Source organism: Actinocorallia libanotica (assembly GCF_039525175.1).
Lineage (GTDB): Bacteria > Actinomycetota > Actinomycetes > Streptosporangiales > Streptosporangiaceae > Actinocorallia > Actinocorallia libanotica.
The window spans coordinates 1-82,628 of sequence record NZ_BAAAHH010000034.1 but is presented as its reverse complement, the minus strand read 5'-3'; the positions used below and the strand labels follow the sequence as shown (position 1 = coordinate 82,628).

Annotated in this window: 79 protein-coding genes and 1 pseudogene; 40 read left to right on the top strand and 40 right to left on the bottom strand. The window is 73.3% G+C overall.

Annotated elements, in window-relative coordinates; genetic code table 11:
- Positions 1-142: 142 nt before the first annotated feature.
- Complete coding sequence (locus ABD140_RS31380; protein ID WP_344244961.1) at positions 143-721, top strand: TetR/AcrR family transcriptional regulator; 579 nt, start codon at positions 143-145, stop codon at positions 719-721.
- A gap of 3 nt (positions 722-724) precedes the next feature.
- Here ABD140_RS31380 and ABD140_RS31375 read toward each other — a convergent pair whose 3' ends face one another.
- Both ABD140_RS31375 and ABD140_RS31370 read right to left on the bottom strand, forming a co-directional pair.
- On the bottom strand, positions 725-1,039 hold the full coding sequence (locus ABD140_RS31375; protein ID WP_344244959.1) for a chorismate mutase: 315 nt from the start codon (positions 1,037-1,039) through the stop codon (positions 725-727).
- 79 nt (positions 1,040-1,118) lie between these two features.
- Positions 1,119-1,706 (bottom strand): TetR/AcrR family transcriptional regulator, encoded by a 588-nt coding sequence (locus ABD140_RS31370; protein WP_344244957.1) that lies wholly within the window; start codon positions 1,704-1,706, stop codon positions 1,119-1,121.
- 77 nt (positions 1,707-1,783) lie between these two features.
- Here ABD140_RS31370 and ABD140_RS31365 point away from each other — a divergent pair, with 77 nt between their 5' ends.
- Positions 1,784-2,812 carry an alpha/beta fold hydrolase gene (locus ABD140_RS31365; RefSeq protein WP_344244955.1) on the top strand — a complete coding sequence of 343 codons (1,029 nt, stop codon included), beginning with the start codon at positions 1,784-1,786 and terminating at the stop codon, positions 2,810-2,812.
- 59 nt (positions 2,813-2,871) lie between these two features.
- Here ABD140_RS31365 and ABD140_RS31360 read toward each other — a convergent pair whose 3' ends face one another.
- From ABD140_RS31360 to ABD140_RS31350, 3 genes are all read right to left on the bottom strand, one after another.
- Positions 2,872-4,053, bottom strand: coding sequence for a trans-sulfuration enzyme family protein (locus tag ABD140_RS31360; RefSeq protein ID WP_344244953.1), 1,182 nt, complete (start codon positions 4,051-4,053; stop codon positions 2,872-2,874).
- An 88-nt stretch (positions 4,054-4,141) separates the two neighbouring features.
- On the bottom strand, positions 4,142-4,918 hold the full coding sequence (locus ABD140_RS31355) for a lysophospholipid acyltransferase family protein (protein WP_344244951.1): 777 nt from the start codon (positions 4,916-4,918) through the stop codon (positions 4,142-4,144).
- Between the two features lie 80 nt (positions 4,919-4,998).
- Positions 4,999-6,369, bottom strand: coding sequence for an FAD-dependent oxidoreductase (locus tag ABD140_RS31350; RefSeq protein ID WP_344244949.1), 1,371 nt, complete (start codon positions 6,367-6,369; stop codon positions 4,999-5,001).
- 221 nt (positions 6,370-6,590) lie between these two features.
- Between ABD140_RS31350 and ABD140_RS31345 the strand changes: the two genes are divergently transcribed.
- Together ABD140_RS31345 and ABD140_RS31340 are read left to right on the top strand one after the other, a co-directional pair.
- Positions 6,591-7,343 (top strand): iron-containing redox enzyme family protein, encoded by a 753-nt coding sequence (locus ABD140_RS31345; protein WP_344244947.1) that lies wholly within the window; start codon positions 6,591-6,593, stop codon positions 7,341-7,343.
- Between the two features lie 192 nt (positions 7,344-7,535).
- Complete coding sequence (locus ABD140_RS31340; RefSeq protein ID WP_344244945.1) at positions 7,536-8,993, top strand: WS/DGAT/MGAT family O-acyltransferase; 1,458 nt, start codon at positions 7,536-7,538, stop codon at positions 8,991-8,993.
- Between the two features lie 96 nt (positions 8,994-9,089).
- On the opposite strand, the gene ABD140_RS31335 is transcribed toward ABD140_RS31340, so the two are convergent.
- The 5 genes from ABD140_RS31335 to ABD140_RS31315 form a co-directional block, all read right to left on the bottom strand.
- Positions 9,090-9,752, bottom strand: coding sequence for a response regulator transcription factor (locus ABD140_RS31335; protein ID WP_344244943.1), 663 nt, complete (start codon positions 9,750-9,752; stop codon positions 9,090-9,092).
- Positions 9,730-11,115 carry a sensor histidine kinase gene (locus tag ABD140_RS31330; RefSeq protein WP_344244941.1) on the bottom strand — a complete coding sequence of 462 codons (1,386 nt, stop codon included), beginning with the start codon at positions 11,113-11,115 and terminating at the stop codon, positions 9,730-9,732. Before ABD140_RS31330 ends, ABD140_RS31335 begins: the two co-directional genes overlap by 23 nt.
- A 9-nt stretch (positions 11,116-11,124) precedes the next feature.
- Positions 11,125-11,415 (bottom strand): hypothetical protein, encoded by a 291-nt coding sequence (locus ABD140_RS31325; protein WP_344244939.1) that lies wholly within the window; start codon positions 11,413-11,415, stop codon positions 11,125-11,127.
- 80 nt (positions 11,416-11,495) lie between these two features.
- The gene (locus ABD140_RS31320; protein WP_344244937.1) at positions 11,496-12,170 is read right to left on the bottom strand and encodes a uracil-DNA glycosylase; all 675 of its coding nucleotides are present in this window, start codon (positions 12,168-12,170) and stop codon (positions 11,496-11,498) included.
- Positions 12,171-12,216: 46 nt separating this feature from the next.
- A complete protein-coding gene (locus tag ABD140_RS31315; RefSeq protein WP_344244935.1) occupies positions 12,217-13,755 on the bottom strand; it encodes an N-acyl-D-amino-acid deacylase family protein in 1,539 nt (512 codons plus the stop codon).
- Between the two features lie 142 nt (positions 13,756-13,897).
- Between ABD140_RS31315 and ABD140_RS31310 the strand changes: the two genes are divergently transcribed.
- The 13 genes from ABD140_RS31310 to ABD140_RS31250 all read left to right on the top strand — a co-directional run bounded on the left by ABD140_RS31310 (position 13,898) and on the right by ABD140_RS31250 (position 29,119).
- Positions 13,898-15,223 carry a serine hydrolase domain-containing protein gene (locus ABD140_RS31310; RefSeq protein WP_344244933.1) on the top strand — a complete coding sequence of 442 codons (1,326 nt, stop codon included), beginning with the start codon at positions 13,898-13,900 and terminating at the stop codon, positions 15,221-15,223.
- A complete protein-coding gene (locus ABD140_RS31305; RefSeq protein ID WP_344244931.1) occupies positions 15,213-16,304 on the top strand; it encodes a M20 family metallopeptidase in 1,092 nt (363 codons plus the stop codon). The genes ABD140_RS31310 and ABD140_RS31305 overlap by 11 nt, the downstream gene beginning before the upstream one ends.
- A 91-nt stretch (positions 16,305-16,395) precedes the next feature.
- On the top strand, positions 16,396-17,184 hold the full coding sequence (locus ABD140_RS31300) for a GNAT family N-acetyltransferase (RefSeq protein ID WP_344244930.1): 789 nt from the start codon (positions 16,396-16,398) through the stop codon (positions 17,182-17,184).
- Complete coding sequence (gene menC, locus ABD140_RS31295) at positions 17,181-18,284, top strand: o-succinylbenzoate synthase (protein WP_344244928.1); 1,104 nt, start codon at positions 17,181-17,183, stop codon at positions 18,282-18,284. The genes ABD140_RS31300 and menC overlap by 4 nt, the downstream gene beginning before the upstream one ends.
- A gap of 34 nt (positions 18,285-18,318) precedes the next feature.
- Positions 18,319-19,941, top strand: coding sequence for a helix-turn-helix domain-containing protein (locus ABD140_RS31290; protein WP_344244926.1), 1,623 nt, complete (start codon positions 18,319-18,321; stop codon positions 19,939-19,941).
- A 31-nt stretch (positions 19,942-19,972) separates the two neighbouring features.
- A complete protein-coding gene (locus ABD140_RS31285; RefSeq protein ID WP_344244924.1) occupies positions 19,973-21,553 on the top strand; it encodes an ABC transporter substrate-binding protein in 1,581 nt (526 codons plus the stop codon).
- A 3-nt stretch (positions 21,554-21,556) separates the two neighbouring features.
- Positions 21,557-22,492: an ABC transporter permease gene (locus tag ABD140_RS31280; protein ID WP_344244922.1), complete on the top strand. Its 936-nt coding sequence runs from the start codon at positions 21,557-21,559 to the stop codon at positions 22,490-22,492.
- A 19-nt stretch (positions 22,493-22,511) separates the two neighbouring features.
- The gene (locus ABD140_RS31275; protein ID WP_344244920.1) at positions 22,512-24,326 is read left to right on the top strand and encodes a dipeptide/oligopeptide/nickel ABC transporter permease/ATP-binding protein; all 1,815 of its coding nucleotides are present in this window, start codon (positions 22,512-22,514) and stop codon (positions 24,324-24,326) included.
- Positions 24,323-25,084: an ABC transporter ATP-binding protein gene (locus ABD140_RS31270; protein WP_344244918.1), complete on the top strand. Its 762-nt coding sequence runs from the start codon at positions 24,323-24,325 to the stop codon at positions 25,082-25,084. Before ABD140_RS31275 ends, ABD140_RS31270 begins: the two co-directional genes overlap by 4 nt.
- A gap of 10 nt (positions 25,085-25,094) precedes the next feature.
- Positions 25,095-25,574, top strand: a complete 480-nt coding sequence (locus tag ABD140_RS31265; RefSeq protein WP_344244916.1) for a helix-turn-helix transcriptional regulator — start codon at positions 25,095-25,097, stop codon at positions 25,572-25,574.
- A gap of 26 nt (positions 25,575-25,600) precedes the next feature.
- Positions 25,601-26,290 (top strand): peptidoglycan editing factor PgeF, encoded by a 690-nt coding sequence (pgeF, locus tag ABD140_RS31260; RefSeq protein ID WP_344244914.1) that lies wholly within the window; start codon positions 25,601-25,603, stop codon positions 26,288-26,290.
- A 24-nt stretch (positions 26,291-26,314) separates the two neighbouring features.
- Positions 26,315-27,163 carry a spermidine synthase gene (locus tag ABD140_RS31255; protein WP_344244912.1) on the top strand — a complete coding sequence of 283 codons (849 nt, stop codon included), beginning with the start codon at positions 26,315-26,317 and terminating at the stop codon, positions 27,161-27,163.
- Complete coding sequence (locus ABD140_RS31250; RefSeq protein ID WP_344244910.1) at positions 27,164-29,119, top strand: CASTOR/POLLUX-related putative ion channel; 1,956 nt, start codon at positions 27,164-27,166, stop codon at positions 29,117-29,119. It begins immediately after the preceding gene.
- Here ABD140_RS31250 and ABD140_RS31245 read toward each other — a convergent pair.
- Together ABD140_RS31245 and ABD140_RS31240 are read right to left on the bottom strand one after the other, a co-directional pair.
- The gene (locus ABD140_RS31245; RefSeq protein ID WP_344244908.1) at positions 29,083-29,676 is read right to left on the bottom strand and encodes a DinB family protein; all 594 of its coding nucleotides are present in this window, start codon (positions 29,674-29,676) and stop codon (positions 29,083-29,085) included. The genes ABD140_RS31250 and ABD140_RS31245 overlap by 37 nt on opposite strands.
- A 33-nt stretch (positions 29,677-29,709) precedes the next feature.
- Positions 29,710-31,626, bottom strand: coding sequence for a PhoX family protein (locus tag ABD140_RS31240; RefSeq protein WP_344244906.1), 1,917 nt, complete (start codon positions 31,624-31,626; stop codon positions 29,710-29,712).
- A gap of 178 nt (positions 31,627-31,804) precedes the next feature.
- Between ABD140_RS31240 and ABD140_RS31235 the strand changes: the two genes are divergently transcribed.
- The 3 genes from ABD140_RS31235 (at position 31,805) to ABD140_RS31225 (ending at position 36,324) form a co-directional block, all read left to right on the top strand.
- On the top strand, positions 31,805-34,231 hold the full coding sequence (locus ABD140_RS31235; protein ID WP_344244904.1) for a helix-turn-helix transcriptional regulator: 2,427 nt from the start codon (positions 31,805-31,807) through the stop codon (positions 34,229-34,231).
- Between the two features lie 42 nt (positions 34,232-34,273).
- Complete coding sequence (locus ABD140_RS31230) at positions 34,274-35,491, top strand: serpin family protein (protein WP_344244902.1); 1,218 nt, start codon at positions 34,274-34,276, stop codon at positions 35,489-35,491.
- 86 nt (positions 35,492-35,577) lie between these two features.
- Entirely contained in the window at positions 35,578-36,324 is a 747-nt protein-coding gene (locus ABD140_RS31225) for a DUF4184 family protein (RefSeq protein WP_344244900.1), read from the top strand.
- Between the two features lie 9 nt (positions 36,325-36,333).
- On the opposite strand, the gene ABD140_RS31220 is transcribed toward ABD140_RS31225, so the two are convergent.
- A complete protein-coding gene (locus tag ABD140_RS31220; protein WP_344244898.1) occupies positions 36,334-37,401 on the bottom strand; it encodes a DNA glycosylase AlkZ-like family protein in 1,068 nt (355 codons plus the stop codon).
- A gap of 54 nt (positions 37,402-37,455) precedes the next feature.
- Here ABD140_RS31220 and ABD140_RS31215 point away from each other — a divergent pair, with 54 nt between their 5' ends.
- The 5 genes from ABD140_RS31215 to ABD140_RS31195 all read left to right on the top strand — a co-directional run bounded on the left by ABD140_RS31215 (position 37,456) and on the right by ABD140_RS31195 (position 42,040).
- Positions 37,456-38,355: a cyclase family protein gene (locus ABD140_RS31215; RefSeq protein WP_344244896.1), complete on the top strand. Its 900-nt coding sequence runs from the start codon at positions 37,456-37,458 to the stop codon at positions 38,353-38,355.
- Between the two features lie 9 nt (positions 38,356-38,364).
- Positions 38,365-39,105 carry a hypothetical protein gene (locus ABD140_RS31210; RefSeq protein WP_344244894.1) on the top strand — a complete coding sequence of 247 codons (741 nt, stop codon included), beginning with the start codon at positions 38,365-38,367 and terminating at the stop codon, positions 39,103-39,105.
- Positions 39,106-39,123: 18 nt separating this feature from the next.
- Positions 39,124-39,948, top strand: coding sequence for an inositol monophosphatase family protein (locus tag ABD140_RS31205; RefSeq protein ID WP_344244892.1), 825 nt, complete (start codon positions 39,124-39,126; stop codon positions 39,946-39,948).
- A 117-nt stretch (positions 39,949-40,065) separates the two neighbouring features.
- Entirely contained in the window at positions 40,066-40,566 is a 501-nt protein-coding gene (locus ABD140_RS31200) for a hypothetical protein (protein ID WP_344244890.1), read from the top strand.
- Between the two features lie 199 nt (positions 40,567-40,765).
- Complete coding sequence (locus tag ABD140_RS31195; protein ID WP_344244888.1) at positions 40,766-42,040, top strand: citrate synthase; 1,275 nt, start codon at positions 40,766-40,768, stop codon at positions 42,038-42,040.
- A 55-nt stretch (positions 42,041-42,095) separates the two neighbouring features.
- On the opposite strand, the gene ABD140_RS31190 is transcribed toward ABD140_RS31195, so the two are convergent.
- Entirely contained in the window at positions 42,096-42,521 is a 426-nt protein-coding gene (locus ABD140_RS31190; RefSeq protein ID WP_344244886.1) for a limonene-1,2-epoxide hydrolase family protein, read from the bottom strand.
- 243 nt (positions 42,522-42,764) lie between these two features.
- Here ABD140_RS31190 and glnII point away from each other — a divergent pair, with 243 nt between their 5' ends.
- Positions 42,765-43,781, top strand: coding sequence for a glutamine synthetase GlnII (gene glnII / locus ABD140_RS31185; RefSeq protein ID WP_344244884.1), 1,017 nt, complete (start codon positions 42,765-42,767; stop codon positions 43,779-43,781).
- A 79-nt stretch (positions 43,782-43,860) separates the two neighbouring features.
- Here the strand turns inward: glnII and ABD140_RS31180 are convergent, their stop codons facing one another.
- The 4 genes from ABD140_RS31180 to ABD140_RS31165 all read right to left on the bottom strand — a co-directional run bounded on the left by ABD140_RS31180 (position 43,861) and on the right by ABD140_RS31165 (position 48,323).
- On the bottom strand, positions 43,861-44,112 hold the full coding sequence (locus ABD140_RS31180) for a hypothetical protein (RefSeq protein ID WP_344244882.1): 252 nt from the start codon (positions 44,110-44,112) through the stop codon (positions 43,861-43,863).
- Positions 44,113-44,205: 93 nt separating this feature from the next.
- The gene (locus ABD140_RS31175) at positions 44,206-45,876 is read right to left on the bottom strand and encodes a serine/threonine-protein kinase (protein ID WP_344244880.1); all 1,671 of its coding nucleotides are present in this window, start codon (positions 45,874-45,876) and stop codon (positions 44,206-44,208) included.
- A 103-nt stretch (positions 45,877-45,979) separates the two neighbouring features.
- The gene (locus ABD140_RS31170; protein WP_344244878.1) at positions 45,980-47,590 is read right to left on the bottom strand and encodes a serine/threonine-protein kinase; all 1,611 of its coding nucleotides are present in this window, start codon (positions 47,588-47,590) and stop codon (positions 45,980-45,982) included.
- 67 nt (positions 47,591-47,657) lie between these two features.
- Complete coding sequence (locus ABD140_RS31165; protein WP_344244876.1) at positions 47,658-48,323, bottom strand: GNAT family N-acetyltransferase; 666 nt, start codon at positions 48,321-48,323, stop codon at positions 47,658-47,660.
- A 149-nt stretch (positions 48,324-48,472) separates the two neighbouring features.
- Here ABD140_RS31165 and ABD140_RS31160 point away from each other — a divergent pair, with 149 nt between their 5' ends.
- Positions 48,473-49,057 carry a hypothetical protein gene (locus tag ABD140_RS31160; RefSeq protein ID WP_344244874.1) on the top strand — a complete coding sequence of 195 codons (585 nt, stop codon included), beginning with the start codon at positions 48,473-48,475 and terminating at the stop codon, positions 49,055-49,057.
- Positions 49,054-49,389, top strand: a complete 336-nt coding sequence (locus ABD140_RS31155; protein ID WP_344244872.1) for a transcriptional regulator — start codon at positions 49,054-49,056, stop codon at positions 49,387-49,389. Before ABD140_RS31160 ends, ABD140_RS31155 begins: the two co-directional genes overlap by 4 nt.
- 139 nt (positions 49,390-49,528) lie before the next feature.
- Here the strand turns inward: ABD140_RS31155 and ABD140_RS31150 are convergent, their stop codons facing one another.
- From ABD140_RS31150 to ABD140_RS31130, 5 genes are read right to left on the bottom strand one after another with little or no spacing between them, the layout of a single operon-like run.
- The gene (locus tag ABD140_RS31150; RefSeq protein WP_344244870.1) at positions 49,529-50,788 is read right to left on the bottom strand and encodes an ABC transporter substrate-binding protein; all 1,260 of its coding nucleotides are present in this window, start codon (positions 50,786-50,788) and stop codon (positions 49,529-49,531) included.
- Positions 50,785-51,873, bottom strand: a complete 1,089-nt coding sequence (locus tag ABD140_RS31145) for a branched-chain amino acid ABC transporter permease (RefSeq protein ID WP_344244868.1) — start codon at positions 51,871-51,873, stop codon at positions 50,785-50,787. Before ABD140_RS31145 ends, ABD140_RS31150 begins: the two co-directional genes overlap by 4 nt.
- The gene (locus ABD140_RS31140; protein ID WP_344244866.1) at positions 51,866-52,756 is read right to left on the bottom strand and encodes a branched-chain amino acid ABC transporter permease; all 891 of its coding nucleotides are present in this window, start codon (positions 52,754-52,756) and stop codon (positions 51,866-51,868) included. Before ABD140_RS31140 ends, ABD140_RS31145 begins: the two co-directional genes overlap by 8 nt.
- Positions 52,753-53,559: an ABC transporter ATP-binding protein gene (locus tag ABD140_RS31135; protein WP_344244864.1), complete on the bottom strand. Its 807-nt coding sequence runs from the start codon at positions 53,557-53,559 to the stop codon at positions 52,753-52,755. The genes ABD140_RS31140 and ABD140_RS31135 overlap by 4 nt, the downstream gene beginning before the upstream one ends.
- The gene (locus ABD140_RS31130) at positions 53,556-54,389 is read right to left on the bottom strand and encodes an ABC transporter ATP-binding protein (RefSeq protein WP_344244862.1); all 834 of its coding nucleotides are present in this window, start codon (positions 54,387-54,389) and stop codon (positions 53,556-53,558) included. The genes ABD140_RS31135 and ABD140_RS31130 overlap by 4 nt, the downstream gene beginning before the upstream one ends.
- Positions 54,390-54,596: 207 nt before the next feature.
- On the opposite strand from ABD140_RS31130, the gene ABD140_RS31125 reads away from it, so the two are divergent.
- Together ABD140_RS31125 and ABD140_RS31120 are read left to right on the top strand one after the other, a co-directional pair.
- The gene (locus ABD140_RS31125) at positions 54,597-55,778 is read left to right on the top strand and encodes a PucR family transcriptional regulator (protein ID WP_344244860.1); all 1,182 of its coding nucleotides are present in this window, start codon (positions 54,597-54,599) and stop codon (positions 55,776-55,778) included.
- Between the two features lie 106 nt (positions 55,779-55,884).
- Positions 55,885-57,348 carry a protein kinase domain-containing protein gene (locus ABD140_RS31120; protein ID WP_344244858.1) on the top strand — a complete coding sequence of 488 codons (1,464 nt, stop codon included), beginning with the start codon at positions 55,885-55,887 and terminating at the stop codon, positions 57,346-57,348.
- Here ABD140_RS31120 and ABD140_RS31115 read toward each other — a convergent pair whose 3' ends face one another.
- Positions 57,349-58,191: an oxygenase MpaB family protein gene (locus tag ABD140_RS31115; RefSeq protein WP_344244856.1), complete on the bottom strand. Its 843-nt coding sequence runs from the start codon at positions 58,189-58,191 to the stop codon at positions 57,349-57,351.
- A gap of 71 nt (positions 58,192-58,262) precedes the next feature.
- On the opposite strand from ABD140_RS31115, the gene ABD140_RS31110 reads away from it, so the two are divergent.
- A complete protein-coding gene (locus ABD140_RS31110; RefSeq protein WP_344244854.1) occupies positions 58,263-58,865 on the top strand; it encodes a TetR/AcrR family transcriptional regulator in 603 nt (200 codons plus the stop codon).
- Here ABD140_RS31110 and ABD140_RS31105 read toward each other — a convergent pair.
- Positions 58,856-59,839, bottom strand: a complete 984-nt coding sequence (locus tag ABD140_RS31105) for an alcohol dehydrogenase catalytic domain-containing protein (protein WP_344244852.1) — start codon at positions 59,837-59,839, stop codon at positions 58,856-58,858. The two genes, ABD140_RS31110 and ABD140_RS31105, sit on opposite strands and share 10 nt — an antisense overlap.
- A complete protein-coding gene (locus tag ABD140_RS31100; protein ID WP_344244850.1) occupies positions 59,836-61,239 on the bottom strand; it encodes an MFS transporter in 1,404 nt (467 codons plus the stop codon). Before ABD140_RS31100 ends, ABD140_RS31105 begins: the two co-directional genes overlap by 4 nt.
- 62 nt (positions 61,240-61,301) lie before the next feature.
- Between ABD140_RS31100 and soxR the strand changes: the two genes are divergently transcribed.
- The 6 genes from soxR (at position 61,302) to ABD140_RS31070 (ending at position 65,947) form a co-directional block, all read left to right on the top strand.
- Entirely contained in the window at positions 61,302-61,757 is a 456-nt protein-coding gene (gene soxR / locus ABD140_RS31095) for a redox-sensitive transcriptional activator SoxR (protein ID WP_344244848.1), read from the top strand.
- 186 nt (positions 61,758-61,943) lie between these two features.
- On the top strand, positions 61,944-62,591 hold the full coding sequence (locus ABD140_RS31090; RefSeq protein ID WP_344244846.1) for an SDR family oxidoreductase: 648 nt from the start codon (positions 61,944-61,946) through the stop codon (positions 62,589-62,591).
- A 161-nt stretch (positions 62,592-62,752) separates the two neighbouring features.
- Positions 62,753-64,537 (top strand): carboxyl transferase domain-containing protein, encoded by a 1,785-nt coding sequence (locus ABD140_RS31085; protein WP_344244844.1) that lies wholly within the window; start codon positions 62,753-62,755, stop codon positions 64,535-64,537.
- A 5-nt stretch (positions 64,538-64,542) separates the two neighbouring features.
- Entirely contained in the window at positions 64,543-64,998 is a 456-nt protein-coding gene (locus ABD140_RS31080) for a MarR family winged helix-turn-helix transcriptional regulator (protein ID WP_344244842.1), read from the top strand.
- A 113-nt stretch (positions 64,999-65,111) separates the two neighbouring features.
- Positions 65,112-65,465, top strand: a complete 354-nt coding sequence (locus ABD140_RS31075) for an ArsR/SmtB family transcription factor (RefSeq protein ID WP_344244840.1) — start codon at positions 65,112-65,114, stop codon at positions 65,463-65,465.
- Positions 65,462-65,947 carry an SRPBCC family protein gene (locus ABD140_RS31070; RefSeq protein ID WP_344244838.1) on the top strand — a complete coding sequence of 162 codons (486 nt, stop codon included), beginning with the start codon at positions 65,462-65,464 and terminating at the stop codon, positions 65,945-65,947. The genes ABD140_RS31075 and ABD140_RS31070 overlap by 4 nt, the downstream gene beginning before the upstream one ends.
- 54 nt (positions 65,948-66,001) lie before the next feature.
- Here the strand turns inward: ABD140_RS31070 and ABD140_RS31065 are convergent, their stop codons facing one another.
- Positions 66,002-66,433: a pyridoxamine 5'-phosphate oxidase family protein gene (locus ABD140_RS31065; protein WP_344244836.1), complete on the bottom strand. Its 432-nt coding sequence runs from the start codon at positions 66,431-66,433 to the stop codon at positions 66,002-66,004.
- Positions 66,434-66,585: 152 nt separating this feature from the next.
- Here ABD140_RS31065 and ABD140_RS31060 point away from each other — a divergent pair, with 152 nt between their 5' ends.
- The 3 genes from ABD140_RS31060 (at position 66,586) to ABD140_RS31050 (ending at position 68,275) form a co-directional block, all read left to right on the top strand.
- The gene (locus ABD140_RS31060) at positions 66,586-67,305 is read left to right on the top strand and encodes a VOC family protein (protein WP_344244834.1); all 720 of its coding nucleotides are present in this window, start codon (positions 66,586-66,588) and stop codon (positions 67,303-67,305) included.
- 32 nt (positions 67,306-67,337) lie between these two features.
- Positions 67,338-67,805 (top strand): hypothetical protein, encoded by a 468-nt coding sequence (locus tag ABD140_RS31055; protein WP_344244832.1) that lies wholly within the window; start codon positions 67,338-67,340, stop codon positions 67,803-67,805.
- 104 nt (positions 67,806-67,909) lie between these two features.
- Positions 67,910-68,275: a hypothetical protein gene (locus tag ABD140_RS31050; protein WP_344244830.1), complete on the top strand. Its 366-nt coding sequence runs from the start codon at positions 67,910-67,912 to the stop codon at positions 68,273-68,275.
- Between the two features lie 272 nt (positions 68,276-68,547).
- Here ABD140_RS31050 and ABD140_RS31045 read toward each other — a convergent pair whose 3' ends face one another.
- From ABD140_RS31045 to ABD140_RS30985, 13 genes and pseudogenes are all read right to left on the bottom strand, one after another.
- Positions 68,548-69,099 (bottom strand): nucleotidyltransferase family protein, encoded by a 552-nt coding sequence (locus ABD140_RS31045; protein ID WP_344244828.1) that lies wholly within the window; start codon positions 69,097-69,099, stop codon positions 68,548-68,550.
- A 112-nt stretch (positions 69,100-69,211) separates the two neighbouring features.
- Positions 69,212-69,838: a hypothetical protein gene (locus tag ABD140_RS31040; protein ID WP_344244826.1), complete on the bottom strand. Its 627-nt coding sequence runs from the start codon at positions 69,836-69,838 to the stop codon at positions 69,212-69,214.
- 116 nt (positions 69,839-69,954) lie between these two features.
- Positions 69,955-70,266 carry a hypothetical protein gene (locus tag ABD140_RS31035; protein WP_344244824.1) on the bottom strand — a complete coding sequence of 104 codons (312 nt, stop codon included), beginning with the start codon at positions 70,264-70,266 and terminating at the stop codon, positions 69,955-69,957.
- Complete coding sequence (locus ABD140_RS31030) at positions 70,263-71,165, bottom strand: glycosyltransferase family 2 protein (RefSeq protein WP_344244822.1); 903 nt, start codon at positions 71,163-71,165, stop codon at positions 70,263-70,265. The genes ABD140_RS31035 and ABD140_RS31030 overlap by 4 nt, the downstream gene beginning before the upstream one ends.
- Positions 71,162-73,375, bottom strand: coding sequence for a hypothetical protein (locus ABD140_RS31025; RefSeq protein WP_344244820.1), 2,214 nt, complete (start codon positions 73,373-73,375; stop codon positions 71,162-71,164). Before ABD140_RS31025 ends, ABD140_RS31030 begins: the two co-directional genes overlap by 4 nt.
- A complete protein-coding gene (locus ABD140_RS31020) occupies positions 73,372-74,778 on the bottom strand; it encodes a lipopolysaccharide biosynthesis protein (RefSeq protein WP_344244818.1) in 1,407 nt (468 codons plus the stop codon). The genes ABD140_RS31025 and ABD140_RS31020 overlap by 4 nt, the downstream gene beginning before the upstream one ends.
- Positions 74,771-75,535 (bottom strand): polysaccharide deacetylase family protein, encoded by a 765-nt coding sequence (locus ABD140_RS31015; protein ID WP_344244816.1) that lies wholly within the window; start codon positions 75,533-75,535, stop codon positions 74,771-74,773. Before ABD140_RS31015 ends, ABD140_RS31020 begins: the two co-directional genes overlap by 8 nt.
- Positions 75,535-76,584 (bottom strand): glycosyltransferase family 2 protein, encoded by a 1,050-nt coding sequence (locus tag ABD140_RS31010; protein WP_344244814.1) that lies wholly within the window; start codon positions 76,582-76,584, stop codon positions 75,535-75,537. The genes ABD140_RS31015 and ABD140_RS31010 overlap by 1 nt, the downstream gene beginning before the upstream one ends.
- A complete protein-coding gene (locus tag ABD140_RS31005) occupies positions 76,581-77,651 on the bottom strand; it encodes a GNAT family N-acetyltransferase (RefSeq protein ID WP_344244812.1) in 1,071 nt (356 codons plus the stop codon). The genes ABD140_RS31010 and ABD140_RS31005 overlap by 4 nt, the downstream gene beginning before the upstream one ends.
- A complete protein-coding gene (locus tag ABD140_RS31000) occupies positions 77,648-78,481 on the bottom strand; it encodes a glycosyltransferase family 2 protein (protein ID WP_344244810.1) in 834 nt (277 codons plus the stop codon). The genes ABD140_RS31005 and ABD140_RS31000 overlap by 4 nt, the downstream gene beginning before the upstream one ends.
- Positions 78,482-78,702: 221 nt before the next feature.
- Positions 78,703-80,397 (bottom strand): maltose alpha-D-glucosyltransferase, encoded by a 1,695-nt coding sequence (gene treS / locus ABD140_RS30995; RefSeq protein WP_344244808.1) that lies wholly within the window; start codon positions 80,395-80,397, stop codon positions 78,703-78,705.
- Positions 80,398-80,493: 96 nt separating this feature from the next.
- Positions 80,494-81,321, bottom strand: coding sequence for a hypothetical protein (locus tag ABD140_RS30990; protein WP_344244806.1), 828 nt, complete (start codon positions 81,319-81,321; stop codon positions 80,494-80,496).
- An 80-nt stretch (positions 81,322-81,401) separates the two neighbouring features.
- A pseudogene (locus ABD140_RS30985) lies at positions 81,402-82,628 on the bottom strand (hypothetical protein); the annotation flags it as partial.

The following is an 82,628-nucleotide window of genomic DNA, read 5'->3' as shown; positions in this document are numbered from 1 at the left end:
GACGCCGTGCCCGCACGGCGTCGGCGACGTCGGCGGCGTCGGCACGAACGCGCGGCGTCGGTGCCGGTGCGCGGCGCACGCGCGCCCGCCGGGAATCCGACCCGCGGCGTGTCCCGGCGCCGGGGAAGGCACACTAAGGACCATGTCTCCAGCGCCCCCGCCCGGTGAGGACCCCGTGACCGCCGACTGGTCCGACCGCCGGGCCGACGCCCGCCGCAACCACGAGCGGGTCGTCGCCGCAGCCCTGGAGGTCTTCGCCGAGCGCGGCCTGGAGGCCACCGTCCCCGAGGTCGCCGCCCGCGCCGGAGTCGGCAAGGCCACCGTCTACCGCAGCTTCCCCGCCAAGGACGACCTCATCGCCGCCGTCGCCCGCCACGAGATCACCTGGCTCACCCGCCGCATCGCCGCCGCCCCCACCGACGGAGACGCCTTCACCACTCTCCAGGCCCTGTTCGGCGACATAGCCGAACACGTGGCCGGCAACCGCGTCCTCGCCGAGATCCTCCCCACCGCCCCCCTGCGCGAAGGCGACGCCCCCGACCACGTCGAACACCTCCTGGCCACCGCCCGCGACCAGGGCACCGTCCGCCCCGACGCCACCGTCCAGGACATCAAGGTCCTCATCAGCGGCTGCAGCCGGGCCCTGACCGACCTGGGCGTCCACGACCCCGCCCAATGGCGCCGCTACGCCACCCTCGCCCTCAACGCCCTCCGCCCCTGACCCCTACGCGTTCTCCCCCGGTGAGGAGGCCTCCTGGATCTGCGCGTGCTCCCGCAGCTCCAGGTCGATGAAGGCCGTGATCATCGCCCGCCACACGGCCTCGGCGACGTCCGGGGCGAGTCCGGCGTCGACGGCGCGGGCGCGGACCGCGGTGATGACCTGCTCGACGCGGTCGGGGGCGCGTACGGCCGCCGTGTCCTTCTTGAAGGTCGCGGCGGCCTGGACGAGGCCCTGCCGTTCGGCCAGCAGCCGGACGAGTTCGCCGTCGATTCCGTCGATGAGCTCCCGGACTTCGGCGAGGGAAGAAGGTTCCGTCATTCCAGGATGGTCCCAGGCGCCTCAGCCGAAGATCAAGGCGTTTTGATCTTCGGGGAGGCGGTCCGAAGGCCCGCGGGGGTCAGGCGAAGAGGGCGGTCTCCAGCATCGTGACGAGCGCCTCGGCGGCGGTCCGGGCGTCGTAGCCGGGGTCCCGCAGGCGTTCGGTGACGATCGCGTCGATCGCTCCGCCGGTGATGAGCGCGAGGGTGCGCGGATCGGGTCCCGGGGGGAGGCCGCGGGACCCGCGGGCGCGGCGCAGGAGGGCGGCGAGCGGCTCGCGGCGGGCTTCGGCGTCGGGGCGGCCGTCGGCGGTCATCGCCTCGATGACCATGCGGGCGTGGTGGGGGTTCTCGGTCAGGTATCCGACCATGCGCCGTGTGTAGGCGGCGGGCGCCTGGTCGGGGGGCGCGGCGTCGACGGCCGCCCCGACGTCGGCGACCAGGGCGTCCAGCACGTGCGCGTGGGCCGCGGCCACGACCGCGTCCTTGGAGGCGAAGTGGTAGAGCACCGCGCCCTTGGTGATGCCCGCGGCCTGCGCGATCCGCGCCAGTGAGGCGGCGGCGTACCCGTGCTCGGCGACCAGGCCGATCGTGGTCTCGACGAGCTGGTCGCGGCGGGCCTGCTCGATGAAGCTGAGCCGCCGGTCCTCGGTACGCCTTCCTGCCATGGGACGAAGGTACCGCATTTCGCGTATTCTTTGACCGTGTGGTCAAAAAATTGACCGGTGTTCAGCGGGGAGGGGCGATGGACGACGTCGAGCGGGACGGGCAGGCCGTCGAAGGGGCGCGGTCGGCCGTGCGGGAGGGGCGCGGGCGCCGCCGCCGCCGGGTCCTGAAGATCACGGGCGCCGTCGCCGCCGTGGCGGTCGTCGCCCTGGCCTTCGCCCTGCGCAGGCCCGCGCCGGTGGGGCACTGGAACAGCGCCGAAGGCCGCGCGGACTTCCTGGCCGCCTACGACAGGGCGATGGCGGACATGCCGCGGGCCGCCGGGACGGTCGACGTGCGCACCGGCTTCGGGTTCGTGCGGGTCCACCGGTACGAGGGCGCCCCCGGCCGGGCCGAACCGCTGGTGCTGCTGCCGGGGCGGGCGTCCGCGTCACCGGTGTGGGCGGACAACCTGCCGCACCTGCTCAAGGTCGGCGACGTCTACACGGTCGACCTGCTGGGCGAGCCGGGCGGGAGCGTGCAGGAGGCGCCGATCACCTCCGACGCCGACCAGGCGGCGTGGCTGGACCAGGTGCTCGCGCACCTGCCGGAGGAGTCCTTCCACGTGGTCGGGTTGTCGATCGGCGGCTGGACGGCCGCCAACCTCGCCGTCCACCGGCCCCGGCACGTCGCCACGCTGACCCTGCTGGACCCCGTGTACACGTTCTCGAACATCCCGTTCGGCACCGCGATCCGCGCGATCCCCGCCTCCGTGCCGTGGCTGCCGAAGTCCTGGCGCGACTCGTTCAACTCCTACACCGCCGGCGGCGCCCCCGTGGAGGACGTGCCGGTCGCGGACATGATCGAGTCCGGGATGAAGCACTACACCCTGCGCCTGCCCCAGCCCGCGCTCATCGGCGAGAAGGCGCTGCGCGGCCTGAAGATGCCCGTACTGGCGATCCTGGCGGGCGAGTCGGTGATGCACGACGCCGCGGCCTCCCGCCGGACCGCCGAGCGCGTCCTGCGGAACGGCACGGTGAAGGTCTACCCGGCCGCCTCGCACGCCATCAGCGGCGCGCAGCCCGCCGCGATCGCCGCCGACCTGGCCGCCTTCCTCGACGCCCGCTGAACGACCGGACGAGGAAGGCGACGCGGGCCGGCGGGCGGGCGGGATGTGACCGGTTGAGGTCAGATTCGGTCAAGGGCGCGGGAGACGTCCTGCCAGAGGTCGTCGGGGTGCTCGATGCCGACGGCGAGGCGGACGGTGCCCTCGGTGAAGCCGGCGGCCTCCAGCGCCTCGGCGGAGTACATGCGGTGGGAGGTGCTGGCGGGGTGGATGACCAGGGTCTTGGCCTCGCCCAGGGACGCCGTCAGGGCGATCAGCTCGGTGGACTCGATGAAGCGGCGGCCCGCGTCGCGGCCTCCGGCCAGGTCGAAGGCCAGGACGCCGCCGCCCTGGCCGCCGTCCAGCAGGCGCTGGGCGGTCTCGTGGTCGGGGTGGCCGGGCAGGGACGGGTAGGAGACGCGCTCGACCTTCGGGTGGGACGCGAGCTCCTTGGCCAGGTGGAGGGCGTTGGCGCAGTGCCGCGGCACGCGCAGGCCCAGGGTGGCCAGGCCGCGCAGCAGGAGGAACGCGGCGAACGGGTCGAGGGTCATGCCGAGTTCGATCGCCTCCTTCCAGACAGCATGGTGGTCGGCTTCGGAGGCGAAGACCGCGACGCCCGCCACCGCGTCGCCGTGGCCGCAGATGTACTTGGTGGCGGAGTGCACGACGACGTCAGCGCCGTGCTCCAGCGGGCGGCACAGCAGCGGGGTCGCGAAGGTGTTGTCGACGACCTTCTTCACGTCCGGGCCCGCGGCGGCGATCAGGGCCGGGAGGTCGGCGACGCGGGTGGTGGGGTTGGCGATCGTCTCCAGGTACAGGAGGCGGGTGTTCGGCCGGAGGGCCTCGCGGATCTCGGCCGGGTCCTCGCCGGAGACGTAGGTGACCTCCACGCCCCACTTGCTCGCCAGGGTCTGGAAGGAGCCGTACGTACCGCCGTAGAGGCAGCTCTGGGCGATGACGTGGTCGCCCGCCTTCAGGAAGCCGTGCAGGACGGCGTTGATGGCGCCCATGCCGGAGGCGGTGGCCAGGGCGCCGGCGCCGCCTTCGAGGTCGGCCAGAGCGGTCTCGAACGACTTCACGGTCGGGTTGCCGAGGCGGCTGTAGAACGGCGCCCGGTTCGGGCCGTCGAACGCCTCGGCCATGCCCTGGGCGCTGTCGAAGGCGAACAGATGGCCCTGGTAGATCGGCATGCCCAGGGGCCGGCTGCCCTCGGGGACGATGATGGGGACGTGGACGGCGCGGGTCTCCGGACGAAGGTCGGTCATGCCTTCCAGTGTGACCCTGCTTGACCAGGGCAAACAGAGCCAATCCCTGTGAAGTGGCCTACTCCGCCGATCCCGGGCGCCGAGCCGCCTACTCCTGCGGCTTCTGCGCCTCGCGCCGCGCCTTGCGGGCGGCGCGCTCGACACGCTCGGCCTCGTCCAGCTCCGCGGCGCGCTCGGGGGTGGGGGCGGTGCCGCCGAGGTGGGCGGGCTGCCACCACTGGCCGGTGCCGTCGACGGGGTAGTCGCGCTGGGCGCGGTCGACGAGCGCCTGCATGCGCTCGTGCAGCTCCTTGGCGACCTGCTCGTAGTCGTCGCCGCGCTTGGGGTGCATCGGCTCGCCGACCAGGATGTGGACCGGGGTGTTGCGCTGCCAGAGCTTGCGCTTGCGGCCCTTGGTCCACAGGCGCTGGGTGCCCCAGACGGCCATCGGGATGAGCGGGACCTTGGCGGCGACGGCCATGCGCACGGCGCCGCTCTTGATCTCCTTGACGGTGAAGGACTGGCTGATGGTGGCCTCGGCGAACACGCCGACGACCTCGCCCGCCTTCAGCGCCTTGAGCGCGGCGATGTAGGAGGACGCGCCGTTCTCCCGGTCGACCGGGATGTGGTGCATGCCGCGCATGAGGGGGCCGGAGACCCGGTGGTCGAAGACCTCCTTCTTGGCCATGAAGCGCACCAGCCGCTTGGCCGGGTGGGCGCCCAGACCGGTGAAGATGAAGTCCAGGTAGGAGATGTGGTTGCAGGAGAGGACCGCCCCGCCGGTGGCGGGGATGTGCTCGTGTCCCTCGATTTTGATCTTCAGCCCCAGCACCCGGAACATGGTCTTGGCCGCGGCGATGACCGGGGGATACACGCGCTCACTCATGCTGGAAAACCTAACCTAAGACGTCGCGACCCGGGAAATGGCCGGTGGACACAAGCGAGTCGTTCCCCTTTTGGGGGGTTTCACCTTGCCGCGGGCTCGGGCAGCAGCGGCGCGGCCTCCGGCGGCCTGCTCCGGTTCGCCATGATCCGCGCCAGCGCGGCGGGCCGGAACAACGAGGTGGGCGGCTTGGCGAGCCCCAGGACGTCCAGCATGTCGGCGCAGCTGTCGGGGTCGGTGTTGGCGGCCCGCACGGCCAGGCTCACGTAGGCGTTGATGAGGCGCGTGTGCGGGAGCACGCGCGGCCCCTGCGTCTCGGCGTAGCGGCGGTCCTCCCCGGTGGAGATGAGCCAGGCGCCCGCCCCGGCGCGTTTGGCGCGCCGCTGGAACCAGCGGGTGCTCCGGTCCTCGCGCAGCATGCGGTCGAGTTCCAGCGCGCTGGCCGCGGCGACGGTGATGCCCTGCCCGTAGATGGGGTTGAAGGCGCAGACGGAGTCGCCGATCGCGGCGAAGCCCGCGGGCCAGGAGCGCATCCGGTCGTAGTGGCGGCGGTGGCCCGCGGTGCGGCGGAAGGACACCACGGGCGTGAGCGGCTCGGCGTCCTTGATGGCCTCGTACAGGACGGGGTCGCGCAGCCCCCGCGCGTACTCCAGGTAGCCCTCCTCGTCGGTCGGCGGGTAGTCGCCGCCCGCGCCGCTCAGGCTGCAGATCCACCGCCCGCCCTCCTGGGGGAACAGCCCGCCGGTGCGCTTGGCCTCGGGCGGCCCCGCCTGGAGGTACAGCGCCTTCCAGCCGGGGTCGTGGCCGGGCGGGATGGCGTAGTAGCGGCTCGCGTACCCCAGCAGCGGGTCGATCCGCGTCTCGCGGGGGAGCGGGCGGCCGAGTTCGGCCAGCCACGCGGGCGCGTGGGAGCCGCGGCCGGTCGCGTCGACCACGAGGTCGGCGGCCATGAGCTCCTCGGCGCGCGCGGCGTCGCCGCGCTCGGTGTAGCGCACGCCGGTGACGGCCTCGTCTCCGGTGAGCCCGGTGACCTCGATCCCGGTGCGGACGGCGAGCCTCGGCTCGCCGAACAGCCGGCCGCGGACCGCGTGGTCGAGCAGGCCGCGGCTGAAGGTGAGCATCCGGGTGGTGTCGAAGCGCCGCCGCCAGCCGCCCGAGGTCAGCCACAGGAAGTCGGCGGGCAGCCGCAGGTCGGGCGCGCCTCCGGCGAGCAGGTCGGACTCCAGGCCGGGGATCAGCCCGTCGAGCAGGCCGCGCCCGTGCTCCCACAGCACGTGCAGGTGCCGGCCCTGGGGGACGCCGGGGCGGGAGACCGGCTCGCCGGGGAAGCCGTCGCGTTCCAGCAGGGTGACCTCTTCGAAGTGGTCGAGGAGAACCCGCGCGGAGAGCAGCCCGGCCAGGCTCCCTCCGACGACCACCGCGTGCCTGCGCCGGGTCAAGGTCGTGCCTCCCATTGCTTGTGGTCCTTGTGTCGCCGCGCGGTCGGATGTCCGGAGGCTACGGGGTGCATCGATTGTGCGAGCCGGGCCGACAGGCGACTAGTGGTGAGATGTCCTATTTATGTATTACGGATGATCCGTAAGGAAGGTAAGGGAAGAGAGGTATTTACAGGAATAGTGATCAATTTGATAGTTGTGACCACTTCCCGTAGTCCCACGGAGGGAGATTCCGCGAAGTGAGCACCCAGACGGAACGTTCCAGGCCGCCGACCAGAACCCAGCACCACCGCACCGTCAAGCACGAGCTGTCGGAGAGCCCGCACCCCCCCTGGGTGATGGACATGCTGGAAGAGCTGCGGCCCCACTGGGCCGCGGTGACACAGAGCCCCGTCTTCACCGGCACCGCCGCCGACGGCGTCGACGACGACGTCTGGCGGCGGGTCATCCCCGAGTTCTTCGGCGTCGTCGAGTCCTTCCCCAAGTACATGGGGGTCTACCTGGGCCGCACCACCTACGGCAGACGCCCGGGCGACCTGCTGGCCCGCGACTGGCTCATCGGCAACATCCGCACCGAGGCGCTGCACGCCCAGTGGTACATCGACTGGGGCGTGGGCCTCGGCCTCACCGAGGAGGAGATCGTCCGCCACCGGCCCGGTCCCGAGGTCGCCGCCCTGCAGGAGTACCTGTGGTCGGTCTCCTACCGGGGTTCGCTGGCCGAGGCCTTCGGCGCCGTCAACTACGCCATCGAGGGCACGACCGGGGACTGGACGCGCCTGGTCATGCCCGCCTTCAGGGAGCGCCTCGGCGCCGACGAGTACGCGCTGACGTGGCTCGCCGAGCACGTCGAGTACGACGACGCCCACCCCCGCGAGGCGCTCGAGCTCATCAAGCTCACCACCCGCGACGCCGATGACCGCGCCGCGGTCCAGGAGGCGGTGCGCCGTTCGCTGGAGCTGTTCCGGCGCGGCTTCGATTCCTGTATCGGCTGACCGTATAACGGCCGCGTCCTCCCTTTTCCGGTTCTGGGGAGGACGCGGCCGTTTGCGTAAGTCCCGCGGTCGAGGAAACCTGGGTTAAGTCATTGTTATTAATCCTTGACCTCTGTTGACGGCCGCGCTTCGACGGCATAGCTCTAGTGGTTGGGACGCAGGGGCCGGCGAGCAGACGGGGCATGAGAACCAATGGGCCAACTCACCGCGGTGGACACCAACTTCCTCGACATCGAGTCACGCAGGACCCTCTCGCACATCGGAGGGCTCGCCATCCTCGACACCACGCTGTGCGAGGGGGGCAGGCTCACCAGGGGCGACATGGTCGAGCTCATCCGGGAGCGCGCCCACCTGGCCAAGCCGCTGCGGCGCAGGCTCGCCTCCGTGCCGTTCGGGCTCGACCGGCCCTACTGGGAGGACGACCCGAACTTCGACCCGGCCCGGCACGTGCACGAGGTGGCGCTGCCCGCGCCCGGCGACGACCTGCAGCTGGGCGCCGAGGTCGCGCGCATCCACGAGCGCCCGCTGGACCGGCGCCGCCCGCTGTGGGAGCTCTTCCTCATCCAGGGGCTGGCCGGGGGCCGCGCCGCCATCTACGCCAAGGTGCACCACGCCTGCGTCGACGGGGTGCTCGCCGCGGAACTGCTCGCCGCGCTGCTCGACCTGCAGCCGGAGGCCGCCGAGCTGCCCGTGCCGCCGCAGGAGAAGGAGACGCGGCCCGAGCTGCTGCCGATGCTCACCCGCGGCGTCACCCGCTTCGCCCTGCACCCCGTCCGCTCCACCGAGGCGCTCGTGCGCACCGCCGGCCACCTCGACCAGCTGCCGGTCATCGGCGGGCTGCCGGGCGTGCGCGAGGTGTCCCGCGCGGTGCGCTCGGTGCTGGGCCAGCGCCAGCCCGACCCCTCGGGGGCGCGGATGTCGCCGCCGCGCACCCCGTTCAACGCGCCCATCTCCCAGCACCGCGCCTTCGCGTTCGGCTCGCTGCCGCTGGAGGACGTCAAGAAGGTGCGCCGCGCCCTGGGCGTCAGCGTCAACGACGTGGTGATGGCGATGTGCACCGGCGCGCTGCGCCAGTGGCTGATCGACCACGACGCGCTGCCCGACCGCCCGCTGGTCGCCTGCGTCCCGGTCTCGATGCGCCGCCGCGCCGAGTGCGGCGACGGCAACGCCCTGTCGGCGATGTTCGCCCCGCTGCCGGTCCAGATCGCCGACCCCACCGAGCGCTTCCTGGCGGTGCGCGCCGCGATGGTGAACGTCAAGCGCCGGTTCGCGGTCTCGCGCGGCAGCTGGTTCGAGGAGGTCAGCGCGCTGATGCCCGCCGCCCTGTCGGGCCTGGCCACCCGGCTGGCCATGCAGGGCGCCGCCGCGATCAACCCGGTGAACCTGCTGGTCTCCAACGTCCCCGGCCCGCAGCAGCCCCTGTACGCCCGCGGCGCCCGCGTCCTGGCCTACTACCCGGCCTCGGTGATCAGCGACGTCACCGGCGGCGTCAACATCACCGTCTTCTCCTACGACGGCAACCTCGACGTCGGCGTCATCGCCTGCCCCGACCTGGTGCCCGACACCTGGAACCTGGTCGGCTACCTGCGCGAGGCGCTGAACGAGCTGCTGAAGATCGTCGAGGCCGAGGAGGCCCCGGCCGCGCTCTGAGCGCTCAGGCGGCGGCGGCCGTGAGGCCGAAGGCCAGGGCCGGGCGGAACCGGTGGAGCAGCGGGATCACCGTGACCTCCAGGACGTTCCCCGGGCTCACAGGGGGCGCAGCCGGTAGCCGGTGCCGCGGATCGTCTCGATGCGGGCGGCGCCGAGCTTGCGGCGCAGGTAGCGGATGTAGACGTCGACGATGTTGGATCCGGGGTCGAAGTCGAAGCCCCAGACGTGGCTGAGGATCTGCTCGCGGGTGAGGACCTGGTCGGGGTTGCGGCACAGGAACTCGGCGAGGGCGAACTCGCGGCTGGACAGCTCCACGGCGCGGCCGCCGACGTGGGCGCGGCGGGTGCGCAGGTCGAGGGTGAGGCCGCCCGCCTTCAGCGAGGTGGCCTCGGGCGCGCGCTCGTGGCGCAGGCGCAGCCGGATGCGGGCCAGCAGCTCCTCGAAGGCGAACGGCTTGGCCAGGTAGTCGTCGGCGCCGCTCTCCAGGCCCGCCACGGTGTCGGCGACGCTGCTCCGCGCGGTCAGGATCACCACGGGGATCGTCACCCGCGCCTCGCGCAGCATCCGCAGCACGGTGAACCCGTCGCGGCCCGGCAGTCCGATGTCCAGGACGAGCAGGTCGAACCGGCCGCTGAGGGCGAACTCGTAGGCGTTCACCCCGTCGGGGACGACCGTGGTGACGAAGCCCTGCCTGCGCAGCCCCTTGTCCACGAAGGACGCGATGCGGTCCTCGTCCTCAGCGATGAGAATCCGGTTCATCTGCTGCCTCCTCCAGGACGGCGGGGATGGTGATGGTGAAGAGCGCGCCGCCGCCCGGGGCGTCGGCGACCGCGACGCGGCCGCCGTGCGCGTGCGCGATGGAGCCGACGATGGCCAGACCCAGGCCGGTGCCGCCGCGCTCGCCGTGCGCGAACCGCTCGAAGATCCGCTCGCGCAGCTCGGGCGGCACGCCGGGCCCGTCGTCGCGCACCCACAGCGCCAGCCCGCCGTCCCGCAGCGCGGTGCCGACGCCGATCCGGCCGCCGTCGCGGGTGTGCCGCACGGCGTTGGCGACGAGCTGCAGGAGCGCCTGGGTGAGCCGCTGCCCGTCGGCGGTGACGTGGGCGTCGGCGACCTCGTCCAGGCGCCACTCCCGCGCGCCCAGGGTCCGCACCTTGGCCAGCACGTCCACGGTCAGCTCCGCGACGGGCACCGTCCCGGGCTTGAGGAAGCCGGGCTGCTCCGAGCGGGCCAGCAGCAGGAGGTCCTCGACGATGCGGTTCATCCGGCCGAGCTCGTCCATGACCAGGGCGAGGGTCTCCTCGCGGTCGTCGTCGCCCATCAGCTCCAGGTGGCCGCGCACCACGGTGAGCGGGGTGCGCAGCTCGTGCCCGGCGTCGTCGAGGAACTCCCGCTGGACGGCGAAGGCGCGTTCCAGCCGGTCCAGCATGCGGTTGAACGTCCCGGCCAGCGCGGAGACGTCGTCGTGGCCGGGCACGGTGAGGCGGCGGCTGAGGTCGGAGGAGCCGCTGATCTGCTCGGCGGTGGTGCGCACCAGCCGGACGGGGGCGAGCACCCGGCCGGAGACCAGCCAGGCGACGATCCCGGCGATGCCCACGGCGGCCAGGGACGTGCCGCCGAGGACCCGCGTCACCTCGGCGACCTCGCGGCGCTCGGCGTCGTAGAAGAGGCCGACGACGAGCGCGCCGCGCCGGGGGTCGCCGGTGACCCGGACCGGGACCGCCAGGTAGCGCACCCGCCCGGCCTCGCTGTGGGCCCAGCCCATCCGCGTGGTCCGCGCCGCGGCCGCCTCGGCGACGAGCCGCGGGTCGCCGTCCAGCAGGGCGGGGCCCGGCACGGAGCTGCGCCGGTCGGCCCTGCCGTCGACGATGGAGAAGTACGTCTCGTTCCGGTCGGGCGAGGTGACCGCCAGGTAGTCGGTCAGGAGCCGCCGCACGTCGACGGCCGCCTCGTTGCGGCTGCCGGCGAAGGCGCGGAACTTCTCCGCCTCGTTCGCCAGCTCCGCCGACACCTGGTCGTTCAGCCGGGTGACCAGCAGCGACCAGGTGGCCGAGGAGGCGACGCCCAGCGCCAGCGCGACCACGAGCAGCACCCAGCCGACGATGCGGGCGCGCGCGCTCATGCGGTGGGCTCAGTCGTCATCGTCGTCCCCGCCGTCGTCGTCTTCTCCGCCGCCCGGGACGGGCGGCGGAGGCTGGACAGGGGAAACGGTATCTGTGTCGGGTTTCGTGGTCTTATGGGGCTTAAGTGATGGTTCTGGGGTCGCCGTGGCCCGGTCCGCCGGGGTGGTCCCCGTGACCACGACCTCGGGTCCCAGGGCGGGGTCGTCCGAGCGTGCGGCCAGCACGAGCGTGATGACCGGAACGAGGACGAGGGAGGCGATCCCCCCGGCCGCCACGGCCAGGGAGCCGCGTGATGCCATGCCCCCACCGTAGGGACCGCCTCCGGCGAAGGAAACGGAGAACCGATGAGAAAGCTCTCATCGGGCGGGTTCCCCGTCGGTCAGGGCAGGCGCCAGTCCACCGGCTGGGCGCCCTGCTGCTCCAGGTAGGCGTTGGCGCGGCTGAACGGCTTGGAGCCGAAGAAGCCGCGGTCGGCCGACATCGGGCTGGGGTGGGCGGAGGTGATGCAGGGGTAGTCGCCGAGCATCGGCCGCAGCGTCTGGGCGTCGCGGCCCCACAGGATCGCCACCAGCGGCGTGCCGCGCGCGGCCAGCGCCCGGATCGCCTGCTCGGTGACCTTCTCCCAGCCCTTGCCGCGGTGCGAGGCGGGCTTGCGGGGGGCGACGGTCAGGCACCTGTTGAGCAGCAGCACGCCCTGCCCGGTCCAGGGGCCGAGGTCGCCGTTGGCCGGGCCGGGCAGGCCGAGGTCCTGCATGTACTCGGAGTAGATGTTGATGAGGCTGGGCGGCAGCGGCCACACGTCCGGCGCCACCGAGAAGCTCAGGCCCACCGCGTGCCCCGGCGTCGGGTACGGGTCCTGGCCCACGATGAGCACCCGCACCTGGTCGAAGGGCTGCTGGAAGGCGCGCAGGACGTTCCTGCCCGCGGGGAGGTAGGTGCGCCCGGCGGCGAGCTCGCCGCGCAGGAAGTCGCCCATGGCGGCGATGTCCCCCGCGACGGGTTCCAGCGCCCGTGCCCAGCCTGCCTCGACGATCTCGTTCAACGGTCGTGCCATGGTCGTGAAGATTAGCGCCGCGGACCGACAGAAAAGATCCAAATGGTCAGGAGCGCAGGACCCTGCCCCGGCGCTCGCCGGTGAAGCCGCCGCCGTCGACGACCACGTGGCCCTCCAGCAGCACGTAGGGGATGCCGGTGGGCTGGAGGTCGGGGGAGGCGTAGGTGCCGGGGTGGCCGACGGTCGCGGGGTCGAAGCAGGTGATGTCGGCGTACGCGCCCTCGACCAGGACGCCGCGGCCGTGCAGGGCGAAGGGCGCGGCGTTGGCGGAGGTCATCTTGCGGACGGCCTCGGGGAGGTCGACGACGCCGGCCTCCCGGACGTAGGAGCCGAGGAACCGGGGGAAGCAGCCCCAGGTGCGGGGGTGCTCCAGGCCCGCCGGCATGCCGTTGTCGGAGCCGATGCCGATCAGGGGGTCGGCCATGATGGCGCGGACGTCGGGCTCGGCCATCATCGTGATGACCATGTAGGCGGCCGGGTCGGCGGCGATCAGCGCGCAGGCGGTCTCGAACGCCTCGCCGGGCAGTTCGGAGAGCCGGCGGCCGACGGCGGCCGGGTCGGTGTGGGTGACCACGAGCACGCCCTCGGGCGTGGTGTCGCGCCACATGCCGGTGCCGGTGAGGGGGACGGGGTCCTCGGCGGCGGCGCGCAGGGCGGCGACCTCGGCCGGGTCGGACAGCCGGGCGCGCAGCGCCTCGGGCCCGCCCTCCAGCGCGGCGGGCGGCAGCAGCGCCGACAGGGTGGTGGCCCCGGCCAGGTAGGGGTACTGGTCGCCGCGCACGTCGACGCCCTCCCGGCGGGCGGCGTGCAGCCTGTCCAGGAGCATGCCCGCGCGGCCGTGGTTGCGCGGCCCCGCGGTCTTGCAGTGCGAGACCTGGAGCCGGACCCGGGCGCGCCGGGCGATCTCGATCGCCTCGTCCAGGGCCTGGGCGAGCCCGGCGCCCTCGTCGCGCAGGTGCGTGGTGTACGGGCGGCCGTACCGGTGGGCGACCTTGGCCAGCGCGACGAGCTCCTCGGTGCCGCCGAAGGAGCCCGGCGGGTAGACCAGCCCGCTGGACAGCCCGCAGGCGCCGGCCTCGAACGACTCGGCGGCCAGCCGGCACATCTCCTCCAGCCCGCCGGGCGGCAGCCCGGCCTCCCAGCCCGCCGCGGCCAGGCGCAGGGTGGAGTGCCCGACGAGGGTGGCCATGTGGTTGGTGGGGCCCGCCTTCTCCATCTCGGCCAGGTGGTCGGCGAAGGACCCCGCGGCGACGGGAGCACCCGCGTACGCCGACATGATCTCGACGTGCTCGGCGGCGACCGGCCCGTAGGAGAAGCCGCAGTTGCCGTTGACCTCGGTGGTGACGCCCTGGAGCAGCTTGAACGGCTGCGGTTCGGCCAGCGCGGGCACCAGGTCGGAGTGGCAGTGCGGGTCGACGAACCCGGGCGCGACCGCCAGGCCGCTCACGTCGACGACGCGCCGCGCCGGGCCCAGCCCGCGCCCGACGGCGGTGATCCTGCCCCCGTCCACCGCGACGTCGGCGGTGGCCGCCGGGGATCCCAGGCCGTCGTGGACCTCGCCGCCGCGCAGCACCAGCTCATGCATGGCCGACCACGATAAGGGGCGGGCGCGGCGGACGGCCAGCAGGCGGAACTGACAAATCGGTAAGTAAGGATTGTCGGTTTTTCCGATGGGGGAATCCCGCGGTTTCTGGTTAGGGTGCCTGGACCCGGTGAGAGGAGTCCTTGTGAACTGGGGGGTACGGCTCGGTGAACTGGCCGCGGAGCACGGCGTCCCGGGGGCGTCGCTGGCGGTCTGGCACGCCGGGGAGCTCACCGAGCACGCCGCGGGCGTGCTGAACCTGGCGACGGGCGTCGCGGCGACACCGGACTCGCTGTTCCAGATCGGCTCGGTCACCAAGGTGTGGACCGCCACCCAGGTCATGCTGCTCGCCGAGCGCGGCGCCCTCACCCTGGACACCCCGGTGCGCGCGCTGCTGCCGGAGTTCGCGGTGGCCGACGAGGAGGCCTCCCGCACGGTGACGGTGCGCCACCTGCTCACCCACACCTCGGGCATCGACGGCGACCTCTTCCTCGACACCGGGCGCGGCGACGACTGCCTGGAGCGCTACGTCGCCGCCTGCGCCGACCTCGTCCAGCTCCACCCGCCCGGCGCCACCCAGTCGTACGTCAACGCCGCGTACTCGGTGCTCGGGCGGGTCATCGAACGCCTCACCGGCAAGGTCTGGGACGCCGCCCTGCGCGAGATGGTCATCGAGCCGCTCGGCCTCGCGCGCACCGTGACCCTGCCGGAGGAGGCGCTGCTGCACCGCGCGGCCGTGGGCCACCTGGGCGCGGGCGCGGACCTCCGCCCGACGCCCGTGTGGGGCCTGATGCGCCCCATCGGACCGGCGGGCCTGATCTGCGCCTCCGCCGCGGACGTCGTGCGCTTCGGCCGGGCCCACCTGGACTCCTCCCTGCTGAAGGACGAGTCCCGCGCGGCGATGCGCGTCCCGCAGGTGGAGGTGCCCAACCCGCACGGCCTCGGCGAGGCGTGGGGGCTGGGCTGGATCCTCGACACCTGGGACGGCGTCCGCGTGCTGTGGCACTCGGGCAGCACCATCGGCCAGCAGGCTGCCCTGTGGGTGATCCCCGAGCGCGGCATCGTGGCGGCGCTGCTGACCAACGGCGGGCACGACAGCGCCCTGCGCCAGGACGTCGCCCGCGAGCTGTTCGCCGACCTGGCGGGCCTGACCGTGCGCGCCCTCCCCGAACCACCGGCCGAGCCCGTGCCGATCGACCCGGCCCGCTACACCGGCCTTTACGAGCGCAAACACGTGCGGACGCTCATCACCGAACGGGACGGCGCCCTGCACGCGCGCGTGGAGGTGACCACGCCGGGCCTGGCCGAACTCGGTCCGCCGCTGGAGCTCTCGCTGGTGCCGGTGGACGAGACGACGTTCCTGGGCAGCGACGGCGACAACCCCGCGCGGGTCCCGTTCGTGTTCTTCACGTTGCCGGACGGCACACCGTATGTCCACTTCAGTGCGAGGGCCAATCCGCGTGTCTCCTGACCGTTTCGACCGGGCGGCGATGACGGCCGACCTGGCGGCCCTGGTGTGCGCCGAGTCCCCCAGCGGAGTGCCCGAGGCGCTGGCCCGCTGCCGTGCCGAGGTCGCCGCGGTGGGGGAGCGGCTGCTCGGCGCCGCCCCCACCGAGCACGGCGAGCACCTGCGCTGGGGCCCGGAGCGCCCGAAGGTGCTGGTGCTGGGCCACTACGACACGGTGTGGCCGGTGGGGACGCTGGCCCGCAAGCCGTTCGCGGTGGACGGCCACCGGGCGACCGGCCCCGGCTGCTTCGACATGAAGGCGGGCCTGGTCCAGGCGTTCCACGCGCTGTCCCTGGTGCGCGCGTCCGGCGGCCTGGACGGCGTCGGGCTGCTGGTGACCTCCGACGAGGAGACCGGCTCGGCCACCTCCCGCGACCTGATCGAGGAGACCGCGCGGGGCGCGACCGCGGTGCTGGTCGCCGAGCCCAGCGCGGGCGGGGCGCTCAAGACCTCCCGCAAGGGACTGGCCCGCTACGAGATGCGCATCACCGGCCGCGCCGCGCACACCGGCCTGGACCCCGAGAAGGGCGTCAACGCCGCCGTCGAGCTGGCCCACCAGATCCTGGCGGTCGCCGGGCAGGCGGCCCCGGAGCGCGGCACCACGGTGACGCCCTCGGTGGTGTCGGCGGGCACGACCGTCAACACCGTCCCCGACGCCGCACGGCTCGCGGTGGACGTGCGCGCCTTCCGCCGCGCGGAGCTGGAGCGCGTCCACCACTGGCTGGTGCACCGCCGCCCCGTGCTGCCGGGCGCGCGGCTGGAGGTGGAGGCGGGGCCTCGGCGTGGACCGCTCCAGCGCTCGGCCTCGTTCGGCCTGTTCCAGCGTGCCGTCACCCTCGCCGTCGAGCTGGGGCTGCCGCCGCTGCGCGAGGCCGCGGTGGGCGGGGGCTCGGACGGCAACCTCACCGCCGCCCTCGGCGTCCCCACGCTGGACGGCCTGGGCGCGGTCGGCGGCGGCGCGCACAGCGAGGACGAGTGGGTGGACCTGCGCTTCATGGCCGACCGGGCGGCGCTGCTGGCGGCGCTGGTCGCCCGGCTGCGCTGAGCCGCTCCCTGGCCGATCGCACGAAAGAACGCCGCCGGTTGGGGAAGTCCGACGATGAGTGCGGTGTCCCGGTTCGGGCAGGCTGATCGGTGTGAGGGACAACGGCGGCGACGGCCGGATCGAGATCAGGGAACTGGACGGCCGACCGGGGGCGGCGGAGCACCACCGGGCGGCCGCGTTGTTCGAGCGGATCTGGGGCGAGCCCCTGATGGAGGCGGGGCTGCTGCGGGCCCTGTCCCACGCGGGGAACTACGTCGCCGGGGCCTGGCGGGGCGAGGAGCTGGCCGGCGCCGCGGTGGCCTTCTTCACCGCGAAGGGCGAGCTGCACTCCCACATCGCCGGGGTGGCGCCCGAGGCGCGCGGCGCCGGGGTGGGCCGGCGGCTGAAGTCCCACCAGCGGGCCTGGGCGCTGGAGCGGGGCATCGGCACGGTGGTGTGGACGTTCGACCCCCTCGTCCGCCGCAACGCGCACTTCAACATGCACGTGCTCGGCGCGATGCCCGCCGCCTACCTGCCCGACTTCTACGGGATGATGCGGGACGAGCTGAACGACGCCTCCCCGTCCGACCGGCTCTACACCGTCTGGGACCTGCGCGCCTCCGCGCCGCCGTCGCCAGGGACGTCGGAGGAGCTGATCGGGCGGGGCGCCGCCGTCCTGCTGGAGCCCGGAGCCGAGCACCCCGCCGACCTCCCGCGGAAGGGCCGGCTGCTGGTGGCGGTCCCCGAGGACGTCGAAGGGCTGCGCGCCCGCTCTCCCCGGACGACCGCGCGGCTGCGCTTCGCGGTCAGGGAGGCGCTCATGTCGGCGATGGAGGCGGGGATGCGCGTCACCGGCATGACCCGGGACGGCTACTACGTGCTCGAAGGAGGCGCTTCTTGAGGATCGAAGGTGTGGAGCTGCGGTGGGTGGGGCTGCCGCTGGTCTCCCCGTTCCGCACGTCCTTCGGGACCGAGACCGACCGGGTGATCCTGCTCGTCCGGGTGGTCACCGACGTGGGCGAGGGCTGGGGCGAGTGCGTGGCGATGGCCGAGCCCGTCTACTCCTCGGAGTACGTCGACGGCGCCGCCCACGTGATCCGCGAGTTCCTGCTGCCGCTGGCCCACCCCGACCCGTGGCGGGCCGAGCAGGCGTTCCGGCCGGTGCGCGGGCATCCGATGGCCAAGGCCGCGCTGGAGGCGGCGATCCTGGACGCCTGGCTGCGCTCCCGCGGCGTGTCGTTCGGCGAGTTCCTCGGCGCGGTGCGCCCGGCCGTCCCCGCCGGGGTGTCGGTCGGCATCATGGACTCGGTGCCCGAGCTGCTGGCGGCGGTCGAGGGCTACCTCGCCGAGGGGTACCTGCGGATCAAGCTGAAGATCGAGCCCGGCTGGGACGAGGAGCCGGTGCGCGCGGTCCGCGAGCGCTTCCCCGACGTCCTGCTGCAGGCCGACGCCAACGCCGCCTACACGCTGCGGGACGCGCCGCGCCTGGCCCGGCTCGACCCGTTCGACCTGCTGCTGGTCGAGCAGCCGCTGCCCGAGGACGACATCGCCGGGCACGCCGAGCTGGCGCGGCGCCTGCGCACCCCGGTCTGCCTGGACGAGTCCATCACCTCCGCGCGGATCGCCGCCGACGCCATCGCCCGCGGCGCGACGTCCATCGTGAACGTCAAGCCGGGCCGGGTCGGCGGGTTCCTGGAGGCGCGCCGCGTGCACGACGTGTGCGCGGCGCACGGCGTGCCGGTGTGGTGCGGCGGGATGCTGGAGACGGGCGTGGGACGGGCCGCGAACGTGGCGCTGGCGGCGCTGCCGAACTTCACCCTGCCCGGCGACACCTCGGCGTCGGCGCGCTACTACCGCGAGGACGTCACCGAGCCGTTCGTCCTGGAGGACGGGCACCTGCGGGTGCCGGAGGGGCCGGGTCTGGGCGTGGTGCCCGACGCGGAGCGGCTGGCGGCCTTCACCCTGCGAAAGCAATACATACCCCTACATCTCGTGTCGTAGGAGAAAAACCACCTGAAGCTCTACGGTTGTCCTCATGGTGACCGGGCTGAAACGTGTTCTGGAGGACCTCGGCTCCACCGTCCTGGGCGCCGCGGCCCTGCCCGACGAGGTGAGCGCCGAGATCACCGGCGTGCACATCTACGACCCGCTCGACGAGCTGCCCGCGGTCTCCGGCGGGCTGCTGCTGGGCGTCGGCGTCGAAGGCGAGGACCGCATCAGCGCGCTGCTGGGCGAGCTGGGCGAACGCGGCGCCGCCGGGCTGGTCGTCAAGGCGCTCGGCGACCCCGGGCCCGCGCTGCGGGCCAGGGTCCGCCAGACCGGGGTGGCGCTGCTCGGGCTCACCCGCGCCGCCTCCTGGGCGCAGATCGCCTCGCTGCTGCGCTCGCTCCTGTCCGAAGGCGAGGTCGGCGACACCGAGAACGAGACGGACCTGTTCGCCGTCGCCAACGCCGTCTGCGAGCTCCTCGACGCGCCCGTCACCATCGAGGACCGCTCGTCGCGGGTGCTGGCCTACTCGGTGCGCCAGGAGGAGGCCGACGAGTACCGCGTCGAGACCATCCTCGGCCGGCAGGTGCCCGAGCGGTTCGTCCGGCTGTACGAGGAGATGGGGTTCTTCCGGCGGCTCTACCAGAGCAGGGAGCCCCTCCACCTGGCCGTGGAGGGCATGCTGCCGCGGGTGGCGATCGCGGTGCGCGCCGGCGACGAGATCCTCGGCTCGCTGTGGGCCACCGTCCGCGAGCCGCTCAGCGCGCAGCGCGAGGCGGCCTTCGCCGACGCCGCCAAGATCGTCGCCCTGCACCTGCTGCGCCAGCGGGCCGGCTCCGACGCCCAGCGCAGGCTGCGCACCGAGCTGCTGGCCACCGTCCTGGCCGGGGGGCGCCAGGCGGCCGAGGCCGCGGCGCGGCTCGACCTGGCCACCGACCGGGTGTGCGTGCTGGCCGCCCAGCTCAGCGGGCCCGCCGAAGGCCCGAACGCGCGCGCCGAGAGCGAACGGCAGCGCTTCTGCGACGCGCTCGCCCTGCACATCGGGGCGATCCACCCGCGCGCCGCGGCGGCCCTGGTCGGCGGCGTCGCCTACGCGGTGCTGCCGCTGAACGGCGCGGGCTCGCGCGCCCGGCAGGTCGCCGAGGACTTCCTCGCCCGCATCGGCGCGCGGCACGCCGCCAACATCGGCATCGGCCGGCTCACCGAGTCGACCACCGGCATCGCCCACTCCCGCGCCGACGCCGACCGCGCGCTGCGGGTCCTGCAGTCGCGGGGCGCCACCGGGGCCGCGGTGGAGTTCCGCGACGTGCACTTCGAGTCGCTGCTGCTGCAGCTCGGCGACCTGGCGGCCAGCCAGGAGCAGCCGCCCTCGGGACCGTACGAGCGGCTCGTCGAGCACGACCGCGTCCACGGCTCGGGCCTGCTGCCGACCCTGGCCGCCTACCTGGAGTGCTTCGGCAACATCAACGAGGCGGCGGCGTCCGTCCAGGTGCACCCCAACACCTTCCGGTACCGGCTGCGGCGGCTCGGCGAGATCGCGGGGCTGGACCTGGGCGACCACGACGCGCGGCTGGCGATGATGCTGCAGCTCCGGTTGTACGGCTCGACAACAGAGGGCTCCCGGCTTGGAAGATCCGATGATGCCCCGGTGAGCCGCCGTCCGCGAAGGTAAAGGATCTCCTCCGGCCCCCGGGAGTTTCAGCATGAAGAAGGCCCTGGCAGTCGCCGTCGCGGTCGCGCTCACCGCGACCGCGTGCGGCTCCGAAGAGAAGGACGACGCACCGCAGTTCGCGGAGCGCGGCACCTTCACCTATGCGATCCCCGCCGATCCGGGCGAGCTCGACCCGGCCAACGCGGTGCTCGGCGCGACCAACACGGTGCTCGCCTTCGCCTACGACACCCTGGTGCACTCCGACGCCGACGGGAAGATCGTCTCGGGTCTCGCCGAGAAGTGGCAGGCGCAGGCCGACAAGGTGACCTTCACCCTCCGCAAGGGGGTGACCTGCGCCGACAAGTCGCCCGTCACGCCGCAGACCGTCGCGGACTCGATGAACTACCTCTCGGATCCCAAGAACAAGGCGACGCTGCTCGGCGTGCTCATCCCCGCCGGGATGAGCGCCACCGCCGACGAGGCCGCCGGCACCGTCACCCTCGCCACCAAGGACCCCAACCCGTTCCTGCTGGAGTCGATGACGGCGGTCTACGTCGTGTGCGGTGAAGGGCTCAAGGACCGCTCGGTCCTCAAGACGAAGACCTCCGGGTCCGGCCCGTACCCGTTGTTCGAGTCGGTGGCCAACGACCACTACGTCTTCAAGGCGCGGGAGGACTACGCCTGGGGGGCGGACGGCGCGAAGTACGAGCCGTCGATGCCCGCCGTCGTCGACCTCAAGGTCGTCAAGGACGAGTCCACCGCGGCGAACATGATCACCACCGGCGGCCTCAACGGCGCCCAGTTCACCGGCGCCGACCGCAAGCGCGTCGAGGCCGTCCCGGGCATCCGCAAGGGCTCGGCGCCCGACGGCATCGGCGAGTTCTTCTTCCACCAGGGCGAAGGCCGCGCCGCCGCCGACCCCGCGGTGCGCAAGGCGCTCGTCCAGTCCCTCGACCTGAACGAGCTGCGCACCATCGCCTCGGGCGGCAACGGCGAGGCCGCCACCCACCTCACCTCGCTCGCGCCCGACCCGTGCCGGGGCGACAGCGTCACCGGCAACCTGCCGCAGTCCGATCCGGCGGCCGCCGCGACGGCGCTCGACGGAGCGGGCTGGCAGGCCGGGACGGACGGCGCCCGCGCCAAGGACGGCAAGCCGCTGAAGCTGCGGATCGCCTACCAGACCTCCGCCGGCCCCGGTGTCCAGGCGGGCATGGAGTACGTCGCGCAGAAGTGGAAGGCGCTCGGCGTCGAGACCGAGCTCGTCGGCTCGGCGGACGCCAAGTACTCCGACTCGCTGTTCAAGAACGGCGACTGGGACATGGCGTGGGTGCCGCTCGGGCTGAGCCTGCCCACCCAGCTCGTGGGCTACCTGTCCGGCCCCGGCCCGGACGCGCAGGGCTCGAACTTCGCCCACATCGCCAACACCACGTACGACGACCTCGCCGCAGCCGCGGCCAAGCAGGTCGGCGCCGCCGGGTGCGGGCAGTGGACGAACGCCGAGGCCGCCCTGGTCAAGAACGTGGACGTCGTCCCCGTCGTGCGGCCCACCCAGCTCGTCGCCTCCAAGGGCGCGATGGTGGAGGTCATCGGCGGCGTCGTGCGGCCCACCTCGATCCGGATGCTGAAGAACTGACCGATGTTCCTGCTGCGGCGCGCGACCCGGTTCGCGCTCTCCCTGGTGCTGGTGGTGCTGGCGTCCTTCGCCATGCTCCACCTCATCCCGGGCGACCCGGTGCGCGCCGCGCTCGGCCCCACCGCCCCGCGCGAGGCGGTCGAGCAGCGCCGCGCCGAGCTGGGCCTGGACCGGCCCTGGCCGGAGCAGCTGCGGACCTACCTGGGGAAGGTGGCCACCGGTGACTTCGGGGAGTCCTTCCTGTCCCGGCAGCCCGCCGGCCAGGTCGTCGCCGACCGCTTCCCCGCCACCGTCCAGCTCGTCGTCGTGACCGTGGCGCTGGCGCTGCTGGTCGCGGTGCCGCTCGGCATGGCGATGGCGGCCCGCACCCACGGCGGGCGGGGGCGGCGCTCGGAGCTGGCCTTCACCTCGGTGACCGGCGGGCTCTCGGTGATCCCGGAGTTCCTGCTGGCCGTCGCGATGATCGCGCTGTTCGGGGTGGTGCTGCGCTGGCTGCCGGTGGCCGGCAAGGACGGCGCCGCCTCGTTCGTCATGCCGGTGCTGGCATTGGCGGCGGGGCCGACCGCGCTGCTGGCCCGGCTGGTGCGCATGGAGACGCTGCGGGAGCTGTCGTCGGACTACGTGCGACTCGCCCGCGCCAAACGGCTCCCCGCCGTGCGGCTGTACCTGGTGCACCTGCTGCCCAACTCGCTCACCGCCACCCTCACCACGGGCGGGCTGGTGCTGACGTCGCTGCTGGGCGGCTCGGTGGTCGTCGAGTACGTCTTCCAGTGGCCGGGCCTGGGCGGCACGACGGTCGAGGCGATCGCGGGCAAGGACTACGCGCTCGCCCAGGCCGCGATCCTGGTCTACGGGGCGGTCTCGCTGACCGTCGTGTTCCTGGTGGACCTGGCTCTGGGCCTGCTGGACCCGCGCTCCCGCCCGCGGATGCTGGGCTGAGGGGGGCGCGATGAGCCGGATGAGGACGCCCTCCGCGCTGGCGGGCCTGCTCCTGGTGCTGGTCACCCTGGTCCTCGCGGTGATCGGCCCCTGGCTGTGGGGCGCGGAGGCCGAGCGGTTCGACCCCCTGCACACCCTCCAGGGGCACAGCCCCGAACACCCCCTGGGCACCGACGACGGCGGGCGCGACCTGCTCGCCCGCACCCTGGCCGCGACACGGCAGAGCGTGTGGCTGGCGGTGCTGGCCACCCTCATCACCACCGCCGCGGGCGTCCCGCTCGGCGCGCTGCCGTCCGTGCTGGGGCCCAGGGCCGCCCGGTTCACCTCCGGGCTCATCGACTCGCTGGTGGCCTTCCCGGTGCTCCTGCTGGCCATGTTCGCCGCGCTCCTCGCGGGGGCGGGCGCACGCGGCGCGGTGGTCGGCATCGGCGTGGCCGCGGTACCGGGCCTGGCCCGGCTCACCCGGACCCTCGCCGACACCGTGGCCGCCAGCGACTACGTGGCGGCCGCCCGCGTCCTGGGCGCGGGGCGGTCCGCCATCCTGGTGCGGCACGTGCTGCCCAACATCGCCGAACCGCTCATCCTCACCATCACCGCCAACCTCGGCTACGCGCTGCTGGGCCTGGCCACGCTGTCCCTGCTGGGGCTGGGCGTCCAGCCGCCGGACTACGACTGGGGGCGGCTGCTGCACGACACGCTGCCCCGGGTCTACGTGGACCCGGAGGTCGTGGCGGGGCCCGCGCTGGCCGTCGCGCTCGCCGGCACCGGCTTCGCGCTGCTCGGCGAGTCGCTGGCCCGCGCCTCCGCCCGCGTCCCCGTCGCACCCGTCGCACCCTCCGCGCCCTCGGCGCCGCGAGGAGAGTCCCGCACCGTACTTCCCCCCGGGTGCGGGCCTCTCCCCGAGGCGCCGGAGGCCGTGCTGGAGGTACGGGACCTGACCGTCTCGTTCGGCGGCGTGACGCCCGTACGGGAGGTGTCCTTCTCGGTCGCGCCCGGCGAGCTCGTCGGGATCGTGGGGGAGTCGGGCAGCGGCAAGAGCCTCACCGCGCTGGCCGTCGGCGGCCTGGTGCCCCACCCGGGCACGGTGGCGGGCCGGGTCCTGCTGGGCGGCCGCCCCCTGGCGGAGCTGACGCGGCGCGAGCTGGGCACCCGGCTGGCCATGGTCTTCCAGGATCCGATGGCCGCGCTGAACCCGGCGCTGCGCGTCGGCTCCCAGCTCGCCGAGGTGGCGACCGCGCACCTGGGCGCCTCCCGCGGGCAGGCGCGGAAGCGGGCGGTGGAGCGGCTCGGCCGGGTCCGGCTGCCCGACCCCGAGGCGCAGGCGCGCCGGTACCCGCACGAGTTCAGCGGCGGCATGCGGCAGCGCGCGGTCATCGCCATGGGGCTGATGGGCGAGCCCGAGCTCATCGTCGCGGACGAGCCGACGACGGCCCTGGACGTCACCGTGCAGAAACGCGTCCTGGAGCTGCTCGCGGAGGTCAACGAGACGACGGGCGCGGCCGGCCTGCTGATCTCCCACGACCTCGCGGTGGTCTCGCAGCACTGCGGCAGGGTCCTGGTGATGTACGCGGGCCGGATCGTGGAGGAGCTGCCCTCCTCGGAGCTGCGCCGTGCCCGCCACCCCTACACGCGGGCGCTGGTCGCCGCGTCCCCCGACCTGGAGACCGACCGCTCCCGGCCGCTGGCCACGATCCCGGGCCGCCAGCCCGCGTCCGCGGAGGTCCCCGCCGGGTGCGCGTTCGCGCCCCGCTGCGCCCGCGCCCTGGAGCGCTGCCGCACCGACCGCCCCGAGCCGGTGGACGGGCTCGCCTGCTGGAACCCGGAGACCGCATGAAGGGCGCAGAGGGCGCGGAAGGCGCGTCGGGCGCGGAAGGCGCGCTGCTGGAGGTCCGCGGCCTCAACGTGCGCTACGGGGGCTTCCACGCCGTCCGCGATGTGTCCTTCACGATCGGGGAGGGGGAGATCCTCGGGCTGGTGGGGGAGTCCGGCTCGGGCAAGTCGAGCGTGGCCCGCGCCCTGACCGGCCTGGCGCCGCGCACCGGCACCGTCGCGGGGCCGGGGCCGCGCGGGGTCCAGCTCGTCTTCCAGGACCCCTACGCCTCGCTCGACCCCCGGATGCGGGTCGGCCGGTCCGTGGCCGAGGGCCTGCCCCGCGGGGTGGGCCGCCGGGAGCGTCCGGCCGAGGTGGCGCGGCTGCTGGAGCTCGTCCGGCTCGACCCGGAGACCGCGCGGCGGTACCCGAGGGAGCTGTCGGGCGGGCAGCGCCAGCGGGTGGCGGTGGCGCGGGCGCTGGGGGCGCGGCCGCGGCTGCTGATCGCCGACGAGGTGACCTCCGCGCTGGACGTGTCGGTGCAGGGGGCGATCCTCAACCTGGTGCGGGAGCTGCGCGCGGAGCTGGGCCTGGCGGTGCTCTTCGTCTCGCACGACCTGGCGGTCGTCCGGTACGTCTGCGACCGGATCGCGGTGCTGCGCGAGGGGCGGATCGTGGAGGAGGGACCGGTGGGCCGGGTGATCGAAAATCCGGCGGACGACTACACGAAATCCCTGCTAGAAGCCGTTCCGCGCCTTCGATTATTCGAACATCTGTGCTAAAATCTGAGGTATGGACACGCTGACTCTCCCGGGTACGGAGACCATGGAACTGTCCGCCGCAGAACTCGCCGCCCTCGCCCTCTCGCTGGCCCATCTCGGTGCCGGCCCCCAGGCCGTCACCGCCCGCCGCGCGCTGGCCCACCTCGTCCCGGCCGGGACGCGGGCCCGCTCGCTGGCCACCCTCCTGGACCCCCTCGACGCCGATACCGCGCGCCGCGCCCGCCTCCTGGCCCAGGCGATCACCGAACGCCGCGTCGTGCGCGTCCTGTACGCCGACGAGCGCGGCAAGGTCTCCCGCCGCGAGGTGGAGCCGGTCACCACCCTCGTCCACGGCGACCACTGGTACCTGGTCGGCTGGTGCCGGCTGCGCCGCGGCATCCGCGCCTTCCGCCTCGACCGCATCATGGCGGTGGAGCCCACCGACATCCAGGCGCGTCCGCACCGCGCCGACGGCTTCCTGCCCTTCCAGGGACGGCGTGCGGCCGCCTGAGCCACCCGTGCGGCAAGATGGGGTGCATGATTCTGGCGGACGGCGTGCGGGCGGTCTTCACCGACCGCATCGGCGGGTTCAGCACAGGCCCCTATGACAGCCGCAACCTCGGCCTGGGCGTCGGGGACGCATCCGAGACGGTGCTGCGCAACAGGGCCAGGACCGAGGCGGAGCTGGGGGTCGAGGGCGCGGTCTACATGCGCCAGATCCACAGCGCGAACGTCGTGGAGGCCGACGGCCGGACCGCGGACGTGCCGGACGCGGACGCGGTCCTCACCGACCGGCCGAACCTGGCCCTGGCCGCGCTGGGCGCCGACTGCCCCGCCGTGCTCGTCGCCGACGCCGGCGCGGGCCTGGTCGGGGCCGCGCACTCCGGACGGGCGGGCACCCTGCTGGGCGTGGTGCCCGCCCTCGTCGCGCGGCTGCGCGACCGGGGCGCCGGGGATCTGGTGGCCGCGGTCGGCCCGGCCATCTGCGGCCGCTGCTACGAGGTGCCCGAGTCCATGCGGGACACCGCGCCCGAGCCGATGCGCTCCACCACGAGCTGGGGCACGCCCGCGCTGGACCTGCGGGCCGCGATCGCGGCGCAGCTCGACGAGCTGGGCGTCAAGGCGCTGCACGACGACCGCTGCACCCTGGAGACCCCGGAGCTGTACTCCTACCGGCGGGACGGCGTCACCGGACGGTTCGCGGGTTATGTCTGGCTGTCCCGATAAAGATCTCTGACTACGCTTGTCCCCATGAAACGCGGGGAGAAGCCGTTTCCCGGACGTTATCCCGTGGCGCAGGGCGAGGCCGAGCTGCTGCGCGACGCCGACCGGGACAACGGCTGGGTGATCAGCGTCCGGGGGGTGCCGCAGTCCTACCTGGACCTGGACGATCCCACCCATCTGGACTTCGAGTACATGCGGCTGCTCGGCGACGTCGTGGACCGGCTGAAGCCCGGACCGCTGGACGCCCTCCACATCGGGGGAGCCGGCTGCACCCTGGCCCGGTACGTCGCCGCCACCCGGCCCGGCTCCCGGCAGATCGTCTACGAGCTGGACGAGCTCCTCGTCCGGCTCGTCCGCGAGCACTTCCCGCTCAAGGCGGTCCGCGGGCTGAAGGTCCGCGTGGGCGACGGCAGGCAGGGCCTGGCGTCCCTGCCGGACGCCTCCGACGACCTGCTCGTGCTGGACGCCTTCTCCGGCGCCGAGATGCCGGTCGCGCTCGCCTCCGCGGAGTTCACCGCCGAGGCCGCCCGGGTGCTGCGCGACGACGGCGTCTACCTCGCCAACGTGGCGGACGGCGGCGGCCTCGGCTTCGCCCGCCGGCTCGCCGCCACCCTCGCCGAGTCCTTCCCCCACGTCCTGCTGCTGGGCGAGCCGGGCGTCCTGCGCGGGCGCCGCTTCGGCAACCTGGTCCTGGCCGCCTCCCGCGCCCCGCTGCCGGTCGCCGAGCTCACCCGCGTCAGCGCCGGCCGTCCCCTGCCCGCCCGCTGCATGGACACCGCCGAACTGGCCAGGTTCAGCGCCGGCCACCGGCCGATCCGCGACGGCGACCGCGTCGCCGCCCCCGTCCCCCCGCCCGCCGTCTTCGGGCGGAGCTGAATGGGCAGGCCGAGCTGGCGCGAGCGCTGGCGGTACTGGTTCGACAACACCATGGCGCGGGGCACGCCCGCGCTGATCGGCTGGCTGGGGCTGGCCTCGGCCGTCCTGGTCCTGGTCGTGGCGACCCTCGCCGAGCTGCTGGCGCCCCGGGACTCCGACGAGAACGGGCGCTGGCCCGGCCTGGTCTGGCGGAGCCTCCTGCGCACCCTGGACCCCGGCACCATGGGCGACGACACCGGCACCGCGCCCTTCCTGGGGCTGATGCTCACCTCCACCGTCGGCGGGATCTTCATCGTCAGCGCGCTGATCGGCGTGCTGACCAACGGCCTCAACAACAAGATCGCCGAGCTGCGCAAGGGCAGGTCCCGCATCATCGAGCAGGACCACACCGTGCTCCTGGGCTGGTCGGAGCAGGTGTTCACGGTGCTGGCCGAGCTGGCCGAGGCCAACCAGAGCCGCCGCCGCTCCTGCGTGGTGGTCCTCGCCGACCTCGACAAGGTCGAGATGGAGGACCTGATCCGGGCGCGGGTCGGCGACCTCGGCCGCACCCGGGTGGTGTGCCGGCACGGCAACCCGCTCAAGGTCGTCGACCTGGAGCTGGTCAGCCTGGACACCGCCCGCTCGGTCATGGTGCTCTCCCCGCCGGAGGAGGACCCCGACATCTACGTGGTCAAGGTCCTGCTCTCCCTGGGCAACCGCAACTGGGACCGGCCCGGCTCGCGCCCCCACATCGTCGCCGCCGTCCAGGACCCCTCGAACCTGCCCGCCGCCCGCCTGGCCGCCGGGCCGTCCGCCCGGGTGATCGACGCCGACGACGTCGCCATCCGCCTGGTCGTGCAGGCGCACCGCCAGTCCGGCCTGTCCACGGTCTACACCGACCTGCTGGACTTCAAGGGGCACGAGTTCTACCTCAAGCCCGAGCCCGCGCTGGCCGGCACGACCTTCGGCGAGGCGCTGTGCGCCTACGAGCTGGGCGTCCCCGTCGGCCTGCGCCACCCCAACGGCCACGTGGCGCTCAACCCGCCGATGGACACCGTGCTCACCGGCGAGGAGGAGGTCATCGTGCTGGCCGAGGACGACGTCCTCATCAAGCTGGCGCGGCACCGCCCGCAGATCCTGCGGGAGGCGATCGCCGAGCCGCCCCCGCCGCACCCCGAGCCGCCGCCGGAGCGCACCCTGATCCTCGGCTGGAACGGCCGCGGCGCCCAGATGGTCACCATGCTCGACGAGTTCGTCAGGTCCGGATCCGTCGCCGACCTCGCCGCCCGCTGCCCCGACCCGCGCGGCGAACTGGGCCCGCTGGAGAACCTCACCGTCGGCTACACCCGCTGCGACCCCACCGACCGCGAGCAGCTGGACGAGCTGGACGTCGCCTCCTACCAGAAGGTCATCGTGCTGGCCGACGCGGACGCCGACCCCGACCACGCGGACGCCCGCACCCTGATCACCCTGCTGCACCTGCGCGACATCGAGGAGCGCCAGGGCGTGGAGTACTCCATCGTCAGCGAGATCCACGACGACGCCAACCGGGAGATCGCCCAGGTCACCCGCGCCGACGACTTCGTCGTCAGCGAACGCCTGATCAGCCTCCTGCTCACCCAGCTCAGCGAGAACCGCCACATCTACGAGGTGTTCCACGACCTCCTGGACCACCGGGGCTCAGAGATCTACCTCAAACCCGCCGTCGACTACCTGCTCCCCGACGCCCCCGCGAACTTCGCCACCCTCCTGGAAGCCGGCCGAGGCCGCGGCGAGGCGGTCATCGGCTACCGCCTCCACGCCGCCTTCCACCGCGCCCCCCACTACGGCGTGGTCCTGAACCCCGACAAGACCACCCCCCTGACCCTGGGCGCCGACGACCTGGTGATCGTCATCGCCGACGCCGGCGGCGGCGCCAAGCCCCACCCGGACGAGGACCTTCAGGACCGCGCGGCCTCGGCCGCGAGCTCCTCCTGACCGGTCTCCGCGGACTCGGCGCCCGTCGCGGGGGCGCCGGTCTGGACGTCCCACCAGTGGTGGACCGGGTCGTGGAGGAAGTAGCGGGCGAAGGTCTCGACGGTGAAGGAGGCGCCGTCGCTTCGGCGGCCCGGGCGGTGCCACTGGGGGCCTTCGACCCGGGCGAACGCGGCGGCCAGTTCTTGGGCGCAGGCCAGGAGCTCGTCGGCCACGTCGACGGGGTCCTGTTCGGCGTAGCGCTCTTCTATGGCGGTGGCGTCCTGGTCCCAGTTGGGGTAGAGGGGGTCGTCCTGCTCCAGCATCAGGCGGAGGCGGTGGTGGTAGACGCGGCAGGTGTCGCGGACGTGCGCCGCGTACTCCAGAGGCGACCACTTCTCGGGAGCGGGACGGAGGGCGTGCTCGCCAGGGCCGCGCAACAGGGAGTGCCACCGCGCGGCGTTCTCCAGCAGCAGGCCGCTCACCCTCTCCAAGGGGACGGCCGCCGCCTCGAAACCGCAGTCGTGGCACTCCCTGTCCAGAACCCAGGTCCAGTCCTTGGTGTCAGGGGTGATGCTCACCCCGGCAGCCTAACGGAAGGGACCGGCGCCGTGTCAGGTGCCGATTCTGCCGCCGTCCTTCCTGGTGATGACGACGGTGGCGGAGCGGGGGCGGCCGGCGGGGTCGAAGTCGGGCCAGTTGGAGACGGCGCGGGGGTCGTCGACGGTGGGCTCGCCCCAGGCGGGGGTGGACTCGCCGGGGTGCTGGACGTTGACGAAGAGGGAGCGGCCGTCGGGGGCGAAGGTCAGGCCGGTGACCTCGGCGCCGCGGGGGGCGACGAGGAAGCGCCGGATCTCCCTGGTCTCGGGGTCGCAGGCCAGCAGCATGTTGTTGCCGATGTTGTCGTAGCCCTTGGAGGCGAGGTTCTGCGAGGAGTTGGAGATGTCCGTCTGGATCCAGAGGCGGCCGTCGGCGTCGAAGCCGATGCCGTCGGGGGAGCCGTGGACGGCCTCCGGGCCGAGCTTGACGGTCTTGTCGTAGGCGGGGTCGCCGGAGAGGACGAAGACCTCCCACTTGAAGGACAGGGCGGTGTTGTCGCCGCCCTTCTCGGCCCAGCGGAGGATGTGGCCGTAGGGGTTGGGCTTGCGCGGGCCGGCCTTGCCGCCGTTGCCGGAGCCGTTGGTCAGGGTGAGGAAGACGTCCTTGTTCTTCGGGTCGACCGCGACCCACTCGGGGCGGTCCAGCTTGGTGGCGCCGACGGCGTCGGCGGCGGTGCGGGTGCGGATGAGGACGTCCGCCTGGTCCTTCCAGCCGTTGGCCTCGGTCAGCGCGCCCTGCCCGAAGACGAGCGGAAGCCACACGCCCGAGCCGTCGTCGTCGAACTTCGCCACGTACAGGGTGCCGTGGTCCAGCGGGCTCCGGCCGCGCCGGATCCAGTCGCGCCAGCGGCCCTGGCCGACGAACTTGTAGACGTACTCGCCGTCCTGGTCGTCACCGGAGTAGACCACGACGCGGCCCTTGGACTCGGTGACGGTCGCGCCCTCGTGCTTGAAGCGGCCCAGGGCGGTGCGCTTGACCGGGGCGGACCGGGGGGCGAAAGGGTCGATCTCCACGACCCACCCGAACCGGTTGACCTCCTTGCGGTTCTTCGCCAGGTCGAAGCGCTCGTCGGCCTCGTGCCAGCGGTAGGGGGTGCCGGCGGCGGCCACGCCGTACCGCTTCTCCTCGGCGCTGGGCGTCCAGGAGGCGTCCTCGGTGCCGAAGTAGGTGTTCCAGTTCTCCTCGCAGGTGATGTAGGTGCCCCACGGGGTGTGGCCGCTGGAGCAGTTGTTCAGCGTGCCCTTGGGGTCTCCGGCGGCGCGCAGCTCCGGGTGGGCGGCGGAGACCGGGCCGGAGAACCGCACGGGGGTGGAGCCGGTGACGCGGCGGTTGAAGGGGGAGTCGACCTGCTCCCACGCGCCGCTCGCGCGGTCGCGCCGGATCTTCACGACGCTGACGCCGTGCGCGGCGAGCGCCTTGTCGACCTTCTCCTTGGTGAGGACCTCGTCGCCGTCGGCGTAGAGCCCTCGGGTGTCGACGTACTCGTGGTTCAGCGCGAGGAGGCCCGCGTCCCTGGTCAGCGGGAACAGGTGCATGCCGTCGTGGTTGGAGCCGATCTGCCGCGCCTGGTCGGCGGCGGAGTTGGAGGCGTCCTTCTTCCACCGGGGGCCATGGGAGTTCAGCGGCGTGCCCCAGGGGATGAGCACCTGGGCGGAGTAGCCCTCGGGGACGACGACGGCGTCGGCGGTCCCGGCGGGCACGGCCTTGAAGCCGAGGAGGCCCTTGCCGTGGTCCGGCCTGCCGGGCTTGCGGCCCCGCGGTTCGGCGGCGACGGCGGAGGCGGCCGGGCCCGTGGTCAGGAAACCCGCGGCGGCGGCGACGGTGCCGCCCTTGATGATCGCGCGGCGGGACAGGACGTCCTGGATGTGCCGGTTGGCGGAGGGGTTCGACGCGATGTCGTCCGGGTCGACGCCGACGTTGACGCGGGTCATGGTGCAACCTCGTGTTTCACAGGTTCGTGGTGGGCTGACCGTGAGCCTGCCGAGGTGAGATGGCGGACCCGCGAAGGCCGGATGAACGGCGGGGGAAGTGCCGGTCACCTCGTCACGGAATGTCTTGGACCACCGGGAGAACCTCTTTGTCCGAGAAGGCTGTGTAGCGTCCTGTCCCATGTCACACGGGTGGGACACGGCGCGCGAGCGCCTCGGGGAGATGCTGGACGCGGCCGGCCGCGGGATGAGCTCCGCGCTGGTCCTGCGCGGGGGGCCGGGCACGGGCAAGACCGCGCTGCTGGACCGGGCCGCCGCCCGGGACGTCCGCGCGGTGCGCGTCCAGGGCGTGGAGTTCGAGCCGGAACTGCCGTTCACGGGGCTGGGCAGGCTGGTCCTGCCGGTGCGCGACCGGCTCGGCGGGCTGCCCGCCCTCCCGCGCCGCGCGCTGGAGAGGGCGCTGGGCAGGACGGGAGGGGAGGAGCGCTCGTCCCTCGTGACGGCGGTCCTGGCCCTGCTGGCGGATCTCGCCGAGGACGCGCCCCTGGCGTGCCTCGTCGACGACGCGCAGTGGCTGGACCGGGCCTCGGCGGAGGTGCTGCTGCGGGCGGCGCGCGGGCTCGGAGCCGAGGGCGTGGTGCTGCTGTTCGCCGTGCGGGACGGCGCCCTGGCCGACCACGGCCTGCCGGAGCTGCGCCTGGAGGCGCCCGCGTCTTCGGCCGGGCGCGCCGTCCGGGAGGAGGCGGCGGACCTGCCCGAGGCGGCCCGCGGGATGCTGCTGCTCGCCGCGATCGAGGCCACGGGAGACCTGGACGTCCTGACACGCGCGTCGGGAGCGGAGGCGGACGCGCTCGCGCCCGCCGAGGAGGCCGGGATGATCGAGATCACCGGCGGGAGGGTGTGCTTCCCCCGCCCGTCGGTGCGGGCCGCCGTCCACGGGGAGGCGTCGCCCGAGCAGCGGGCCGCGGCGCACCGGGCGCTGGCCGTGGCGCTCGACGGGCCGGAGAACGCCGACCGCAGGGCCTGGCACCGGGCCGCCGCCGCGACGGAGCCCGCCGAAGAGCTCGCGACGGGTCTGGAGGACGCGGCGGAGCGGGCGAGGCACCGGGACGGGCACTGGGCCGCGTCCGTCGCCTACACCAGGGCCGCCGAGCTGAGCGAGACGGAGCCGGGCCGGGCGCGCCGGCTGCTGCTGGCCGCGCGGCGAGCGCTGGCGGCGGGACGGCCGGAGCACGCGGCCGAGCAGGCGGAAGCCGCGGCGAAGCTGCGGAACGACCCGCGTTTCGGTGTCCGCGCGGCCTGGGCCGAAGGCCGGGCCCGGCACCGGATGGGCGACTTCCGAGCCGCGTACGAGCGCTGCACCGAGCGGGTCGAACCGGACGTCGAACTCCCCGACCGCATGCTCATCCACGCCTTCCACAGCGCCTGGCACCTGGACGTCCCCGCGCTGAAGGCGGTCGCCGCGCGCCTGGAGCCGCTGGAGGACCCGGTCGCCGAGCAGCAGGCGAACATCATGGGCAAGCGGATCCCCGCCTTCGCGGACTCCCTCGTCGAGGGCGAGCCGCACGGCCTGATCCGGATGTGCGGGCCCGCGCTCACCGCCGGATACGACCTGCCGGTCCGGGACGCCATGACCCGCGCCACCGACCAGCTGTGCGTTCAGGATCCGCTCGGCCCTCCGGCCGCGTCGTTCTTCTTCCTGGCGGTGGCGGAGCTCTTCCTGGGCGGGCACCTGGAGGCCGCGGCGATCCTGGAGGACGCGTTCCGGGTGGCGCGGGACGCCGGTGAGCCGCTGTGGAACAGCAGGCTGCTCGCCGTCCGGGCCGTCCTGGCGGCGCTGGAAGGCCGAGAAGAAGAGTGCAGAACGCTGGTCGAAGCCGCACGGGAGGCCGCTGCTCCCGGTGCCGTTCCCGCCGGTCAGGCCTGGACGCACTGGGCGCTGGGGCTGCTCGAACTCGGCCTGAACCGACCGGAAGCAGCCCTGGAACACCTCGCGATCCTGCAGGAGGAGCCCTTCGCCCACCACGTATGCGCGGTGCGCAGCATCCCGGATCTGGTGGAGGCGGCCGTCCAGGCGGGTTCTCCCGAAACGGCGGCCCGGCCCTACACCGCCTTCGTCCGGTGGCGGGAGCGGTACTACGTGCCCTGGGCGTGGCCGCTGGTCCACCGCTGCGGGGCCCTGATGACGGGGGAGGGCAAGTACTACGCCGGAGCCCTGGTCCCGCAGACCCGCCCGTTCGAACGCGCCCGCACCGAACTGCTCTACGGCGAGTGGCTGTGCGGGGAGGGCCGTGAAGCCGAGGGCGGAGAACACCTGGGCCTCGCCCTGGAGGCGTTCGAGGGGCTGCGCGCCGCCCCCTGGTCGTCCCGCGCCCGCACCGCCCTGGAGGCCGCCGGACTTCCCGTGCCCCGCCCGGAGCTCCCGCCCGCCGCGCTCCTGACCCCGCGCGAGCTGCGCGTCTGCCGGATGGCGGCCCGCGGCCTGTCCGACCGGGACATCGCCTCCCGGCTCCTCCTCAGCCCCCGGACCGTCGCCCGCCACCTGTACCGGGCCTACCCGAAACTCGCCGTCTCCGGCCGGGGCGGCCTGGCCTCACTGGACCTGTGAGCCGATGCAACGCCGGGACCGGGCGCACCCGTCATACCGGGTATGAAGATCCTGAGCTGGACGGCCGCGCTGCTGGCCGTGGCGGTCTGCGGCACCGCGTGCACCTCGGGCGCCGAGGCGACCGAGGTGCGGGGCCGGGTGCTGGACGTGCCCGCCGCCGAGGCCGGTCCCCTCATCGCGGGCGACCTGCGTTTCGGACTGCGGATGCTGGACGCCTGGTGCGCGCGGGACCCGAAGGCCAACGTGGTCTTCTCGCCGTCGAGCCTGGCCGGGGGCCTGGGCATGGCGGCGCTGGGCGCCGAGGGGGAGACCGCGGCCGAGATGGCCGGGCTGCTGGGCTGGCCGAAGGACCCCCTCGGCGGGCTGAAGGCGCGTTCCGACGCGCTGCGCGGCCTGCCGGGAGTGCGCACCAGTGACCAGGTGTGGGCGGATGAGGGCTGGAAGGCCGGACAGGGCTACCTCGACCGGGTGGCGACGGCCTACGGCGCGGGCGTGAAGCTGCTGCCGCTGGAAACCGACCCGGAGGGCTCCCGGAAGGCCGTCAACGACGCCATCAGCGACGACACCGAAGGGATGATCAAGGACCTGATCCCCGCGGGGGCGCTGGACGGCGTCGGCTGGGTGCTCACCGACGCGATCCACCTCAAGGCCGACTGGGCGCAGGAGTTCGAGCCGGAGAAGACCGCCACCGGTGCCTTCGGCACCGCCGCGGGCGGCAGGACCGACGTGAAGTTCATGAACGGGACCGGTGACTTCGGCTACGCCCGCCACGGCGGCTGGACCGGCGTGCGGCTGCCGTACACCGGAGGCAGGCTCGGCATGCTCGCGCTGCTGCCCGACGGCGACGGCCGGGAGTGCCCGAAGCTCGCCGCCGAGACCGTCGAGGCCTTCGGCTCCGGGGCGTCCGGCACCCGTCTGGAGCTGTCCCTGCCCAAGGTCGACCTGTCGACCGGGGAGGAGGTCGGCCCCCTCCTCCAGAGCCTGGGGATGGCCACCGCCTTCTCCGAAAGGGCCGACTTCACCGGTATCTCCCCGAACGCCGGCTCCGTCTCCGCCGTCCGCCACGCCGCGAAGCTCCGGATGGACGAGAAGGGCACCGAGGCGGCCGCCGCGACCTCGGTCGAGATAGAGGTGAAATCGGCGGCCCCCGAGGAGCTGCCCCGGGTGGCCTTCGACCGGCCCTATCTCCTGCTCCTCCAGGACCTGTCCACCGGCGAGCCCCTCTTCCTCGCCCGGGTCGCCGACCCCTCGCGCGGATGAGGACGTGAACTTCTGACGGGTCGAGCGGAGACCAAGGAAAGGAACATGATCCCGCTGCGGCGGCCTTCGACCCGGACGGTGCCCCGATGCCCTTCACCCTGAGCCATATCGCGGCGGTCCTCCCGCTGCGGTCGCGCCTCCTTCTGCCCTCGGGCCTGGTCGTCGGGGCGACCGTGCCCGACGTGCCGCTCTTCGTCGGCCTGAGCGACCGGCCCACCACCCACGGCCTCCTCGGAATGGTGACCTGGGACCTGGGCCTGGGCCTGGTGCTGCTGGCGGTCTTCCATCTGCTGCTGAAGCGGCCGCTGCTGGCGCTGTCCCCCCGCCCGCTACGCGACAGGCTGGCCCCCGTGGTGAACGGGCCGACCCGGCGGAGGGTGCTGGCGGCGGCGGTGCCGTCGATCCTGTTGGGCACGGCCACCCATGTGGCATGGGACGCCTTCACCCACCTCACCGGCCCCATCGTGCAGGCCTTCCCCGAGCTGACCACGATGGTGAACGGGATGGCCTTCTACCGCTGGGCCCAGTACGGCTCGGGCGTCGCGGGCGGCCTCGCGGTCCTCGCCTGGACGGCCTGGTGGCTGCGGCGGGCGCCGGCCGTCCCGACCCCGGGACTGCCCGGCTGGGCGCGGACGGCGGTGCTGCTCGTCGCCCTCGGCGCCGTGGGCGCGGGCCTGGCCGTCACGGAGCTCGTGCGGGTCCCGCCGAGCCCCTACTTCCGCCTCAGGTACGCCGTGACGGACTCGATGGTCATGCTCGGCTGCTGGACGCTGCTGTACTCGCTGCTCTACTGGGCGGCGCGACCCCTGGACAAGGCGGCCCGCGCCTCCTGAGGCGCGCGGTCACTCCCGGATCAGCCGGACCTCCCCGGCCCCGCGCAGGGCGGCGAGACGCTCGGCCTCCCCGGTGAGGAGGCGTTCGGGCAGGGGCTCGAAGGCGGTGACGGTGAGGTCGAGCCGCTTCGCCCGGAGCCTGGTGCGCCAGACGCCGGCGAGCCCGCCGTCCAGGAGGACCGCGCCGGGACTGCCGAGAGTGCGCCAGACCTGCTTCTCGCGCTCCTTCTCGGGGACGAGCATCGGGCGGTCCCGCGTCTGCAGGTACGGGTCGCCCGGGGGCAGCAGGCGCAGCAGGCCCGAAGGGGGAGCGGCGGACAGCAGGGCGTCCACGGAGTCCTCGGGGAACCAGGCGCGCTTCCCTCCCACGCGCACCTCGGCGAGGCCGTCCGGCCAGGCCGGCTTCAACGCGGTGGCCGTGGTGCCGAGGAACCTGGCGGCCTCGGCCGGGGTGGCGGGACCGAGCAGGCGCAGGAACGTGCGCACGTACTCCGCCGTGCCCGCGGCCGTCTCGGGCGGCGGTACGGGATCGGAGAGCGGGGCGAGCACGGTGCCCCGGCCCTCGGGCCGCACCTCGACGCCGCCGGAGAGCCCCGCGTGCTGGAAGAGGCCGCCGGAGACGTGCACGGCGTCGCAGCTCTGGCAGAAGTAGGTGAGCGACTCGGGCACCAGCGCGCTGACGGCCCTGCTGGCCTCGCCCTTGCCCATCGGCCGGGTGAGCACCCGGCGGAAGGCCGCCGCGGTGCGCCGGAACGCCTCCAGTCCGAGCTTCGCGCCCTCCTTGATCAGCGGATTGGTGATCCGGGCGGTGGCGTCGGCGTCCGAGAGCGGCCACAGCGCCGCGGCCAGCCGGGGCAGTTCGCCGCGCCGGTGCAGGTGCGGCGCTCCCCGCACGCTCCACACCAGCGCCGTCCCCGCCTCGGCGGCGCCGCGCGCCGCCATCGCCTGCCGCGCGGAGCCGTAAGGCGTGTCCTGCACGCCCAGCTCCAGCACCGCCGGATCCGCGGACGCCCGGTCGAAGCCGTGCGCCGCCACCCGGTGGGCCAGCACCCGGTCACGGGACACATCGATGCTCATCGGCCTCACGATAAACAGATGGACCGACATTCGCCGCCCCGGAAGAATGCGCCCATGAACGATGAGCAGTGGCGGGTGCAGTTCGACGCGGAAGTACGGTTCGCGAACGGGGGCGACCTGCGGGTCAGGGAGTTCCGGCTGGACATCCCGGGCACGGACATCTCGGACGAGGCGCTGGCCGAGCTCATCGTCCGCCACCTGGGCCTGCTCATGGTCGGCGAGGTGGAGATCTCCGGCAAGACCCTGATCCGCGAGGCGCACAAGGGCTCGCGCGGCGCGGACACCGGCCCCCGCGCCCGGCGGATCGTGGAGCTGAGCCACGTCCTGCGGGACGGCATGGTCACCGTGCCGGGGCTGCCCAGCCCGCGGATCGGCGACCACGAGACGCACGCGCAGTCCCGCGACCGGTACGCGCCGGGCACCGAGTTCCACTTCGCGAGCATCGCGATGGTCGGCAACACCGGCACCTACGTGGACGCCCCGCTGCACCGCTACGAGGGCGGGACGGACCTGGCGGGGGTGCCGCTGGAGTCGCTGGCCGACCTGGAGGGCGTCGTCGTGCGGGCCGAGGGGCTGGCGGAGATCACCCGCGAACTGCTGCTGCCGCTGGACGTGCGGGGCCGCGCGGTGCTCGTGCACACCGGCTGGTCCCGGCACTGGGGCACCGAGCGGTACCTGTCCGGCCACCCCTACCTCACCGCCGAAGCCGCGGACCTCCTGGCCGAGGAGGGCGCGGCCCTGCTGGGCATCGACTCCCAGAACGTCGACGACACCCGGGGCGGGGAGCGTCCGGCGCACACCCGGCTGCTGGGCGCCGGGATCCCGGTCGTCGAGCACATGACGGGCCTGGCCGACCTGCCCCCGCTGGGCTTCCGCCTGCACGCCGCGCCGCCCCGGATCGCCGGGGTCGGCACCTTCCCGGTGCGTGCTTACGCGATCGTTACCGAAGAGTAGCCTTGGGGGATGAGCACCGATGACCCCGGCAACCTGTTCCGCGTCGTTCCGGGCCCGCCCCGGCTGGCCCTGCCCGGCCTGGTCCCCCTGTACGACCTCTACGTCCGCGCCGGCGCCGAGCTGCTCACCCAGCCCGACGCGCTGAGCGCGGAGCTGTGGCTGTCGGCCCAGCTCGGCGAGCTGGACGCGGCGGCCCCCGACCGCACCGCGCTGGACAAGGCGTACGGCGACCTGGTCAAGGTGCTGCGCCGGGCCGGGACGCCCGGCGCGCACGCCTTCCTGGCGGCGATGGCGGCCGTCGGGCCCGAGGACCACCGCGCCGCCGCCGCCAAGGCCGCCGGCGACCTGCGGGGCCCGCTGCTGCCCGAGCCGCCCGCCTGGCTGGAGCGCCTGGGCACGGCGGTCGCCGTCGACGCCTGCAGCATCCAGGACGGCACCCTGGACCGCACCCAGTACCTGGTGGAGTACCGCTACCCCGACGGGAGCGGCCACCACGGCCTGTCGGTCACCCTCTCGGCGGGCCTGCCCGTCCAGCTCGTGGTGGTCGGCGACATGCTCGGCATGCGCTCGGAGCTCCGCCGCGTCCTGGAGGAGGGCGAGGTCGTGGTGGCGACGCTGCCGCTCCCGCTGGCCTCCACCACCTTGCACCAGGCCTTCGCCGAGCTGGCGGAGGTGCCGAGCGCGGAGCTGACCGGCCCCTTCCACGCCCTGCTCCTCCTGGCGAGACACCGGCTGTCGCTGCTGCCCTGAGTGTGAAAATCTGGGCTGGTGATCGACGTCGCAGAGGTCTCCGCCATCGTCCGTGAGGTCGCCGACCGCCAGGTGCTGCCCCGGTTCGGCGCGCTGGCCGCCGCGGACATCAGCGAGAAGTCGCCCGGCGACCTGGTGACCGTCGCCGACCGGGCGGCCGAGGAGGCACTGGCCGAGCGGCTCCTGGCGCTGCTGCCCGGCTCGGTGGTGGTGGGCGAGGAGGCGGTCGCGGCCGATCCGGGCGTGCTGGCCCTGCTGGAAGGCCCCGACCCGGTGTGGATCATCGACCCCATCGACGGCACCCAGAACTTCGTCGAGGGCAGCCCCCGCTTCACCACCCTGGTCGCCCTGGCGCGGGGCGGGGAGCTGCTGGCGTCCTGGACGCACGCGCCGGCCCTGGACGTCCACGCCACCGCCGTCAAGGGCGGCGGCGCCGTGGTGGACGGGCGCCCGGTGCGGGTGCGGCCCCGCGAGGGCGGGCTGCGGGAGCTGGACATCGTCACCTCGCAGCCGCGCTGGTGGACGCCCGAGCACCGGGCCCAGCACCACGCGCTGGCCCGGGAGCGGGTCTCCCTCGCCTTCTTCGACACCTCGGGCCTGGAGTACGTGGAGCTGGCCGCGGGCCGCAGGTCGGCCATGATCCTCGGCTGGGAGTTCCCCTGGGACCACGCCGCCGGGATCCTGCTGCACGCCGAGGCGGGCGGGGTCTCCCTCACCGCGGACGGCACGCCCTTCCGGCTCTCCGGGGGCAACGACCTCCCCTTCGTGAGCGCCCCGGACGCGGCCACCGCGCTCGCCGTCCACGCGGCGATGCGCCCCAGGGCAAAGGAGGCGTCTGCTTGACCCCGGGCCCGCCTTGACTACAGTCAGGGAATAGTCAGGAGATGCCCACGGTTGGACAGAGAGTCTCGATCGTAGGGTCATCAGTGGCATAACTGTGGCCTTGAAGGGGGTCTTGTCATGGAAACCACCATCCGCATGGTCTGTCTGGAGTGCAGCGCTCCGCTGGACTTCACCGAGACCTGGGTGGACGGCGAACTGTCCGACCTCCTGTACGAGCACCCCCGCGCCACCGCCGGGGCGTGGGACCACGACCCGCTGCCCGCGCTGGCCGATCCGGCCGACCGCTCCGACCAGGCCTGGCGGCACTGCGACTGCTGCGGCATCGCCGCGCCCCGCCCCCAGGGCTTCGTCAACACCTGGGTCCCCGAGCCCGGGCGCCCGGTCCGGCTGCGGCTGGGCGACCGCACCTTCGACTACTCCTCGCCCTGGTCGGTCTGCGCCGCCTGCTCGGCCGCGATCGCCGAGGACGACCTGAAGATGCTGCTGCTGCGCAACGCCGAGCACGGCGGCCTGCCCGCGTCCTGCACCGAGGAGCAGCGCGAGGCGGGCATGGCCCTCGCCCGCGAGCTCCTGCTGTCCTTCCTCGCGGCGCGGCCCCGGCGCGGCGCCGCTTTCTGACACCTTTGCACGACCGTTGTATGACGATTTTGTGAACTAGGTCACGCAACCCCCGTGCCAAGCCCTAGGGAGCGGACGTTTACGCTTCGGCAGAGGTGCCCCCGGTGTGTCCGCGTCCACCCACGCGGCAGACTGGAAAGCCGGCAGGACGGGTCCGACCAGACGGACACCGCACGATTCATGGGAGAGCGGGAGAACAATGGCCGATTTCGGGCTTGACCACAAAGGCGGGAGACTTCCCCTCGAGGTGACCGAGGCCACCGAGGGCTCCGGAGGCCTGGGCATCAGCAAACTCCTGAGCGAGACCGGGTACGTCACCCTCGACCCCGGCTTCGTGAACACCGCCTCCTGCGCGTCCGCCGTCACCTACATCGACGGCGACGCCGGCATCCTGCGCTACCGGGGCTACCCGATCGAGGAGCTGGCCGAGAAGTCCTCCTTCCTCGAGGTCGCCTGGCTGCTGATCCACGGCGAGCTGCCCACCCCCGAGCAGCTGGCCTCCTTCGACGAGCAGATCCGCGAGCGGACCCTGCTGAACGAGGGCTTCCGCTCGTTCTTCGCCGGCTTCCCCACCTCCGCCCACCCGATGTCGGTCCTGTCGGCGGGCGCCAGCGCGCTGGCCGCCTACCACCCCGACCTCCTCGACCCGTTCGACCCCGCGCAGGTCGACGAGGCCTCGGTCCAGCTGCTGGCCAAGCTGCCGACCATCGCCGCCTACGCCCACAAGTCCTCCCTCGGCGAGCCGCTGCTGTACCCGGACAGCTCGCTGGGCTACGTCGAGAACTTCCTGCGGATGACCTTCGGCCTGCCCACCGGCAAGTACGAGGTGGACCCCGAGGTCGTCAAGATCCTCGACATGCTGTTCATCCTGCACGCCGACCACGAGCAGAACTGCTCCACCTCGACCGTGCGGCTCGTCGGCTCCTCCAACGCCAGCCTGTTCTCCTCGGTGTCCGCGGGCATCGGCGCCCTGTGGGGCCCGCTGCACGGCGGCGCCAACCAGGCGGTCCTGGAGATGCTGGAGCGCATCCACAACGACGGCGGCGACGTCAAGGCCTTCGTGAACAAGGTCAAGAACAAGGAAGACGGCGTGAAGCTCATGGGCTTCGGGCACCGCGTCTACCGCAACTACGACCCGCGCGCCGCGGTCGTGAAGAAGGCGACCCGCAAGGTGCTCGACACCCTGGGCGTCAAGGACCCGCTGCTCGACCTCGCCATGCAGCTGGAGGAGGTCGCCCTCGCCGACGACTACTTCGTGCAGCGCAAGCTCTACCCCAACGTCGACTTCTACACCGGCGTGATCTACAAGGCGCTCGGCTTCCCGGTGAACTCCTTCACCGCGCTGTTCGCCCTCGGCCGCCTCCCCGGCTGGATCGCCCAGTGGCGCGAGATGATCAACGACCCGGCCACCAAGATCGGCCGTCCCCGCCAGGTGTACACCGGCTCGACCGAGCGGCACTACCCGGCGAAGTGATCCATGGCGAAGGCCCGCTCCCCCCGGGGGAGCGGGCCTTCGCCATGTCCGGGGGTCAGGCGCGCACGGCGCCGCCCGCCGGGCGCGACCGCAGCAGTCCCGCCGCGCCGCGCAGGCCCGCCCACAGCAGCGTCGTCCAGTCGAAGTAGTCGCGCCACAGGACGATCTTGCCGTCGCGCACCCGGAACGTCCCGCACACCCAGAACTCCGCCCGCCACCTGCCGCGCTCCAGGGCGTCCGTCCGGACGGTCAGCACCGTGTCGCCGTCGGAGGAGATCTCGTGGATCCGCGCCTCGAACCCGGTGCCGTACCGCAGCAGCAGCCCCAGCATCCGCAGGGTCGCCGCCTTGCCGCGCGCCGGCGGCAGCGGGACGTTCTGGTAGAGGACCCCCGGCGCGAGCAGCTCCCCGGCCGCCGTCAGGTCCAGATCCTCCAGCGCGGCCAGGAAGTCCCTGACCACCTTCACGCTCTCGTCCGCCATCAAGTAGCTCCCTCGCGTACGTGTGCAAGGCATCCTAGAATCCGGTTCAGCCGAGGGGGACCCGGGGTGGCGCCGGGCGTGGTCTATACCAAACGGTGTGGCGTGCAGCACAGCGCGGGGGAGCGGGGGCGAGTTAACACCGGGTTTACACAAGGGCAATGGACGCGAAATCGCGGCTCAGCAGAATCTCGGGTGCAGGCAAAACCCGGCTTCACCTCCCTCGCACACCACGCAAGGATTCCCATGAGCTTCAAGGCTGAGTACATCTGGATCGACGGCACCGAGCCCACCGCCCAGCTGCGGTCGAAGACGCGCATCCTTGCCGACGGGGCCGAGCTGCCGGTCTGGGGCTTCGACGGCTCCAGCACCAACCAGGCCAAGGGCGGTTCCTCGGACTGCCAGCTCAAGCCGGTCTTCACCTGCCCGGACCCGCTGCGCGACCCGGCCAAGGACGTTCTGGTGCTGTGCGAGGTGCTGAACGTCGACGGCACCCCCCACGAGAGCAACACCCGCGCGCTGCTCTCCCCGGTCGCCGAGCAGTTCGCCGCGCAGGAGTCCTGGTTCGGCATCGAGCAGGAGTACACCCTCATCAAGGACGGCCGTCCGCTGGGCTTCCCCGAGAACGGCTTCCCCGCCCCGCAGGGCCCGTACTACTGCGCCGCGGGCGCCGACCACGTCTTCGGCCGCGAGATGGTCGAGGAGCACCTGGACGCCTGCCTGACCGCCGGCCTGAAGGTCTCCGGTATCAACGCCGAGGTCATGCCCGGCCAGTGGGAGTTCCAGATCGGCCCGGCCGGTCCGGAGGAGGCCGCCGACCACATCTGGATGGCCCGCTACATCGCCCTGCGCGTCTTCGAGAAGTACGGCGTGCAGTTCTCCATCGAGCCCAAGCCGATGAAGGGCGACTGGAACGGCGCCGGCGCGCACACCAACTTCTCCACCAAGGCGATGCGCGAGGGCTACGACCCGATCATCACCGCCTGCGAGGCCCTGGGCGAGAAGTTCCTGGAGCACGTCAAGGCCTACGGCGCCGGCGTCGAGGACCGCCTCACCGGCGCCCACGAGACCGCCCCGTGGAGCGAGTTCTCCTACGGCGTCTCCGACCGCGGGGCCTCCATCCGCCTGCCCTGGCAGGTCGAGATCGAGCGCTGCGGCTACCTGGAGGACCGCCGCCCGAACGCCAACATGGACCCGTACGTCGTGACCCGCATGATCGTCGACACCTGCTGCACCGCGCTGGAGAAGGCCGACCAGGTCTGACCCGGACGCCCGGCGCGCATGGTCGCCGCGAGGTGAGAACCGAGACCCCCCGTCCCCCCGGGCAGGGGGTCTCGGCGTTTCAGGACGGCCCGTCGACGGGCCGGATGAGCGGACCGCGGGGCGGCGGCACGCGCGCGACGGCCGGAGCCGGACGCAGGACGCGGTCCATCTGGGCGGCGATGTCCTCGGCGCCCCGGCGCCTGCGGTCGAGCTCGGCGGCGTCGCACGTCCAGGAGTCCCGGGCGGTCGGCACCGTGTTCAGCAGATCGGTCAGCAACGACGCGAGCACGGCGCCGCGCTGCCGGTCACTCCAGTCACTGGGATCGCTCACAGTGACCACTGTCTCACGCTCGCGGACGGACCGCAGGTGAACGCCGGATGAACTCGGAAGTGATCGGGGATCCGCCCGGGTTCCGGCCGCGGGTCAGCGGCAGTTGGCCCACGGGGCGGCGGTGCTGCCCTTCGGGCCGCCGCCCGCGAACCGCACGCAGGTGCCCTCGGCGGCCAGGTAGACCGGGCCCGCGTAGTACTGGTACATGCCCCGGTCGGCGGCGCTCTTGCGGTCGGACTTGCGGACGAGGCGGGCGAAGACGCTGGTCTTGCGGTCCAGGTCCTCGGTCTTCAGCGTGACGACGCAGTTGAACCCCGCCGCGTTGTACAGCTGGAACGTCCGGCCGCCGGGGAAGGCGCGGGAGCGCTGCACCTGGAAGCCGCCGCCCCGGCCGCCGTTGCAGACCTGGACGGCGTCGTAGGGGTTGCGCCCGGCGGAGGGGCCCGGCTCGGGAGGGGCCGACGGGGTCTGGGACGCCGCGGGCGGCGTGCCCGTCGGCTTCGCGCCGTCCGAGGCCGAGGAGCCGGGCCGCGGCTTCTTCTCGTCGGACGGGCCGGGGGAGACCGTGACGACGACGGTCTTCTCCGGCCGGGGCCCGGCGTCGGTGGGGCGGGCGGAGGCCGGCGCCTCCTGCTCCGGACCGGCTTCCTGGACGTTCCCCGGGGCGAGGCCGATGACCCTGTCGTCCTTCTTCGGCTCTTCGTCGTCCTTCGTCAAGGCCCAGCCGGTGACGCCGATCGCCAGCAGCATGACGAGGAAGACCGCGATGGCGATGGTGGGCCGCCGCCCGGACAGCGCGTCGCTCTCGCCCGGCGCCGGGCCGATCTCGAAGGGGTAGGGCTCGCGCTGCCGCGGGGGCTGCGGCTGTTGCGGGGCCCAGGGCTGCGCGCCCGCTCCCGCGGGGGCGCCGGGCTGCGGCGGGAGCTGCTGCGGAGGCTGCGCCGCGGGCGGCGGCGGGACGGGCTGCGTGCCGCCCATCAGCACCGCTTGCGCCTGCGCGGCGGTCGGCCGCTCCGCAGGGTCCTTGGCCAGGCAGGCCCGGACGACCTCGCGCAGCGGCTCGGGCAGGGCGCTGACGTCGGCCTCGGCGTGCGCGATGCGGTAGAGGACCGCGCCGACCTCGTCGTTGCCGAACGGCGGGACGCCCGTCGCGGCGAAGACCATGCAGGCGGCCCAGGAGAACAGGTCGGACGCCGCGGTGAGCTGGCGGCCGTTCAGCTGCTCCGGCGACATGTAGGCGGGCGTGCCGATGCTGTGGCTCTGCGAGGTGGTGTTCAGCGCCCGCGCGATGCCGAAGTCGATGACGCGCGGCCCGTCCGGGCCGATGAGCACGTTGTGCGGCTTGAAGTCGCGGTGGATGATGCCGGCCTGGTGGATGGCGGTGAGCGCGTTCAGGGTGCTGATCGCCAGCCGCTCCAGCGCTCCCCCCGTCCGGGGCCCCTCCGCCGCCACCTGCTCCTGCAGGGAGGTGCCGGGGACGAACTCGCTGACGATGTAGGGGCGGTCGCCCGCCATGTCGGCGTCGAGGACCTGGGCGGTGCAGAACCGGGCGACCTGCTTGGCCACCTCCAGCTCGCGGACGAACCGGGCGCGGGCCTCGTCGTCCTCGGTGAACCTGGCGTGCAGCAGCTTGACCGCCACCGGGACGCCGTCGCGCTCGCCGAGGAACACCGTGCCCTGCCCGCCCTCGCCGAGCACACCCACCAGCGCGTACGACCCGATCGACGCGGGGTCGCCCGCGCGCAGCGGCCGGGCTTCCACCATGGTTCACTCCCGTCCCAGCACTTCACAAAAGCAGTGGAGCCACTGTAATGGAGCCGAGCCGGATAATCCGGTCCACACGGCCGAGCGAGAGCGGCGGGGCGGGTCAGTCGCAGCCGATCCACGCGGTGTTCCTGCTGCCCGAGGGGCCGCCGCCCCCGAACCGCACGCAGGTGTCCTCACCGGTCAGATAGATCGGACCCGCGTAGTACCGGTGATGGATGCGCACGGCGGCGTTCCTGCGGTCGGACCGGCGGGTGATGTGGGCGAAGACGACGGTCTTGCGGTCCAGGTCCGCGGTCTTCATCGTGATGACGCAGAGGGTGCCCGCCCGGTTGGCGAACTGGAGCGTCCGGCCGCCGGCGAAGGCGAGGGTGTTCTTCAGGGTGAAGCCCCCGCCTCCGCCGCCGTTGCAGAGCAGGGCGGGGTTGTGGGGATTGCGTTCGACGGGTTTGGCGGAGGGCTGCGCCGGGCCGGAGGCCGAGGGCGGCTTCGGCGTGGCCGAGGGACCGGGGCTCTGCCCGCCGGGCGGACCGGCGGTGACCGTGACGGTGACGGTCGACCGCGGCCCGGCCTTCTTGGCTGGTCTGGGGGAGGCGCTCTTCGTGGGCGGCCCGGGATCGGTGACCACCGCCTTCTCCGGAACGAGAGCGGTGACCTCTTCCCCGGTCCCGTCCTTGCCCTCGGTCAGCTTCCAGCCGACGACGCCGACGGCCAAGGCCAGGACGGCGGAGACCAGGACTGCGGCGGTCGACCGTCGGCCGGACGGCGCGCCACCGCCCGTCGGCGGATCGATCTCGACCGGGGAGGGCTCAGGCCGGTCGTCGTCCGGCCGCGGGGGCAGGGCCGATGCGAGCGTCGCGGCCTCCGTCCGGCCGGAGACCGCGGCCCGGCGCCGCGGCTGGAGGGCGGAAGGCGCTTCACCGCCCATCAGCACCGCCTGCGCCTGCGTGGCTGTCGGCCGCTCCGCAGGGTCCTTGGCCAGGCAGGCCCGGACGACTTCGCGCAGCGGTGCGGGCAGCGCGCCGGTGTCGGCCTCGGCGTGCGCGATGCGGTAGAGCACCGCACCGATCTCGTCCTCGCCGAAAGGCGCGGTGCCGGTAGCGGCGAAGGCCATGCTGGCGGCCCAGGAGAACAGGTCGGACGCCGCGGTGAGCTGGTGCCCGTTGAGCTGTTCGGGGGACATGTAGGCGGGCGTGCCGAAGCTGCGGCTGTGGGAGGTGGTGTTCAGCGCCCGCGCGATGCCGAAGTCGATGACGCGGGGCCCGTCGGGACCGATGAGGATGTTGTGCGGTTTGAAGTCGCGGTGGATGATGCCGGCCTGGTGGATGGCGGTGAGCGCGTTCAGGGTGTTGATCGCCATCCGCTCCAGCGTGCCCTCCGTCAGGGGGCCTTCGGCGTCCACCTGCTCCTGCAGGGAGATCCCGGGGACGAACTCGCTGACGATGTAGGGGCGGTCGCCCGCCACGTCGGCGTCGAGGGCCTGGGCGGTGCAGAACCGGGCGACCTGCTTGGCCACCTCCAGTTCGCGGACGAACCGGGCGCGGGCCGCGTCGTCCTCGGCGAACCGGGCGTGCAGCAGTTTGACGGCGACCCGCTCGCCGCCGCGCTCACCGAGGTAGACCGTGCCCTGGCCGCCCTCGCCGAGCACACCGAGCAGCGTGTACGGCCCGACCGAGACGGGGTCGCTCGCGCGCAGCGGGCGGGCCTGCACCATGGTCACTCCCGTCACAGAGCTTCACAAAAACCGTGAAGCCACTGTAATGGAGCAGAGGCCATCGAGATCATGAGAACCGCTCGTCCCCGTCGGAGGGGCCGGCGCCGAAGTGGCGCAGGCAGGGCTCCAGCCCCTCGATCTCCGTCTCGACCTCGCGGTGCGCCGCCCAGTCGTCCCGGTCGAGGACGAACCGCGACTCCTCGACCGGGCGGCCCAGGACGACCGAGCGCGTCATCCCGTTGGGCCGGTAGCCGAGCTTGCGGGTGACGCCGAGGGAGGCGGGGTTGTCGGTGTGCGCCCCGGTCGTGGCGAACCGCGCGCCCAGGCCGGTGAAGGCCAGCTCCAGCACCGCCGCGCGCATCTCCGTGCCCAGACCCCGGCGCTGGTGCCGCAGGCCCATCCAGGAACCCGAGGAGACCTCCCGGAGGACGGCGAAGTCACGCGCGTGCAGCTCCTGGACGCCGATCACCCGTCCTTCGTGGACGGCGACCAGCGGAAGGTGCCAGTCCTCGGGCGTCCATTCGGCAAGCATCTTCCACTGCCACCGGATCGTCCGGATGCCGAGCTCCTCGCGGGGCGCGTGCGTCCAGGGAACGGCGAAGGGCATCTCGTCGGGCGGATGCACGCCCTCCAGCGCGGTGTCGGCGAGCTCGTCCAGTTCCTTCGGTCCGGGCAGCCGCAGCTCCAGACGGGGCGTGCGGAGCCGCAGCCCGAACAAGGGCCAGTGCTTCATACCGGCCCATCCTGATCGGCGGATCCCGGGCCTGTCACCTGGTTTCCGGTGCCGGCCCGCCGATGGGAAAAACCACAGACCGGTTTGCGTGACAAACTGGTTTGTGGTGATTAGGCTGGAGGCGTGATCGGAACCGAGGGGAGACGCCCATGACAGAGCAGGCGAAACTGAAGCGCATCCGTTATGTCACCGCGCACTTCGAGATCCTGCAGGGGCTGGCGGTCCTGCCCGCGATCCTCTGGTGCGCCCTGGCGATGGGCTGGGCGGCCGGATGGGTCGACGGGTGGGCGCCGCTGGCCGGCGCCTTCGTGGCGGTGGCGGCGACGGGCGCCGCGGTCGTCCACTACCGCCGGGTGTACGGGCAGGTGCGGCCGCACGCGGGCGGGACCCACGAGACCTTCCTGCTGTGGCCGTCGGTGGGGCTCTTCGTCGTGGTGTCGCTCGTCCACGCGCTCGAACTCGGGACGCCCGTCAGCCCGGAAGGCCTGGTCCTCGCCGGTGGCGCGCTGGCCGGTGCCTGGTTCCAGCGCCCGCTGGCCCCCGCCCTGCTGCTCGCGGGCTGCGTCGGCGCGGTGTTGAGCCTGGTGCCGCTCGGCGGGCCGGATGGCCCCCATCCGCTGTCGGACACCGAGACCTGGATCTTCGCCTTCTGCGCGGGCACCGCGCTGCTGGCGATCTGGAGCCACCTCCTGCTGCGCCGCACCCTTCCCCCCGGCCGGGGCTCCGCCCGGTGACCGCCCCCTTCGAGGAACTGGCCGGCCTGGACAAACTCGTCCACGAACCGGCCCGGCTGGCCATCACCACCGCCCTGTCCGCCTGCCACGAGGCCGACTTCCTCTTCCTGCAGCGCCTCACCGGCCTGTCCAAGGGCAACCTCTCCGCCCACCTGGGCAAACTGGAGGCCGCCGGCCTCGTCGCGATCACCAAGCACTTCGCCGGCAAACGCCCCCAGACCTGGATCAGCCTCACTGAAACCGGACGCCAGGTCACCGACGCTCACTGGAACCGCCTCGACGACCTGCGCCGCCGCTCCCGAGCCTGGGCTCCCGAGGACACGCCCCCCTGACCGGCGGGCCACGGCCCGGAGCGGAGAGGGCGCGGCGGGGAGGGGACCGGCCGCCGTGCCGGGGGCCGGGCGGAGAAGGACCGGGCGAAGGCCGGACGCCCCGCGGAGACGGGGCGTCCGGCCTTCGCCCGGACGCGGATCAGCCGATCTTGATCTCGTACTTCTGCGCGTTCTCCGAGGCGGAGGCCTCCTGAATGATCTTCAGGCCGCCGGCGGACGCCTTGTCGGGCTGGAGGATGTGGGTCTCGCGGGACGGGGGCTGGTTCACGTCGGTGAAGTCCATCGTGCCGCCGAAGCCGCCGTCCCAGGCGTTCTGGGAGCGGTGCGCGGCGATGATGCCCTCACGGGTGAGGTCCTTCTTCCCGCAGGCCAGTTTCAGGGCGTCACCGGTGATCGCCGCGGTGGTGTAGCCGGCCATCACGCCGTTGTCCAAGGTGGCGTCGGGGTATTTCGCCGTGTAGTCGGCGGCCAGCTTCTTCATCGCCTCCAGGTCCGCGCTCAGCGGGCTGGCCGCCTGCATGACCACGAAGTTCGCGGTCAGGGCGGGGCCCACCGGGGTGTCCAGCAGCTGCGGGGCGAAGGAGGAGTTGCTGCCCAGGAACGGCACCTTCAGGCCCTGCGCGGCCGCCACGCCGACCGCGGAGGCGGTCTGCTTGGGGCTGGTGGACAGCACGATGGCCTTGACGCCCTCGGACTTCATCGCCGCCACCTGCGAGGTCATGTCGGCGTCGGTGGCCTTGACCTTCTGCTCGACGACGGTCATGCCGTGCTGCCGGGCGGCGTACGTCGAACCGGCCAGGGAGTCGACGCCGTAGTCGCCTTCGACGTAGATGTGGCCGATCTTGTCGCCGGACTTCAGGCCGTGCTTCTCCACCGCGTAGTCGACGCCGTTGATGACGTCGACGGCGTAGGTGGTGCCGGTCATCTGGATCCGCTCGCTGCCCAGCATCTGCGGTGACCAGGCCAGCACCAGCGTCAGCGGCCCGCTTTTGGCGATGCGGTCCTGGACGGCTCCGACCGTCGCCGAGCCGATGAAGTGGGCGAACGCCGCGACCTTGGGCTCCAGCTCGGTGTAGGCGCCCACGCTCTTCTGGGCGTCGTAGCCCATGTCGCGCACCTGCGGCTCGACCGTGCGGCCGCAGATGCCGCCGTCCTTGTTGACCTGTTCGAAGTACAGCTGCGCGCCCTGGGAGATGCTCTTGCCCAGCGGCGCGTACGGGCCGGTCAGGTCGGTGATCATGCCGACGCCGATCGCCTTGTCGGTCACGCCCGGGCCGTGCTTGACGCCGTCGGCACCGGTCTCGTCGCCGCCGTCCACGCTCTTGCCGCTGCCGCAGGCGGTCAGCGCCAGCATCGCGGCGACGCCGATCGCTCCGGCGCTCAGTCGGAACCCGTTCATGAGGAACTCCTTGCTCTACGGGGATGGGGGGGGCTTGCGGCCAGTCGGGCGCGGATCCGGGAGCCCAGGCCGAGCAGGCCCCCCGGAAGGAACAGGACGACGGCGACGACCGCGATGCCGTACAGCACGCGTGCCGCCTCCGCGGGGGAGTAGCCGCTCTCGCCCGGCTGGGCGACCAGCGGGAGCGAGTCGCTGTAGCGGGTGAGCAGCTGGGGAAGGAGGGAGACGAAGAGGGCGCCGACGAAGGCGCCGCCGACCGAGCCCAGGCCGCCGATCACGATCATGGCCAGGTAGTCGAGGGACAGCAGCATGCCGAAGTAGTCGGGCACCGCCCGCTGGAAGGCCAGGGCCAGCATCACCCCGGCCAGCCCGCCGTACATGGAGGACAGGACGAACACGCCCGCCCGGTACCGCGCGACCGGGACGCCCATGACGCCGGCGGCCGTCTCGTGGTCGCGGATGGTGTTCATGGCGCGGCCGGGCCGGTCGCGCAGGACGCCGCGGGCGAACCAGGCGGAGGCGGCCAGCAGCGCCGCGCCCAGGTACCACAGCCGTTCGGGGGCGCCGAAGGGGACGCCGAGGACGACCAGCTCGGCCTCGTCGGAGAAGGCGAAGCCGAACAGCTCCAGCGGGGGCACCGCGCGTCCGTTGTAGCCGCCGGTGACGGGCTCGGCGCTGAACAGCACGTGCTGGCCGAGGAAGATCAGGGCGAGGGTCGCGATGCCCAGGTAGGCGCCCTTGAGCCGCCCGGCGATCGGGCTGAAGACCCCGCCCGCCAGCCCGGCCAGGGCGATCGCCAGCACGGCCGCCAGCGGCGTGGGCAGCCCCAGGCCGCCCAGGTGGCCGCCGGAGTCGGACGAGAAGTAGACGTAGCCGTACGCGCCGACCGCCAGGAAGAACGCGTGGCCCATGGACAGCTGGCCGGTCGCGCCGGTCAGCAGGTTGATGCCGATCGCGCCCACGGCGGCGGACATCGCGAACATCCCGGCCGTCAGCCAGAAGGCGTCGAGGTAGAAGGGCACCGCGATCACCGCCACGGCGGCGGCGGCCGCGCCGAGCGCCTTGGGCCAGGGGAACTCAGACACGGGTCAGCTCCCTGGTCCCGAAGAGCCCCGCCGGGCGGAGGAGCAGCACGAGGAGCATCACCAGGAAGGGCGCGACGTCCCCGATGCCCCGGCCCAGGAAGCTCAGGTCGTTCTGGTAGCCGCTCACCAGCGCCTCGGTGACGCCGATGAGCAGCCCGCCGACGAGCGCGCCGGTGGTGGAGTCCAGGCCGCCCAGGATCGCGGCGGGGAACGCCTTGAGCGCGACCAGGCCGGTCGTCTTGTCCAGGCCCGGGGTGGGGAAGACCGCGAGGAACAGCGCGGCGACGGCGGCGAGCGCCCCCGCCACGGCCCAGGCGCTCAGCGAGATCCGGCTGAGCCGCACCCCCATGAGCGCGGCGGTCTCGCCGTCCTCGGCCGCGGCCCGCATCGCCACGCCCCAGCCGGTGTGCTTGAACGCCAGCAGGAACACCGCGATCAGCGCGAAGGCCACGCCCAGCGCGGCGAGGCGGGTCTGGGCGATGGACACCGGTCCCAGGTGCACCACCTGGTCGCCCCACGGGTCGCCCATGGCCAGCACGTCGGTGCCGATCCGCCGGGCGAGCTCGGTGGCGATGACGATGTCCACGCCGATCGTGACGATCGCCAGCACGCTGTGCGTGGGGTTCTTGGACCGGCGGATGACCAGGAACTCCACCAGGCAGCCCACCAGGGCCGCTCCGGCGACCCCCGCGGCCGCCGCGGGCCAGAACCCGATCGGCTCGTGCAGCTCGGCGATGATGAACCCGCCGGCCAGCAGCAGCGAGACGTGCGCGAAGTTCACGACCTCGCTGGCCTTGAAGATGATGACGAAGCCGAGGGCGATGAGCGCGTACACCGCCCCCAGCGAGACGCCGTTCAGCAGGAGTTCGGCGAAGGTGGTCACTCTTGCTCCTCGTGGTTCTCGGCGGGCTCCTCGGCCGCGGCGCCGAGGTAGGCCCGGATGACCTCGGGGTCGCGCTGCACGTCGGCGGGGACGCCGTCGGCGATGCGCCTGCCGAAGTCCAGGACGGTGACGGCGTCGGCGAGGCGCATCACCATGCCCATGTCGTGCTCGACCAGCAGCAGCGAGATGCCGAGGTCCTCGCGGACGGCGGAGATGAGGGAGGCCATCTCCCGCCGCTCGCCGCCGTTCATGCCGGCGACCGGCTCGTCCAGCAGCAGCAGCCGCGGCTCCATGCACAGGGCGCGGGCGAGCTCCACCCGCTTCTGCACGCCGTAGGGCAGCAGGCCGACCGGGACGGGCAGCCGCTCGGTCAGTCCGACGAAGGCGGCGATCTCGGCGACCCGCGCGGAGTGCGCGGCGCGCTCGCGCCGGGCGGCGGGCAGGCGCAGCCCGGCCGACAGGAAGCCGGTGCGGGTCAGCCGGTGGCGGCCCAGCATGAGGTTGTCGGCGACCGACAGGTGCGGGGACAGCGCGATGTTCTGGAACGTGCGGGCCACGCCCAGCGCGGCGATCCGGTGCGTGGGCAGCCCCGTCAGCTCCTCGCCGCCGAATCGTACGCTGCCCGAGGCGGCACGGTAGACGCCCGACAGCACGTTGAAGCAGGTGGACTTGCCCGCGCCGTTGGGGCCGATGACGGCGTGGATGGAGCCGGGGGCGACGGTGAAGCCGACGGAGTCCAGGGCGACCAGCCCGGCGAACCGCACGGTGACGTCGCGGACCTCCAGCGGGGGCGGGGGCTTCATGCCGGCCACCTCGTCAGGACGGGCCGCGGGGCGGCCTCCCGGGCGTCCGGTTCCGCCGCGTCGCCCTCGCCCAGGTAGCGGCGGCGCACCTCGTCGCTGGCGGCCAGCTCGCCGGCGGGACCGGACATGACGACCTCGCCGACCTCCAGCACGTAGGCGTGGGAGGCCAGGGAGAGCGCCATCGCGGCGTTCTGCTCGACCAGCAGCACCGTGGTGCCCTCGGCGTTGATCCGCCGGACGGTCTCGGCGATCCGCGCGGCCATGAGCGGGGCGAGCCCGAGCGTGGGCTCGTCCAGCAGCAGCGTCCGGGGCCGGGCCATGAGCGCCCGCCCGATCGCGAGCATCTGCTGCTCGCCGCCCGACAGCAGGCCCGCGCGCTGCCCGGCGCGTTCGGCCAGCACCGGGAACAGTTCGAGGACGTGCTCGCGGGCGGCCGCGGCGGCCTTGCGGCCCCGGACGCCCAGTGCGCCGGCCCGCAGGTTCTCCGCGACGGTCATCCGGCCGAAGACCCGGCGCCCCTCGGGCACCTGGGTGATGCCGCGCGCCACCACGGCGGGCGCGGACGACCCGGTCAGCGGCCTCCCGGCGTGCTCCACCGAGCCCGCGGTGACCGAGCCGCGGTGGAAGCGCAGGGTGCCGGAGACGGCACGGAGCAGCGTCGACTTTCCCGCCCCGTTGGAGCCCAGCACCGCCGCGACGGAGCCGTCGGGGACCTCCAGCGACACGCCGCGCAGCGCCTGGACCGGGCCGTAGGAGACGCGCAGGTCGCGCACGCTCAGCCCGCCGCCTCCGGCCGGGCGGTCAGGGGGGAGGGGATCGTCGGCGGCCATGGTGCTCCTCGTGCTGCGGGGGTGTGAGGTGAAACACAAATCCCCCGGGCGGGCGGGCGTCCATACTCCGGATCCGATCGGGGGCGGATGCACAACGCAGGCCGCTGAGGTGCGGGAAGAGATCTGTGCAAACGCACATGCTTCAGATAACGTTCGTTGGAGGAAGAACGACCGCTCGGGGGTGGAGCGGAGCGGGAATTGGGCGCGGTGAAGGGTCTGGGACGGCCGGGCGGCGAGACCTCCGAGGTCATGCGGCGGGTGGCCGTCCGCCTGCTGGAGCGGGTGCCGGAGATGGCGGGAAGGCTCCTGGCGGAGCTGCGCTCCACCGAGGAGGCGTACCGCCGCCTTCCCGAGCACGAGCACCGGCGCGATCTCGAACGCGGCTTCCGCGCGGGGCTCAGCGCGATGCTGCAGCCCCGGCCGGAGCGGCGCGACCTGGACGTCGCCGCCGAGACCGCCGTCCGGCGCGCCGAGCAGGGGGTCCCGCTGGACGCGCTGCTGCGCGGCTACCGGCTGGCCACCCAGATCACCTGGGAGACCATGGTCGGCCTGCTGGCCGACCGCCCCGGCGAGGCGACGGCCCTGCTGTACGGCGCCGAACGCGTCTGGCAGCGGGTGGACCGGCAGGCCGTGGTCGCCGCCGACGCCTACCGCCGCCGGGAGAGCGAGCTGCGCAGCCGGCACGCCGAACGGGCGCGGTCGCTGCTGGACGCGCTGCTGGAGGGAAGGGCCGACACCGCGGTCGTGCGCGCCGCCTCGGCGGCGCTGGAGATCCCGTCCTTCGGCCGGTACCTGGTGGTGGCCACCCGCCCCGACGGGACCGGGCCCCGGTCCGCGCACCGCCCCGAGGAGGCGGCGGGGCTGCGCCTGCTGTGGCGCACCCGCCCGGAGCACGAGCTGCTGGTGGTCTCACTCGCCGACCGCGACCCGGCGGAGGCGATCGGGGCGGTGCAGCCGCTGCTGGCCGACCGGTCGGGGGTGAGCCCGGTGGCCGACGGCCTGCTGGAGCTGTGCGAGGCGCGCCGCCACGCGGTGGTCGCGCTGCGCACCTGCCGCGGCCCCGAGACGGTCCGCCTGGACGACAGGCTGCCCGCCGCCCTGGCCGCCAGCCAGCCGGACCTGGCCGAACGCCTGGTGGAGGCGGTGCTGCGCCCCATCCTCGACCTCGACCCGCCCGAGCGCGAGACGCTGCTGACCACTTTGACCCGATGGCTGGACTGCGACGGATCGGCCACCCGCACCGCCGCCGCGCTCTACTGCCACCGCAACACGGTCTTCAACCGCGTCCGCCGCATCGAGGCGCTCACCGGCCGGTCCCCGGACCGGCCCCGCGAGGCGCTGGAGCTCGCGCTGGCCCTGGACGCCTACCGCATCTCCGGCACGGAGTGATCCGCGCGGCCTGGCCTGATGTGGTCGAGCGGGTCCGATGGCCTCCGGTGGCGGCGGCGCTTCAGGGAAGAAAGGAGTCATCGGTTCCCGAGGTGAAGAGGGCAGCATGATCGACGAGTCCGTCGCCGGACGGTTCACCCTGGTCGAGGAGCTGGGGCAGGGCGGGATGGGCGTGGTCTGGCGGGCGGCGGACGGGCTGACCGGCCGCGAGGTGGCGGTGAAGCGGGTGCTGGTCCCGGCCGACCTGCCGGCCGGCACCGTCGCCGACGGGCTGGCCCGCCTCGCGCTGGAATGGCGGGCGCTGGCCGGGCTCGACCACCCGAACGCGGTGGCGATCCACGACGTCCTGGAGGGCGGTGACGGACTCTACGTCGTCATGGAGCTGGTCGAGGCGCCCACGCTGGAGGAGCTCGTCCGCGACGGGGGGCCGCTGCCGCTCGACCGGGCGGCGCGGATCGGGCTGCAGCTGCTGGACGTGCTGACGGCCGCGCACGGCGTGGGCGTCGTGCACTGCGAGGTGAAGCCGGGGAACGTGCTGGTGCTGCCGGGCGACCGGGTGAAGCTCGGCGACTTCGGCGTCTCGGGCCTGCAGGGGGAGGCGCGGCTGACCGGGACCGGCGCGTTCCTCGGCTCGCCCGCCTACCTGGCGCCCGAGCAGGCCAGGGGAGGCCCCTGCACCCCGGCGTCGGACCTGTGGTCGCTGGGCGCGACGCTCTACCACGCCCTGGAGGGGCGGGACGCCTTCGAGGCCCCGGCGTTCTCCGCGGTCCTCGCCAAGATCCTCGACGGCGTCCCGGCCCGCCCGGCGCACGCCGGCCCGCTGGAGCCCCTGCTGGCGGCCCTGCTGCACAAGAACCCCGCGTCCCGCCCGGAACCCCCGCAGATCCACCAGGCCCTCACCGCCGCCGCCGAGGCGCCCGCCGTCCCGCCGATCCCCGGGCAGGCCCCGGATCCCGACCCCCTCCCCACCCCCGGACAGGACCTCCCGGTGACCGCCGTCCCCGGCGGCCCGCCCCCTTTCGAGGCGCTCGTCAAACCCCGCGGCCTGATCACCGAGACGCTCTCCCGCCTGGCGTGGACGCTGGTGATGTGCGCCGGGGCCCTGGCCGTCCTGTCCTCGGCCCTCGACGGCCTCGGCCCCCTGGTCCTCGCCCCGTTCCTCCTCCTGGCGGGCACCGCCGGCCTGGCCCGCAGCGCCTACCTGGTCTTCCTCTGCGTGACCGGCCTCCTGTCCCGCAACACCCTGGAGATCGGCCCCCGCGGCGTGGCCTTCCGCCGCGGCCACCACTCCGCCGGCTACACCTGGAACCAGGTGGAGTCGATCACCGTGGTCCGCCGCGGCCCGCTCCGCCGCCGGGCCCTCCTCCTCTGCCCCCTCGCCGGCACCCCCGTCGCCGACGCCCCCCTCCTTCCCCTCCACCTCACCGGCACCCCGGGCCGCTCCCCCTGGTTCCACCCCAGGACCGGACACCTGGCCCTCTGCCACCTGGACGAACTCCAGGCCGCCCCCGAAACCGTCGAACACCACCTCCAGGCCTTCGCCGGCCCCCGCTGGCAGCCCGCTCCGTGATCAGGGGCGGGGGAGGGGGGCGGGGCGGCCGTCGCGTCTGAAGGCCTTGCGGGCGGGGGCGGAGTACTTGACCACGTCGGGGAGGACGGACCAGAGGTCGCCGAGGGAGCGGACGAGTTCGGCGAAGCGCTGGTAGCGGCGTTCGTCGGCGCGTGACCACCGCAGACCGAGGACGTCGCGGGCCTCCGGGGGGAGGCCGCCGACGGTGAGGAAGCGGGCGACGGCGTTGAGGGGGAGGCTGAGGACCTTCCAGGCCCCCTCGGGGATCTGGCGGGGTCGGGGGAGGCCCTTCTTGGCGTAGCCGACGCTGTAGGTCGCGGACTTGTGGGCGGAGAGGCGCTCGTTGAGCATGCGCTTCCAGTAGACCTGGAAGGCGGGCCAGTCCTCGGGCATCGCGCGGTCGCTGACGCCGTACATGGCGTACCAGGTCTTGGACTCTTCGTAAATGCGCTGCTTCTCGGCGTCGGTGAGCGGGCGCATGAACGTCTCGGTGCTGTAGATCAGGTGGTCGAGGAACGTGGCGTGCGCCCAGAAGTACGTCTCGGGGTCGAGGGCGTGGTAGCGCTCCCCGCCGGGCATGTCGCCCTTGATGTTCACGTGGTAGTCGCGGACCCGCTTGCCCGTCCGCGCCGCCTCGGAGCCGCCGTAGACGGTGTTGAGGATGGGGCCCGCCGAGCGCTTGAGGCGGCCGAAGGTGTCGCTGAAGAAGACCGAGTGCTCCATGACCCCCTGGCCGAGCGAGGGGAGCATGAGCTGCAGGATCCCGGCGCGGGGGCCGGCGAGCAGCGCCCGGTTGTCGCCGAAGAAGCGCCAGGTCAGGGAGTCGGGGCCGAGGGGCTGCACGGTGCTCCTAAAGTTGGTGGCAGGCGCCACCAATATCGGGTCGGCCGCTCCGTGGCGTCAAGATGGACACGATGGGATCTACGACACGCCCCTACCGCGGGCGCACCGCCGAGGAACGCCGGGCCGAGCGGCGCGGAAGGCTGCTGGCGGCAGGGCTGGAGCTGTGGGGCGACCACGGCTGGGCGGCGGTCACCATGCGCGGGGTGTGCGCGCACGCCGGGCTGAACGACCGCTACTTCTACGAGAGCTTCGCCGACGTGGAGGAGCTGCTGCTGGCCGTCTACGACAAGGCGCTGCACGACCTGCTCGGCTACGTCGAACGGGCGGTGGCACCCACCGCGGCGCCGCGGGAGCGCATCCGCGCGGGCATGGCGGTGTTCGTGCGGGCGATGGCCTCGGACGCGCGGCGGGCGCGGATCGGGCTGGCCGAGCCGGCCGGAAGCCCGGCGCTGGAGCAGCGGCGCCGGGACACCTACCGCCTCTTCGCCGGGCTCGCCCGCGACTGGCTGCGGCCCGGCGACGAGGAGGCGTGCACCGTCGCGGTGCTCTTCGCGCTCGGCGGCGCCGGGGAGCTGGTCGTCAACTGGCTCGGAGGCACGCTCGCCCTGACCCCCGAGGAGCTGGCGGACCGGGCGAGCGAGCTGGTGCTCGACGTCATCGAGCCCTATCTGTGAGCGGGGACGAGGACGACCTTGCCGCGCGACGCGCGGGTCTCGATCGCGGTGTGGGCGGCGGGGGCGTCCGCGAGGGCGTACTCGTCCACGAGCGGGGCGACCTCGCCGCGGGCGACGGCGGCCAGGGCGCGTGACTCCAGTTCGCGCAGATCCTCCGGCGGGGCGCCCAGGACGCTGCCCACGGTGAGCGCGCGCCCCACGATGTCCTGCGTCGCCACCCGGACGGGGGCGCCGCTCGCCCAGCCGACGATGACGTGGCGGCCGCCGCGGGCGAGGGACTCCAGGGCGGTGCGGGCGACGTCGCCGCCCACGCCGTCCAGGACGACCGTCGGTGCGGCGCCTTCGAGCGCGGCCTTCATGCGCTCGGCCCAGTCCGGGTCGGCGGTGTCGACGGGGAGCAGGCCCTCGCGCCGGAAGGCGGTGACCGCCTCGCGCTTGGCCTCGCCGCCGTAGAGGGCGACGACGCGGGCGCCCAGGGCGTGCGCCAGCTGCATGAGGTGGTTGCCGAGCCCGCCGGACGCGCCCGTCACCACGACGATGTCGGCCTCGGTGATCCGGGCGGCGTCCAGGACCAGCTGCGCCGTCCGCCCCGTGCCGACGGCCGCGACGGCGGCGGGGAAGGAGACCTCCTCGGGCAGGGCGTGCAGGGAGGCGGCCGGGGCGAGCGCGTACTCGGCGTACCCGCCGCTCAGGGCGCCGACGTGGGCGACGACCCGCTGGCCGGTCCAGGAGTCCGCGACGTCCGGGCCGACGGCCGCGACGGTCCCGGCGATCTCCCGTCCGGGGGTCATGGGCAGCTTCGCCCTGGGCAGCGTCGGCGGGCCGTCGCCCTGCCGGATGGCGGTGTCCACGGCGTGGACGCCCGCCGCGGCGACCTTCACCAGCACCTGGCCGAGTCCGGGCGCGGGGCGCGCGGCCTCCTCGACGGCGAGCACCTCGGCGGGGCCGAACTCGCGCTGGACGACGGCTTTCATGCGATCACCTCTGGCTTCGGGGTAACACGGTGGGCGAGGAGCGCCGCCACCAGCCCGATGAGGGCGGCGAAGGCGAAGACGGCGGCGAACCCGTCGGCGGAGCCGGCGGCGAAGGAGGAGAAGACGATCCCGGTGAGCGCCAGGGTCAGCGCGCCGCCGATCGAGTCGGAGATCGACAGCGCCGAGGAGTTGAAGCCCCGGTCGGCCGGAGCCGACAGGGCGAGGGTCAGGGTGCTCAGCCGCGGGTACATCAGGCCCATTCCCGCGCCGCCGGCCAGCCAACCGACCACGGGGACGGCGGGGTGCAGGTCCAGCAGGGCGGTCAGCAGGGCCGGGAGGATTCCGGCGGCGACCAGGGCCATGCCGATCCGGACGGCCAGGGCGTGCGGCAGGCGCTCGCCGAGGCGTCCCTGCACCGCCGAGGCGCCCGACCAGGCCAGCGCTCCGAGGGTCAGGGTGAGCCCGGCGAGCGTGGGGGAGAAGCCGTACCGCTCGGTGAAGAGGTACGGCAGGTAGACGTCGGCGCCGAAGAACGCGGCGGCGCCCATCCCGCGCATCAGGATGACGCCGGGCAGGCCGTGCCGTGCCGTCAGGGTCCCGGCGGGCAGCAGCGGGCGCACCGCGAGCAGCGTGACGGCCACCGCGGCGACCACCAGCACGCCGCCCACCCGGGGCACCCCGTCCACCAGGTTCAGGGCCAGGACGGCGAGCGCGGCCAGCGTCGCCCACATCAGCAGGCGGGGCCCGTGCCCGGCGTCGCCTTCGGCGGCTTCGGCGTCCTCGGGACCGCCGGGGCCGAGGCGGCCGAGCGAGGGGACCACCATGAGCATCGCCAGGGCGACCAGGACGACCACGCCGAGGAACACCCAGTGCCAGCTCAGCAGGTCGGTGACCGCTCCGGCGGCGGCCGGCCCGACGAGCGCGGGCACCACCCAGGCCGCGGCGAACCAGGCGAAGATCTTCGGATGCAGCTCCTCGGGGTAGACCCGGGCCACCACCACGTAGAGCGCGACCGTGAGGGCGCCGCCGCCCAGGCCCTGCAGGAGCCGCCCGGCGACGAGGACCTCCATGGACGGGGCGAGCCCGCACACCACCAGCCCGGCGGAGAACAGCGAGACGGAGGCGTAGAGCGGCGCGACCGGCCCCCGGCGGTCGGCCCACATCCCGCTCACGACCATGCCGATGACGCCCGTCGCGAGCGGCCCGGCGAAGGCGGCGGCGTACAGGTGCGCGCCGTCCAGGGCCCTGCTGACCGCGGGCATCACGGCGGTCACCGCGACGCTCTCGAACGCGGCGAGGAAGACCAGCGCGCACGAGCCGATCGTGGTGAGCAGGAACGCGCCGCTCAGCACCCCTGAGCCGGGCTTCTCCGGCGCGTCCGGTGGTTTCGTCGAGATCATGATATGACCGTAGAACCTCAACCATTGTTCAGGTCAAGCGTATTTTCTGGACGGAACCCCCCATGCGCGAATCCCTCGACGCCGGCCGGCTGCTCCCCGTGGGGGAGGTGGCGCGGCGCAGCGGAGTGAGCGTCTCCGCCCTGCACTTCTACGAACGCGAGCGGCTCATCCGGTCGGAGCGCACGCCGGGCAACCAGCGCCGCTACCGCCGCGACATCCTGCGCCGCCTCGCCTTCATCCGGGTCTCCCAGCGGGTGGGCGTCCCCCTCCGCGACATCCGCGCCGCGCTGGACTCCCTGCCGTCCGGCCGCACCCCCACCCGGCGCGACTGGGCGCGGCTGTCCCAGCGCTGGCACGCCGAGCTCGACGCCCGCATCGCCGCGCTCCAGCAGCTGCGCGACGAGCTCACCGACTGCATCGGCTGCGGCTGCCTCAGCCTGGACCGGTGCACCCTCCAGAACCCCGCCGACATCCTGGGCGAGAGCGGCCAGGGCCCCCGCCGCTGGTCGGCGCCGTGACGGTGCGGCGGGGCGGCGCCATGACGGTGCCGTGGCGGCGGCGCCGCGGCGGCGTCACGGCCGCGCCGCGGCGGCGGCCGGGGATTCGACCGGCGGCCGCCGGGGATGGGAGCCATGCGGGGAGAAGCCCGGCGGCCGTCCCCAGGGCGGTCCGGGAGGTCACGGGAACTGTGTGAGGATCGGTTCATGCGTATCGTCGTCGTGGGTGGGCACGGTCAGATCGCGTTGCGGCTGCTGCGGCAGTGGCCGGACGGGACGGCCGTGGGAGTGGTCCGCCACCGGGAGCAGATCCCCGACGTGGAGGCCACCGGCCAGGAGGGCGCGCTCTTCGACCTCGAAGAGGACCCCATGGCGGAGCTGGCGATCCTGCTCCAGGGCGCCGACGCCGTCGTCTTCGCCGCCGGGGCCGGCCCGGGCAGCGGCACGGCGCGCAAGGCCACCGTCGACCAGAACGGCGCGATCCTCAGCGCCGAGGCCGCCCAGGAGGCGGGCGTCCGCCGCTTCGTCCAGATCTCGGCCACCGGCGTGGACCAGCCCGTCCCGCCCGGCACCGACGAGACCTGGGCCGCCTACGTCACCGCCAAGCGCGTGGCCGAGGAGGACCTGCGCGTCCGCGACCTGGACTGGACGATCCTGCGCCCCGGCCGCCTCATCGACGGCCAGGGCACCCACCTCGTCCGCCTCACCGACCCCCCGGCCGAACGCGGCGACATCCCCCGCGAGGACGTCGCCTCCGTCATAGCCGAACTCCTGCGCACCGGCGCCGGCGTCCACCGCACCCTCGAACTCCACGGCGGCTCCGTCCCCATCCCCGAGGCCGTCGCCGCCCTCTGATCCCGCCCTTCCCCCGCGGCGCCCCGCCCGTCCGCCCGGCCAGGGCCGTGCGCGAGCGAGGCGGAGGCCTGAGCGCCGCGGCGCCCCGGCCCTCCGGGCGGGAGCGCCGGCGGTGCGGCGCCCTAGCCGTTGTACGGGGGTTGTCCGTAAAGTCGGGGGGCGTGACGGGCTTCGTGGGTGCCCCCATGGCGGGGACGGTGGTGGGCGTCGAGGTGGTGGCGGGCCAGGAGGTGCGGGCCGGGGCGCCGCTGGTGGTGCTCGAGGCGATGAAGATGGAGCACGTCGTGCGGGCCGGGCACGACGGGGTCGTCGAGGAGGTGCTGGTCCGCGCGGGCCGGACGGTGCGGCGCGACGCGCCGCTCGTCCGGGTGCGGGAGGGCGCGGTGACGGGGGCCGCCGACGCGGCGGAGGCGGCCGTGGACCTGGAGGAGATCCGGCCGGACCTGGCCGCCGTCGTGGCGCGGCATGCCGCCGGGCTGGACGCCGGGCGGCCCGAGGCGGTGCGGCGCCGCCACGAGCAGGGCCGCCGCACGGCGCGGGAGAACATCGCCGACCTGTGCGACGAGGGCACGTTCGCCGAGTACGGGGCGCTGGCGATCGCGGCGCAGCGCAGGCGGCGCCCGGTGGAGGAGCTCATCGAGCGCACCCCGGCGGACGGGCTCGTGTGCGGCGTCGGCGAGATCGACGGGCGGGCCGCCGTCGTCATGTCCTACGACTACACGGTGCTGGCGGGCACCCAGGGCCACCTCAACCACCGCAAGACCGACCGGATGCTGGAGCTCGCGGGGGAGCGCGAGATCCCCCTGGTGCTCTTCGCCGAGGGCGGCGGCGGACGGCCCGGCGACACCGACACCACCACGGTCTCCGGCCTGGACGTCACGAGCTTCTGGGCGATGGGGCGGCTCAGCGGGAGGGTGCCGCTCGTCGGGATCGCCTCCGGGCGCTGCTTCGCCGGGAACGCCGCGCTCCTGGGCTGCTGCGACGTCATCATCGCCACGCCCGACGCCAACATCGGCATGGGCGGCCCCGCGATGGTCGAGGGCGGCGGGCTGGGGACCTACCGGCCCGAGGAGATCGGCCCCATCGACGTCCAGACGGCCAACGGCGTCGTGGACGTCGTGGCCGAGGACGAGGCGGCGGCCGTCGCGGCGGCACGCCGCTACTTGTCGTACTTCGCCGGCCCCGCCGAGACGTGGACGGCGCCCGACCAGCGCCTCCTGCGGCACCTGGTTCCCCAGAACCGCAAGACGCCATACGACGTCGGGCAGGTCATCGGGACCCTCGCCGACGACGGCTCCGTGCTGGAGCTGCGGCGCGGCTTCGCCCCCGGCATCCGCACCGCGCTGATCCGCGTCGAGGGCGTGCCGCTGGGGCTCCTGGCCAACGACACGACGCACCTGGGCGGGGCGATCGACCGCGACGGCGCCGACAAGGCCGCCCGGTTCCTCCAGCTCTGCGACGCCCACGGCCTGCCGGTCGTCTCCCTGTGCGACACGCCGGGGTTCATGGTCGGGCCCGAGGCCGAGGGCACCGCGACCGTCCGGCACTTCAGCCGCCTGTTCGTCGCGGGCGCCAACCTGACCGTCCCGCTGGTCGCGGTCGTGCTGCGCAAGGCGTACGGGCTGGGCGCCCAGGCGATGGCCGGGGGCAGCTTCCGCGCCCCCGCCGCCACCCTGGCCTGGCCCACCGGCGAGATCGGCGGCATGGGGCTGGAGGGCGCCGTCCGCCTGGGCTTCCGCAAGGAGCTCGCCGCGGCGCCCGATCCGGAGGCCCTGTTCGAGGAGATGGTCGCCGCGGCCTACGAGCACGGCAAGGCGCTCAACGCCGCCTCGGCCTTCGAGCTGGACGACGTCATCGACCCCGCCGAGACCCGCCGCTGGATCCTCGCCTCCCTCAAGGACCGGCCGCCTCGCAGGGGCCGCCGCTCCTTCATCGACACCTGGTGACGCCCATGGACAAGCCCACCCACCTCATCGAGTACGAGACCATGCTGCTCGGCCGCCACCAGCAGCTGACCGCACCCCGGCTCCTGGACGACGGCGACCGCCTGGACCGCAGCGCCTACATCCTGCTCAGCCGGATCCGCATGGCGGGGCCGATGTCCATCGGCCAGCTCAGCGAGGCCTTCGGCCTCGACCCCTCCACGCTCAACCGGCAGACCTCCGCGATGCTCCGCCACGGCCTGGTCGAGCGCATCGCCGACCCCGAGGCCGGCCTCGCCCGCAAGTTCCGCATCACCGAGGAGGGCGAGCGCCGCCTCGACCGGGAGCGGCGGCGCAACATCGACGGCGTGGACCGCGTCATGGCCGACTGGTCGCCCGAGGACGTCGCCGCCTTCGCCGCCTTCCTGAAGCGTTTCAACACCGACATCGAACGTCTCGCGGGCCGCCCCTGGCCCCGCCCCTGACGGGCCGGTCCCGTTTCCCCGAGCGGGCGGGCCGGGCCTGGTGAGCGGTTTTTTTGGGATCTGTTGTGTCGGCGGAGCCGCACGGGGTAACGTACAACCAAATGGTTGTACGTATGGTGGAAGAAGAGGCGGTGGACCGGCTGTTCCACGCGCTGGCCGACGCCACCCGCCGCGACATCCTGCGCCGCTCCGTGGCGGGCGAGCTCTCGGTGTCGCAGCTGGCCGAGGCCTATCCGATGAGCTTCGCGGCGGTGCAGAAGCACGTCGCGGTGCTGGAGCGGGCCGGTCTGGTCGGCAAGGAGCGCCGGGGCCGGGAGCAGCTCGTCCGCGCCGACCGGGAGGCCGTCCGCCGCGCGCGGGAGGCGCTCGACCGGCTGGAGGAGCTCTGGCGCGGCCGGGTGGACCGCATGTCCGCGCTGCTCGCCGAGGAACCGCACGAGAACGACACGAGAGGACGGGACGGATGAGCGTCACCAGCATCGACAAGGACTTCGACAACCTGACCTTCACCCTGATCGCCGACTTCGACGCGCCCGTCGAGCGCGTCTGGCGGCTGTGGTCCGACCCGCGGCGGCTGGAGCGCTGGTGGGGCCCGCCGACCTACCCGGCCACCGTGGAGGCGTACGACCTCACCCCCGGCGGCGAGGTCGCCTACTTCATGACCGGCCCCGAGGGCGACCGCCACCACGGCTGGTGGCGGGTCATCTCCGTCGACCCGCCCGCCTCCCTCGAACTCGTCGACGGCTTCGCCGACGAGCACGGCGAGCCCGACGAGAGCCTGCCCACCACCACCATGCGCGTCCGGCTCACCGAGCACGACGGCGGCACCCGCATGGAGATGCACTCGGTCTTCGAGACGCACGAGCAGATGGCGAAACTGGTCGAGATGGGCATGGCCGAAGGCATCCGCCTGTCCGTCGGCCAGATGGACGCCCTCCTCGCCGCCTGACCCGCCCGCGGGGCCGCCCGCCTTCGGGCGGCCCCGGCCGCGGCGGTCCCGGGGTCAGACCGAGCCGATGTCCGCGCCCACCCAGCGCCGCGGCCGCATGCGGATCACCACCTGGGGCCCGTGGTCCTTCCAGGCGAACTCCACATAGGAGGCGACCTTCTCGGCGGGGAGATAGCGGGCGGCCAGCTCCGTCAGCCGCTCGCGGGTCGCCGGGACGACCTCCTCCACCGTCCCCTCGACGGAGACGTACCGGATCGTGGGTTCGAGCCGGTCGACCAGCAGCGAGAACCGCCCCGCCTTCTCGATCAGCCGCGCCTTCCGCGAATCCCGCCCCGTCATGATCCAGACGTCGCCCCCCGGCGCGTACTGGTACCAGACCGGCACCGAGAGCGGACCCCGCCCGCCGCCTTCCCCCGCGTCCACGGACAGCGCCGCCACATGCGGCTCGGCCAGGAACCCTTCACGCTCTTCCCGCGACAAGGCCACGAGATCCCCCTTCGCTCCGCCGCCGGGCCGAAGAGGCCCGCAGCCGAGAGCGAACGTACCCGCCACCGCCGACGGGAAGCCCCCGCCAAAACGTGTTGCGGCACCGGCCGGGCGCCGAGAGCATGATCGATCGGCGAACGAGGAGAGGGATCATGCCCGTGGGATCCGGCGCGATGAACGAGTTCTGCTGGATGGACCTGAAGGTCCGCGATGTCGCCACCACCGCCGCGTTCTTCTCCGCGGCACTGGGCTGGCGCTTCGCGGTGGACGAGACCGATTGGCGCCGCGCGGTCAAGGTCACGGCGGGTGGCCTCCAGATCGGCTCCGTGAGCGACCTCGCCGGCCCCCTCTACCCGCCGGGAATCCCCGCCCACGTCGCCTACTACCTGGCGGTCGACGATGTCGACCGGCGCGCCGCGGCGGCGGAGGCCGACGGCGCGCGGCTCGTGCTCGCCCCCTCCGACGCCGGTGACCAGGGCCGTATCGCCACGCTCGTCGACCCGTTCGGCGCCGCCTTCTCCCTGTGGCAGCCCTGCGGTTTCCGCGGCTGGGACCTCCCGGCCGCTCCGCCCGTCCACGGCCCGCACCGCATGGTCCTCGCCTGCGCCGATCCCCGGCGGGCCGAGCGCTTCTACCGCGAGGTCCTGGGCGCCGCCCTCGCCTCCGCGGATTTCGTCCCGCGGCAGGGCACCGACCCGCTCACCCCGCAGTGGGAGCTCGCCCTCGTCTCCGACGACCTGGCCGGTCTCGCCGACCGCGCGCGTGAACACGGCGGAGGCTCGTTCGTCCGGTTCGAGGACCGGGGCCTGTCCTCCCTCCGCCTGTGCGGTCCGGAGGGCACGGCTTTTCGGATCCGCGCCGCCGGCGGCTGAACCCGCGGCCGCCCGGCGGCGTCCGAAGCGGTGTGCGCGACGTTTCGGACACCGGCGTTCCCGCGACGCCCCGCAGGTTCTCCCGGCGGTGGTTCATCGCGGGACTCGTCCTGCTGCTCTGCGCGGCGGCGGCCGTCTACGTCCACCGGCAGGTCGAGCGCCTGGGCCTCTGCGAGGTCTCCCTCGTCTCCCGGGTCCCCTCCCCGGACCGTGAGCGCGAGGCCGTCGTCTACCACTACGACTGCGGCGCCACCTCCTCCGCCGCGACCCACGTGGCGGTCCTCCCGGCCGGCGAGCTTCCGCGGGACGCGGGCGACGTCCTCATCACCGACCACGGCCATGCTCCGACCCCCGCCTGGACCACCACGGGCCCCGACGTCACCGCGGCCTGGACGGACGCCCGTCATCTGCGCGTGACCCGCCCGCCCCACGCCCGCGTCTTCCGGGCCGAACCACGCTCGGCCGGAGTGGAGATCGAGCACCTCCTCGCTCCCGGCTGAGGCGTTCCGCCGCCGGAGCACGCGGATCGGGTGATCTTGCTCTGTTTCCTGGCGCGGCTCCCGGGAAGGGAGAAAAGGGAACTTGAGCCGCAAGGGGGACGATCATGACGGTGACCAGGTTTCAGGACCTTCCGCTGGCCGACCGGGACCGGGAGTGGGACGGGGGCGCCGCGGAGCGGAGGGTCCGCGAGTGGGCGGGTGCCCAGGACTCGCCGGACGCCGCCTACCGGGACGCCCACGTCTGGTACGACGGCGACAAGCCCGACAACTTCACCAGCTACAAGCTGCTCATCGCCGACGTCGTCGACGGCCGCCTCAAGGCCGTGCCGCGCGGCGTCATGTCGGCGGGAGGCGTCATGCAGGGCGCTCGCGGCGGCGCGGACATCCCGCCCGACGAGGTCCCCCGCGTCAAGGCGCACCTCGCCCACTACTACGAGAAGATGGGCGAAGAGGCACCCTGGGAGCGCTGAGCCCGCGCCGAAGAGGCCGCCCGCGGAGCGGTGCGCACGGAGTGGCCGCACGGAGCGGGAGCGGCCGCACGGAGCGGAACGGCCGAGGCCGGAAGGCGGGAACCGCCGGGGGCCGGAAGGTGCGCCGCCCTTCCGGCCCCCGGCGGGGGTCGGTCGCCGGACGGGATCCGGCCGGCGGTGATGCGCGCGAACAGAGCTACTGGACGGTAAACCAGGAGAAATGCCCATCACAAGCCTCCGCCGCGAAAAAAATTCCGGCGGGCGGTCGTAGGTCACGGGCCGGGCACGTCCATGTCGCCGCCGTCCGCCACGTCCTCGCAGGCCACCGGTTCGGGCGGGTGCGTCCGCAGGTAGGGCCGCGCGCCCACGTCGCCCGTGGCGAGTGCCGCGACGCCCTCCCAGTGCGCCCTCCCGAGGACCACCGGGTGCCCCCTCTCCCCGTGGTACGTGGCGACCCGCAACGAGGAGGCGTCCGTGCCCGCCGCCACCCGCCGTACGGCCTGCGCGCCCACGCCGGGCGTGTCCACGAGCAGCACCGCCACCGCGTCGCCCTCCGCCTCCGCGAGCCCCGCCCGCAGCGACGAGCCCATCCCGTCCGCCCAGTCCGGGTTGAACACCACCCGCGCCCCGGGCAGTTCGGGCACCCGCTCGGCACCGGCTCCCAGCACGACCACGACGGGCCAGCACCCGGCCTCCCGCAGGGTCCGCACGCCGCGCTCCACGAGCAGCTCCCCCTCGCCTCCGGGCACCGGCACGAGCGCCTTGGGCATCCCGTACCGGCGCCCGCCCCCGGCGGCCAGCAGCAGCCCGCACAGGCGGGTCATCGGCTCTTCCGGACGGCGCGCACGGACACCGCCCCCTCTCGCCTCGAAATCCACGGTGAACGCCGCCGGGCCCCGCCGCGGAGGGGTGCGGCGGGGCCCGGCGGAGGGAACATCAGCGGCGGACCAGCTTGAGGCGCATGTCCAGCGTCTCGGTGAAGGTGGCCCACTTGCGGACGTCGGTGATGCGCAGCGTCTTCTTCTTGGGGTTGCAGACGAACTTGGCCTTCTTGACGACCGGGGTGTCGAAGTGCCCGATCTTGGCGTGGTCGGCGACCTTCCACTTGCCCCAGGAGGCCTTCTGCGGCTTGGTGGTCATCCCGGTCCCGGTCGCCGGACCGGCGGCGCGCTTGTTGTGGGAGGCGATCTGCCCCTTCAGGCCCTTCTTGTCACTGGTGATCTTGGAAGGCAGGTACAGCACCCCCGTGAGCTGCTCCCAGGCCTCCATCGGCTTGCCGTCCGCGCCGATGCCCTTGATGTACTCGCGCTTGGAGCCGGTGAAGTCGTAGACGACGCGCTGCGGCGAGACCTTCAGCTTGATGCCGGCCATGCCCTTGTAGTCGACGTCCTGGTTGAACCCCTCCGGCGTTTTGCCGGAGATGTTCGCGGTCAGACCGATGGTCTTCCACAGGCCCAGGTGGCACTTCACCTGCTTCTTGGGCTTCTTGGGCGCGGCCTCCGCCGGAGCGGCGACCGCCGCGGTCATCCCGGCGGCCAGCAGCGCGGTCAGACCGATTCTCATGGACTTCTCGAACACCATTCCACTCCCCGTGGGTCACGGCAGGCACTCCTGCAAGACGTGTGAGGACCCTACTAAGAAGAGCGGCCAAATGGGTCGCCGCCTACCAAAAGAGCATTTCATTCATCGAAAAGCCAGTCTTCGTCCTCGGCGTCGGCCTGCTCCCGCGCCGCCGGCACCACCGCCGGACGCCCCGTCCCGCGCACCAGCCGCACCACCGCCATGAGCAGGCAGGCCGCCCCCACCGCCGCGGCCCCGCCCGCGGGCGACCACACCTGGAACACGAGCATCGTCTGCGCCGTCAGCAGGAAGAGGGACAGCGACCCGGCCGCCCCCACCATCGCCCGCCCCAGCGGGTCGAGCCCCGGCAGCAGCCAGGCGATGCACAGCGCCGGCACCACCAGCATCAGCGGGATCAGCAGCGCGTTCACATCCCACGCCCCATCCGGTTCAGGCTCCGCATGATGAGCGGGGCGGGAACCCCGGCCGTCACCGCCAGGGCCAGGAGCGCCCTGGCGTCCAGGGGGCGGGCGCGCATCGTGCGGCCGATCCAGCGCAGGGCCGTGCCGCGCCTGCCCTGGACGGCCTCGGCGAAGGCGACCTTGCCGCCCCAGTGGGCGTAGCCGCTGCGGGGGAAGTCGTACCTGCCGAGCAGCCACCGCACCGCCTCGGAGATGAGCGGGGCGTTGTCCAGCACCGAGAAGTACGACTCGTGGTGCCAGCGCAGGCCCAGCCCGTGCAGCGGGATCTGGCGGATCGGGGCCCGCTCGGCGGCGCGCAGCAGGAACTCGTAGTCCTCGCCGTAGCTGCCGGGGATGTCCTCGTCGAACAGCAGGCCCGCCGAGCGCCGCAGCAGCAGCGCGGACGGGTGCAGCTGGGGCTTGTGGCCGCGCAGCAGCTCCGCGTGCGTCACCCGGGGCCGCGGCACCCGCCGGTCGATCTCGTGGATGCCCGGCCCGAACAGCCGCAGCCCGCAGCAGACGACCTCCGTCTCCGGCTCCTCCTCCAGCACCGCGACCTGCGCGGCGACCTTCCCCTCCAGGAAGAGGTCGGTGTCGTCGCAGAAGCCCACCAGGTCGGTGGAGGCGGCCAGCAGCCCGGTGTTGCGCGCTCCGGCCGCGCCGGGCGTACGCGTGTTGCGCAGCACCTCCACCGGCCGCAGCGGATCGTCGGAGGCCAGCGAGAGGTCCGGCTCGCCGCGGTCGAACACCACGATGCAGCGCAGCTCTCCCGGATAGTCCTGGCCGCGGACGGACTCCAGCGTCTGGCGGAGCAGGTCGGGCCGGTCCCGGGTCGGGACGACCACGCTCACGGAGGGCCTGTCGCTCATGGGAGGGGTCCTTTGAGGGTGAGGAAGCGTTCCACCACGATGGCCACGAAGCCGATGAACAGCGGCACCGCGATCACCGTGTACGGCCGGAGCCGCGCGTAACGCTCGGGGGAGAGCCGGATGCGGCGCAGCTCGCGTGCGGTGAGCACGCCGATGAGCACCGGGAGGTAGATCAGCCCGGCCGGCGTCCAGTTGCTCACGCCGATGGTGAGCCGGGCGGGCGGCGGGTCGGGCGCGGGCGGGGGACCGGGCTCGGCCAGCTTGTACACCGAGGCGTCGCCGTCGCCGAACACCTTGGTGAAGTCGGGCGACGCGTCGATCTCCCGCATGAGCCGCTCGCCCCAGTCGGGCGCCAGCCCGAAGTTCAGCGTCTGGTAGGTGTCGTTGGTGCGCGACTGGTACAGGTAGGTGCCGGGCTGGCTGCGCATCCGCGCCAGCACCTCCTCGACCGTGGGCCTGCGGGAGCGCTGCTGCTCGGCGGTGAGCGGGACGGGCGGTTGCCTGCTCAGGTTGGCCGCCCACGGGTCCTGGGCGAACTCCACCCGCAGCCAGTGGAACCGCTCGAAGTACCGGTACCCCCACGGCCCCTGCGGCGTCTGGCTGGCCGCCTCGGGCACCGTGACGATCTCGCCGCTCACCCACACCAGGGTGATCGGCCTGCCCTTCGAGTCGTCGATCATGGCGTCGAACGCCTTGAGCTCGCCCGCCCTGACCTGCTCGAACGCCTCGTTGCCGTAGCGGACGGTCAGGAACCCGCCCATCAGCAGCAGCGCGAACGACCCGGCCACCACGCCCGGCAGCAGCCGGCGCAGGCGCTGGCGGCGCGGCACCGACTTGACCACCGGCACCGGCCTGGGGTCGGGGAAGAAGGCGTAGGCGGCCAGGAACACCGCGCCGGGCAGCATGAAGAGGTAGGTGCGCAGCGCGATCTCGCCGCCGTAGGACTGCAGCCCGAACGAGCTGAGCGGCACGACCAGCAGCACGAACGCCACGCGGTCGTCGATGCCGCGCAGCCGCCGGCGCAGCAGCCCGATCGCGGTCAGCGCCATGAGCACCAGCACCAGCAGGATCCGCGCGGTCTGGATCTGGGCGAGCTGCTCGCTGGGCGAGATCCGGCCGGTGGTGCTGGCCAGGAACGTCTGCAGCGGGTTGCCGCCCCCGGCGAACAGGGTGCCGGCCGGGTCGGGCCCCCAGTAGCCGTAGGCCATGAAGGAGATCCAGCCGAGGTAGACCACCCCGCCGATGACCGGCAGCGCGCGCAGCTCGTTGCGGCCGACCAGCGCCAGCGCCGCCGCCGAGGCGATGAGCAGGTAGGGGGTCAGCTGGTGGCTGGCGGTGCCCACGACCAGCAGCACCACCAGCAGCAGGACCAGCAGGGAGCGCTCGCGGGCGCCGACCTCGCGGACCGGCTCCTCGCCGGGGGTCTTGGGCCCGAACAGGAACCGGTAGAGGGGCCCCGGCTCCGTGCCGGTGCCGCGCTTCCCCGCCTTGCGGGTGCGCAGCACCTTCGGCCGGAACCAGGTGAGCAGGACCGCCAGGAAGAAGAGGTAGACCAGGTAGCCGAACGCCTGCGGCGCCAGGTAGTCCTGGCCCACCCAGTTGGCCACCGGGAAGAGCCACACCGCGAACCACTTGGCCCGCCAGTTGGCCTTCATGACCCGCACGATCAGCGCCATCGGCAGCAGGTACAGCAGCTGGAGCGCCAGCGGCGCCCACTTGTAGACCTGGCCGGGGTCGTCCAGGCCGACGGCCTCGGTGAGGAAGCCGACCATGCCGAAGAACGCCGCCCAGCTGAACCGGGCGTCCAGGCTGATGCCGACGGTGCCGGTGCGGGTGATGTACTCGATGAACCCGGCGTGCTGCCAGACGGTGGGGAACCGGGCGACCGGCTCCAGCACCTGGGCGAGCGTGTGCAGCGCCACCACGGTCACCACGATCTGGGCGCCGAGCAGCACCGGCACGGGCCGGCGCAGCGACAGGGACGCCACGAACGTCAGCGCCAGCACGCCGGCGCCCAGCAGCGTCGGCACCGGCAGCACGCTGATCAGCCCGTAGCCGTCGACGCCGTCCATGTCCACGCCGCGCAGCGGCACCCAGAACAGCACCGCCCCGAGCGCCAGGCACAGGCCGAGGACGACGGCGGGCAGCCGCGCGATCGGGTCCTCCGGCACCGCCTGCGCGCGCGCCGCCGGGCGCAGGGTCACGCTCACCGCTCACCCTCCTCGTCGGCCCCGCGCGCCTGGGCGGGCACCGCGGGGGCGGGGCGGACGATCCGCAGCAGCGCGGGCAGGACCGCCAGCGCCGCCAGGCTCTGCACGACCAGCACCGTCCAGCCGACGGCCGCCAGGTCGTGGTCGTTCACCAGCACCGCGACGCCCGCCAGCACCCCGGCGAAGCGCGCCACCTGGATCAGCGCCACCAGCCGGGTGCGCGAGCGCACCCGCAGCACCCCCACGTACAGCTCGATCAGCGCCTTGGGCAGGGTGGACAGCGCCAGCAGCGCCAGCACCAGGCCCGCGTGCCCGCGGAACTCCGGCCCGAACAGGAACGGCAGCCCCAGCACGTACGGGGCGGCCAGCGCCACCAGCAGCGAGACCGGCACCAGCAGCATGAGGGTGCGGCGCAGCGCGTCGCGGCAGGTGCGCACCAGGTTCGCGGTGTCGAAGGCGCCCTCGACGGTCAGGGACATCGCCATGTTCAGCGCCAGCAGGTCCAGCATGAGGCCGAAGATCCAGGCCATCGCGAAGTAGCCGTTGGTCTCCTCGCTGACCTTCGCCGCCACCAGCAGCGGGATGAAGTTGATCGACGAGTGGGAGGCGAGGGTGCCCACGAAGTCGCCGCGCAGGTAGCGGCCGACCTCGCGCGGGGTCGGGGTGCGGTGCAGGCGCCGGGTGAGCGCGACGTGCTCGGGCAGCAGCCGCCGGAAGACCAGCACGTCGACGGGCACGACCATCAGCAGCACCGGCAGCATGGTGGCCAGCAGGATGCCGTCGGAGGGCGCGTACGTCCAGGCCAGCAGGACGAGGAAGAGGAACTTCGCCAGGCCGTAGACGGTGTTCTTGACCGGCACCCAGGGCGCGCGGCGCAGCCCCGTCAGCGAGGAGTCCTGCTGGGAGAAGATGTTCCAGGCCACGATGAAGACCAGGAACGGCACCGCGTGCTCGGGCCGCACGAGGTGGTCGTAGTTGGGGCTGTCCCACCAGGCCAGCGACGCCAGGAAGGCCAGCCCGGCGCCTGCCGCCAGCACCGAGCCGAACAGGTAGGTGGCGACGATGAGCCGGGATGAGGAGCGGCCGGCCTGCGGCAGGAACCGCATGAGCAGGTAGCTCAGCGTGGTCAGGCCGCCGATGTACATGACCGCCTGGATGACCGCGGCGTTGCGCCCGAAGTCGGCGGGGGAGTGGAAGTGCCGGGCGGCGATCCAGAAGCCCAGCCCGAGCAGGCCGGTGAGCCCGCCGTTGAGCATCAGCGCGTAGGCGTTGCGGAACAGGGGGTTGTCCAGTTCGCCGCGCAGGCGCGCGAACCTTCCGGTGCGCGCGCCTTCCCCGGTGCGCGCACCGAGCAGTCCGGAGACGTCCTGCGGACCCGTCCCCAGGACTTCTGGATCAGTCACGTGGCATCGCCTGTCGGTAGAGGTAGCGGGATCTCCGTACGACCGCATACCCCTTCGTGAGGATCTTCTCCCGGTGGAAGCGGTGGGAACCTTCGGCGATCCGGCCGAAGGCGGCCGGAGTGGTGGAGCGCTGGACCGTCAGCCGGGGGATGGCGTACCCCGACCGGTCGGCGGCGACGTCGTTGGCCACCACGTACGCGGTGGTGTACCCGGCGCGCGCCACGGCCCGGCGCACCCGTGCGCTGGAGTATCCGTACGGGTAGGCCATGGTGGTGACGGGCGTCTGGAGCCTGTCCTCCAGCAGCAGGCGGCTGCGGGTCAGCTCGTCGTGCAGCGGCCCGTCCCGGAGCTGGTCGAGCTGCGGGTGGCTGTGGCTGTGCGCGCCGATCTCGACGCCCTCGGCGGCCAGCTCCCGCACGTGCCCCCAGCGCAGCATGGTGTCCAGGGGGCGTCCGGCGGCGTCGGGCCCGGCGTCGTCCAGCCAGCCCGTGGTGACGAACACCGTGGCCGGGTAGCCGAAGGAGGCCAGGACCGGCAGGGCCTCGGAGTGGAAGTCGGCGTACCCGTCGTCGAAGGTGATGCAGATCGGCCTGGGCACGTCCGCCGCCGGGTCCGACAGGCGCACGGGGGTGAACCCGCGCTCGCGCAGCAGGGCCATCTGGTCGGCGAAGACGCCGGGGCGCACCGACAGCGCCGCGGTGTCCGGCGGCGGGTCGTCGCGGACGGAGTGGTACATGAGGATCGGTACCGCCCGCATCAGCGCCCCTTACGGGAGGCGCGGCGCCCCACCAGGTAGCCGGCCGCGGTGTAGCCCAGCCCCGCCGTGATCGCCGAGGCGCGGCCCAGGCCGCCCGCGTCCCCGCGGAACGCCTCGCCCAGCCCGCGGAGCACGCCCTTGGGCAGGGTCCTGAACGCGTGCGCCCGCTCGTTGGACAGGCCGTCCTCGGTGCCGACGCTGCGCGCCACCAGCGCCTTGGACAGGCCCTCGGCGTAGCAGCGCTCGCGGTAGTAGGCGAAGCGGGCGCGCTCGGCCGGGACCCGGTGCCAGATCACCGCGGCGGGCTCGAAGAGCTGCACGGTCTCGGGCATGCGCTGTCCGAGCCGGATGCAGAACTCCGTCTCCTCGCAGCCCAGCGGCCTGTCGATGGCGTGGGTGCGGCCGATGTCGCCGGAGAAGCCCCCGGCCGCGGCGAACGCCTCCCGCCGGAAGGAGGCGTTGCCGCCCAGGACGTTGCGCACCGGCCCGGGCGCCATGCCCCGGTAGGTGCCGCCGACGGTCCACTCGAACTCCTCGGGGAACCATCGGGGGCGCCTGCCCGTTGGGACGGTGAAGGCTTCTGCGGATCCGGGGCGAGGATGGGGGTCAACGCCCTGGTTCCGCAGGAGCCTTCCCTCGCGCATGACGGCCAGCAGCTCGGCCGAGCTCGGCGACCCCGGCCACAACGAGAGCGTGCGGCCGCCGACCCCGATCACCCGCTTGTCCTGGTAGGCGGCGGCGAACGAGGCGAGCCACCGCGGCGCGGCGACGGCGTCGTCGTCCAGGAAGGCGACCACGTCGCCGGAGGCGCGGGCCACCCCGGTGTTCTTGCCCCCGGACAGCCCGCGCGCCTCGGCGTTCTCCACCACCAGCACGTCCGGCAGCGACTCCTTCAGCCGGGCGTGCAGCTGCGGGTTGTGGTCGACCGACAGGATGATCTCGTGCGGCGCCAGGGTCTGCCGCCGCACCGACTCCACCGCGGCGTGGACGTCGTCCCAGCGCCGGTCGGTGAACGCGCAGATCACCACGGAGATGGCCGTCGCGGTCATGCGGCCCGCCTCCGCACCCGGGCGTAGCCCTTGAGGACCCGGTCGGCGCAGGAGTAGAGCCGGGGGTCGTCCAGGGCCGCGTCGCGCAGCCGGTTGAGCGGCACGTGCCGCAGCCAGTGCCAGGCGGCGCCGGGAGTCGCGCGGGCCACCCGGCCCTCGGCGATCGGCACCTCCCGACTCTTCAGCCACTCCTTGAACTCCTTGCCGCCGCGCCCCATCCAGATCTCGGTGACGTCGTTCTCGGCGCAGCCCCGGGCCAGCGCGAGGTGGCCGACCATGCCGGGGGAGTAGCGGGAGAGGTCGGTGTCGTAGGCGGGGAACCAGCCGGCCATCGAGGCGCCGGCGCGCAGCCCGAGGTGGACCGAGACGGTGCGGTCCCCGGCGCGCAGCACGCCGAGCACGCCGAAGCCCGTCTCGTGGAAGTGCCGCAGCAGCCCGACGATCCACGGCCGCGTGAAGCGGTCGGTGCGGCCGGTGCGCCGGTACTGCGCGGACTTCCAGCTCATGAGCCGGGTGAGCTCGCCGGAGTCGGCGCAGGCGAACTCGTAGGAGACCTCGCCGATCTCGCGGCCGAGCTTGCGCTCCTTGTAGCGGATGGTCTTGTGCGTCTTGGGCGCCAGCATCCTGGCCTCGGCCTCCCAGGCGGCGAACCCCATGCCCAGGTCGATGATCGGCTCGGCCCGGACGACCTGGTGGTGGGGGGCGAACATGCGCTGGCCCGCGACGAGGTGGTCGAAGTCCCACACGCCCAGCCGGCAGGCGCGCAGGAGCTCCCGGGCGGGCAGGTCGAGGCCGGGGTCGGCCACGATGCCCTGCAGGTCGGTCAGGCCGAAGCCCACGGGGTGGCCCACCCCGCCCGGACGCCGTTCGTGGGGGAAGAAGGCGACGATCCCCGAGGAGTCCTCGACCACGCCCACCCGCACGTCCTCGCGGAACCGCGCGACGCCGAGGGTGAACTCCGGGGACAGGAAGGGGTTGCCCAGCGCCGGGTCGGCCTCCTGGAGGCCGCGCCAGCGCCGGAGCTCCGGTTCGCCCAGCTCCCCGGGACGAACGACGTGCGTTCTCATTTGGCCCTCGCCGCCGCCAGGTTCCCGACCACGGGCTCGAAGGGTTGTTGTGGGTGGAGGTGGCTTTCCTCCAGTTTTCCGGCGAAACGCAACCGGATCATGGTCTTCAGCACCCGCCAGCCGTCGCGGAAGGTGTTGAGGTTGGACTCGCCGAAACGGCGGTGGGATTCATGGCTGGCCACCTCGGCCACCTTCAGGCCGGCGCGGACGGCGTTGACGCAGATCTCGGTCTCGATCTCGAATCCGGTGGACTTCAGGTGCAGTTTCTCTACTACATTTCGCCGCATTGCGACATATCCATAGCAGAGATCTGTCCATTTCTGGCCATACAGGACGTTGGCCGTGCGGGTCAGCCAGAGGTTGCCCTTGTCGCGCAGCCAGGTCAGGTCGTCCGAGCCGCCCCCGCAGCTGTAGCGCGACCCCTTGACGAACTCGAAGCCCCGGCACAGCAGGGACAGGAAGCTGTCGAACTCCGCCGGGTCCATGGACCCGTCGGCGTCGAGCATGACGATGACCTCGCTGGTGGCCGCGGCCATGCCGGTCCGCATCGCGGTCCCCTTCCCCGTAGGGGGTTCCACGATGATGACCGCGTCGGGCCGCAGCAGCCTGACCACCTCCACGGTGCCGTCGGTCGACTCGCCGTCGACGATGACGACCTCGTCGACGGAGGCCAGGCGGGGCAGGAGCCATCGGAGGTTGTCGGCTTCGTTGAGAGTGGGGATCACGGCCGTCACGGTCGGCCATTGGGTACGCCGCCTGGACAGATCCAGCCGGTTGCGGCGCGGCGTCTGGGAGAGCGTCGCCGGCCCGAGGGAATGCTGGGTGTTCATCAGGGCCCCCGTGGGATGTGGGTGTCTGCCTTCTTTGATGTAGGCCACCCGCATGATGTTCAGACATCCCTGGGAATCCTCACCCATGGGACGGGAACCATTCTAGGGCGGGGCGAGGATTCGATCACTCGGGTATCGATCACCGTGTGGCGTAATGGACATGAGGGATATATGAGCTGATCGGGTGTGACGTTAGTAGGCTTTCCCGCAAGATCAGCGACTTATTCCTGCTCGGGGGAACCCGGGATGGTGAACCAGAAAAATCCGTGGCCGGGAAGGGTCAGAAGGTAAGGCAACTGGCCTATTGCCGGAAATCTCACACCGCCGGTGCATTCGACGGGAGAGCGCCCTTCGAACCGCCGGAGGTCGAGCTCGACCGGCTGCGGGAACCGGGAGAGGTTGTTGACGCACAGCACCCGGTCGTCCCCGTACTCGCGCAGGAACGCCAGCACCGCCGGGTTGGAGGCCGGGAGCTCGGTGTAGGAGCCGTGCCCGAACACCGGGTGCCGCTTGCGGATGCCGATCATCTGCCGGGTCCACAGCAGCAGCGACCCGGCGTCGCCCTGCTGCGCCTCGACGTTCAGCGCCTGGTAGCCGTACACCGGGTCCATGATGACCGGCAGGTAGAGCCGCGCCGGGTCGCAGGAGGAGAACCCCGCGTTGCGGTCGGGCGTCCACTGCATGGGCGTGCGGACGCCGTCGCGGTCGCCCAGGTAGATGTTGTCGCCCATGCCGATCTCGTCGCCGTAGTACAGGACCGGGCTGCCCGGCAGGGACAGCAGCAGCGCGGTGAACAGCTCCGTCTGGTTGCGGTCGTTGTCCAGCAGCGGGGCCAGCCGCCGCCGGATCCCCACGTTGGCCTTCATCCGCGGGTCGCGCGCGTACTCGGCGTACATGTAGTCGCGCTCCTCGTCGGTGACCATCTCCAGGGTCAGCTCGTCGTGGTTGCGCAGGAAGATCCCCCACTGGCAGTTCTCGGGGATCTTGGGGGTCTGGGCCATGATCTCCGACAGGGGGTGGCGCGACTCCCGGCGCACCGCCATGAAGATGCGCGGCATCACCGGGAAGTGGAAGGCCATGTGGCACTCGTCGCCGCCGGTCGCCGGGTCGCCGAAGTACTCCACCACGTCGGCGGGCCACTGGTTGGCCTCGGCCAGCAGCACCCGGTCGGGGTAGAGCCGGTCGACCTCGGCCCGCACCCGCTTGAGGTAGGCGTGCGTCTCGGGCAGGTTCTCGCAGTTGGTGCCCTCCCGCGCGTACAGGTACGGGACGGCGTCGAGCCGGAAGCCGTCGATGCCCAGGTCCAGCCAGAACCGCAGGATCTCCAGCATCGCCTCCTGCACGGCCGGGTTGTCGTAGTTGAGGTCCGGCTGGTGGGAGAAGAAGCGGTGCCAGTAGTACTGGCCGCGCACCGGGTCGTACGTCCAGTTGGAGGTCTCGGTGTCGACGAAGATGATGCGCGCGTCGGGGTAGCCCTCGTCGGTGTCGGCCCACACGTAGAAGTCGCCGTACGGGCCGTCCGGGTCGCGGCGCGACTCGGAGAACCAGAAATGCTGGTCGCTGGTGTGGTTGATGACCAGGTCGGCGATGACCCGGATGCCGCGGGCGTGCGCCTCGTCGACCAGCTCCACGAAGTCGCCGAGCACCCCGAACTCCGGCAGGATCCGGGTGTACTCCTTGATGTCGTAGCCGCCGTCCTTCAGCGGCGACTCGTAGATGGGCAGCAGCCAGATGCAGTCGATGCCCAGCCACTGCAGGTAGTCCAGCTTCTCGATCAGCCCCCGGATGTCACCGGTGCCGTCGCCGCTGGAGTCGCGGAACCCCCGCACCAGCACCTCGTAGAAGACCGCCGTCTTGTACCAGTGGGGGTCGCGGGGTTCGTCCTCGTCGAACGTGTTGGGCACGGGAGAGGTCAAGCGGCGCTCCTTCACGGACGGGCACGATCAGGATGTCGCTTTCAAACTAGCCGCTGGTGACGCTCCCGTAACGGGGTCAATGTCATCACCCGGGTTCTATTTCGCGATGGTGACCTCGAGGCACTCCAGGTCGCGCTCCGGATCGGTGAAGCGCACCTCGGGGTGGAGGGCGGCGACGCCCTGGCAGGCCTTGCGGATCTTGTGGTCGTACCTGCGCACCTCACGCGGGAGGCAGTCCTCGAACCGCAGCTGGAGCGGCCCGCCGGTCTCCTGCGGCCGCCTCAGGAGGGGCGTGCAGACCGTGCCGTCGGTGCGGAGCCGGAAGAAGATCTCGTCGCGGAGGCCGGTGACGCTGCGCTGCTCCGTCCAGGTCGAGGGCAGCTCCTCGTACGCGCCGACGAGGCCGTCGGGGCCCTCGAAGACCAGCGAGGTCGGCCCCGCGGGCCGGAACTCGGCGGGCGCGTCCGGCCGGAGTTCGTCGCGGGGCGACAGCTGCAGCAGGAAGCGGGTGCCGCGGGGCACGGCCCCGCGGTAGCGCACGACCGTGCCCCGGTTCGCCCTGCGGTCGGAACCGGGCAGGTTGTCCCGCCGCCCGAGGTTGACGGCGAGCCGCCGCCCCGGCACCAGCCCGGCGCCCTTGAGCGTCTCCTCCACCCGGACGTCCATCACCACCGCCCGCTTGGGCTTGCGCACCATCCGGAACCCGCGCACCGTGCCCACCAGCAGCACCCGCGACTGCCCCGCCGCCAGCAGCGCCCGCTCCGCCCGATAACCCTCGAACGCATCGAACGCCCCGTTCTCCGCCACGTTCCGGAACACCGACACGTCCAGCGCCCCGGATGTTCCCGGCGCCTCCGGCGCCTCCCAGGGCGACACGGCGGCATGGCTCACGCCGCACGCGCTCAGCGAGAGGACCAGCAACACAGCGGAGAACCAGCGCAACATCCAACGGCCTCAGTACTCATCGTCCAGGCGGGGAACCGGGACAACCTAACAGCCGGAGCCTACGAGGAGGGGGAGGCCGGCGCCGGCTCGGCGGGCCTGTCCTCCCCCGGGGAAGCGGAGGGGTCGGGACCGCTCCCCGGCTCGGAGGGAACGGGGGAGGGCACCACCGGCGGAGCCTCCGCCGGAGCGGAGGGGTCGGGACCGCTCCCCGGATCGGTGGGGGTGGGCGTGGGCTCGGCGGGGGAGGGCGTGGGGACCGGCACCCCGGGCGGGACCGCCGGGTTCCCGGAGGGGTCGGACGCATGGATCTGAAGGCACTTCGCCTTCTCCGGGGCGCCGTCGTCGCCGAGCTTGTCGGAGAGGTCCTTCAGCGTCTTCTCGTCGGCCGGTCCGTCCAGCGTCACCGTGACGCATGTGTACACGGCCTTCCGCACCAGCTCCAGCAGCGCGTCGAAGGACTTGGGCTGCTTCCACTCCCCGTCCGGCGAACCGTGGAAGTACGGACCCGCGACGGGGGAGCCGTCGGCGTCCTCGAAGACGACGCTCTGGACGCGGCGGACCTCCTCCGAGGGCGGCTCGGCCGGATCCGAGGGCGATGCGGTCGGATCCGAGGGCGGCTCGGCCGGACCCGAGGGCGATGCGGTCGGATCCGAGGGTGATGCGGTCGGATTCGAGGGCGGCGCGGTCGGGCCCAGGACGCGCTCGAAGGCCAGGACCCGGGTGCCCTTGGGCACCGCCCGCTGGAGAGCTTCGCTCGGGTCCCCCTTCTCGTCGTCGACGAGGCCCGCCCACAGGGTGACCACCTCGCCCTCGCGCAGGCCGCGCTCCTCCAGCCGCGCCGGATCGTCGATCTGGGCGCCCAGCCGTACCTTCATCTCGACGCCGCGCCCCTTCCCGTCGGGGTCGGAGGCCGACGCGAAGCCCTCGACCGTCCCGACGATGCTGTGGGTGCTCAGCGAAGTCACCCCCTGGTAGACGATGTTCCCGTTCTCCGTCGTCACGGGGGTGGAGGTGGGCAGGGGGCCGTCGGCGGAGCGGATGTCGCCGACCCCGTGGAAGAAGGACCAGGGGGTCCGGTTCTGCGGCAGCGACGCCAGGTCGACGTCGGGACGGCCTCCCGAGGCGGCCGACTGCGCGGTGGCGGACGCCAGGACGTCGCGGTTCGGCCCGCCGTCGGTCAAGGACGGGACGACGGTGAAGCCGAGGGCGCCGAGGGCGGCGGCGGCTTCGACGTCGCGGACCTGCAGGGCGAGGAAGTCGGGTCCGGTCACGGTGGCGGTGCTGGT

Coding starts and splice junctions, on each gene's coding strand:
- ABD140_RS31315 (WP_344244935.1), bottom strand. CDS start 13,755: ATGCATGAGCTGGTGCTGCGCGGCGGCGAGGTCCACGACGGCCTGGGA.
- ABD140_RS31210 (WP_344244894.1), top strand. CDS start 38,365: ATGAGCACCGATGACCCCGGCAACCTGTTCCGCGTCGTTCCGGGCCCG.
- ABD140_RS31275 (WP_344244920.1), top strand. CDS start 22,512: ATGAGGACGCCCTCCGCGCTGGCGGGCCTGCTCCTGGTGCTGGTCACC.
- ABD140_RS31270 (WP_344244918.1), top strand. CDS start 24,323: ATGAAGGGCGCAGAGGGCGCGGAAGGCGCGTCGGGCGCGGAAGGCGCG.
- ABD140_RS31170 (WP_344244878.1), bottom strand. CDS start 47,590: ATGGTGCAGGCCCGCCCGCTGCGCGCGAGCGACCCCGTCTCGGTCGGG.
- ABD140_RS31110 (WP_344244854.1), top strand. CDS start 58,263: ATGGGATCTACGACACGCCCCTACCGCGGGCGCACCGCCGAGGAACGC.
- ABD140_RS31380 (WP_344244961.1), top strand. CDS start 143: ATGTCTCCAGCGCCCCCGCCCGGTGAGGACCCCGTGACCGCCGACTGG.
- ABD140_RS31325 (WP_344244939.1), bottom strand. CDS start 11,415: ATGGCATCACGCGGCTCCCTGGCCGTGGCGGCCGGGGGGATCGCCTCC.
- ABD140_RS31330 (WP_344244941.1), bottom strand. CDS start 11,115: ATGAGCGCGCGCGCCCGCATCGTCGGCTGGGTGCTGCTCGTGGTCGCG.
- ABD140_RS31165 (WP_344244876.1), bottom strand. CDS start 48,323: ATGAAGCACTGGCCCTTGTTCGGGCTGCGGCTCCGCACGCCCCGTCTG.
- ABD140_RS31105 (WP_344244852.1), bottom strand. CDS start 59,839: ATGAAAGCCGTCGTCCAGCGCGAGTTCGGCCCCGCCGAGGTGCTCGCC.
- ABD140_RS31235 (WP_344244904.1), top strand. CDS start 31,805: ATGTCACACGGGTGGGACACGGCGCGCGAGCGCCTCGGGGAGATGCTG.
- ABD140_RS31355 (WP_344244951.1), bottom strand. CDS start 4,918: ATGAGTGAGCGCGTGTATCCCCCGGTCATCGCCGCGGCCAAGACCATG.
- soxR (WP_344244848.1), top strand. CDS start 61,302: ATGCGCGAATCCCTCGACGCCGGCCGGCTGCTCCCCGTGGGGGAGGTG.
- ABD140_RS31015 (WP_344244816.1), bottom strand. CDS start 75,535: ATGCGGGCGGTACCGATCCTCATGTACCACTCCGTCCGCGACGACCCG.
- ABD140_RS31130 (WP_344244862.1), bottom strand. CDS start 54,389: ATGGCCGCCGACGATCCCCTCCCCCCTGACCGCCCGGCCGGAGGCGGC.
- ABD140_RS31090 (WP_344244846.1), top strand. CDS start 61,944: ATGCGTATCGTCGTCGTGGGTGGGCACGGTCAGATCGCGTTGCGGCTG.
- ABD140_RS31120 (WP_344244858.1), top strand. CDS start 55,885: ATGATCGACGAGTCCGTCGCCGGACGGTTCACCCTGGTCGAGGAGCTG.
- ABD140_RS31370 (WP_344244957.1), bottom strand. CDS start 1,706: ATGGCAGGAAGGCGTACCGAGGACCGGCGGCTCAGCTTCATCGAGCAG.
- ABD140_RS31080 (WP_344244842.1), top strand. CDS start 64,543: ATGGACAAGCCCACCCACCTCATCGAGTACGAGACCATGCTGCTCGGC.
- ABD140_RS31070 (WP_344244838.1), top strand. CDS start 65,462: ATGAGCGTCACCAGCATCGACAAGGACTTCGACAACCTGACCTTCACC.
- ABD140_RS31220 (WP_344244898.1), bottom strand. CDS start 37,401: ATGAGCATCGATGTGTCCCGTGACCGGGTGCTGGCCCACCGGGTGGCG.
- ABD140_RS31215 (WP_344244896.1), top strand. CDS start 37,456: ATGAACGATGAGCAGTGGCGGGTGCAGTTCGACGCGGAAGTACGGTTC.
- ABD140_RS31365 (WP_344244955.1), top strand. CDS start 1,784: ATGGACGACGTCGAGCGGGACGGGCAGGCCGTCGAAGGGGCGCGGTCG.
- ABD140_RS31000 (WP_344244810.1), bottom strand. CDS start 78,481: ATGAACACCCAGCATTCCCTCGGGCCGGCGACGCTCTCCCAGACGCCG.
- ABD140_RS31190 (WP_344244886.1), bottom strand. CDS start 42,521: ATGGCGGACGAGAGCGTGAAGGTGGTCAGGGACTTCCTGGCCGCGCTG.
- ABD140_RS31285 (WP_344244924.1), top strand. CDS start 19,973: ATGAAGAAGGCCCTGGCAGTCGCCGTCGCGGTCGCGCTCACCGCGACC.
- ABD140_RS31335 (WP_344244943.1), bottom strand. CDS start 9,752: ATGAACCGGATTCTCATCGCTGAGGACGAGGACCGCATCGCGTCCTTC.
- ABD140_RS31160 (WP_344244874.1), top strand. CDS start 48,473: ATGACAGAGCAGGCGAAACTGAAGCGCATCCGTTATGTCACCGCGCAC.
- ABD140_RS31225 (WP_344244900.1), top strand. CDS start 35,578: ATGCCCTTCACCCTGAGCCATATCGCGGCGGTCCTCCCGCTGCGGTCG.
- ABD140_RS31045 (WP_344244828.1), bottom strand. CDS start 69,099: ATGACCCGCCTGTGCGGGCTGCTGCTGGCCGCCGGGGGCGGGCGCCGG.
- ABD140_RS31360 (WP_344244953.1), bottom strand. CDS start 4,053: ATGACCGACCTTCGTCCGGAGACCCGCGCCGTCCACGTCCCCATCATC.
- ABD140_RS31290 (WP_344244926.1), top strand. CDS start 18,319: ATGGTGACCGGGCTGAAACGTGTTCTGGAGGACCTCGGCTCCACCGTC.
- ABD140_RS31175 (WP_344244880.1), bottom strand. CDS start 45,876: ATGGTGGAAGCCCGGCCGCTGCGCGCGGGCGACCCCGCGTCGATCGGG.
- ABD140_RS31060 (WP_344244834.1), top strand. CDS start 66,586: ATGCCCGTGGGATCCGGCGCGATGAACGAGTTCTGCTGGATGGACCTG.
- ABD140_RS31195 (WP_344244888.1), top strand. CDS start 40,766: ATGGCCGATTTCGGGCTTGACCACAAAGGCGGGAGACTTCCCCTCGAG.
- glnII (WP_344244884.1), top strand. CDS start 42,765: ATGAGCTTCAAGGCTGAGTACATCTGGATCGACGGCACCGAGCCCACC.
- ABD140_RS31050 (WP_344244830.1), top strand. CDS start 67,910: ATGACGGTGACCAGGTTTCAGGACCTTCCGCTGGCCGACCGGGACCGG.
- ABD140_RS31150 (WP_344244870.1), bottom strand. CDS start 50,788: ATGAACGGGTTCCGACTGAGCGCCGGAGCGATCGGCGTCGCCGCGATG.
- ABD140_RS31200 (WP_344244890.1), top strand. CDS start 40,066: ATGGAAACCACCATCCGCATGGTCTGTCTGGAGTGCAGCGCTCCGCTG.
- ABD140_RS31350 (WP_344244949.1), bottom strand. CDS start 6,369: ATGGGAGGCACGACCTTGACCCGGCGCAGGCACGCGGTGGTCGTCGGA.
- ABD140_RS31375 (WP_344244959.1), bottom strand. CDS start 1,039: ATGACGGAACCTTCTTCCCTCGCCGAAGTCCGGGAGCTCATCGACGGA.
- ABD140_RS31255 (WP_344244912.1), top strand. CDS start 26,315: ATGAAACGCGGGGAGAAGCCGTTTCCCGGACGTTATCCCGTGGCGCAG.
- ABD140_RS31250 (WP_344244910.1), top strand. CDS start 27,164: ATGGGCAGGCCGAGCTGGCGCGAGCGCTGGCGGTACTGGTTCGACAAC.
- pgeF (WP_344244914.1), top strand. CDS start 25,601: ATGATTCTGGCGGACGGCGTGCGGGCGGTCTTCACCGACCGCATCGGC.
- ABD140_RS31240 (WP_344244906.1), bottom strand. CDS start 31,626: ATGACCCGCGTCAACGTCGGCGTCGACCCGGACGACATCGCGTCGAAC.
- ABD140_RS31030 (WP_344244822.1), bottom strand. CDS start 71,165: ATGAGCGACAGGCCCTCCGTGAGCGTGGTCGTCCCGACCCGGGACCGG.
- ABD140_RS31040 (WP_344244826.1), bottom strand. CDS start 69,838: ATGAGAATCGGTCTGACCGCGCTGCTGGCCGCCGGGATGACCGCGGCG.
- ABD140_RS31280 (WP_344244922.1), top strand. CDS start 21,557: ATGTTCCTGCTGCGGCGCGCGACCCGGTTCGCGCTCTCCCTGGTGCTG.
- ABD140_RS31265 (WP_344244916.1), top strand. CDS start 25,095: ATGGACACGCTGACTCTCCCGGGTACGGAGACCATGGAACTGTCCGCC.
- ABD140_RS31135 (WP_344244864.1), bottom strand. CDS start 53,559: ATGAAGCCCCCGCCCCCGCTGGAGGTCCGCGACGTCACCGTGCGGTTC.
- ABD140_RS31340 (WP_344244945.1), top strand. CDS start 7,536: ATGGGCCAACTCACCGCGGTGGACACCAACTTCCTCGACATCGAGTCA.
- ABD140_RS31320 (WP_344244937.1), bottom strand. CDS start 12,170: ATGGCACGACCGTTGAACGAGATCGTCGAGGCAGGCTGGGCACGGGCG.
- ABD140_RS31010 (WP_344244814.1), bottom strand. CDS start 76,584: ATGACCGCGACGGCCATCTCCGTGGTGATCTGCGCGTTCACCGACCGG.
- ABD140_RS31230 (WP_344244902.1), top strand. CDS start 34,274: ATGAAGATCCTGAGCTGGACGGCCGCGCTGCTGGCCGTGGCGGTCTGC.
- ABD140_RS31075 (WP_344244840.1), top strand. CDS start 65,112: ATGGTGGAAGAAGAGGCGGTGGACCGGCTGTTCCACGCGCTGGCCGAC.
- ABD140_RS31100 (WP_344244850.1), bottom strand. CDS start 61,239: ATGATCTCGACGAAACCACCGGACGCGCCGGAGAAGCCCGGCTCAGGG.
- ABD140_RS31005 (WP_344244812.1), bottom strand. CDS start 77,651: ATGAGAACGCACGTCGTTCGTCCCGGGGAGCTGGGCGAACCGGAGCTC.